Source organism: Paenibacillus mobilis (assembly GCF_058267595.1).
Map to the genome: position 1 here is coordinate 1 of NZ_JBZCMS010000007.1, position 115,085 is coordinate 115,085.

Below are 115,085 nucleotides of genomic sequence, written 5' to 3' on the forward strand. Positions count from 1 at the left end.
GACCAGTACTAATCGGTCGAGGGCTTATCCAAGATCCCCCAAAAAGTGAAGCGGAGGCTTCGGAGAGTACTACCGAGTACTTTTCGGGGACCCCGGGAAACCAAGTAGGGGCTAATTCGGCAATTGATTGTTTCGTATCCAGTTTTCAAGGATCAATCTTGAATGCTGACTTTTGGAGAGATACCCAAGTGGCTATAAGGGGACCCTCTGCTAAGGGGTTAGACTGCGTAAGTGGTGCGAGGGTTCGAATCCCTCTCTCTCCGCCATTGTACAAGCATTCAGTGGTTCATAATATGGCGGTGTAGCTCAGCTGGCTAGAGCGTACGGTTCATACCCGTGAGGTCGGGGGTTCGATCCCCTCCGCCGCTACCAATTTTAATATTCGTATATGGAGGCTTAGCTCAGCTGGGAGAGCATCTGCCTTACAAGCAGAGGGTCGGGGGTTCGATCCCCTCAGCCTCCACCATATACGCCGGTGTAGCTCAACTGGTAGAGCAACTGACTTGTAATCAGTAGGTTGGGGGTTCAAGTCCTCTCGCCGGCACCAGGAATAATATCGCGGAACCGTGGTGTAGAGGCCTAACATGCCTGCCTGTCACGCAGGAGACCGCGGGTTCGAATCCCGTCGGTTCCGCCATTATTATCAACTGTATAGTTCCACAGTGAAGTGGGAAGGATACAAACTCCACCACTTTATTTTTTTGACCAAATCCATGGCTCGGTAGCTCAGTCGGTAGAGCAGAGGACTGAAAATCCTCGTGTCGGCGGTTCGATTCCGTCCCGAGCCACCATTTTAAAACTGAATAAGCCGTTGTAGCTCAACTGGTAGAGCAACTGACTTGTAATCAGTAGGTTGGGGGTTCAAGTCCTCTCGACGGCACCATTTTTTTGTGGAGGCTTAGCGAAGTGGCCAAACGCATCAGACTGTAAATCTGCTCCCTTACGGGTTCGGTGGTTCGAATCCATCAGCCTCCACCAGTTTTAAGAGCCATTAGCTCAGTTGGTAGAGCACCTGACTTTTAATCAGGGTGTCGAAGGTTCGAGTCCTTCATGGCTCATCCGCTGTACAGAAGACCGTTAACTATATGTTGACGGTTTTTTGTCATTTTCTTTAAATCATGGTTCAACCAAGGAGGCAGCTCCAGAATAGGAAGCGGATACGTTCCTATGATACAATTAGTCTCAGATAGTCCGCGTTTTATCGTGTTATAAAAAATTGCAGCTTAGATTAACGATTCAGGCTGGGAGAGATTCCGATATGAACATGATTGATTTAAGACATCGAATTGAACAAATCATTGGCGCCCCCTTATCTGAAAACTCGATTCCCTGGAGCAGATGGCTGGAGCTTGGGGGGAACAAACATCGTCACATCGGTGTCCCGCTTGTTATGGACGGGATCCGATGCTGGCCTTGGTCTTTCAGTGAGGAATACGTGAATGTATGGGAGATTGACCCTTCCAGCCTTCAGGCTTCGGAAAGCCAGCTGATTGAACTCCTGCTACAGACGGCAGCCAACCAGGTTCGTCCTTCTCCGTCCGACAAGGATAACGAGGAGTCGGCTGTACTTGAGCTTGGTGCCTGGCTTCGAGCCCAATTAAATGAAGAAGTGCCTCAGGAAGCGATCCCGGACCGGCTTATGTTGAAAAAGAGGCTGTCCATGTCCTTCGTGCCTTTCCTGCTGAATAGCGAGAACCGTACGAAACCTCATATGCAGTATCAGAAGCTGAACAAACTTTTGAAAAGTTATTTCGGAGGGGACCTGCTGCTTATTCCGGTTGAAGAACAGGAATGGCTGATCCTGGTAGGGGAAAACCAGTTGGAGGACCTTCGCCAGGTCAGCGAGGAAAGCCGTGAAGCGGAAAGAACGATGCTGGGCGATCTTGGACAAGGGGTTTATGAGCTGATCGCGAATGAGTGGGTCGGGAACTTCCATATCTCTGTGGGCCAGCCCGTCATTCCCGAGCAAAGTCTGGTGGAAGTGACGCAGCTGCTTCGGGAAACGCTGATTCTTGGAAATATGTTCCATGTAACGGAACAAATTCATTTGCCTTGGAATTTTTACCTGGAACGGCTGGTTTATAGCATTCCGGATAAACAGCGCAAGCAGTTTATGGCGCGAACGGATATTGCAATGGGGATTTTTAACGATCCGGAGACACTGTCGACGCTCGAAACCTTTTTTCAACTGGACTGCAATGTCAGTGAGACGGCTAAGCGGCTCTACATCCACCGGAACACGCTTTTGTACCGGATGGACAAGATCAAACAGGAGACGGGGCTTGACGTCAGGAGCTTTAAAGACGCGGTATTAGTGAAGCTTACGTTATTATTGTATAAAGTCACGAAAAGAAAATAGGTTTTTTGTGCAGTTTGTGTATGGCAGGCTAGTGCTTAATGGGTTAATATAAATGTGTGAAATGTATACGATTTCAAAATTTATTTTATCATACTTCAAACTAATTTTTAGGGGGAAACGACGATGGCTGGTGTACGTTTAGAGCACATTTACAAGAAATATGCAGGTTCCGACAAAGCAACGGTTAAAGACGTCAATCTTGATATTGCCGATAAGGAATTTTTGGTTTTGGTAGGTCCTTCCGGTTGCGGTAAGTCCACAACCTTGCGTATGATCGCAGGTCTGGAAGAAATCAGTGAAGGTAAACTGTATATCGGGGACCGTGTCGTGAACGACGTGGCTCCTAAAGACCGCGATATCGCGATGGTATTCCAATCCTACGCCTTGTATCCGCATATGAACGTATATCAGAACATGGCATTTGGTCTGAAACTTCGCAAAACGAAGAAAGAAGAAATCGACCAACGCGTACGTGAAGCTGCAAAAATCCTGGATATCGAGCATTTGCTGGACCGCAAACCAAAAGCTCTTTCCGGTGGTCAACGCCAACGTGTGGCCTTGGGCCGCGCTATCGTACGTAACCCTCAAGTGTTCCTGATGGACGAACCTTTGTCCAACTTGGATGCTAAACTGCGCGGTCAAATGCGCGCCGAAATCACTAAATTGGTTAAACGTTTGGAAACTACTTGTATCTACGTAACGCATGACCAGATCGAAGCCATGACAATGGGCGATCGTATCGTCGTTATGAAAGACGGTATCATCCAACAAGCTGCTTCTCCTGAAGAGCTTTACAACCAGCCAACCAACATTTTCGTTGCAGGTTTCATCGGTTCCCCTACAATGAACTTCGTTACAGGCAGTTTGACTGAGCAAGGCGGCAGCCTGATCTTCACAGCTCAAGGCTTGAAACTGGAAGTTCCTCAAGGCAAAGCCGGCATTCTGAAACAAGGCGGATATGTAGGTAAAGAAGTGATCCTGGGCGTTCGTCCTGAGGACATTCATGAAGAGCCAGTGTTCATGGAAGCTTCTCCAAACACTGTATTCTCGGGCCGTGTAGACGTTACGGAAAACCTGGGCCACGAAATGCTGCTTTACCTGAGCGGTGCCGGAAATGACACAATTATTGCACGTGTAGACGGACGTTCCACGACTCGCGAAGGCGAAAACGTGAAACTGGCGATCGACATGAACAAAGTTCATATCTTCGATAAAGAAACTGAATTGAACATTTTCTTCGGCTAATAACTTGTTAGCGGGTTACCGTTGAGTTCAAGTTCAGCGGAACGATAAGAAAAGCCGCCCTTCGGGGCGGTTTTTTTAACATTATTTTTAAACGGGGGAATCCATTAAGGGTGTATAAGAACTCCGAAAAATGGAAGCGTGCAGCATGCAATTGATTTAGGCTCCGTTTTCCATTAGGATGGGAGAAGGAATGTGTTGAAGTAAGCCCGAGTAGTTGGGGGATAAAGGAGATCAGTCATGGCTAAAAAGGTAAAAGTATCGGAGCTAGTGAACCAGTTTGGACTTGAGGTTATTTCCGGAGAACAAGGCCTGAAACGGACCATTACCGTGGATGACTTGTATCGCCCAGGGTTGGAGATGGCGGGTTACTTTGAATATCATCCGCTTGAGCGGGTGCAAATTTTAGGTAAAACGGAGCTTCATTTTATAGGCATGCTGCCGGCGGAAGAACGCAAAGAGCGGATTGAACGTTTATGCCAAAGCGAAGTGACTCCGTGCATTATTGTTACACGCGGCCTTGACGTTCCGGAAGAGCTTGTACAAGCCAGTACGGAAAATCAGCTCCCCGTGCTGCGCAGCACGGTGGCCACAACGATTTTGTCCAGCCGAATTACCGGCTTTCTTGAAAGAAAACTGGCGCCGACCGCAACCATTCACGGCGTTCTGGTGGACGTTTACGGCGTAGGCATGCTGATTACAGGCAGCAGCGGCATCGGGAAAAGCGAAACGGCTCTTGAGCTAGTCAAACGCGGGCACCGGCTGATCGCGGACGATGCGGTTGAGATTCGCCAAACATCGGACAATCAGCTTCACGGTACCGCGCCTGAACTGATCCGCCACCTGCTTGAAATCCGCGGAGTCGGCATCATCAACGTGATGACTTTATTTGGTGCAGGGGCCATCCGCAATAATAAGCGGATTACGCTGGTTGTCCGGCTGGAGGCTTGGCAGCAGGAGAAGCAGTATGACCGCCTTGGACTGGATGAAGAGACTACACGGATTATTGATACCGATGTGCCTCTCGTAACGATTCCGGTTCGTCCGGGCCGGAACTTGGCCGTTATTATCGAAGTGGCTGCGATGAACTACCGCCTCAAACGGATGGGTTACAACGCTGCGCTTCAATTTACGGCTAAACTGACGGAAACCATTGCGGAAGATATCGACGATTTGGATTAGGAGTGTGAAAAAGTGAAGACTTTGCTGCTTAACCCGATCGCCTTTTCGATCGGCGCACTGGAAGTGCACTGGTATGGTTTGATTATTGGAGTCGGAGCCCTTTTGGGGCTCATTATGGCTATTTATGAAGGCAGACGTTTCGGCATTTCGCAGGATTTCTTTATGGACCTGCTGCTGCTCGGCGTTCCGTCGGCGATTATTGCTGCGCGGATCTATTTTGTGGCTTTTATGTGGGACGACTACAAAAATAACCTTTGGGATGTCTTCAAGATTTGGAATGGCGGTATCGCCATTTACGGGGCCTTAATAGGCGCAATTATTTGCGCGATTTTTTACGTCCGTTATAAAGGTTATAACTTCTGGAGAATCGTGGACATCTGCGCCCCGTCCTTGATTATCGGCCAAATTATCGGCCGCTGGGGGAACTTTGTGAATCAGGAGGCCTATGGCGGGCCGACGACGGAAACCTTTTTGCGGGACCATTTGCATCTTCCAGCCTTTATCGTAAATCAAATGAATGTAAGTGGCGTTTACCATCATCCAACCTTCTTATACGAGTCGCTCTGGAATCTGGTGGGGCTGATCATTTTGCTGGTGCTTCGCAGACAGAAGTTTATGCGTGCCGGGGAACTCTTTTTCAGCTATTTCATCTGGTATTCGATCGGCCGTTTCTTTATCGAGGGACTTCGCACGGACAGCCTGGCGTTCCAAGGCTCCGACGCATTGGCTTCCTTCGTTAACGCTTTGTGGAAACCGATGGAATGGATGGGCTTTGAGCATGGAGCGCTTGATCCATTGTACGGAAATGTGAGGATTTCGCAGCTGCTGGCGATTCTGTTCGTTGTCGTAGCCGTCGTGCTTATTATTTGGAGACGGAACATGAAACCGCAGCCTGCACGTTATTTGGATCCGATTGTTTCCACGAAGCAAAGCAGCCCGGATGCTTTCGTGGCCGAGGCTGCCGCTCCACGTTCGGAAACGTCTTCCGCTACGGTAGCGGCGGTGCCGGCTTCGGTGTCCGGCGGGAATGAGGAAGAATCCTCATCATCCGTTGAGGAAACGAAAGAGACGGACCGCAAAGAGGATTAGGATAGGAGTCAGCGATGAAGAAAATAGAGACTATACTGTTTGATTTGGATGGAACCATTGTTAATACAAATGAGCTAATCATCAACTGCTTTCAGCATGTGATGGAAAGGCAGGGCCAGCCGGAGTATGCCCGCGAGAAAATCATTCCTTTTATGGGGCAGACGCTGGAGCAGCAGCTGCAGGCTTTTACGGAAGCGACGGATGTCGAGCTTATGGTCAAGGAATATCGGGCTTATCAGGCGATTCATCATGATGCGCTTATTCAGGAGTTCCCTCATGTGGATGAGGTGTTGGCCAAGCTGCATGAGCAAGGTTATACGCTTGGCGTGGTAACGACCAAGGTCAAAGCATCCACGGACCGCGTGCTGGATATGTTCGGCATGAAAAAGTACATGTCTACCATCGTGACGCTGGAAGACGTAGAGCATCCGAAGCCGGACCCGGAACCCGTATTGACGGCTGTAGAACGCTTGGGCGCGAACCCGGCGACTACGCTGATGGTAGGCGACAGTCCGGCGGATATCCAGTCGGCGCTGGCCGCCGGCGTTCAGGCCGCAGCGGTGGCCTGGTCGCTTAAGGGGAAGGAAAAGCTGATGGAATACGGACCGCATCATATTTTGGATGACATGCGGGATCTTTATCAACTTCTGGGAATGGAGTCCGAGGCCTAGTGAGGAAACTGGAGAGTTATCCGGTAGAAGGCCCTAATGCGTTATGGCAGCTCTACCGGACCGTCAGTCCATGGAAAGGCATTCGAAATTTCATATTCATTCAATTGGCCAGGTATTGTCCGGTTCTTCCCTGGAAGAACTGGATTTACCGGCATGTGCTAGGGATGAAGGTCGGCAAGCAGACGGCGTTTGGGCTGATGGTGATGGTGGATGTGTTTTTTCCGGAAAAAATCACGATCGGCGATAATAGCGTCATCGGCTACAACACGACCATACTGGCGCATGAATACCTGATCAAGGAATACCGGCTCGGCGAGGTAAGGATCGGCAGCGAAGTCATGATCGGCGCCAACTCGACCATCCTGGCCGGGGTGACGATCGGTGACGGGGCTGTCGTAGCCGCGGGGTCGGTCGTGCATGCGGATGTGGCGCCCGGGGTTTTTGTGGGTGGGAATCCGATGCGGGTGATCCGGGAAGGGAAAAGCTGATGCCGTAAGGTTGTGAGGCAGCCCAAAAGATAAAACAGGAGCAACGGCAAGGTTCGGAACCTGCGGTGCTCCTGTTTTTTTATTTTGCCTTATCTTCTTTACCTGTAACGCTGATTGGGCTTTCAATTATTCAGCTCTCTTTTTTAGCTTTCCTTCTCAATCCGGGCAAATCTGGTAATTAAGGAATTAAGGCGGTTTCTATAAATAATGACTGTTTAGGCAGGCAAATCGTTTTAAATCATGTAAAATAGTTACAGTTACATCCATGAATTGATTACCTAGCCATTCCGGAATGGACCCTACGTAAAGCTGCCGCTTGTATTGAACCCTATCCCTAAAGATTGGAGTAGATGCTTGTGAAAGACCCAGCGAAAAAAGAAAGGCTTCCGGAGCTTGATCTCTTTCGAGCTTTTGCGATCCTTGGCGTGATTCATGTGCATGCCACCTCCTATGCCGCGGGCGGACAAGCCGCCAACTCCTCCTATTATTACTGGTTTAATTTGGTGAACATTTTTTTCAAGTTTGGCACGCCGTGTTTTATTTTTCTGAGCAGCTTTGTGTTGTTCTATAATTATTTGGGCAGACCTGCCGGCAAAGAGCTGATTATCCGTTTCTACAAGAAAAGGCTCCTCTACATTATCCTCCCTTATGTGGCCGCTTCCATTTGTTATTATGGCGTCGTGCATCTTTACAGCGGGGCGCAAAGTTTTTTTAATCCGGGCGTGTCTATCGGCTCCCATCTCATCTGGCTGGCTGAGGACCTGGCAACGGGGACTGCTTATACCCATCTATATTTCGTTTTTATCAACCTGCAATTCTATTTGCTGTTTCCTCTGTTTCTGATCCTGTTTCAAAAATATCCCCGGCTCATCGCCTGGTCGCTTCCGGCCGGTTTTCTGATCCAGTGGGGGTTCGCCCTATGGAATAAATATGACCTGCAGCTGATGAACAAAGCGAGTTATGCGCCGACTTATATGTCCTTTTATTTGCTGGGCGCCTTTTTGGCCTATTATTTCGAACCACTGAAAAAGTGGCTGACCCGCCCCTACGGACAACAGAGTCCAGGCGGAAAAGGGATAACCGCAGCGTTATGGTCCTCCTGGCTGTTCGTGGCGCTGATTCATGTTCAGCTTTATCATAATGGCCGTGCCTATGGAAAATGGGTCGATTCCCTATGGTACGAGCTGCTTTGGAATATACATACTTTTTTATCGGCTTTTGTACTGCTTCAAGCCTCCTTTTGGTTATATCGCAAGGCTTCGCCTTTTTTTCTTTCTTTCCTGTCCAGGCTGGGAGCCTTGTCTTTTTCGATTTACCTGCTCCATCCGATCTTCCTTCTGATTTACCGAAGATTCCGCTATACGCTAAGCCCGGAGTCCTTTCCTTATCTGATCTGGATTTGGGCGGGGGTGCCGGTAAGTCTGTTTCTGGCGTGGGGCCTCGCGGCTTTTACCTTTCGTTGGGTGCCCGGAGCGTCTTTCCTGCTCGGAAGCAGGCCTAAAGCAGCGAATCGGGGTCGCGAGCTGGAGCTCAGGGAGCAGGCTGGAAATTCGGCCGTGTTATAGACGAATGAAATCAGGGTTTAGCCGAACCGTACGGGTACAAACGGGATACGTAAGAAGTAATTAAGGAGTAGTAAAGAGGATAAATAGGGCATGTGCGGGCAGAGGTCAGAGATACACAGTTTGTCCATCTGGAGTGAACAAAATCGCCTGGAAGAATTGACGGTTAATACCTTACATGATAGGATATACAGTATCCTTTACTTTGTTAACACTTTACCATAGTAAAGATATGTTGGACGATCAAATAGCTTTAAAAACACCAATAATAACCTAAATGATAACGGGAATGACGGCCCGATTTTTTGAGATAAAGAAGTAAAAGGGATAGGCGAATAAGTAAATGAGGTGACGAGAGCATGAGCAAGCCTAAAAATTTCGAAAAACCGGCAGGCGTACGCGATTATTTGCCTTTAGCCGTTTCCAGGCTGCGCCGAATTGAGCGTCAGGTGCTGGACTGTATGAACCGGTGGGGGTACCGGCAGATTATGACGCCTACGCTGGAATATTACGATACGGTTGGGGTGGCGAGCTCTACATCCGATCAGAAGCTGTATAAACTCTTGAATAGCCGGGGGCAGGCTTTGGTTCTGCGCTCCGAGATGACGGCCCCGGTGGCGCGCGTAGTGTCTTCACTGCTGAAAGAAGAGCCGCTGCCGCTGCGTTTGTCCTACCACGCCAACGTGTTCCGGGCAATTTCGGAAGAGGCTGGCCGCGATGCGGAGTTTTTCCAAACCGGCGTGGAGCTGGTAGGCGAAGGATCGCCGGACGCGGATGCGGAGGTTGTAGCTCTGGCGATTGCCTCCTTGCAGGCGGCAGGGGTGACATCCTTTAAAATCGCGATGGGCCATGTCGGCTTCCTGAACGGGCTGCTTGAGGAAGTGCTGCCGGGCCGGAAGGAAGACCAGGAGGAACTCAAGGGATATCTGCTGGGCAGGGACCATGTGGGTTTCCGGGAGGCGGTAAGGAAACTGCAGCTGACATCCCGGCAAAAAGAGAATATGAGCGGACTGCTCCGCCTCCGCGGCGGGAAAGAAATCTGCCAGCAGGCCATGGAGCTTAGCGGCCATGAGCTGGCTAAAAATTCGCTTTTTCATCTCTGCAAAATCTGGGAGGTGCTGGAGGCCTACGGGGTCTCCGAGCACGTGCTGATCGATCTGACGATGATCGGCGATTTCACGTATTACACCGGAATGACTTTTGAAGGGTATGCGGCGGATCTAGGTTTTCCGGTCTGCAGCGGCGGGCGGTACGACAATTTGCTCAAGGCTTTTGGGCGCTCGGTGCCGGCGACGGGATTTTCGCTTAAAACGAACCGTATCCTGGATATTGCCGGTGGATTGAATCAAGAAAACGGCGAGCTTCCGGTATTGGTCCAATACGACTGCGAACACCGGAAAGAGGGGCTGGATAAAGCGCAGCGCCTGCGCTCCGAAGGGAAAGCGGTCGTGACCCGGCTGATCGACGGGCCGTCCGGCCTTAAGAAGGTCGAAGCTGGAGAGGCAGAAGCAGCAGGTGCAGAAGCAGGAAATTACGGAGAAATTTATACCTTTGGTTCGCTGGTTGGCGAACGGGGATAAAAGATACAGGGCAAAAACCGAATGGAGGAAAAGCCGTGTCAGAATTATTAAGAGTAGCCATGCCGAAAGGCCGGATCTATAACAAAGCGGCGAAGCTGCTGCGGGCCGCCGGACTGCCGGTGCCGCCTGAAGGCGAGGAAGGCCGGAAGCTGGTCATTCCGATTCCGGAGGCCAACATGGAGTTTATTTTGGCGAAGCCGGTGGACGTGCCGACATATGTGGAGTATGGAGCTGTCGACATCGGAATCGTTGGCAAAGACGTCCTGATGGAGGAAGGCCGCGACGTTTATGAACTCCTGGATCTGGGCATCGCGCGCTGCCGCATGTCGGTGATCGGCCTGCCGGGCTGGCAGCCGGGCATCCAGCAGCGGGTGGCGACCAAATACCCGAACGTGGCTTCCCAATATTTCCGCGAACAGGGACAGCAGGTCGAGGTGATCAAGCTGAACGGCTCCATCGAGCTCGCTCCGTTGATCGGCCTCGCCGACCGGATTGTCGATATGGTGGAGACGGGACAGACGCTGCGGGAGAACGGACTGGTGGAGCAAAGCCAAATTTTTGATATTACAAGCCGTTTGGTGGCTAACCGGGTCAGTTACCGGATGAAAAACAAGGAGATCCAGACGCTTTGCGACGCGCTTTATCAGGTCGTAGGAACGCCTGCCGGGATATAAAGATTTCGGGATATAAAGGTTTTAGGAAACGCAGAGGGGGAGAAACCATGAAGATTTTATCCAGCGCCGAGTTCAAGCTCCAGCGGGAGGTCGAATACGGGTCGCCGCAGCAGAATGAAGCGGTGAAGGAAATCGTGCAGCAGGTTAAAAAGGAAGGCGATGCGGCGCTGCTTCGCTTCACGGAACAGCATGACCGGACCCGGCTGGAGGCCGGCCAGCTCCGGGTCACCCAAGACGAGCTCAAGGCCGCTTACGGCCAGGTCGAGCCTTCCTTCGTTAAGTCGATCCAAGCGGCGGCAGCGAACATTCGCGCGTTCCATCAGAGACAGAAACGGAATTCCTGGATGGATCTTCAGCCGGACGGCAGCCTGCTTGGCCAGATTATCCGGCCGCTGAAGCGGGTCGGCGTATATGTCCCGGGCGGCAAAGCCGCTTATCCGTCTTCCGTGTTGATGAACGTCATTCCCGCCCAGGTGGCCGGAGTGCCGGAGATCGTCATGGTCACTCCTCCGGCAACCGGCGGCAAGGAAGGCGTCGACCCTTACATCCTGGTGGCCGCCGCTGAAGCCGGCGTACACGAAATTTACCGGGTCGGCGGCGCCCAGGCGATTGCCGCTTTGGCTTACGGCACGGAAACGATTGCCCCGGTCGATAAAATCTGCGGGCCGGGGAACATCTACGTCGCGCTGGCAAAACGCGAGGTTTACGGCGTGGTCGATATCGACAGCATCGCCGGGCCAAGCGAAATCGCCGTGCTGGCCGACGAGCACGCCAATCCGGCTTACGTGGCGGCCGATTTGCTGTCGCAGGCGGAGCATGACGAGATGGCTTCGGCGATTCTGGTGACGCCTTCGCGCGAATTCGCGGAGCGCTGCGCCGCCGAGGTGCAGCGACAGCTGGCGGAGCTGCCGCGCCGGGACATCGCCGGCGCGGCGATTCGCGACTATGGCGCCATTCTGCTGGTCGATTCTATCGAAGAGGGCATCCGCACCATTAACCGGCTTGCGCCGGAGCATTTTGAGCTGCTGGTCGAGAATCCGATGAACTATCTCGGGCTGATCGAAAACGCCGGGGCGATTTTTCTGGGACCGCACAGCTCGGAACCGGTCGGGGATTATTTTGCCGGACCGAACCATATTATTCCGACAAACGGAACGGCGCGGTTCTCCTCGCCGGTGGACGTGGACGATTTTATCAAGAAATCAAGCTTGATTTATTATAGCAAGGAAGCGCTGCTCAGCGCGGCGGACGACATTATGGAGCTGGCCCGGAAGGAAGGGCTGGAAGGGCATGCCCGGGCGATCGAGATCCGGGTGAAAGCAGAAGGAGAGGGAAACGAGTCATGCTGATGGAGATGTATGGAGCAAACGGAGCTGGCGAAGCAAAGGATAACACAAGAACAGCTGGTGTCAGCCGCAAAACAAATGAAACGGATATTCAGCTGAAGTTTGGCGTGGATGGAACAGGACAGGCGTCGATTGAAACGGATGTGCCGTTCCTGAACCATATGCTGGACCTGTTCACGAAACACGGCCAATTCGACTTGACCGTCAAAGCCACAGGCGACGTGGACATCGACGACCACCACATGGTTGAAGATATCGGCATCTGCCTGGGACAAACCCTGCGCGAAGCCCTGGGCGACAAAAAAGGCATCAAACGTTATGCAAGCGTGTTTGTGCCGATGGACGAAGCGCTGGCCCAGGTCGTGATTGACGTCAGCAACCGTCCGCATTTTGAATACCGCGCCTCTTATCCTTCAGCCCGTGTAGGCACGTTTGATACGGAGCTGGTGCATGAGTTTCTGTGGAAGCTGGCGCTGGAAGCCCGGATCACGCTTCATGTGATCGTGCATTACGGTCAGAACACGCACCATATGATCGAGGCGGTGTTTAAGGCTTTGGGCCGCGCTTTGGATGAAGCGACTTCGATCGATCCGCGCGTAACGGGGGTTCCATCGACGAAAGGGGTGCTGTAAGCATGGCCATTGCAATCGTCGATTACGGCCTCGGCAACCTGCACAGCGTCAGCAAGGCGATCGAGCGCCTGGGCGGCGAAGGCGTGGTAACCGCCGACCCTGAGGTGATTTTGAGCGCCGACGGCGTGCTGCTGCCGGGCGTCGGCGCTTTCGGGGACGCGATGGAGCATTTGCGATCAAGCGGACTGGACGCTGTGACGAGGCGGGCTGCAGAGAGCGGGAAACCGCTGCTCGGCATTTGCCTCGGCATGCAGCTGCTCTTCGACGAAGGAGAAGAGCACGGCACGCACGCCGGCCTCGGGCTGCTGCCCGGCCGGGTGGTGCGGTTTGAAGGCGGCAAGCTAAAGGTGCCGCACATGGGCTGGAACCGGCTGGAGTTCCGGCAGCCGGACAGCCCGCTGCTCCGCGGCCTCGCGGAAGGGCACGTGTACTTCGTGCACTCCTACCACGCGCTGGCGGAGCGGCCCGGTGACCTGATTGCGGTCACCGATTACGGGCGGCCCGTGACCGCGATCGTGGGTCACGGCAATGTGTTCGGGATGCAGTTCCATCCCGAGAAAAGCGGGCAGCTGGGCATGCAGCTGCTGGACAATTTCCTGCGCCTGGCTACGGCAGGAAAAGCATAGACCGTTCAGCGGCGGCGGACGATTAAACGCGAATTAAATGTTAATTGAACGCTAATTGAAGGCTGATTGAATGCAGATTGAATGCAGATTGCAAAGTGGGCGCAGCGCCTTAATCAGGCTTTTATAGAATCAGGCTTTTTCATAGAAAGGACGAGGAAAATGTCTTCATTTACGATCTACCCGGCGATTGATATCCGGGGCGGAAAATGCGTCAGGCTGGTTCAGGGCGATTACGGCCAGGAGACGGTCTATCATGACAGCCCGGTGGAGGCGGCCCGCATGTGGGAGCAGCAGGGCGGCGCTTTTATTCACCTGGTCGATTTGGACGGCGCCAAAGCCGGTCATCCGGTGAATCATGAAATTATCGGCGAAATTGCCCGCGAGGTAAAGGTTCCTGTTCAGGTCGGCGGCGGCCTGCGGACGCTCGCGGACGTGGAACTGCTGTTCGGACTCGGCGTCAGCCGCGTGATTTTGGGAACGGCTGCGATTGAAGACCGGGTGTTCACGGAAGCAGTCTTGTCCAAATACGGCAGTAAGGTCGCTATCGGCCTGGATGCGCGTAACGGTTTGGTCGCCACCCGCGGCTGGCTGGAAACAACGGAAGTCAAGGCGGAGGAGCTGGCCAAGGAGCTGGCGGCCAAAGGCGCGGAGACGTTTATTTTCACCGATATCTCGCGGGATGGCATGATGCAGGGACCGAATACGGAAGCTATCGTGGCGCTGGCCCGAGCGACCGGCAAAACGGTGATCGCGTCCGGCGGCGTGACTTCGCAGCAGGATCTGGAGAGGCTGGCGGCTTACGCCGACCAGGGCGTCGGCGGCGCCATAGTGGGCAAGGCACTTTACACCGGCAGCATTGAGCTGGAGAAGGCGATTGAGGCGGTTAAGGCAGCCCGATAGTCCGGCGAAGGAAAAAGGGAAGTAGATGCGTACCGATATTTAAATGATGAGAAAGATAGATAGAAAGGGGAGAACGGCATGCTGGCAAAACGGATCGTACCTTGCCTGGACGTCAAAGACGGCCGTGTGGTCAAAGGCGTAAATTTCGTCAATCTGCGTGATGCCGGGGACCCGGTGGAGCTTGCGGCTTTGTATGACCGCGAGGGGGCGGATGAACTGGTTTTTCTGGATATCTCCGCGTCGGCGGAAGGCCGGGCCACCATGGTGGATGTAGTCAGACGGACCGCCGGAGAAATCTCCATCCCGTTTACGGTAGGCGGGGGCATTTCGCAGGTGGACGATATGAAGCGGATTTTGCGGGCGGGTGCCGATAAGATCGGCATCAACACGGCGGCGGTGCTGAATCCGCAGCTGATCTCGGACGGAGCCCAAAGGTTTGGTTCCCAGTGCATCGTGGTGGCGGTTGACGCCAAATACAACGAGGAATGGAGCACCTGGGAGGTGTACACGCACGGCGGCCGGAAAGCGGCCGGCATCAAGGCGCTGGACTGGCTGAAGGAAGCACAGGAGCGCGGGGCTGGCGAGATTCTGCTGACCAGTATGGACGCAGACGGCACAAAAGACGGCTTTGACCTGCCGCTGACCCGGGCGGCCTCCGATCTGCTCAGCATCCCGATCATTGCGTCTGGCGGCGCGGGCCGACAGGAGCATTTCTATGACGTGTTTGCCGAAGGGCGTGCGGATGCGGCTCTGGCGGCTACAATTTTCCACTATAAAGAGCTGGGCATCCCGGAATTGAAACTGGACTTGAAAAGCAAAGGGGTAGAAATACGATGAGTACGCTTGAGCAGCTTGAACAAAAGATAAAATGGGACGATCAAGGCCTGGTAGCGGCTATCGTGCAGGATGCTTCCACGCTTGAGGTGCTGACCCTGGCTTACATGAACCGCGAGTCATTGGGCAAAACGCTGGAAACCGGGGAAACCTGGTTCTGGAGCCGTTCCCGTCAGGAGCTTTGGCACAAAGGGGCTACGTCCGGCAACACCCAGCAGGTGGTGCAGCTGAAATACGACTGTGACGGGGATGCGATCCTCGTGCTGGTGAACCGGAAAGGGCCGGCCTGCCATACGGGGGCAGAAAGCTGCTTCTTCGAGGTAGCAGTAGACCGGACGGCTGAAGCTCAGGACGTAAGCAATGGAAGCAAAGGAAGCAAAGGAAGCATTGGCAGTGCCGAGAGCTTGAATTCGGCATCCACAGCGGCAGCGGCGCCATCGGGCGGCGAAAGTTCGGATTCTGCCGTACCGGCAGGTGATGGTGAGTTGGCCCGCTTTGCGGTGCTGAATGAGCTTGAGCGCGTGATCGCCCAGCGGGATATCGAACGTCCGGAAGGCACTTACACGACTTATTTGTTCGAGAAGGGCTTGGATAAAATTCTGAAAAAGGTCGGCGAGGAAACGGCCGAATCCATCATCGCCGCAAAGAACTGGGACAATGACGAGCTTCGCATGGAGGTCAGCGACCTGATCTATCACTTGCTGGTGCTGCTGAGAGAACGCCGGCTTCCGCTGGACGACGTGCTGGGCGAGCTGGCGCTGCGTCACGAAAGACCCCGCAGGGACTAATAGAATTGAAGTTAAACCGGAGGGCGTCTTCATGGACGCCCTTTAACATATTGGAGCAAGGAGAGAGAAGGATGCTGATCGATTACCATACGCACCATGAACGCTGCGGACATGCGGTAGGCCGTCTGGAGGATTACGTAAAAAGAGGCATAGAAATCGGCCTCTCCCATATCGGCCTGTCCGATCATATGCCGCTGCTTCATGTGAAGCCCGAGGAATATTATCCGGAAATGGCCATGGCGATGGCGGAGCTTCCGGCTTATGTCGAGGAGTGCTTCCGGCTGAAGGAGAAATATAAAGGGCAGATTGAGGTCCGGGTCGGGCTTGAAGCCGACTATATCGAAGGCTGGGAGCGGGAGATTCAGGAGATCCTGCAGGCCTATCCCTGGGATTACGTGATCGGTTCCGTGCATTTTCTCGGCACCTGGGACATTTCCGACTTCCGCCAGACTCATAACTGGGAGGGCAAAGATATTTTTGCCGTCTATGAGCAGTATTACGAGGCGGTTATAAAAGCGGCCGGGACCGGTTTCTATGATATTGCCGGACATCTGGATGTGATCAAGAGATTTGCCTATAAACCCGATCCTTCCCGCCAGCGGGAGGTCGAGGAGCTGGAAAACCGCGCGCTGCGTGCCGTCAAACAGGCGGGTATGGTCATGGAGCTTAATGCCTCCGGTTTGTCCAAAGCGTGCGAGGAAATGTTCCCGAGCCGCCGGATGCTGGAGGAGGCTTGCCGTCTGGGCATTCCGCTGACGCTCGGCTCCGATGCGCATGATCCAAAGAAGCTGTCCGAGCATTTGGATGAAGCTCGTATTTTGCTGCACGAGGTCGGTTTCCGGGAGCTGGCTGTTTTTGAGGAAAGAATTAGACGAATGATCCCTTTGGAAATAGAGAGATAACCTTATATAATGAAAATATAGAATGACGGTGTCGAATCTATGATAAAGGAGCTGGAAGGGCGCTATGCAGCAGTCGAAAATGCGCATTTTTTCAGGATCATCCAGTAAAGCGCTTACGGCAACGATAAGCAGACAGCTCGGCATTGAACCCGGAAATATCAAAATCTCCCGTTTCAAGAGCGGCGAAATATATGTCCATTACGAGGAAAGCATCCGGAACTGCGACGTGTTTCTCGTGCAGTCGCTTTCGCATCCGATCAACGAATTGTTTGTAGAGCTGCTGGTCATGATCGACGCGGCCAAACGGGCTTCCGCCCATACCATCACGATCGTGCTGCCTTATTACGGGTATGCCCGGCAGGAACGGAAATCCGCGCCCCGCGAGCCGATCTCTGCAAAAATGGTTGCCGATCTCCTGACAACGGCAGGCGCCAGCCGGATCGTAACGCTTGATCTGCATGCCCCCGCCATTCAGGGGTTCTTTAATATCCCCGTGGACCATTTGACGGCGCTGGATCTGATGACCGAATATCTGCTCTCTAAAAATATCCGGAACCCGGTCATCGTCTCCCCCGACGCGGGACGGGCGTCCATGGCCGAGAAGCTGGCCAGCGGCATGGATTCGCCTTTTGCGATCATGATCAAGAAACGCCCGGCTCATAATCAGTCCGTCATTACTCACGTCATTGGCGACGTGGAGGGCCGGACTCCGATCATTATCGAGGATTTGATCGATACGGGCTCCACGATCCTGCATGTGGTGGAGGGACTGAAGGAACGCGGGGCGGAAGACGCCTTTGTATGCGCCACGCACGGCCTGTTCTCCGACAGGGCGCTGCAGCGGCTGGATCATCCGAACATCCGGGAGGTCGTGATTACGGATTCGATCGAACTTCCGGAGGAGGAGCCTGTTTTACAGCGCCTGCACGTTTTGAGCGTAGCCCCGCTGTTCTCCCGGGCGATCCGCTACATCATGGAGGGCGGCTCCATCGCGACGATGTTCCGGAACCGCGGCATTTAGCGGGGATTCGGCTCTTTTGAACACCTGGTTCAAGGCGTCTTTTCATAATCTTTTAAAGGACAAGGCAGGAAGGGCACGGCTCTTCTTGCCTTTTTGGTTTTATATTTAGGACGGTTTTGAGATTAGGGACAGGTACGGATGGTTATTTTTATGAAAAAGACTCCCTTCTCCCGAACGTGCGCAGTCCCCGGTTTCTAAGGCGCCAAAGGGCTCAGGGCATAGTTCCCGGTAGGAGGTTGCAGGGGCCTTGTGGTATACTGGGAGGAAGAATGGAAGCATTCTGAACAGGCTGCATTTTTTAAGGAGGTGCCTTGATTGACGGAAGAAAGCAGGACCGACAGCACACAACCGAATAAATCCGGTAACATCGTGCCGGTCCGCATGGACGCCAACTTTTTCTTCGAGAGAGCCGTTTCAGCATTGGAACGCTTGCGGTACGACAAGGCATTGAAATATTTTCGCAAAGCTGTGGAATATGAACCGGATAACCCGGTGAATCATTGCAATATGGCAGGCATTTTATCCGAAACCGGAGACTATGAGGGCTCGAACGAGGTGCTCTCTCGAGTTTTAAGCGAAATAGATGAGACCATGACGGAATGCTACTTCTATATGGCGAATAACTATGCCAATATGGATAGGTTCGAAGAAGCGGAAGAAGCGCTTGTCACATACCTGGAGAAGGATCCCGACGGTCAATTTCTGCGGGAAGCGGAAGAAATGATGGAGCTGCTCAAATATGAGCTGAACCGTCCGACGAAGGTCGGGCCGATCCGGTCGCTTCAGGGCACGGCCGAACACGATCAGGCTCGCAGTATGCTGGAGCGGGGCGAGTTTAAGGCCGCCGTCAAGCTGCTGGAGAAGCTGCTGCAAGAGCAGCCTGATTTCCTGGCTGCCCGCAACAATCTGGCGCTGGGCTACTACTATATGGGCCTGTTCGAAGAGGCCATGGCTGCGATCGAAGACGTGCTCAGCCGGGATCCCGGCAACCTGCATGGTTTATGCAACCTGGCCGTGTTCATCCAGCATGACGGCGACCGGGAGACGCTGGAGCAATTGTCGGAGCAGCTTTCCCGTATTATTCCCTTTCATCAGGAGCATGTATTCAAGCTGGCGACAACGATGGGCATTCTGGGCCATCATGAAGCGGCTTACGGGCATTTCAAACGGCTGCTGAAGGATGAGGAGGTCAACTTTGATCCTTGCCTGTTCCATTATGCAGCGGTTGCCGCTTATAATATCGGGCGTTATAAAGAGGCCAAAGGGCTTTGGAAGCAAGCGGCCAAGCTGGACCCCGAGTCGGAGGTGCCCGGCTTTTATTTGGCGCGGCTGGAGGAATACGAGGGGATCGAAGGGAAGGGCGGGAGCGTCCTGTCCGCTGTAAGACCGGCCCTGATCAGCTATCAATACGGACTTCCGTTCGAGGAGCAGCTGCGGAAATGGGAGAAATGGGGCGGGGGAATCCCGGATCAGATGAAGCAGGATCCCCTGATCCGTTCTTCGTTTTTCTGGGGTCTGCGCCACGGCGACGCCCGGACCAAACTTCAGGTGATCGAAGCCTTCAGCCAGATCGCGGACAGTGAGGTTCAAGAGGCGCTTCGTGCGTTTCTGATGGAGCCGGGTGAAGATAAATATCTGAAGGATATGGCGTTGTTTGCTCTGCGGAGCCTTGGCGTCAATGAACCGCTTCCGATTGTGCTGGAAGGCAAAACCGAAACGGTAGACCCCGGCTTTGTGTCCTCCCGGCTTCCGGTATGGAAACCGGAATGGCAGGCGGTGCTGGATGAAGCCAAACGGCGTATGATGAAGCGCTACAGCTTGATGCAGCTTCACGACGTGGAGACGCTTTGGGTCGAGTTTATTACCCTGTCTTATCCGGAGGTGCCTTCCGTTTCCCATCTTGGCGGCTGGGCCGCCGCCTTGGAATACGTGACAGCCAAGCTGCACCGGCGCCATGTGACGTTCGAGGAGGTCGCCAAACGTTATGGCGTATCCGTATCGACGGCCAGCCGCTGCACCAAGCGGATCGATGAAGTGTGCGGAATCAAGGAAAAAATGAATGCAATGTTCCCTTCGGGTTAATAAATAGAAGGTACACGTTTTCTACAAGAAGAAAGCGGCAGCCTTTTAATTGAAATGCCGAGGAGGTAATAAGATGTATAAATCGATTATCATCGGAACAGGACCATCGGGGTTGACCGCGGCCATTTATTTGGCCCGTGCCAACATGAAACCGCTTGTCATTGAAGGCGTGCAGCCCGGCGGGCAGCTAACGACAACTACGGAGGTCGAGAACTTCCCCGGTTTTCCGGAAGGGATTCTCGGCCCCGATCTGATGGACAATATGCGCAAGCAGGCCGAACGTTTTGGAGCGGAATTCACCAGCGGCTGGGTGGAGGAGGTCGACTTCTCCAAACGCCCCTTCACGCTGAAGGTGGACGGCGGTAAAACGTATCAGGCCGAAACGGTTATCATTTCCACCGGCGCATCGGCCCGTTATTTGGGCATTCCAGGTGAGCAGGAGAATGTCGGACGCGGTGTGAGCACCTGCGCTACGTGCGACGGTTTCTTTTTCCGCGGGAAAAAGATTGCCGTGGTCGGCGGCGGCGACTCCGCCATGGAGGAAGCCGGCTTCCTGACCCGCTTTGCCTCCGACGTGACGCTGGTCCACCGCCGCGAAGAGCTGCGGGCGTCCAAAATCATGCAGGACCGCGTGCGGACCAACGAGAAGGTAAAATGGGCGCTGAACCGCCTCCCCCTCTCGGTGGCGACGGATGAAAGCGGTACGGTAAAAGGATTGATGGTCCGCAACAATGCGACCAACCAGGAAGAGCTGGTCGAAGCGGACGGCGTGTTTATTGCGATCGGCCATACGCCAAACACGGCCTTCCTGGGCGGCCAGGTGAAGACGGACGCTAACGGCTACATTGTGGTTAAGCCGGGTACCACACAGACTAACGTGCCGGGCGTTTTTGCCTGCGGCGACGTGCAGGACACTCGGTATCGCCAGGCGATTACCGCGGCAGGATCAGGCTGCATGGCCGCCATGGACTGCGAGAAATACCTCGAAGGCGAAATGATCCATGACTGGAGCGTTACGCTGGACAGCTGAGACGGATTTGAAATAAAAAAGCAATGCCATTAAGGCATTGCCGGGAAAGCGCCAACCTCTAAAGAGGGCGGCGCTTTTATATTTTGAGGGTATGAGCAGGCCCAAGAGCGAGGGTTAAATCTCTTTCCGGTTGAAATAAACCAGACCGCAGGCCAAAAAGACGATAAAGCTGCCGAGCACCGTAATCATCAGGTTTTCGAACGGCAGACCAAAGGCACCAAAGGAATAGCCCTGCATGCCTTTTGGAATCATGGCGAGGAAAGGTTGAGCCCAGGGATAATAAGGGCCATAAGTCGCCGAGTTCACGATCAGGAGGTTTGGCACCGTAAGAATGACGTTGATCACGAGCGGGGCTGCGAAGCTGGACCAGCGCAGGGAGAAAAACATCTGCAGCGCCGCCAGCGGGAAGCAGGCAATCCAGCCGCCCAGCATGCTCTGCAGCAGCATGTTCCAAGGAACGCCGCCGGAAAGGTGCCGGACCTTGCCGACGATCAGAATGCCGGCGAGCAGCAGAAGCTGCGAGATGGCCAGCAGCAGAACCACGATCAGGAATTTGGCCAGGTAAACCGCGCTGCGGGAGACAGGCAGGGCCAGCAGCGCTTTCCAGCCGCCCTGGGTATGCTCGTACCGGCAAATGAACGAAGAAAACAATCCGGTCAGCACGGGCAGGAACAGCATGGAATGGAACAGGGACATGCCGCCGAGCAGGATCGGCCAATCCCCGAACTCTTCGTTGATCAGCAGGCCAATGAGCACGGCCAGTACGGGGCTCGCCAGAACAAGCAGCCACAGCAGGGAACGGGACATTTTGAGCCTTTCGGAGGAAAGGATACTCAGAAACATTTTCATCTCAGTCCACATCCTTCCGCGTAAAGTGAAACAGCCCCACCAGCATGATCAGCAGGCCCAGCGCTATACCCAGGCCCAGAAATAAGGCGTGGTGTCCGCTTTGAAACGCAAGCGAAGGCCAGTTCAGCGGGAAATATTCGCCCAGATTGCCGGTGAATAAGGAGCCGAGCGCCATGGCGATGCCGAGAAAAACCGGGAGCGCTTGATTTTTTAGCGTCAGCGACAGCCACAGCTGGAAAGCCAGGAGGGGCAGCGACCCGATAAAAGGCCAGAAGCTGAGTCTCAGCAGATCTTCGTAAGGGAGATCATGCGGAAAGCCAAGCGTCAGCCCGAAAAGAGCCGCTCCCAGGGTCAGCAGCAGGCAGGACGCCCCCAGCAGCAGCATCGAAAGCGTATATTTGGCGCCGAAGACGGCCGTTCGCGAGATCGGCAGGGCCAGCAGCTGCTTCCAGGAGCTGAGCTGATGCTCAATGCCGGCCAGCAGTGAGCTGACCAGCGTGGCGCCGAGGAACAGGGCCAGAGGAACAAAAGGAAACAGGTTGTCCATAACGAGGCCGTCCCATAGACGTCCTTTATAGCTCTCCATCATGAAGTTGTAGCGGAGACCGTAATTCAGCGCCTGCATGGCAATCAGCCCGAGCGGAGCGATGACGATGAGCAGCCAGATGCCTTTGCCGCGGATTTTGAGGAAGTCGGCGGATAAAGCGCGCAGCATCAGAGCGATCCCCCCGTTCCGACAATCTGCATGAAGATGTCCTCCAGGGACTGCCTTTTCTCTTCCACCCGGTAAATTTCATGCCGGTTCTCGACCAGCCGCCGGATTAACCAGGCGACCTGGGGATCGGACAAGCCGGTGAATCGGACATTTCCGTCTTTAAGCTCCCCGATAAGGCCTTCATCGCGGGCCAGCCAAACGGCCGCTTCCGGCTCCGATACCCGGAGGGAGATCGATCCGGCCGATTGCTGCTGCAGATGGCCGATCGTATCCTGGAACACCATCCGGCCTTGGGCGATGATGCCGACCGAACCGGCCATCTGCTCCACTTCGCTGAGCAGGTGGCTGGAGACGAGCACGGTGATGCCGTGCTCCTGCGGCATCCGCTTGATCAGCTCGCGGATTTCCTGAATTCCCGACGGGTCCAGCCCGTTCGTCGGCTCATCCAGAATGAGCAGCTCGGGGGACCCGAGCAGGGCCGCGGCGATGCCAAGCCGCTGTTTCATCCCGAGCGAATACCCCTTAACGGCACGTTTCGCTTCTTTGGTCAGGGAAACGATATCGAGCACCTCGGCGATCCGGTTTTTAGGCATCTGCAAAATGCGGCGGATCGCCTCCAGATTTTCGGCCGCATTCAAATGGCCGTAATAGGAAGGATATTCGACCAGGGAGCCTACCTTTTTCAGAATGGACAGCCGCTCTTTGCGAAGATCCTTGCCGAAAATCTCGACGCTGCCTCCGGTCGGGCGGATCAGGCCCAGCAGCATACGGATGGTCGTGGTTTTGCCTGCGCCATTCGGGCCCAGAAAGCCGTAAATTTCCCCTTTAGGTATGCTTAAGTCCAGCGAATCAACCGCGGCTCTGCCTTTGTAGGTTTTGGTCAGTCCGCGTGTTCGGATCACAAATTCGTTCATGTTCTTCACCTCGTCTACCAGCTTACCTGCTCAAGGTTAAAGGGAGGGAACGGCCAAGTTTAAATTTTGTTTAAAAAAAAGACCCGCACAGCTACACTCGCTGTCCAGGCACAGGGTAAATCCAGATCGTCGTTCCATCCTTCCCGCTGCCCGTCTCCCGGCACAGGCCCATCTCCTTCAGCAGCAGGTCTACGATGGCCAACCCCAAACCGGCACCCTTATGGGCGGTTTCCGCGGCCATGCCGGGCCCGCGATCCCGGATCGTCAAGGCCGGCTGCCCGTGGCGTTCTCCGGCAAACAGGCCGATGTACCGGCCCGATGCCGCGTGGCGCAGGATGTTCTGGAACAGGTTATCCAGCACCCGCCGGAAGGCCTGGGCGTCAACCTGCCAGTTCAGCGGCTGCGCGCCCAGCTCGATTTCGGGCTCAATTTGCCGCTTCTCCCACAGCGGGTACCAGGCCGCCGCGCTTTCCCGGACGAGCCGCAGCACATCCTGGACCTGCGGCTCCAGCCTGTATTTGCCGCTGATCAGCAAATTATAGGACAAAAGATGGTCGATCAGGCCGCTCAGATCGTCCATTTTCGTTTCCATCAGGGAAACGGAGCGACGGCCTTTTTCCGTAAGCGGTTCGTCCTTTAGCGAATAAAGGTGGCTGCTCATGACGGTCAGAGGCGTCCGCAGGTCATGGGAAAGGTTGCTGATCAGCGATTTGCGGAGTGTCTCCTCCTCCTGCTCCCTGCGGCGGCTTAGCCGAAGCTGGGCGACCATGCCGTTAAACGCCTGTTCCAGCATACCGATTTCATCAGGTCTGCCGATCTCGATCGGCTGCGGAATGCCGCCCGCCGGCGGGTTATCCATCACGGCGGACAGCCGCAAAAGCCGGCGTTTGATGTTGCGGATAAACCAATAGGACATCCCGACAAACAGAAGGATGAGCATCGCCAGCAGAAGGCCATAGAAACGCCAGTCCGCGCCGCGGTCCGGGGAGGAATTCAGCAGCGACCTTGGCAGCTCAAAGGAGATAAAACCTTTCCCCGTGTCTGCGTTATCTCCGATAAACGCAACAATTGTAAACGGCCCGCCGCTCTGCCTTTCCTTCATATAATCGACAAGCTGCTCCATGGACCAGATCTCCGGAAGGCCGCTTTGCTTCGGCAGTTCGAGGGTTGTCCTTCCTTCGTGATCCACCCGGAACATCGAGGCCGCCGGGTATTTCTGCTTCAAAACCTGCAGCCTCTGGTTAATCTGTTCCTCCGTTGCCGACTTCAGCTGCAGCGCCTCTTTATGCCACATTTCGGTTAAGGTTTGGCTGCTGCGGTACAGCTTGGCTTCCCGGCTAATCTCCGGCTCCGGCAAAATCATCCGGCTTACGAACCAGGAGCCCAGGAAGCTGGCGGGCAGAAAGATGGGAACAAACGCCACGGCCACGAGCAGGATCAGCACGTACCGAGACAGCAGCGACTGCCTGAACCGGATGACCCGGGTCTTCTTCAGATGGGTGAGCGTTATGTTTTTGCGCTTCATGCTTTAATCCTGTATCCGACGCCGCGGATCGTTTCGATAACCTCGGGGGCGGCGGGGTCTTTTTCGATTTTTTCACGCAGGTAACGGATATGCACCATCAGCGTTTTGTCGCCTTCTAGATAAGGCTCGTCCCAAACCGCCTCATAAATCTGCTCTTTCGTCATGATCTGTCCCAGATGCCGGATCAGGTAATGGAAGATTTGAAACTGCTTGCCGGTCAGCAAAATCTCTTCCCCGCCGTCTTTGAGAACGACCCGGTTCTCCTGCGGATAAACGAGCAGGTGTTTAACGCTGAGCGGCCGGCTGTCATGCGCGCCGGAGCGGCGCAGCAGCACGTCCACCCGGGCGGCCAGCTCCTCGGGATGAAAGGGTTTGGTCAAATAGTCATCCGCAAACTGCAGCCCCTGGAGCTTGTCGTCAATCGACGAACGGGCGGACAGCATCAGAATCGGGATGCCGGGGTAGTCCCTTTTCAGGCGTTGGCCAATCGTAAAGCCGTCTAAACCCGGGAGCATCACGTCCAAAATGACCAGTTGGCAGGCTTTGGCTTCCTCCAGCGCCCGTTCTCCATTTTTCAGCCAAACGATTTCGTATCCCCGGCCCTCCAGATCCGCGCTGACCCAGCTGCCGATTTCCGGATCGTCTTCGATATAAAGCAGCTTCATTGCCGTATTCAATCTCGGGACCATCCTTTCCGCGTGTATAACTTCTCAGGCCATTATATCACGAGTAAAAGGAAGGAGCGGTCCGCTCAAACGCGACGATCCAGTCGCCCTGGACGGCTGCATAGCCAACATCGCCTTCGGCCACCAGGCCGTAAAGGCCCTTGACGTCGAGGTACTCCACCCGTTCTCCATTTTCATATTCCAGCGTAATATAGTAGTAGGTATGAGAGTCCGTGGAAACATTCGCAAGGTGATCATCCGTGAAAGAAGAAGAATGGTGATGATCGACCTGCAACCGTTTGGCAACCACCTTGACGAAGGAGGACTGCCTCGGGGAGGAGGCGTTTTTGACGTAGCGTGCCCCCCTGAACAGCAGACTGCCGATGATCAGCAGGAACACAATCACGAACAAATAAGGAAACACGGAGAAGATAAAGTTAAAGCCCGAAACGCCGGAATCAAAGTCCGGGCCGCCAACCCCGAGGTCCAAGCCCCAAAATGAATGAATAAACATGGATGGAAATTCCCCCAAATTATGTATTTTACTTAATATACGTTCCGCTTCCGGGAATGTTACGAAAAAATGAAATTTGCCCCTTTCGCAGCCGGCTGCCCTCAGGTCCATGGAACTGGGGAAAGCCTTATTCTTCAAGGTTTCTACCATTTTGAGTCTCTTGACCACAGGGGGAGGTTCGCTTATAGTGGGTAGTTAGGAGCAACTATTTTATTATAGAAAAAAGGTGGCTTAAACATGTCTGAACAAATCTACATTGGTGTCGATCTGGGCGGTACGGCTATTAAGGTCGGAATTTGTAATACGGAAGGCAAACTTCTTCAAACCTATGAAGGACCCACTGAAGTTGCCAAAGGAACCGATACTGTGCTTGCCAATATCGAGAAGTACGTCCGCCAGATTGTAGAGGACTCGCCATACAGCTGGGATCAGCTTGCAGGCGTGGGCGCCGGCGTCGCGGGATTTACGGATCTGAAGGAAGGCGTTGTGATCCTGGCTCCCAATGTAGGTTTTCGGGACGTTCCGGTCCGCGCGATTCTTGAAGAGCGGATCGGCAAGCCTATCAAAATAGATAACGATGCCAACGTGGCGGCTCTCGGCGAAGCCTGGGGCGGCGCGGGCAAAGGCGTAGATGATTGCGTGTGCTACACTCTGGGAACAGGCGTAGGCGGCGGCATTATTATCCGTGGAAAAATTTATCAAGGTTTCTCCGGTCTGGCTGGAGAGCTTGGCCATATGTCCGTAGTGCCTGATCTGGAAGCGATTCAATGCGGCTGCGGCAAAATGGGCTGCCTGGAGACCGTATCCTCCGCTACGGGCATCATCCGGATGGCGAAAGACGCCGTAGAACGCGGCGACCGTACTTCTCTGGCCCAGGTGGAGAACATTATGGCCAAAGACGTGTTTGATGCCGCGAAAAACGGCGACGAAGTGGCAGAGCGGATCGTAAACCGCGCCGCTTTCTACCTCGGCAAATCGATGGCGGCCGTTGCCGCCGTACTGAACCCTCAGCGTTTTATCATCGGGGGCGGCGTTTCCAAAGCCGGCGACTTCCTGTTTGATGAAATCCGCAGCGTGTTTGCCAAGTTTGCGCCGGAACCGCTGCAGCGCGGCGTGGAGATCGTGCCGGCGACGCTCGGCAATGATGCGGGTATTGTGGGGGCGGCAGGATTGTTCCTGCGTTCCTAAGATTTTTTTAAAAGACCTGTTCAGCTTAGCGAAAGTTTTTATGTCGGAGTCCTTTATTATTTATTTCGTATCGAAGCTGCCGTTTAGAGAGAGTCAGACTATAGAGGGAGGGAATTCTGATGCCGGATCAGGAACATACTTCTTTAGCCAATTTGATTATTATTACCGGAATGTCGGGAGCGGGGAAATCGGTTGCCGTCAAAAGCCTGGAGGATCTGGGTTTCTTCTGTGTAGACAATCTGCCGCCCGTGCTGATTCCGAAGTTCGCGGAGCTGATTGAACAGTCCAACGGTAAAATAGCCAAAGTGGCTCTCGTCATTGACCTGCGGGGCCGTGAATTTTTTACGGCGCTTTCGGAGTCGCTTAATTTTATTAAGGATCATTTTACGATTCATTCGGAGATTTTATTCCTGGACGCGACCGATTCGGTGCTCGTTCAGCGTTATAAAGAAAGCCGGCGGCGGCACCCGCTTGCCCCGCAGGGCATGCCGCTCGACGGCATCCGGCTGGAGCGCAAGATGCTGGAGGAGCTGAAGCATTCCGCCACTCAGGTGGTGGATACTTCCAACATGAAGCCGGCACAGCTGCGGGAGAAGATCATCTCCCGGTTCTCCCACATGGAGAGCAGCAACCTGTCGGTGAACGTGACTTCCTTCGGTTTTAAATATGGCATACCGATCGACGCCGATCTGGTGTTCGATGTCCGGTTTTTGCCCAACCCTCATTATATTGAACAGCTGCGTCCACACACGGGACAAGACAGCGATGTATATGAATATGTTATGAAGTGGCCGGAAACGCAGACGTTTCTGACCAAGCTCATGGATATGCTGCATTTTTTGATCCCTCAGTACCACAAAGAGGGAAAAAGCCAGGTCATTATCGGCATCGGCTGTACGGGCGGCAAACACCGCTCGGTGGCCATTGCCGAATATCTGGGACGGATGCTGGGTACAAGTGAAACAGAGACGGTGAGAGTCAGTCACCGTGATTCGGACCGCGACCGTCCCTAAGAGGTGAACAACATTGAGTAAACAGCCTTCCGAGGAAAGAAAGCCACGCATCGTTGTGATGGGCGGCGGAACAGGATTGTCCGTAATGCTGCGGGGGCTGAAGCAGAAGCCGCTGGATATCACGGCCATCGTGACCGTAGCCGATGACGGCGGCAGCTCGGGCATTTTGAGAAATGAACTGCAGATGCCGCCGCCCGGCGACATCCGCAACGTACTGACGGCGCTCGCCGACGTCGAACCGCTGATGTCGGATATGCTCAGCTACCGGTTTTCGGCGGGCTCAGGACTTGCCGGACACAGTCTCGGCAATTTGATCCTGGCGGCAATCACCGATATTTCCGGTGATTTCGTGACGGCCGTGCGCGAGCTGAGCCGTGTCTTTGCCGTTCGCGGGCGCGTGCTGCCCGCCGCGGATCAGGCTGTCGTCCTGCATGCCGAAATGGAGGACGGAAGCATCGTGACCGGCGAGTCCAAGATTCCGGAGGCGCCGGGAAGGATCAAACGTATTTTTCTAGAACCGGAACATGTGGAGCCGTTGCCTGAGGCTGTCCAGGCGATTATCGAAGCGGATGCGATCTTGATCGGTCCGGGAAGCTTATATACGAGCATTTTGCCGAACCTGCTTGTGCCCAAGCTGGCTGAGGCGGTGCTCAACAATAACGAAGCCATCAAAATTTTCGTCTGCAACGTGATGACCCAGCCGGGCGAAACCGACGGCTATACGGTAAGCGACCATTTGCAGGCGGTTTATGATCACGTAGGCCATCATTTAATTGATTATGTCATTGTGAACGACGGCGAAATTCCGCTGCATGTTCAGGATTTTTATGCCGAGAAAGGCGCGAAACCTGTGCAGCTGGACTACGATGTGCTGACCAGCAGAGGTTATAAGGTAATCGCCGACAAGCTGGTGCTTTTCCGGCGTTATTTACGCCATGATGCGGATAAACTAAGTGAGCATATCTGCTCGCTGGTGCAAAACTGGATGTTAAGAAAGAGGTGAGTCCCTTGTCCTTTGCGGCACAAACCAAAAAAGAACTGACTATGATCGAGGCGGATTCCTGCTGCGAGCGGGCTGAGCTTTCGGCACTGATCCGGATGAACGGCGCGGTTTCGGTTTCGAGCAAAAAGGTCATTTTGGATATTTCAACGGAAAATGCCGCGATCGCGAGACGGATTTACTCATTGATCAAAAAGCATTTTGATGTTCATACGGAGCTGCTGGTGCGCAAGAAAATGCGGCTGAAGAAAAATAATGTGTATATCGTCCGTATTCCGGCCCGCGTTCAGGAAATACTTAAAGAGCTAAGGATTGTTTCGGAAGGATTTATGTTCATGGACGAAATTCATCCGGAGCTGATTCAGAACGATTGCTGCAAGGGAGCTTACCTGCGGGGAGCCTTCCTGGCAGGGGGGTCGGTCAACAATCCGGAAGGCTCCTCTTATCATCTGGAGATTGCCTCCATGTATGAGGAGCATTGTCAGGCGCTGGTGAACCTTGCGGCGGATTTCCATCTGAACGCCCGCTGCATCGAGCGGAAGAAAGGCTTTATTTTCTATATTAAGGAAGGCGAAAGGATCATCGAGTTTCTGAGCCTGATCGGGGCGCATCAGGCCCTGTTCAAGTTCGAGGACGTCCGGATCATGAGGGACATGCGGAATTCCGTCAACCGGATCGTAAACTGCGAAACCGCCAACCTGAACAAAACGATTGGAGCGGCCGTGCGCCAGATCGAAAATATCAAGCTGCTGCAGCGGGAAATCGGGCTGGACAATCTGCCCGACAAGCTTCGTGAAGTGGCCGAGGTCCGGCTGGCTTATCCGGATATCAACCTCAAAGAGGTGGGCGAACTTCTGAAGGGCGGAGTCAGCAAGTCCGGCGTAAATCACCGCCTGCGGAAGATCGATGAAATGGCCGATAAAATTCGGCAGGGATAAAGGCTAGTTTGCAGCAAGTTTTGTATGGTATACTATTTTTATTAAAATGTCCATACTATGCGGAATGATTTGAAGAGGGGGTAAGTTTCCATGATCAAACAACCGGTAACTGTTCGACTGAAGACAGGGCTTCATGCCCGGCCGGCTGCGCTTTTCGTACAGGAAGCGAATAAATATTCGTCCGAAATCTTCGTGGAGAAGGACGACAAGAAAGTAAACGCCAAGAGCATCATGGGGATCATGAGCCTTGCGATCAGTACAGGAACTGAAATTTACATTAGTGCTGAAGGCGCGGACGCGGAGCAGGCTGCAAACGCTTTAGTCACGCTGGTAAGCAAAGAAGAGCTGGAGAACCAGTAAACCTGGTTAACTCCCTCATGCTGAACGGAAGAAGACGGCTTCGCCTCGGGCGCAGCCGTTTTTTTGCATAAAAGCAAGGAGTTGAAAAAGAGAGTAGATTCATAGAGAAAATCTTCTAAAAAATGGTTGTATTTCCTTATGTAAGCGCTTTATAATGAAGTTGAATGAAAGGATCCTTCATTCCTCTATCAGCCGCAGCTCTTATTTCCGACGAAAAGGGGTGGTTGCTCTCGGCCCAGGGCCAGAGGTTGTTCGGATGATGCCTGCCGCCTTCCGGCGGAACAGGACGAGAAACGTAAATCGAAAAGGAGGATTTGCCATGCGGAAACAAGGAAAATGGGTAAGCCTGCTTCTCCTGTTGACACTCCTGATCACACTGACTCCGGTCCAAGGCGCAAATGCGGCCGGGAACTGGAACCTCGTGTGGAGCGATGAATTTGACGGCACTTCTCTAAATACGAATAACTGGCGGGCGGAGATCGGCACCGGCAGCGGCGGATGGGGCAATAACGAGCTGGAATATTATACGGACCGGCCTCAGAATTTGCAGGTGACAGGCGGTAATTTGGTCATTACGGCACAGAAGGAATCCTATGGCGGCATGAACTATACTTCGGCCCGGATCAAAACCCAGGGACTGAAGAGTTTTACTTATGGAAAAATCGAAGCCCGGATCAAGCTGCCTTCCGGACAAGGCCTGTGGCCGGCGTTTTGGATGCTGGGTTCCAACATTGACACGGTCGGCTGGCCGAAAAGCGGCGAAATCGACATCATGGAACGGGTCAACAACAATGCTTCCATAAATGGAACCGTGCATTGGGACGCAAACGGCCATGCGGATTACGGCAGGACCTCTGCCAGCCTCGATTTCTCCCAATATCATGTCTACAGCGTAGAATGGGATGCCGATTATATTCGTTGGTTTGTGGACGGCAATCTATTTAATGAATTTTATATCGCTAACGGCACAGGCAACACCGAGGAGTTCCAAAAACCGTTCTTTATTCTGCTGAATCTGGCAGTTGGCGGCAACTGGCCGGGCAGCCCGAACAGCTCCACGCCGTTCCCGTCGCAAATGCTGGTGGATTATGTGCGGGTTTATCAGCAGTCTGCTCCGTCCCAGTCTCCGGTAGTGAGCGGCGGCATTTATACGATCGCATCGAAGGTTAGCGGCAAAGTGCTGGACGTAAAGGATGTATCAACGGCCAGCGGAGCCAAAATTCAGCAGTGGACAAACTATACGGCGAACAATCAGCAGTTCCGGATCGACAGCACGGGAGACGGTTACTACAAGCTGACCGCCATTCACAGCGGCAAAGTGCTGGATGTGCCAGGCGCCTCGACAGCCAGCGGCGTGCAGCTGCAGCAGTGGGATGACAACGGCTCGGACGCCCAGAGATGGCGGATCGTGGATGCCGGTGGCGGGTACTTCAAGCTTGTCTCCAAAGCGAGCGGTCTTGTCATTGACGTAGCCAGCGCTTCAACCGCGGACGGGGCTGCCATTCAGCAGTACACGGATAATGGATCGGATGCGCAGCTGTGGGCCTTTACCAAGGTAAACTAAGCGAAGCTAATTATAGCGGGTAACGTTCAGCGGGTGACGGTTCGTAGTCCCGGCCGTTCTCAAGGCAGAAATGTCTTGCGAGCGGCCTTTTTTATTTTAAATTGGCTAATTTTGGTGCAACCTTTATTTGGCAGGGGTCGTCTTGGATATTAAACAAACCCGTAAGGAACCCGGTTCAAATACACGGGTATTTTTGCGGAATCGAAAGTTAAGCGTTGCCAATTTAAACGATGGAGGGGTTAAGGAATGAACATTTGGGCGAAAAGATTAGGAGCAGTAGCTTTAGCCGGGGGATTGCTTGCCGGGGGATCGGCCGCAGGCACGCTGATTAATCCGGGCACTTCCGCTTATGCGGCGGACAGCGAGTCCCAGCAGAACACGATTACCGTGACGGGAAGCGGCGAAATATCGGTGAAACCGGACGTGGCTTATCTGTCGCTGGGCGTAGAGACAACGGCGGCTACCGCGAAAGATGCCCAGTCTAAAAATGCGGCAAGCCTGCAGAAGCTTACTGCTCTGCTGAAGGATACTTGGAAAATCGACGCGGCTGATATCCAGACGAGCCAATTCTATGTGCAGCCCAATTATACGTACAATGATAAAGACGGGCAAAAAGTAACCGGCTACACGGCTTACCATACGCTTCGGGTGAAATACCGGGATTTGGATAAAATCGGGCAGCTGCTGGACGCAGCCTCCAATGCCGGAGCCAACCGGATCGATAACGTCACGTTTACGGTAGACAATCCGGATCAATACCAGGAGCAGGTCATTACGAAGGCCATGGCGGATGCCGGCGTTAAAGCGGGCATTATCGCAAAAGCGGCCGGACGCGGCCTTGGCGTTGTGGTCAATGTCGTTCAGAACGACGGCGGATATACGCCGATAGTCAAAAAAGGCGAGTCGTTCATCGCGAGTCCTTCCGCCGCCGACAGCGCAGCCAGCACCTCCATTGAAACCGGCGAACTGACCGTAAATACAACCCTGACGGTTCAATATGCAATGAAATAAGGTCACGTTATAAAATACGCAGCGCAAGCAGCCTGTCCCGGGTCGGGGCAGGCTTATTTTTTTCCGCACATGCCGTAGAAAAAAAGCTCCGTCAACTCCGAATTAAACTTCTCGGCATCTCCGGAATTTTTCGAGGCTTCCAGCAGCTGTTTGGAGTTCGAAATGAACATTTGCAGATAGGCGATAAACACGGGGAGACTGACGTTGGAGGATACTTCCCCCCAGCCGGGAGAGGGTGCAGCAGCTGGTCGGCTATCTGCCGGGGGAGATCGCTTTTTTTGAGGGGATGACCGGTAAAGGTTTCCTTGATTTCATGGCGGATATGAAACATCTGAAGGACCACAGCCGCAGGCTGGAGCTGATCGGGCGGTTTCAATTCGATGACTGTACCCCAATCCGCAAAATGTCCAAAGGGATGAAGCAGAAGGTAGGCATCGTTGCGGCTTTTATGCACCGGCCCGAGGTGATCATCCTGGATGAACCTACGTCAGGTCTGGATCCTCTGATGCAGCGTCTCTTTATTGAACTAGTACTGGAAGAGAAGGAGCGGGGCACCACCTTCCTGATGTCTTCCCACAGCTTTCCCGAAATAGAAAAAACGTGCGACCGGGCGGCGATCATCAAAGACGGCAAACTGGTCGGCGTTAAAAATATGCACGAGCTGCGGACGATGCAGCGGAAGCGGATCGATATTACGTTTGCGGATACGGCTTCGGCCGCACGTTTCTCGGCATCCGGCCTGGATATTCAAAGCGCCAAAGACGGCAGGGTTACGGTGGCGGTGCAAGGCGGCGATTACCCGGCTGTCCTTAAGGAGCTGGCGAAGTATCCGGTTTTGAATCTGGAGATGGCGGCGCAGAATCTGGAGGATATTTTTATGGATTATTATGATGCGGGCAAGGAGGCGGCGAAATGAACGGCGTGTTGTATAAAAGAATGATGGGCATCAAGCTCAAAGGACTGCTGCAGTATGCCGTCGGCGCTGCTTTTTATATGCTGCTCATGCTCGGCGTTTATCCCAGCATAGCGGGCAATAATTCCGCGGTTGATGAAGTGATCCGCTCCCTGCCGGAGGGCGTTTCACGCGCGTTTGGCCTCGGCAGCGGCTTTGGCAGCGTGGATGCCTTTATATTCGTGGAGTTCTACGGGCTGATCATGCTGGTGCTGCTTGGCGTTTTTACCGTCCAGCTGGCGGGCACGCTGATGAGCCGCCTTATCGATCAGGGATCAATGGCCTACCTGTTATCGGCGCCTACAACGCGGGGGAAAATCGCGTGGGCGCAGGCTATGGTGCTCGTCACCGGCCTGCTGCTGGTGGTGGTAGGCGTCACGACGTTAGCCGGGTTTGCGGGCTATGCCTGGCTGATCGGCGGCAAATACGCTTTTGACGGGACGGCTTTTGTCTGGATGAACGTGCAGGCCTTCCTGCTGTTTTTTGCGCTGGGCGGCCTGTCCTTTCTGATCTCTAGTTTAAGCAACGAAGAGAAAAGGGCGAAAGGCCTCTCCGGAACGGTTGTCTTTTTGTTCTATACCTTTGATCTGTTAGCCAAGCTGACCGAAAGTCTGGACTGGATGAAATGGCTGACCCCGTTTTCCCTGTACCGTCCGAGCGACATTGTCGCCGGAGAAGGACATTTGCTGCTGTCCGGAGTGGTGCTTCTCGCCTTTGGCGTCCTTTGTTATGCGGCTGCTGTCATGAGCTTTAAAAGGAGGGATCTGCCGCTTTAACCGCTGTGCCGGGTTAGGGCCGTACGTCCTGGCCGTTTGCCTGTGTGGACAGATTCCCCGTTTCCTCTTTTAGCGCTCCTTCATATGTTAGATAGAGAGCATAGCTGAAAGGTGCTGAGAGGAGCATATGAGTTATCAATATACGGCAATCGGAGATTCGCTGACGACCGGGTTCGGGGCGCTGCCCGGAAACGGCTTTGTTCCCGTTTATCGGCGGATGGCGGAAGTCAGGCTGAGGGAGTTTGTCGCTTACACCAATCTGGGGGTAAACGGATTGACCAGTGCGGAGCTGGATCAAAGAGTGACCCGGAACTCGTCATTCAGACAGGCGCTTAAAGAGGCCGATATAATTACGATCTCCATAGGAGGCAACGACCTGATCAAGGCCTCCAAAGCCGCACAGGCACAGCCCTCGAACACGTCGCGGATTTTGCGCGGGGCCCTGCAGGAGTGCAAACAGAATTTTTCGAGTATCGTAAGCGAAGTTTACCGGTTGAAATCCGGGTATGGAAAAGCTCATATCATCCGTGTGGTAGGCCTTTATAATCCTTATCCGAGGATTGGCGAGGCGACGGACTGGGTTCAGCAGTTTAACCGCTATGCGGCCCAGTACACCAATCAGGTGTACGGATTTGCCAACATTTATCCCGATTTCTCCGGACGTGAAAGAGAGTTGTTGTTTCTGGATCACCTCCATCCGAACGGAAGAGGATACCGCACGATTGCGGAGCATTTGAATGCTTTGGGCTACGGAAGATTGGGATAATAAATAGATATAAAAGAAATAGGTATAGCACTTTAACCTGCATTCGGCTGAATGCGGGTATTTTGTTTCTGTCTGGGAAATGGCAGGATTGTCTCTGGATTGTTACCGGAACTTTAATTTCTTAGAGCGAGGGGAAGCTATAATAGAACGGGTAATAACCTATTAGGGAAAGATGGCAGTCGAATCAGCAAGCGATGAAAGGAATGACCGACATGAATAGGAACGACAATAGGAACAATAAAAAATGGAGCGGCGCCCTGCTGGCTGCTGCCCTGCTGGCGGGGACAAGTGCGGTTGCGGTACAGCCCGTGTCAGCCGCCTCGGTCCCGAACTCCGCCATTGCGGCTCCGGCAGCATCCAAAGAGCAGGCCTCCATCCACCTGATGCTAAACGGTAAACCTCTTACGCAAAAAGCGTTGGCGGGACAGGAGGGGACTTTGATTCCGCTTGCGGCTCTCCGCGATAGTCTGGGCTTCAAGGTGTCCTATGACGCCAAAACAAAAACTTATCAGATTACCCGGGGGAATCTTGCCGTCCAGCTTGCTCCGACTGCCTACGGAACGGTGGGCGTCAGCGTAAACGGGGCCACGCAATTTCCGGATTACGAATGGATCAACAAGCAGGGGCTAAATTATGTGTCCGTGCATTTACTGACGGATAATCTGGGCTACCGGGCGGAATGGAACAACGCGACTAAAACCGTAAATCTCGTGCCTCTCCAGTTGAACGACTTGAAAGTGACGGCGAAAAGCTTGACCCAGTCGGATAAAATAACGGATATTCAAATTCAGTATCCGGTAATCAGCGGCCTCGCGAATGACGAGGTTCAGGAGCAGATCAACAAAATTTTTAAGGACCGGGCGGATGCTTATGTGCAGGATTCCTTGAAACGTTCGAAGGAGCTCGGTCTTGGCCCGCAAGGCGCCAAAAACGAATTCGACATGTATTACGCGGTCACTTATAACCGAAACGGATATCTCAGCTTCCGTCTGTTGAACTATGATTACACCGGCGGTGCACACGGGATGAGTGCTCTGGAAGGTCTCACCTTCCGGCTGAGCGACGGCAAACAAGTTGAACTGGCGGATCTCCTTAAAGCAAATCCCGACTTTGTGAAAGCTATCGATGCCAAGGTGGGGGGCAAACTGAAAACCGCCCCCGGCTACTTCGGCGGCTTTAAGACCGTTGGAGACAAACCGGGTTTCTATCTGAAGGATGATGGCCTCGTAATTTTCTTCCAGCTTTATGAGTATTTGCCTTATGCGGCCGGCTTCCCGGAATATTATCTTCCGTTTTCGGCGCTGCTGCCGAAAGGGGTAAACCCGCTTGCCGCCAACTAAGCCGCGGTTTATCTCAAGTTAGGTGAAATCTGAACAGCCGTACCCGGCGGAGGGATTGCCTCTATCCGGGTACGGCTCTTTGTTTTTTTAATACCTGCTAACTTAATTAATTTTGATCCAGATAGGAAGAGGTATCCTCTTTCTCGGCCGATTGGGACTCTTGCTTAATATAGTCTAACTCGCCTTGGTCCGCGTTGCCTTTATAGGAATAAACTTCTCCGGTATGGCTGTCAACGTCCACGATGTCGGTTTGGCCATTGTCCAGATGGATCAGCACATGGAACATATTGCTGGTATAAGCATACGAGGTTGTTTCTTTAATGGCTGTGCCCCGAAGGCTCAAATTTAGCCGGATAAGCTCTGCAATGGCCTCTTCATCCTCTATGATCCATATCTTTTCCATGACCATTATCGTCTCCATTGTCTAAGTTAGGGGCTAATCCTATTCCTTCAATATAGAGGGGACCTATTGCAATAACGTATTCAAGTTGTAAAAAAGGTCGTCCAAATTGTGAAAATGGGCAACGAGAGGGGATTCCCCTTCACCATAAGGTTTTGGCGGAGGGAGGTGAGGGTTCGATCGGGGAGCTGCCGGAAAAAGAAAAAGCGGTAATCCGCTGCCGGTTGCACACCGCAGCGGATTACCGCTTTAAAATGGTTCAGATGATCCCAAGCCGTGAAGGCTTATACGCCTTCCGAATTTACTTTCTCAATCACCTTGTCGATCAGGCCGTATTCCTTGGCTTCCGCCGCAGTCATGAAGTAGTCGCGGTCGGTGTCTTTTTCGATGCGTTCCAAAGGCTGACCTGTGCGATCCGCCAGGATTTTGTTCAGGCTGTCGCGCATTTTCAGGATGCGGCGCGCGCGGATTTCGATATCCGTCGCTTGGCCTTCGGCCCCGCCCAGCGGCTGGTGAATCATTACTTCACTGTTTGGCAGCGCGTAGCGTTTGCCTTTGGCGCCGGCGTTCAGCAGGAACGCGCCCATGGAAGCCGCCATGCCCACGCAGATCGTGGAAACGTCGGATTTGATGAACTGCATCGTATCGTAAATCGCCATGCCTGCCGTAATGGAACCGCCAGGGCTGTTAATGTAAAGGTGAATGTCCTTGCCAGGCTCTTCGGCATCCAGGAACAGCATTTGCGCGATAATGGAGTTGGCCACAACGTCGTTCACTTGGGAGCCAAGGAAAATGATCCGGTCTTTGAGCAATCTGGAATAAATGTCGTAAGCACGCTCTCCGCGGTTACTTTGTTCGACGACCATAGGAATATAACTCACGATAAAAACCCTCCTAGAATTAAAGTTGTAAGTATTAGGCTTAATGCCCGGGATACACAGGCAGCAGCGTTTAACAGTATGGGCCCGTTTGGCCCGGCGATTACAGGATTGACCAAAACAGTCCCCTTTAAACCGCCTTCCATATCCAGCAACACTGTTAATAACCACATCATAAACAATTTCAAACAGAAAGTCAAAGAAAGTCAAACTAACGGATTAAAAAAAGCCCGATTCCTCGGACTTCTGGTTAAACATATATAGGATGTTTCATCAATTAAGGTTTCAGACCCGGCTGTTTAAAAGCCGTTAAAGCTGAAATGGCGCGCCCGCGAGGAATCGAACCTCGATCTCAGGCTCCGGAGGCCTACGTCATATCCATTGGACCACGGGCGCATATTTGTTTAAGAGACCTCAATAAAGTCAACAGAATTTATTATAGTCGCTCCCAAATTAAAAAGCAAGCCCAAACGGCTATATTTATTACAATTGCAGAGGTCTGCGGAGTCTTACGAATAGAGGATGGAAAACTTGCTCATTCTACGGACGATGCACTTGCAACAAGAGGAGAAATTGGTTAGAATATCAGTGGGACTTAAAAAGTTAACCCGGGACATTTTAAGACCAGAGGAATGGAGAGAGATAGTCGAAGCCGCAGGAGTGAAGACATTGCGAGATTTGTTGGAGATCCAAAAGCAGCTTCTGCCTGATCTCATGGACGTTCTCAAGAAGAGATATCTGATCCTGAACCAGATCATGCTCGAGGAAGTCATCGGAAGACGCACGCTTGCGCTCTCCCTGAATATGACGGAACGCGTATTGCGCGCGGAAACAGATCTCCTTAAGGCCCAAGGGCTTATCGAAATCGAGAATGTGGGCATGAGAGTCAGTGCGGCGGGCCTCCAGCTGCTGGAACAGATGAAGCCGTTCGCGAAAGAACTGCTGGGACTGTCCGAAATGGAGAAGAAGATCCGCGACACTTACGGTTTGCGGAAGGTGGTCGTGGTGCCAGGAGACTGCGAAGCGGCCGAAACCGCCAAACGTGAGCTGGGACGTGCAGGAGCTAGAGCTTTACTTGAAGTCATCGGGGACAATGACGTGGTCGCCGTAACCGGCGGATCGACGTTGGCCGTTATGGCCGAGCAGCTTACGCCTCCGGCATCGCCTATTAAAGGAAGCTGGTTTGTACCGGCCCGCGGAGGTCTTGGCGAAAGCCTGGAAATCCAGGCCAACACGATAGCTTCCGGCATGGCAAAACGGGTAGGCGCCGAATACCGGCTGCTGCATGTACCTGATCTGCTTGGCCGTGAAGCCTATGATTCCCTTGTCCATGACCCTAACATTCAAGAGATTGTGGACTTGATCCGCAAGGCGCGGATCGTGGTGCACGGCATCGGAGACGCTATGGAAATGGCGCGCAGGCGCAAGCTGGATCGTGAGATGGTGCAAGAACTCGCAAGAGACGGAGCCATTGCCGAATCCTTTGGCTACTACTTTAACGAGCAGGGTTCCGTAGTTCATAAGATGTTGACTTTGGGTTTAAGGCTCGAGGACATCAAGTCTACGGAGACGATCATCGGTATTGCGGGCGGGCGCAGCAAAGCGCAGGCCATTCACGCCGTGCTGAAATTCGGGCAGGAGGACATCCTGATCACGGACGAAGCGGCGGCCGAAGAGATCATTAAATCTCTGTAGCATGCAGACACGGTATGAACCAACGTTGTTTTACTCAGGTCATCAGGCCTGACTAAATATAAAAAAATATTTTTCTTTGGGAGGATCTATCAATGAGTGTAAAAGTAGGCATTAACGGTTTTGGACGTATTGGTCGCTTGGCATTCCGTCGTATTCAAGAAGTAGAAGGTATCGAAGTGGTAGCAATCAACGACTTGACTGACGCTAAAATGCTGGCACACCTTCTTAAATATGATACAACTCAAGGCAAATTCAACGGTGAAGTTGAAGTTCATGAAGGTTTCTTCAAAGTAAACGGCAAAGAAGTTAAAGTTCTCGCTAACCGCAACCCTGAAGAACTTCCTTGGGGCGACCTAGGCGTTGACATCGTTCTGGAGTGCACAGGCTTCTTCACAACTAAAGAAAAAGCCGAGCTTCACCTGAAAGGCGGAGCTAAGAAAGTTGTAATCTCCGCTCCGGCTACAGGCGACATGAAAACCATCGTTTACAACGTAAACCATGACACGCTGGATGGAACTGAAACCGTTATTTCCGGTGCATCTTGCACAACGAACTGCCTGGCTCCTATGGCTAAAACTTTGAACGATTCCTTCGGTATCGTAGAAGGTTTGATGACTACAATCCATGCTTACACTGGCGACCAAAACACTTTGGACGCTCCGCATGCGAAAGGTGACTTCCGCCGCGCTCGTGCCGCTGCTGAAAACATCATCCCTAACACAACTGGTGCTGCTAAAGCAATCGGCCTGGTTATCCCGGAACTGCAAGGCAAATTGGACGGCGCTGCACAACGCGTTCCAGTTGCTACAGGTTCCCTGACTGAGCTGGTTACTGTACTGAACAAAAAAGTAACTGTGGACGAAGTTAACGCAGCAATGAAAGCCGCTACTGATCCACAAACTTTCGGTTACACAGAAGACGAAATCGTATCCTCCGACATCAAAGGTATGACTTTCGGTTCCCTGTTCGACGCTACTCAAACTAAAGTATTGACTGTTGGCGACCAACAATTGGTGAAAACAGTAGCTTGGTACGACAACGAAATGTCCTACACTGCGCAGCTCGTTCGTACTTTGGAACACTTCGCAAAACTGGCTAAATAAGAGCCTTGCTTGAAACCAAAGAGCGGAAACAGCCAGTGTTTCCGCTCTTTATACATGATGAGTGTTTTTCCTTGAATTGCAGATAATCAAATTTAAGGGTGCGGAGGAACGAACCATGAATAAAAAAAGTGTTCGCGATGTAGAAGTAACAGGCAAACGCGTATTTGTACGCGTCGATTTTAACGTGCCGCTCGAAGACGGCAAAATTACGGATGATACCCGGATCCGCGAAACGCTGCCTACGATCAAATATTTGATCGAAAACGGTGCGAAAGTGATCCTGGCGAGCCACCTGGGCCGTCCTAAAGGTGAAGTTAACGAATCCATGCGTTTGACTGCTCCTGCTGAACGTTTGGCTGAGCTGCTTGGCAAACCGGTTGCCAAAGCGGATGAAGCTGTAGGCGAAGCCGTGAAAGCCAAAATCGCCGAACTGAACAATGGCGACGTGCTTGTGCTTGAGAACGTGCGCTTCTATCCGGGCGAAGAGAAAAACGATCCGGAGCTTGCCAAACAATTCGCCGAGCTTGCCGATCTGTTCGTCAATGATGCTTTTGGCGCCGCTCACCGCGCGCATGCTTCCACGGAAGGTATCGCGCATTATCTGCCGGCTGTATCCGGTCTTCTGATGGAAAAAGAATTGTCCGTTCTGGGCAAAGCCTTGTCCAATCCGGAACGTCCTTTCACTGCGATCATCGGCGGCTCCAAAGTTAAAGATAAAATTGACGTGATCGATAACCTGCTGAACCTTGCAGACAACGTACTTATTGGCGGCGGCTTGTCCTACACCTTCTTCAAGGCTCAAGGCCATGAAATCGGTTTGTCCCTGTGCGACGACTCCAAACTGGACGTAGCTTTGGGCTTCATCGAAAAAGCCAAGAAACTCGGCAAAAACTTTCTGCTTCCTGTCGATTGCGTGATCGCTGACGACTTCAAAGCGGATGCCAACAAAGATATCGTAGACATCGACAGCATTCCTCAAGGCTGGGAAGGTGTGGATATCGGTCCTAAAACACGTGCGATTTATGCGGACGTCATCAAGAACTCCAAACTCGTCGTTTGGAACGGACCTATGGGCGTATTTGAAATTGAACCTTTCTCTAACGGAACACGTGAAGTGGCTGAAGCTTGCGCAACTACAGAAGGCTACACCATCATCGGCGGCGGTGACTCCGCAGCGGCAGCAGAGAAATTCCATCTGGCTGACAAAATGGATCACATTTCCACTGGCGGCGGCGCTTCCCTCGAATTCATGGAAGGCAAGGCTTTGCCAGGCGTAGTGGCTTTGAACGATAAATAAGACGGCTTGAACCGGTGCTTAGTGGCACCACGGATTTAAGAAAGAAACATTGGAGGTTTAACGGCATGAGAACACCAATTATTGCAGGGAACTGGAAAATGTTCAAAACGGTTTCCGAAGCAAAAACGTTCTTCGAAGAAGTTAAAGGCAAAGCGGAAGTAGCTGGCGTAGAAAGCGTCATCTGCGCTCCGTTTACCAACCTCCCGGCATTGGTGGAAGCGGCTAAAGGCACTTCCATCAAGATCGGTGCCCAAAACCTTCACTTCGAAGACGAAGGCGCGTTTACCGGCGAAATCAGCGGCAAAATGCTGCAGGAGCTCGGTGTCGATTATGTCATCATCGGGCACTCCGAACGCCGTGCTTATTTCGGCGAAACCGACGAAATCGTGAATAAAAAAGTGCACGCGGCATTCAAATACGGCATTACGCCAATCCCTTGCGTAGGCGAGAAGCTGGAAGAGCGCGAAGCCGGCCAAACTAAAGAAGTAGTTAAGGTGCAAACCGAAGCTGCGCTTAAAGGTTTGACTGCCGAGCAGGCCGCTCAGGTCGTAATCGCTTATGAGCCTATCTGGGCGATCGGCACAGGCAAATCCTCCACTGCTCAGGATGCAAACGAAGTTATCGCTTATATCCGCAGCCTGGTGGATGGTCTTTACGGCTCCGAAACGGCGAGCAAAGTTCGCATTCAATACGGCGGCAGCGTGAAACCTGAAAATGTTAAGGAATACATGAGCGAAAGCGACATCGACGGTGCGCTCGTAGGCGGCGCAAGCCTGCAGCCTGCTTCCTACATCGCTCTGGTTGAGGGGGCCAAGTAAGATGGCTGGAAACACTGTACCAAGACCTGTAGCCCTGATCATCATGGACGGTTTCGGTCTTCGCAACACGGTGGAAGGCAACGCGGTTGCCCAAGCCAAGAAACCGAACTATGACCGTTATCTGAAAGAATATCCGAATACCACGTTGACCGCTTGCGGTGAAGCGGTAGGTTTGCCGGAAGGCCAAATGGGCAACTCTGAAGTGGGTCACTTGAACATCGGCGCAGGCCGTATCGTTTATCAGGATTTGACCCGGATTTCGAAATCCATTCGCGAAGGCGAGTTTTTTGACAATCAAACCTTGGTTGAAGCGGTTCGAGCGGCCAAGAAAAACGGCAAAAAGCTGCATTTGTACGGCCTTTTGTCCGACGGCGGCGTGCATGCGCACATCGACCATTTGTTTGCGATGCTGGAGCTGGCCAAGAAAGAAGATATGCAGGAAGTGTATATCCATGCTTTCCTTGACGGCCGCGACGTAGCTCCTGACAGCGGTGAAGGTTACCTGAGCCAGCTGATCAAGAAGATCGAAGAGATCGGTATCGGCAAAATTGCGACGCTTTCCGGCCGTTACTACTCGATGGACCGCGACAAACGCTGGGACCGCGTAGAGAAGTCCTACCGTGCGATCGTTTACGGCGAAGGTCCTCACTACGTGGATCCTCTCCAAGCTGTTAAAGATTCTTACAGCAACGGCGTGTTTGACGAATTCATGGTGCCGACTGTAATTGTGGACGGTCAAGGAGAGCCGGTCGGTTCCGTTGAATCCGGCGATTCCGTCGTGTTCCTGAACTTCCGTCCGGACCGTGCGATTCAGCTGTCCCAAGTGTTCACGAACCTCGACTTCCGCGGCTTTGATCGTGGACCAAAATTCCCTGAAGGTTTGCATTTCGTATGCTTGACCTTGTTCAGCGAAACGGTTGGGGGATACGTAGCCTACGAGCCTAAAAACCTGGATAACACACTGGGCGAAGTGCTTGTGCAGCACAACAAGAAACAGCTTCGCATTGCGGAGACTGAAAAATACCCTCACGTAACGTTCTTCTTCAGCGGCGGACGCGATGTGGAGCTTCCGGGCGAAACCCGTATCCTCATCAACTCGCCGAAGGTCGCCACTTACGACCTGCAGCCTGAAATGAGCGCTTACGAAGTAGCGGCCGCAGCCGTGAAAGAGATCGAAGAAGAGAACTTCGATACGATCATCCTGAACTTCGCCAACCCGGACATGGTTGGGCACTCCGGCATGCTGGAGCCAACGATCAAAGCGGTTGAAGTAACGGACGAATGCGTAGGTAAAGTCGTGGATGCCGTTGTTTCCAAAGGCGGCGTAGCGATCATCATCGCCGACCACGGCAACGCGGACATGGTATTCGACGAAAATGGCCGTCCTTTCACGGCTCATACGACAAACCCTGTTCCGTTTATCGTGACTTCCCATGATGTCGTTCTGCGCGAGCATGGCATTTTGGCTGACGTTGCGCCAACGATCCTGGATCTGATGCAGCTGCCTTTGCCTGCCGAAATGACAGGACAATCCATGATCGCCAGCCGCAAATAAGCCTGCTTGCTTGCGAAAGCGAACATAAAGCGTTAGACTTCTGCTCAGAGAAGTTTTACCAGAAAGCCGATTAGGCTTTAGTACAGCTTTAGTACACAACACAAACCAACTTTGAAAAAATGATTTCGAAAAGGAGAATACTCAAAATGACTATTATTTCTGACGTATACGCACGCGAAGTCCTCGACTCCCGCGGCAACCCGACTGTTGAAGTTGAAGTTTACCTGGAATCCGGCGCTATCGGCCGCGCTATCGTACCATCCGGTGCTTCCACAGGCGCTCACGAAGCCGTTGAGCTTCGCGACGACGACAAATCCCGTTACCTGGGCAAAGGCGTTCTGAAAGCCGTAGCTAACGTTAACGACATCATCGCTCCCGAAGTGATCGGCATGGACGCTCTGGACCAACTGGGCATCGACAAAATGATGATCGCTTTGGACGGAACGCCTAACAAAGGCAAACTCGGTGCTAACGCCATCCTGGCGGTTTCCATGGCTGTAGCCCGCGCTGCAGCAGACGCTTTGGACCTGCCTTTGTATGTTTACCTCGGCGGATTCAACGCTAAGCAATTGCCAGTTCCTATGATGAACATCGTTAACGGCGGCGCACATGCCGACAACAACGTTGACGTGCAAGAATTTATGGTACTCCCTGTAGGCGCTCCAAGCTTCAAAGAAGCGCTTCGTATGGGCGCTGAAATCTTCCACAACCTGAAATCCGTATTGAAAGGCAAAGGCCTGAACACGGCAGTTGGTGACGAAGGCGGTTTTGCTCCTAACTTTACTTCCAACGAAGATGCTTTGACTTCGATCATCGAAGCGATCGAGAAAGCCGGCTACACACCAGGCAAAGACGTATTCCTGGGTATGGACGTTGCGTCCACGGAGTTCTTCAAAGACGGTAAATATCACCTGGAAGGCGAAGGCAAATCCTTCACTTCCGCTGAGTTCGTTGACCTGCTCGCTTCTTGGGTAGACAAATATCCAATCATCACCATCGAAGACGGCTGCTCCGAAGACGACTGGGAAGGCTGGAAGCTGCTGACTGAGAAATTGGGTAACAAAATCCAATTGGTTGGTGACGACCTATTCGTAACGAACACAGAACGTCTGGCTAAAGGCATCGAAGACGGCATCGGCAACTCCATCTTGATCAAAGTAAACCAAATCGGTACTTTGACAGAAACCTTCGACGCTATTGAAATGGCTAAACGCGCTGGTTATACAGCTGTTATCTCCCACCGTTCCGGTGAGTCCGAAGACAGCACAATCGCCGACATCGCGGTTGCAACAAACGCTGGCCAAATCAAAACAGGTGCTCCTTCCCGTACGGACCGTATCGCAAAATACAACCAATTGCTTCGCATCGAAGACCAATTGGGCGAACTTGCTCAATACAACGGCTTGAACTCCTTCTACAACCTGAAAAAATAAGGTTTGAAAGAATGAAAGCTTAACGGGTATAAATCTAGCATGGAATCCTCCGGTGTGTTTCGATATGCCGGGGGATTTTTCTATCTGCATACATTCCGGGTCCTGCTGTTTTTACTCAAATATGGCAAATTTGCGTCTGTTCGTATACAATGACTGCAGAGAGACCATACGTCCATACCATGATGATTAAGGAGGCAACGGCATGAGACACTTGTTTCAACTGAACGCCGTTTGGAACGGCGGCCGCAACAGCGAAGGAACCATCGAGACCGGCAACTTGAAAACGGTAATCTCCATTCCGGAGCCGATGGGCGGACCGGGGACGGGAACGAACCCGGACGAAATGCTGCTCGGAGCTGCGGCGACGTGTTATTTGATCACTTTGGCCGCGGCACTGGAACGGTCGGGAATCGAGACGGAGAGCTTAACGCTGAACTCGGAAGGGACGGTGGACGTCACCAACAATATTTTCACCTATGAAAGTATTGTGCATCGTCCGCATATTGTGCTTAAGGCCGGTTCCGGTGAACGGGAAGTAGAACGGGCCAGACTGATCGCCGGTAAATCGGAGGGAGCCTGCATGATTTCCCGCGCTTTAGCAGGGAACGTGGCGCTCGCAACCGAGCCGGACATCGAAGTGGCTGCCGCCAAGGCGGCCCAGTAGGACGGTTTGAAAAATACGTAAAAGGCTGCAGGACTCCTGCAGCCTTTTTTTGCGGGTAAAAAAGAGCGCCGCAAAGGATGCGGCGCTCCAGATCATACACGGCTATGAATCTGCCGTTGGGATATTGCCTTTGAAGTAAGTAGGCGAACCGAATTCGAATTAAGCTTTTTGCAGTCCAAAAGCTTCCGCCACAAGCTGGTAGGAACGCAGACGCGCCTGCAGATCGAAAATCGGGGACACGAGCAGCAGCTCCTCTGTCTGATACTCTTCGGCCAGCTTTTCGAGTTTGGCTTTTACCTGCTCCGGCGTGCCGATCACTCGCTTCTCCCGGGCCGCTTCCAGGCGTGCCAGGTCGTAAGGGGTGTAAGGATAGCTTTTGGCCGTTTCGACCGAAGGCAGATACGAAAGCTCCATGCCGGTCTCAAGCGCGTAGAAGTAGAGGCTGACGCTGGAGGACAGGTCCAGCGCCTCTTCTTCGGTGTCGGCGCAAATGACCATCACGGCGGCGAGGGCCCGGGGTCCTTCTTCCATCAGGGACGGGATAAACCGTTCCCGGTACATGTGGACCGATTCCGAGCCGCCGGCGGTGCCGAAGAACTGCGCGAAGGCATACGACGCGCCGACTTCGGCAGCCAGTCCAGCGGTGCCGCCGCTGGACCCAAGCAGCCACAGCTCCGGCGCCGTTGGCACGGACGGGGCTGCCAGTATGCCCGGGAAGCGATGGTCGGCCGGCACGGCGTCATTCAAATACGCAATCAGGTCGACGACCTGCTGCGGATAAGTATCGCCGTGATGATACCGGCCTTCCTGCAGCGCCCGTGTGGACAAGGGCCGCCCGCCCGGCGCGCGGCCGATCCCAAGATCGATCCGGCCAGGGTACAGCGCCTCCAGCAGGCGGAAATTTTCCGCCACTTTATAGGCGCTGTAATGCGGCAGCATGATGCCGCCGGAGCCCACCCGGATCCGGGAAGTGTGCGATGCCAGATGGGCGATCAGCACCTCCGGGCTGGAATGAGCCAGGCTGCGCGAGCTGTGGTGCTCGGACACCCAATACCGGTGGTAGCCGAGGCGGTCCGCCTCCTGCGCCAGCCGGGTTGTGTCGGACAAGGCCTGAACGGCCGTGCCGCCTTCATTTATATGCGATTGGTCGAGAACACCTAGTCTCGTTAACATGTCATCACCTCAACTCCTACTTTACAAGTTGGAGGGCGAGAGGTCAAAATTTTAAACTTTGAATCTGCGAGGATGGTGAGGAAGGATTTTCGCTGCGTTTACAGTATTGGATAACCGGAGGCAGCAGGGTAAGGATCTGGATGGCAAAGCCGACCGCCAAATAGATCAGGTGAACAACCGCGATGGCCTGTAAAATATAGATCTCCACCATGATCCAGATCAGGGAAGCGAAGCCGGCATAGAGGGAAAAAGCCCAGCACCAATGCTGCGTTTTATAGGGGTTCAGGGCCTGGACAAACCGCCAGTTCCATGTCAGCAGCAGTCCTGAAGCGGTTATGACCGGACAAATCCCCAGCACGATCAACAAAATCAGTCCAGGAATCAAATAATCCGGAAACCAGTTCACCATCATGATATCTTTTGGCAGACCAAGCAGTCCGCCTGTGGGGTCCAGCACCAGCGTTCCTCCGCCAAAACCGGCGCCCAAACCTAATAAAATTAGCAGAACAGCAAGCAGCCAGACGGTAAACGGCTTTTTCGTACCCGATCTTTTAGTTTTTGACATCCTCTTTCTCCTTTCAGGTTCGTCTTGAAATGAATTATAGCTTGTGTTAGGTCAGTCGGCTGTGATAAAATATAGGCAATGTGTAGTTTCGATAATTGTTTTTTAGGATTATAGATGTATCTACCTAGGGGGTGGAATGAATGGATATTCTGTTGAAAATTTTGTTGGTTATCTTTTCCATCGGTTTGATTACAGTCGTTCTTTTGCAAAAAGGTAAAAGCGCGGGTCTGGCCGGTGCCATCTCCGGAGGTGCGGAGCATCTTTTCGGTAAAACGAAAGCACGCGGCATGGAATTGGTGCTGGAACGCACCACAATCGTAATGGCAGCCGGATTTTTTATCGTGGCTATTCTGGTTGCGGTATTCCAATAAGCGCGGTTATCCATATCGGTAAAATGAAAAGCCTTCGACCTTGGGTCGAAGGCTTTTTTTGAAATTTTTTGAAACTAAAGTGGAATTAAAGAAGCCAGAGCTATTAAATCCAAAAGACTTCAGAACCGCTTAATGTGACTTATGTAAAAAGAGCTACTAGGGAACAGCCTTCCTGCCGGCTGAAGCAGCCCCCTCCAGCGGATGAGCCTTGGAATCCGGGCAGCCGGTGGACTGGATTAGGTCGGACAACTTGCTGTATTGGTGGGAAAGACCCGCTTTAATATCCTCGATGGCTTGTTTGTTGACCTCCATATTTTCGGACAAATGAAGCATTTTTGCCGTAATTCTGAGAAACCGCTCCCGCATATCCAGAATGCCGGAAGGTTTTGGCGAAAACGAATGAGAATGGTCCGGCTTGATGGCGGAGTCGGGATTACAAAAAAAATTCAAGTCTGCTTCAGAGTGGCCTCCCCGCAGCGGCAGCTGCGTCTCCCGGTCGGAGGCCGTTTCGACCGTTAAATCCAGGACCGCGTTCGCGGAATCGAGAGAAGAAGTAATATCATGGCAGATCCGATAGGCGTGCTGAAGCTCCTGTTCAAGCTCCAGGCTCCAGTTGTATAAAAGATCAACCGTGGACTGCAATTCCTCTGCAGCCGCGTGGGTCCGCGTCTGTACCTGGTCGTAGGCCTGCTGTTTTACTGCTAGCGCTTCGGCCATTTTTTCAGTCTTGAAAGCGTTAAAGGCGAGCGTTGCGGTAATGAGAACGACGGCCACCAGCAGCGGGAGCAGGTTTTTTTGCAGAAAAAAGCTGTCAGGATGAGCAAACGTATAGATCCCAAAGGTAACCATAGTAACCAAAACCCCGTTGTACAAAATCAACCGATAGTTGGCATAAAGCGATAAAAAAATCAGGTTCAAATAAAGGAGAATCAAATTGAACAAATTAAACTGCTGGGATAATGCGTACAGCGTGATTAAGGGCAGAAGCGTGGCTGAAATATACTTGATGTAGGGGGTTTTCAGGTTTCTGTAATGCATAACGGCGGGAATGCTGCAGATAACACCTCCTGCCACTACCACGGCAAGCAGCCGGGGATTTTCGCTGTGGAGCATAGGATCTTTCAGCACGATAATGATAAGTGCAATCCAGACAAGGAACACAAAAAAGCTGTCACGGGACCGGCAAAATGCGAATCGATCCATTCCTCCACCCACTTTTCAACAATTTGAATTTAAAAAAGCTCTATATATTCATTATCGGGGGCTTTCGGCGGTTTATTTATAAAGCCCGGGGCATAACGGAAAGGTTTTCACGGTTTGCGGATGTAAGGGGTTAAATTCGTGTATACTAGGTTATATACAAGGAAAAGAAAATATTGGGATTCTTATTATAACGGCTTCTGCAATGGACGGGGCTTCCTGAGGTGAAACGATGATAACGGAAAATACGCTGCTTGATTTTATGCGGGAAACTGCATACAAGCCGATGACTTACCAGGAGCTTGAGGAACATTTTCAAATTTCGGAGGCGTCCGAATTCAAGGAGTTCCTGAAGCTGCTGAACCAACTGGAACAGAGCGGAAAAATCGTGCTGACCCGCACGCAGCGCTACGGCATTCCGGAGCGGATGGATTTGCTGCGCGGACGGCTGCAGGTGCACGCCAAAGGGTTTGCGTTTCTGATTCCGGAGGACCGGGAGCACCCGGACGTATATATTCACGCCAATGATTTAAAAAGCGCCATGAACGGCGACACCGTGCTGGTTCGCGTGAACAGCAAAGGGCCGGCCGAAGGCCGCCTTGAGGGCGAGGTCGTCCGCATCGTGACCCGGGCGGTCACGCAGGTGGTCGGCGTCTTCCAGCATCACGAGACGTTTGGGTTTGTGGTTCCCGATGATAAACGGATTAACCGGGATATTTTTATTGCCCAGGAGAAAATGGGCGGTGCGGCAAACGGTGATAAAGTCGTAGCGCGTATCGTTTCTTATCCAGAAGGCCGCGCTGCGGCTACGGGCGAGGTTGTGGAGATTTTGGGCCACAAGGATGACCCGGGCGTGGACATTTTGTCCATTATCCGTAAACACCAGCTGCCGGAGGAGTTTCCGGAAGACGTTATGGAGGAAGCGGGCGCCGTGCCGGATACGATCGAACAGGAAGAAATCGTGCGCCAAGGACGCAGGGACCTGCGGGACCGGGTAATCGTCACGATCGACGGCGAAGACGCCAAGGACTTGGACGATGCCGTAAACGTGGAACGCCTGGAAAACGGCAACTACCGGCTGGGCGTACACATCGCAGACGTCGGTTACTATGTGAAAGAGAACTCCAGGCTCGATCAGGAAGCTTATAACCGCGGCTGCAGCGTTTATTTGGTGGACCGGGTGATTCCGATGCTGCCGCACCGTTTATCCAACGGGATTTGCAGCTTGAATCCGAAGGTGGACCGTTTTACGTTGTCCTGCGATATGGAGTTCGACGATCAGATGCAAGTCGTGAAGCATGACATTTATACGAGCGTAATCCGGACGAAAGAACGGATGACCTACACCAACGTGCGTAAGATTTTGCAGGAGGAAGATCCGGAGGTAACGGAGCGTTACAGCGATCTGGTGGATACCTTTAAACATATGCGCGAGCTCGCTCTGCGCCTGCGCGGCAAACGAATGAAACGCGGCGCGGTGGACTTCGATTTCGAGGAATCGAAGGTGATCGTCGATGAATCCGGCAAGCCGGTCGATATCGTCAAACGCGAGCGTTCGATCGCCGAGCAGATCATCGAAGAGTTTATGCTTGCCGCAAACGAAACGGTGGCCGAGCATTTTCACTGGCTGAAGGTGCCGTTCATTTACCGGATTCACGAAGACCCGGATCCGGAGAAGCTGATGAATTTCATGGCGTTTATCGCCAACTTCGGATATGCCGTGCGGGGCAAAGGCAACAAGGTCCATCCGCGAGCCCTTCAGTCACTGCTGGAGGACATCGACGGCACGAAGGAGCAGACGGTGATCAGCACGATGCTGCTCCGGTCGATGAAGCAGGCCAAATACGATGCGGAAAGCACCGGGCACTTCGGCCTTGCAGCCGATTTCTACACGCACTTCACGTCGCCGATCCGCCGTTATCCCGATTTGGTCATTCACCGGGTGATTCGTGAGGTGATTGAAAGCGGCGGGGGTTTGTCGGACGACCGTCAGGAGTATTTGGCGAGCCGTATGGCGGACATTGCTCAGCAGTCCTCGGAGCGGGAACGCGTTGCCGTTGATGCCGAGCGCGATACGGAACAGCTGAAAAAAGCCGAATTCATGCTGGACAAGGTCGGCGAGGAATTTACCGGCATGATCAGCAGCGTGACCAGCTTTGGCATGTTCATTGAGCTTGATAATACGGTTGAAGGCCTCATCCGCCTCAGCGCGATGACGGACGATTATTATCATTTCCATGAGCAGCATATGGCGCTGATCGGAGAACGCACATCGCGGATTTTCCGGATCGGCGACGAGGTCAAGATCCGCGTGGCCCGCGTGAACATGGACGATCACACCATCGACTTCGAGCTGGTAGATATGAAGCCGCGGCGCCGTGAACGCGGCGGGGATTTGGCGCCGGGCGGCGGCGCTGGCGGCCGTGGCGGTAAAGGCGGCCGCGGGAAAAAAGGCGCGGCCGGCGGGTTTGCGGCTGCCGGCAAAGGCAAAGGCAGCAGCGGTGCTGGCGGCGGCCGGGGCAAGGCCGGCGTTGGTGGTTCCGGCGGCGGCAAAGGCAAAGCCGCTGGCAAGGGCAAGCCGCGCGGCGATGCGCGCGGCGTGTTCAGCAGCCCGGACACGTGGAGTCCGGGCGCAGGCGAGCCGCAGGAGCAGGGCGGCGGCTCGCTGGGCCGTCACCGCGGCGAAAGCGCGAAGCCGGAAGCTAGCGCCGGTGGCGTTAGTTTCGGCTTCGGCTCGGGCAAAGGCGGCTATGCCAGCGGCTCGCCGAACGGCTTTACCCGCGGCGGAGACAGCCGCGGGTATGGCAACGGCGGCGGCGGCAACGGCAAACGCCGCAAGAAGACGACCGCCAGCGGCATCTTTAACGCTGGCGCCGCGGGTGATGCCGCCGTCATCGGGAACCCGGGTTCCGGCGAATCCGGCGGCAAGAAACGCAAGAAGAAGAAGTCCGGCAAAGCCGGTAATGGCGGTGGCGGATCCAGCCGGAACGGGAAAAGCGAAGGCGGCTCGGGCAAAGGGGCCGCCAAAAACGCCACGGCCGCTTTTGTGAGAAAAAAGAAATAAAACGGCTGGCGAACGCTACGTTCGTCGGGCCTCGTCCAAACCGGATAACGGAATTCACGTGAACCTGCTTCGCGGAATCCGCATCCAAAAAGGCACAGCGACAATATGCGCTGTGCCTTTTGTTTTCCAAACCCCGAAATCAGAGAGTGGTGCCGGCTGCTTCCAGTTTGACGATTTTTTTCATCAGCTTCTTGAGCATGACCGACGCTTTAACCTTAATCGGCAGCTGCTCGGAGACCCGTACGCTGAAATCTCCGCTGACAATGGCGGCTTTCAGTTCCGCTGCCGACTCGCAGTCCCGGTTCAACACATTATAAACGCTGCCGTACTGCAGGCATTGATGGGTGTCGCTGCCAGCCGTCACCGGCTTGCCAAGCCTCTCTGCAAAGGCACGTACCTTGGTTTCGTTGGTTTGGCAGCCGTATTCGTACATATCTTTGGCATTGAGGTCAAAAGCGTCAAGCCGCATCAGCTGGCTTGTGCTTAAATGATGAAGCGGCGTCGATTCCCGGAACGGGTGTGCCCCAATTTTCAGCAGAGGCAGCGCTTCGGCCAGGTCCATGAGATCATCGTAAGAAATAAAGGAGCCTTTTTCGGTATAAGCTTCAAGCCGGTCCCGGGTTTGTAAAATATGCTCTTTGCGCCCGATCAGCAGGATATGTCCGGTTTCGGCGATATCGACCTCCATGCCCGGAAAGATTTTAAGCCCGCCGGCCTTGTAGTACTCCCCGTTGTAAGGGAACAGCGCATCCAGCGTCTCGTAGACTTCAGCAAAGTTTCGTGTATTAAAATGCTCGGTTAAAGCGAGCGCATCCAGTCCGTTTTCCACAGCTTCCTGAATCATCTCTTCATAATAAGCGGGGGAGAAATCCGTCGCTTTGGATAATTTAGCATGAGTATGCAGATCCATTTTCATTGGTGTGCACTCCTTTTATTTCCTAAGGTCCATAAATCCAATATATTCAGCAATTAGCACAGCTCTAAAAACCCGAGCGATGCCCTTTCTCTAATCCTGCCACTAGCCGATCCAGAAAAGGAGTCCCGTATAAACCGCTGTTCCGCTCAAAAAAACGATATCGCGCGCAGTCACCTTAAGATGCGCCAGTTTCAGCTTTTTGGAGACCGGATTTTTCATTCCGTAGGAGAACCCCCTCGTTTCCAGCGCTTCGACCGTGGTGCGGGAACGTTTGGCAGTCGCCAGCATCAGCGGGAAAAAAGATAACACCAGCAGCTTTAAATAATAAACGGCCAGCCTCCAATAGAGGAATCCTTTTTGTTCGGGCGCTCGGCCCCGCAGCCGGTAGGAGAGCAGGACGTTATGAAATTCTTCGAACAGCACGGGCAAGATCCGGTATCCGTAAGACAAGCTGAAGGAAAAGGCGGCAGGCATGCCAAGCGCAAGCAATCCGTCGCTGATCTTTTCGGGATCCATACCGGAGAATACGGTAATGCTGGCCAGCGATACTACAGACAGCTTCAGTGTGAGCTTGAGCAGGGGCAGCGCGGAGCTGATGTCTCCGCCGAAAAACAGGGACAAGATAAACAGCCAGCCGACCTGTCCGATCAGTCCCAGGCATAACACGACAATAATAAAAGGGGTAACCCGCGATAAAATCGTTGTCACGACCATCATCAGGAACAAGCCGCTCAATATAGTCAGGCTGGAGAGAAACCAAGGGACGATCGCAAAAAACAAATACCAGATCAGCATGCAGCGCGGATCCAGTCTGGAGAGGGACGTGTGTCCGCTCCCGTAAGCGGTATTCATCAGCTCCAGCTGAATCCGTTCGATTGAAATTTTGCTAAACCAGCTGCGGACCAACTGCATGCAGACGTCCCTCCTTTCCATGTATGCGATCATAAATTCTCTTCGCAAAAGCGGCCGGGGTGCTGCTTGCCGGCGCAAGCCCCAGCACAAACGAAAGCTCCATCATTTGGGTGAGGGCAAGTCCCGCCCTTCCAATCAAACCGACATCCGAAAAGATGTCCTCGACTGTTCCGTCACCGGCTACAGTTCCTTCGTTCAGCACGATAACCCGGGTAGCCCATTGATGGACGAGCTGCATATCGTGGGTCGCGATAATTACCGTACGGACATGAGCCTCAAGCTCCTTCAACGTTTCGAGCAGCTCTTCCCGGGTGGCCAGATCCAGATTGGCCGTCGGCTCGTCCAGCAGGATGACCTTCGGCTGAAGGGCGGCTCCAATCGCCAGCGAAACCCTTCGCTGCTGACCGCCGCTCAGCAGCCGCGCATCGCGGTCTTTCAGCCCTTCCAGCCTGAATTGGCGCAGCATCTTGGCGGATATGGCTTCCGCCTCCGGGTGTCTCCGGCTCTTGAGGCCATAGAGCACTTCTTTAGAAACATTATCATCGATAAACATCTCTTCCGGGTTTTGAATAACAAGTCCGACATGCGCCGATATCTGCTCCATCGAAAGTTCTTTGGTGTTTTGCCCCAACAGGTGGATGCTGCCTCCGGACGGCCTACGGATACCCGCAATCAGCTTGAGCAAGGAGGACTTCCCTGCCCCGTTGTTGCCGACCAGAGCAATGCGCTCCCCTTCATGGAAGCTTAAGCTGAGCCGGTTGAATATTTCATGCCGGGCTTTACGAATCGTCCGGTAGCTTAGGGAAACGTCCGTCAATTCCACGACAGAAGGAGGTGTTTTTGCGCTCGGAGCATAGGGGGGGCTCACGGAGTTGGCTTCGATTGGGCTTTTGCCCAAGGTTGTCCCGCGACTTTCCCCGGTGCTTCTATCCAAAAATTTATGAAAGTAACGTGCCGCTTCCCCGGAAGTAACCGGAAATAATCGATTCCGATGCAGGCCTAAGTCCGCCCCGGCACCTTCGTTCAGCTCTGTCCAATAAACGGCCGCTTTGGTCACCTCGGGCGGTTGAATGCCAAGTCTCTTCAGATCGTCAAGGCTGTTCAAGGCTTCGGCTGTCGGTTTGTTCCACAGCACTTTCCCATCCTCCATAAGACAAGCTTCCGTGCAATAATCGGCGATAAATTCCGTATGGTGTTCTATCACGATGATCGTTTTGCCGTATTCACGATTCAATTGGTGCAGGACCGCGTAAACCTGGCGGGCATGCTGAGGATCCAACTGGGAGACCGGCTCGTCGATGACCAGAATCTCGGGTTCGAGCGAGAGCGCGCCAGCCAGGGCAAGCAAATGTTTTTGCCCGCCGCTCAGCTCCCAAATATACCTGTCTTTCAGGTGGGTCAAACCGCATTGCTCCAACGCCCGCCAGCCCATGGCTTTGTAATCCTCCAGGCCGTAATTGAGCGGGGCAAAAAAGACCTCGTCCTGCACGGTCGGCCGGACAAGCTGGTTATCAAAATCCTGATAAACGTAACCCACCATTCTCGAAAGCTCCGACACGCTGCGGTTGGCGGACGAAAGGCCGCAGACCTCGACCTGACCCTCGAAATCCCCTGAATAATAGTGGGGGATCAGGCCGTTAAACAGCTTGCATAACGTGGACTTTCCGCATCCGTTGCCTCCCATGATAGCCGTAAAACTGCCTTTCCGGACGGAGAGGCTGGCCTCTTTAAGCACAGCTTGCTCCGATCCCGGATAAGTAAACGAGACATCTGAAATACGCACAGCCCACAGTTCGTTTTGCTCTGAGCCGTTTACGCCCGCCCTAAATCCATTAAGCATAAGGCAAACTTCCCGAGTTGTTGTCGTCTTTGACGCCCCGATTTCTGCGGTTCCGCATCACTACCAGCACGATGGCTGCTATAACGGCAGCCGCGGCGATGCTGATCCAGATGGCACCAACACCAAGCTGGCCTTCCAGCCCGCTGTCCCATTCGCCGATGTTCCAGTCGGTTTCGGACAGCGACTCGGCTCCAAAGGCCAGGATGGCCAGCAGAACGCCGATCCCGATCAGCTTAGGCGCAAAAACGCCGGCGGCTTCGTATTTAGTAAACTTCTCGCGGGGTTTGATGCCGAGGAGCGGTTCGATTTTTCCGTATAGTCTTGGAACCAGATATAACGTCGGCAGCAGGGCAAACAAAATGCCTGAAAACAATACATCGTTCAGAAAGCTGGCGCCTTCGACGATAACTACGCTTTGCGCAAGACCGGGTACCGCTTCAAACTCCTCAACGCCGATCCACACTTTGCCGATATCGACCATGCTGCTGCAGAACTGATGAATGATCACGCCGGAAATGGCGGCGATGCCTACCTGGGTGCGGTTCAGCGGGTTTTTGACCATACGTCCGGCCACATACATGGCAAACGAGAAGGTCAGGAATTTTTCAAGCTCGCCCAAACCGCCGAATTGTCCGAGCATAAGTTCTCCAAAAATCACTTCGCCAAGCGCGGCGCCAACTGCCGCATAAAAAGGATGAAACAGCATGCAAAGCGTCAGCGGAATGAAAGCAAAATATTCCACGGATAACTCGACAGGTCCAATCCGGAATTCGGGGATCAGCTCGGTAAACATGTTGGACAGACCGTACAGCGACATGGAGAGCACGAAGATCATCATTTTTTGCGAGGAACTCAGGGTATACACCCGGGTACTGCTAGCCATTTCAGGGAAAGCCTCCTTTTAGGTTCTATTTGACTTCAGTATAGGAAGCGTTTATTAAATAAAGCGGGGAAGTATGTCAACTTACTGTAATATTTTTTACATTAAGATATAAATGAAATATAATTTACATTATCAAGAGGATGTAGGAAATGATGCTTTAGGTTTTGAAGGAGGGACGAGGAGAAGTTTAGAAATCAATCCTCAGCTAATAAAACCATAGTAAAATGAAGCGGTAGAGTTACGAAAATGGGGAGAGTCGGCGCTTAAAGCAACGTTTCGTATTTCTTTTTCCATGAAGCTGCCCTGAAGGAGTGCATTTAAACCATGATGAGTTTATTTGAAGATAAATCCGGGTTTTCGCCGAGCCAGCTAAAAATTGCAGATTTCATTGAGCGCCATCCGGAAGAAGTGCTGTTTATGACCGAGCAGGAAATCGCCGACCGTCTGGGAACAAGTATTGCTACCGTTTCGCGTTTCTGGCGGACGGTCGGGTATGAAAATGCCAAGGCTTTTAAGCTGAAGCTGCGTGAAACTCCCGACACAACGCCAGCGCTAAAGCTGGAGAAAACTATCTCGCAAATGGATTCATCCAGTTTGCCGGCTAAAATGCTGGATCAAACCATTCACCATTTGCACGATACGATGGAAAAAACTGATCCGGCCGAACTGGAGGAAGCAGCCAAGCTGATGGCGTCCGCAAGGCGCCTCTACATTTATGCTCCAGGTCCTTCCTTGGGACTGGGGGACTTGCTTTCCTACCGGCTGTCCCGGTTTGGCATGTCAGTCCGGATTACGGCGGGCAGCGGACACGAGTTGTTGGAGTCGCTGGCTCATTTGCAGCCGGAGGACACCGTGCTGCTGTTCAGCTTTACAAGGATGCTTCCGGAAACGGAGGTCATTCTGGACTGCGTACGCCGGGTGGGTTGCGCGGCTGTTATGATTACGGACCGCGAGGATTTGCGGTACGGGACGCCGGCACAGGTGGCTTTTTACGTCAGCCGGGGAGATATGGGGGAGTTTCATTCCATGGCGACTCCGCTTTTTTTGATTGAACAGCTGATCTTGGGCATCGGGATTTTGAATAAAGACAAGGTTTTGTCCAAATTAGAGCATCTTGGCGAGCTGCGCAGACGTTATGCGGATAAACTGCCTCGGGGAAAGGCTTAGGCGCCCGTTTGGCTTGATTTTGCCTGCTTCACTTGCTACAATTGGGTTCTGGGATTATGCAGACTAATCTGTATGATCCATTTGGAATCTGCACAGATTAGGGTTTGAAGGAGTGAGCACATGGGTAAGAAGACGACGGAAGGCAAAGTGCTGGCCCAGAACAAGAAAGCTTCCCATGACTACTTCATCGAAGATACGTATGAGGCGGGCATGGTGCTGACGGGAACGGAAATTAAATCGCTTCGGGCGGCGCGAGCGAACATCAGTGACGCTTTTGCGACGATCCGGAACGGTGAGATTCACGTCCACAACATGCACATCAGTCCCTTTGAACAAGGCAACCGCAGCAATCCTGAGGATCCAACGCGGGCGCGCAAGCTGCTGATGCACAAATCGCAGATCAACAAGCTGCTCGGGCAGTCGAAGCAGGAAGGGTATACGATCGTGCCGCTTAAGGTTTATGTGCGGAATGGTTACGCCAAACTGCTGCTTGGCCTTGGTAAAGGTAAGAAACAGTTCGACAAACGCGAAACGGCTGCCAAGAAAGACGCTCAGCGCGATATTCAGCGGGCCTTGAAGGAACGTCAGAAGGTCGCACGGTAAGCTCGAACGGACCGGGTTTGGATTGGCATGACTTGCATAACTGGAACATGGCAGGCTAATGTTCTTTTTGAAAGAAGAATTGAGGTCTGTTGGCAGTATCTCAGCAAATTAGCAGGATTTATCGGCAGTTCCAGCAACTTGGCGAGCAGTTCTTCGCCGGTTGTGTTATAATATTTGATGTACCTTCGATATAGCATTTCTGCTATACGACAGCGCTTGACCTTCTTTTATGGAGGGAAGGATCAAGTAAGTAATGTGCTTCCTGGAGCTTCGGCATCCGATTTAATCCGGAAGACACCCTTTTTGCAGATAGGCCCGGCGCTGTAAGGTGCTGGTGAGCCGATTCTCTTTTACGGGGGCGTTTTTGGATTCGACGGGGGTTGTTCGAGCATGGGTAGCGGGTAGTGGGGACGCGTCCACTTCATCAACGCTAAAGCCTATTAAACGGCAAACAACAATCTAACTACGCTCTCGCAGCTTAATAACCTGCAGACGTGCTCTCGCTCTGCATCGCCCATGTGCCGGGATGAGGGCTCAACCTTTAGTGGGATACGCTGTCTAGTCTCCGCCTGCGGCTAGCTGAAGAAGATAACCAGGCTGACCCAAAGGGAATCCGGTGACGGGGAGTTCCTAGGGTGACATCAAAACTGTCACTACACCCGTAGAAACCTATGTGGCGTTGCCTTCGGACAGGGGTTCGACTCCCCTCGCCTCCATACTGAAAATCCACAACCGAATTCGGTTGTGGATTTTTGCTTTATATACTTCAAGAAGTTTGATAAAATGTACTTATGTTATAAGGGTTATTACTGTTATAAGGTATAACTTATTGGGTAATGATCATACTATGGAAGGAGAATGCCCTATGAATGGTGTGGTCAAATTGACGAATGATAAAAGGAATGGGACACGGTACTCTCGCAAAATAGGGAGAATGGGAAACAGCTTGGGGGTAAGTTTACCTAAAGGACTTGCTGCGAAGCTGGATATTTCGCAAGGGGATGAGATTGAATTCATTGAAAATGATCGTGGTGAAGTGGTATTGAGAAAGGTTAGACAAAATAAACTGCCCGATAATGTCCGTCCTGAAGTTCTAGAGGTTTTTTTTGATATATTTGAAGAGGATAAGGGAATTCTTGAGGATTTAAGGGACAGATGATATGACTAATTTTCTGACTAAAGAAGAAGTTATCGCAGCACACTATTTTATGATGAAAAGAATGAATGACGCAGAGCAAGCAGGCGTGAAAGATCATGGTTTGCTGGAATCTGCGATACATAGACCCGGTCAAAGTGTATTTGGAGAAGATGCTTACCGCACTTTATTTGACAAGGCAGCAGCCTTTCTGGAATCTCTAGTGAAAAATCATTGCTTTCATAATGGTAATAAACGGACAGCCTACTTGGTTACAAAGTCGTTTTTAATGTTGAATGGTTACCATCTGCGAATGGAACGTTTATATGCGGTAGAATTTGTAGTCGATATTGCAAAAGGATTACATACATTGGAGACTATTGCTCATATTCTTGAAAATCATACTGAAGAAATCTAATTTAATTCGGCTGCTCAGATGACATCAAAACTGTCACTACACCCACAGCGAAGCTCAACCTATGTGGCGTTCCTTCGGACAGGGGTTCGACTCCCCTCGCCCCCATAGAAACAAGACGAAAAGCCTTCAGCCCTTGTTGTAGTTGTTGGCTTTTTTATTGTGTATAATAAAGTACAACAATTAACGGTAAGCATGAAGGAGGTTCTTGTTATGGCAGTCGATCGAGAACAGTTGCAACATATACTTAAGAAGGCCAATCAACGTGCTCGTCAACAAGCCAAGCAATCAGGAGCATCTATTTACTATATAAAGAACAACAGACGTATTCGCGAGGATGCGAAAGGCAATAAATTTGAGATCATTTTCGATTCCCAGGGAAAGCGGATGGAGCGGGAATTTATTGAATAATTATAAACCTGTCATGACCGTGTTTGCGGGTACCAACGGTGCTGGCAAGAGTACAATCAGCCTGCAAATGAGGGGGTTTATCGGGGAAGTTGTTGATCCTGATCAGATTGCTATACGACTCAATCCAGAGAATCCGCGAAGTGCGGATTTATCAGCAGGCAAGGAAGCAATCAAAAGAATCCGGTCTCTGATTAACTCCAATAATCATTTCGCTGTTGAGACAACGTTATCCGGTACATTTTTCTTAAGGCATATGCAGTTAGCCAAGGCAAAAGGTTATAAAATTATTATGTATTATATTGGTCTTCAAGATGTGCAAATGCATATTGACCGTGTGGCTTCCCGCGTAGAGCAAGGAGGGCACTGGATAGCAGAAGCGGATATCCGCTGGCGGTATGGCCAATCGCTTCAGAATTTAAAACCTGCAGTGAGTATCGCAGACCAGCTCATTATTATAGATAATACGTTTGAGCCTGCAATTATTGCCCCTCGCCTCCATATTTATTTTAGCTTATATAGTATCATGGTCAGCAATAAGGGAAAAACGAAATGGAATTTGTACTAAATTTGCAAACCCACTCCAGTTGTGGTATAGTTACTTTATTGGAATTTCGACCTGAACTCACATATTGTAGAGGGTTATGATTTTCATTTATAGCCTTGTACAATATGTGATTTTTTTTTTTAAGAATTTGAAGATCATGTACAAATTAAAATATGGAGGTAATGAATCATGGAAAAAGGAACAGTAAAATGGTTTAACGCAGACAAAGGTTTTGGTTTTATCGAGGTTGAAGGCGGAGACGACGTATTCGTTCACTTCAGCGCTATTGTTGGCGACGGCTTCAAATCGCTGGACGAAGGTCAACGCGTTGAATTTAATGTCGTACAAGGCAACCGCGGCCCACAAGCCGAGAACGTTGTTAAACTGTAAGACGGTGTTAGAAAGTCCCAACTGGTGTTGGGGCTTTTTTTTCGCTCATTATTCCGGAAGAGAAAGAGGGATGCTGCTTGTACTATTCACGGAAAAGACAGATGATCGACCTTCCTGAGGAAATGACAGCGATATGGTCATGCACCAACGAAAAGTGCAACGGATGGATGAGGGATAATTTCGTTTTTTTGATTCAACCGATTTGCGGCCAATGCAATTCTTTCATGGAAAAGAGTGAGAAAATGCTGCCTATTATAGCTAATACAAGTCCTAATCAGACGAAACGCTAAATAAAGCGAAGGTCAGTGACACCACGAAGGCTACAAAATTACACTTGTAAAAGTTTATGTAGCGTCCTCGGACAAGGGCTCGACGCCCCTCTCCTCCTTTTTTGTATGAAGAGAAGCTTTCAACCCGTTGCGTGGTTGAAGGCTTTTTTTGTTGTGCTCTAGTGGTTCGATAATGTTGTGTTTTTAATTTAACTCCAATTACTGACTCCCTCATCAAACTTGGTATCTGCTGGATTTTGTGGGATAATTAGATGCTATTGATTTTAATAAAGAAATTTCCGATAGTTTATATATTAGCTAATTTTTAATCAAAATATTGGAGGATTTACAACCATGACGATTCCCTCCTTAGAACAACTTATTGCGATGGTCCCTGTATTGAAACAAGCGATTCCCGTTGAGTTATCCATTGCGGTTTGCGACAAGGAAAAATTTATAGCTTATTGGCCGGGGCAGGATATCCGGCTTCCTATTGAGGTTGGCCAATTCCTGCAGGAGGAAGAACCGCTGACCCAGGCTATTAGAAGGGATGTCCCGATTAAAGCCGATGTTCCCGCTGATTTCTACGGATTTGAGTTCGTTGGAACGGCCGCCCCGCTCCACGATCCGGAGGGAAAGGTCATTGGCGGCATTGCGGTCCAGGTCCGGAAGCAAAGAGAATTAATGGATATTTCCGACCAAATCGCGAGTGCCCTTTCGCAAGCGAGCAGCGAACTTAATGTTGTGGCTAATGGGTCCAATACGCTGGCCGACCATACGGAACAACTGCTTGATTTAGCCAAAGAAACAGTTGTTCAGGTTAACAAAACGAATGAAATCATTACGCTCGTAAAAAGTGTAGCCGACCAAACCAATCTGCTTGGCATTAACGCAGCCATCGAAGCCGCTCACGCGGGGGACAAGGGGAGAGGGTTCGGCATCGTAGCCGGAGAAATCCGCAAGTTGTCCCATACCACCGTTGATTCCACCAAAGAGGTTCAAGAGGTGCTCAAGAACTTCAGGGACGCCACCAACCGTATGGAACAATCGATCGAGCAAATCACAAAAGTGGTGAACGAACAGGCGGCGTCTTCCCAGCAAGTCTCATCGTTCATAGAAGAAATCCATCAAATGTCGGAAAAATTAAACCTGTACTCCAAAAAGCTGTAGCGCTTCAGGTCAACCATTTTTAAGCCATGAAAGCTCCCGGCGGGCGCGCATCCGCTGCGTGTTTTCCCATTAAAAAACCAGCCCGTCGAGGCTGGCTTTTCTTTTTTAAATAAGGCGATTTAAGGATAGAGGGGAAGAAAAAAGCGAGAGGAAATCTGCCTAGAAGCAGAAGTTTGGCTAAAGTAGAACATTAGAAAAAAGGGGAATGCAGGCAGTTAAGCCAAGCGCATATCGTAATCATAAACCTTAAGATGCCAGAGCTTCTTTCGTGATCTGCTCAATATCGACAGGAGACCGGGAGCCTTCGCTGACCATATCGGGCAAAATATGCTCCAGAAAATAATCCACGCAGTGAAGTTTGATGCCTTTGATTTTGATCAGGGCGCTCCGGTACATCAAAACGAACTCTTTTTCCGTATTCCCTCTTTGGAGCTCGGAAAAAGCCTCGTAGATCTGATCCAGCTTATCAGCCACTTCCAAAATTCTGCCTTCGACGGATTCGTCTTTGCCTTCCCGCAGCTGTCTGCGGAAGATCGGCTTGAATTCCTCCGGAATGTGCTCTTCAATAAAATGAGCGACCATACCTTCCTCCACCTGCTGCAGCATGGACCGAAGCTCGAGGGAATAGTGTTTGACGGGCGTTTTGATGTCCCCGATAAAAATTTCGCCGTAATCGTGGCTGCTGGTGATTTCGTATAACTTTTTCCAGTCGATGGTGGCGCCGTGGCTTTCCTCAATATCCGCCAGGGTTTTGGCGTATTGCACGACTTTCCAGGAATGCTCGGACACGCTGTGCTCCTGAAACTTGAATCGGCCGGGGCATCGGATAATCCGCTCCAAATCGGTCAACGATTGAAAATAAGTATGAATCCCCATGTGCTGAGTTCCTTTCTTTGAATGAAGTAATGAGGCGGTATTAAATAGTATAAGCTCCAATTGTTATAGGATCGTTAAGCTCGGACAGGAAGTTCTTGCATATTGGACATTCATTTCTTTACTTTTCAAAAGGAGATCATCGTATGCAGCCTATGCCTCTATTTTCAAAATATAAACCGGTTATCCTACAGCTTCCGCAGCAGGCGCTCACCCGGCAGGATTTGCTGGTTCGGGATTTTTGCCTGGCCGAATCGGGAAACCTGACGATGTATTATGCTCCGCACAATGAGCGGGTGAACGGGAAGGCGCGGATCCTGATCGCGGGACTGACTCCCGGCTTCAGCCAGATGAAGGTGGCTTTTGAAACGGCACGAGATGCTCTACGGCAGGGGAAAGAGGATGAAGAAGTTCTTCGGAAAGCCAAGGAAGCGGCGCGTTTTGCAGGCCCAATGCGGAACAATATCATCCAGATGCTGGACGCTTTAGGTTTACCGGCGTTTCTTGGCTTCTCTTCAGCGGAGCTGCTGTTCGGCGAAAAACAGGAGCTTTTGCACACCACCGCCGTCCTTCGTTACCCGGTGTTCGTAAACGGACAAAATTACACGGGCAGCCGGCCGGCTTTATTAGCCGATGTTTTTTTGAGGGAATTCGCTATACATTCTATCCAAGGGGAACTCGACGCTCTGGAGCAGGTTCTCATCATTCCGCTCGGGAAAGCGGTGGAAGGGATTTTTCAGATGCTGGAGCAGGAGGGGAAGATTCGGAGCGGCCAATGTTTATGGGGATTTCCCCACCCGTCCGGAGCAAACGGTCATCGGGTCCGGCAGTTTAACGAATATTTCGATTCCATGAAGGAAGGATTGGAGAGTCATTTTCGATAAAAAACAAGCCGCCAACCTGCATAGGGCTGACGGCTTATTTGGGGACCGTTCGCACGGCTCAGTATCTAATGCTCTTCTTGCTGCCCGCCTGTATTACCCCTTCCACACATCGCGGGCAATTTCCACGACATGGCGGAGTTTGGCCCACTGCTGCTCTTCGGTCAGCAGGTTGCCTTCCTCCGTGGAGGCAAATCCGCATTGCGGGCTCAGGCAAAGCTGATCCAGACTTACGAAACGGGAAGCTTCTTCAATCCGGCGTTTGATATCGTCGGCTTTCTCCAGTTCGCCAAACTTGGAGGTGATGAGGCCGAGTACGATCAACAGGTCGGGACGGTTTACATAACGCAGGGGCTCGAACCCGCCGGCCCGGTCGCTGTCATATTCCAGGAAAAAGCCGTCGATATTCAGTCCGCCAAACAGCGTTTCCGCAACCGGCTCATAGCCGCCGGAGGAAATCCAGGTGGAGCGGAAGTTGCCGCGGCAGATGTGCATGGTGATTTTGAGGTCGTCCGGACGTCCGCTAACGGCGTCATTAATGGTTTTGGCATACCAGTCGGACAGCTTGTCCGGGTTCAGGCCGCGGGCACGCAGCTGCTCTTTTTGCTCGTCGGAGCACAGGTAAGCCCAAGCCGTGTCGTCCAGCTGCAGGTAGCGGCACCCCGCATCATAAAAGGCTTTAATGGCTTGTTTGTAAGCGGCGGCCAAATCGTGAAAAAACTCCTCTTCATCCCCGTAAACCCCGGAATCGATGGTTCCGCGGAAATGCAGCATGCTTGGGCTCGGGATGGTCATTTTGGCGGTGTGGGATCCTGCTATACTATGTAAAAACTTATAATCTTCAAGCATAGGATGGGTGGAAAAACCCAGCTTTCCGTTCACCAGAATGGAATGGGCCTTGGTTTGAGTCTGTTTGAACTGAATGCCGCTTTCCGCTTCGTAGCCGGTAACGCCGTCCAGATTCTCCAGGAAGTCAAAATGCCAATAAGCGCGGCGGAACTCGCCGTCCGTTACGGCTTGCAGACCGACTTCTTTTTGTTTCTCCACGATACACGCGATTTCTTCGTTTTCAATCAGGCGAAGCTGCTCGGCAGACAGGCGGCCTTCCGCTTTTTGCTGACGGGCCTCTTTGATCCGGTCGGTTCTCAGCAGGCTTCCTACCTGATCTGCACGAAAGGGGGGCGCCAAACGTGGTCCGGCTTGCTGGTTCTGTTGCGTTTCACTCATGAGGATGCACTCCATTCCTTTGGGATTTTTTAATGTTTAGCTTAACAAATGATAGGGTTCAAGTAAACTTGTATGTAAATTTGCATCGGTTCGAGGGTGTTAGGGAAAAATGAAGTTTGGCAGAAGAAGGGAGTCATCGTTTTGTCGGCGGCAAGCGGAGCGCGTAATCTTCATTTTATGTTCACTTTTTCACACTAAAAAGCCGTATCCTTTAATAAAAAGGTTGTTATGATACTTACAATAAAGTGAAAATATTCACAAATAAAACTTAGATATAAAAATTAAGGAGTGGATCTCATGTTAGTTACCGATACCCGAGTTGATTATTCGTCCCCAGAATACCTTGGCCGACTGGACGCTTACTGGCGGGCAGCGAACTACCTTTCTGTAGGCCAGCTCTATCTGAAAAATAACCCCCTGCTGCGGGAACCACTCCAGGCTGCCGACCTCAAGATCAAACCGATCGGGCACTGGGGCACCATTCCGGGCCAAAACTTCATTTATGCCCATTTGAACCGCGTCATCAACAAATATGATCTCAATATGTTTTATATAGAAGGGCCCGGACACGGCGGACAGGTCATGGTCTCGAACGCTTATCTGGACGGCAGCTACACCGAAATTTATCCGGACATTACGCAGGATATCCCGGGCATGACCAGGCTGTTCAAACAGTTTTCCTTTCCGGGCGGGGTTGCCTCCCACGCGGCGCCGGAAACGCCGGGGTCCATCCACGAAGGCGGGGAGCTTGGTTATTCGCTGTCCCATGGCACGGGAGCCATTCTGGATAACCCGGACCTGATCGCTGCGGTAGTGATAGGCGACGGGGAAGCCGAGACAGGTCCGCTGGCCGCTTCCTGGTTCTCGAACCGTTTCATCAACCCGATTGCCGACGGCGCTGTGCTGCCGATCCTGCACCTGAACGGGTTTAAGATCAGCAACCCGACGCTGCTGTCGCGCATGAGCAAGGAGGAATTAACCTCTTACTTCAAAGGACTCGGCTGGGAGCCTTATTTTGTAGAAGGCAGCGATCCGAAGCACATGCACCCTGTCATGGCGGAAACGATGGATGCTATTGTGGAGCGTATTGGAGCGATTCAAAGCTATGCGCGTGAAAATAACGACTCGTCCCGTCCGGTCTGGCCGATGCTGGTCTTCCGTTCTCCGAAAGGCTGGACCGGTCCCAAGGAATGGGATAAAGTGCCGAATGAAAACTCCTTCCGGGCCCACCAGGTGCCGATCCCGGTTGACCGGGAGCATATGGAGAATGCCCCGGCTTTGCTGCAATGGATGAACAGCTACAGACCGGAAGAGCTGTTTGATGAGACTGGCCGTCCGAAAGCGGAGATCGCAGGCATGGCTCCGAAAGGCAGCAGAAGGCTGGCGATGAACCCGGTAACCAACGCGGGCAGGCTGATCAAAGACCTGAAGCTGCCGGATTTCCGCAACTACGCGCTGGACAACAGCGAGCCGGGCAAACAGACCGCGCAGGACATGTCCGTGCTGGGCAAGTATTTAAAGGAAGTTTTAGAGCTGAATGAAGAGAGCAGAAACTTCCGGATTTTTGGACCGGATGAAACGATGTCCAACCGCTTAGCGCCCGTCTTTGAAGCGACCAAACGTCAGTGGATGGAGAAAATCATGGAGCCGAATGATGAATTCATGGCTTCATACGGCCGCGTGATCGACTCCCAGCTGTCGGAGCATCAAATGGAAGGCTTGCTGGAAGGTTACGTGTTAACCGGGCGCCACGGATTTTTCGCCAGCTATGAAGCGTTTCTGCGCGTCGTGGACTCCATGATCACGCAGCATTTCAAATGGCTGCGCAAGGCATCAGAGCAAAGCTGGCGTGCTGACCTTCCATCCCTGAACCTTGTGGCCACCTCGACGGTTTTCCAGCAGGACCATAACGGATATACCCACCAGGATCCGGGGATCCTCGGCCATCTGGCCGACAAGAAACCGGCGTTCATCCGCGAGTATTTGCCTGCCGATGCCAACACTTTGCTGGCCGTGTTCGACAAAGTGCTGAACGACCGTCAGAAAATCAATCTGATCGTCTCGTCCAAACATCCGCGACCGCAGTTTTTTTCGGCAGAGGAGGCGCAGGAGCTGGTGGAGAAGGGCCTCAAAATCATTGACTGGGCCAGCACGGACCCAGGGAGCGAACCCGATTTGGTGATCGCTTCCTCCGGGACGGAGCCAACGCTTGAAAGCCTGGCGGCGGTCTCCATTTTGCATGAAAAACTTCCGCAGCTCCGAATCCGTTTCATCAACGTGGTTGATCTGCTCAAGCTGAGAAACCAAAAGCTCGATCCGCGCGGGTTATCCGACGAGGAATTCGACCGCTATTTTACAACCGATAAACCGGTGATTTTCGCTTTCCATGGTTATGAAGGGCTGATCCGGGACCTGTTGTTCGACCGCCACAATCATCGGGTGTACGTGCACGGCTACCGGGAAAACGGCGATATCACCACCCCGTTCGACATGCGCGTGCTGAACCGGATGGACCGCTTCGACCTGGTGAAGGAAGCCGTAATGAGCCTGCCTGATGCCCGCCAACACGCCGCGATTGTGGAGCAAATGGAGCGGATGCTGCAGAAGCATCGCCAATATATTCGCGAAGAAGGCGTCGATCTGCCGGAAGTGGAGAATTGGGTCTGGCAAGGTTTAAGCCAATAAGCTCTTCGGAATCCACTGGATTCGGTTTACGGCAACGCGTTGTTTTGCCTGCATCCGAAATCGGTGATAAGGTAGGGGGAGACCAGTAAACCAAGGAGGCATATGGCATGAACCCTATTCCTGAAGTGGTATTAAACGACGGCTTAAAAATCCCCCGCATCGGCCTGGGCACCTATACGCTGAAAGGCCGCGACGGGGCCAAATCAATGGCGGGCGCCATTGATGCAGGTTATCGCCTGCTGGACAGCGCGTTTAACTATGAGAACGAAGGCGCGCTTGGCGAGGCGGTCCGCCTGAGCTCCGTTCCGCGCGAGGAGCTGCTTATCTGCTCGAAGCTGCCGGGCCGGCGCCAGGCTTATGATCAGGCGCTTGTAACGATTGAGGAATCCTTGTACCGGGCCGGATTGGATTATTACGACCTGTACCTGATCCATTGGCCGAACCCGAAGACGGACCGCTACGTGGAGGCCTGGCAGGCCATGATCGAAGCGAAGAAACGCGGCTACATCCGCTCCATCGGCGTCTGCAATTTCCTGCCGGAGCATAACGAGCGGATCATCAGAGAGACAGGGGTAGCGCCAAGCCTCAATCAGGTTGAACTGCATCCGTTTTTTGACCAGGCCTACCAGCGGGAGAAAGACGCTGAGCACGGCATCGTTACCGAATCGTGGAGTCCGTTGGGACGCGGCCACAGCATTTTGCAGGACGAAAAAATCGGCAAAATCGCCGCCGCCCACGGCAAAACGAATACGCAGGTCATTTTGCGCTGGCATGTTCAGCTGGGCGCGGTACCGATCCCTAAAGCGGGTTCGCTGGAACACCAGGTCGAAAACCTGAGCCTCTTCGACTTCGAGCTGTCGGAGGAAGAGATGCAGGTTATTTCCGGATTCAACCGGGAGGACGGACGTCTGTGGGGACAAGATCCGGCGGTTTATGAGGAGTTTTAATTCGATTGGGTAAAAGAATCTGAAAGCCATCATTCTGATAATGGATGATGGCTTTTTGGCCAAAATGAAACCTCGCGTTCCTTTTTCCTGTATTATAAAGATAATGCAAACGTTCGGGGGGAGGCGCTATATGGGAATCCTATCGAGATTTCGGCAAGTGATGAAGATGAATGTGAACGCTTTATTGGACAAATCCGCAGACCCGGAGCGGGACGTCGACGCCTACATGCGCAGCTTAAACAGCGATTTGGGACAATTAAAGGCCGAGACGGCATCGGTGCTGGCGGATGAGCGCAGGGCGCGGCTCGCGTTGGATGAAAGCGAAGCGGAAATCCGCAAGCTGCAGCGTTACGCCGAGAAATCGGCGGAGGCGGGGAAAGAAGAGGACGCCCGGCAATTTCTGCGGCGCAAGGCCGAGCTGTCCGATAAAATCGGCGGGCTCCGTACGGCTTGCGAGCAGGCCGCCGACAGGGCGGAAGGCATGAAGCGGATGCAGGCTAAGCTGGTATCGGACCTGAGCCGGCTGGAGACGCGCCGCGCGGAGCTGAAGGGCAAGCTGGCGGAGGCCCAGTTCCGGCAGCGGCTGAATGAATCAGGCGGAGCCAATTCGGCTTTTGAAGCCCTGGAAGAGAAAGCGGACCTGGCGCTGAATGAGGCCCTCGCTCTGGCAGAGCTGAGGGGCGGGGCCAAAGAAGACGACCTGGATGAGCTGATTGCCCGGCTGGAGAAAGCGGAGGGCACTCAAGGGGGGAACTGAAATGCCGGTTATCGAATACAAATGCCCGAACTGCGGGAGCGGAATGGTTTTTGACAGCACGACCGGAAAGCTGACCTGTCCCAGCTGCGGCAGGCAGGACAATATCGAGCAGCTTCAGGATCCCCTGACGCAAAACGTTTTTACGGAAGAGGATAACGCCCAGGAATATCACTGCACGAGCTGCGGCGCGGTCATCATCACGGGTGCGGAGACCAGCGCCACGACCTGCAGCTTCTGCGGTTCGGCCGTCGTGCTTGGCGACCGTCTGACCGGGGATTTGGCCCCGGCGCTGGTCATTCCTTTTTCGATCAGCAAAGAGGAAGCGATGCAGGCGTTCAAGAAATGGTGCAAAAACGGCCTGTTGACGCCAAACGGTTTCATGACGGCCGACCGGATCAAAGGCATTACGGGGATTTACGTGCCGTTTTGGCTGTATGAGCTCCATAACAACGTGGAAGTGCAGGGACATGCCACGCGGGTTCAAACCTACACCCGGGGGGATTACCAGATCACGGAGACGCAGCATTTTGAAATCTATCGCCGGCTTAAGCTGAATTACAAGCGGGTGCCGGTGGATGCGTCCCGGAAAATGAACGACGAGCTTATGGATAAGCTGGAGCCTTTTCCGTACGGGGAGCTAAAGTCGTTCAAGACGCCTTACCTGGCCGGATTTATCGCCGAAAAATACAGCTTCGACGACGGGGAACTCCTTCCCCGCGCCAAGGAAAAAATCCGGGATTACATCGAGTCGGCCATCTCCTCCTCGGTTGCCGGCTATACGACCGTCAATTATGCCAGCAAGCAGATCGACACCACTCGCAGCCAGTCGGACTATGTGCTGCTGCCGGTCTGGATGGTCTATTACGATTATGATAAACAGGAGCATACCTTTGCCATGAACGGCCAAACGGGCAAGGTAGTCGGCAAACCGCCGATCAGTAAGGCTAAGGTTGCGGGCTGGTTCGCAGGCATTTCCTGCGTTTCGCTGCTGGCGCTGAAGCTGGTTTCCCTGATGATGGGAGGGGGATTCCTGTGAACAAGCGTTTTGCCTGGCATCGACTGCCGGTGTTCATGCTTGTCCTTGCGGCGCTGGTATCGGTTGTAGCCGTCGGTGCTGCCGTGTTTCCCGCTTCTGCGAGAGCGGCGACGGAGCAGCAGGGCAAGCAATTGATTTATGACGAAGCGAATTTGCTCACCCGTGAGCAGGCCGATGAGCTGAATGCGCTTGCGGTCAAATACGGGGCCAAGAGGGAAACGGACTTTATTATCTATACTACCGATAACCCGGAGAACCTGGACGTTGTGGACCTGACCGAAAATTTCTATGACGAGAAAGGTCCGGGATACGACAAATCGCACGGCAACGCTGCGATCCTGACGCTGGATATGCGGAACCGGGACGTATACCTGGCGGGTTTCTACAAGGCGGAGGATTACCTGGACGACGGCAGGATGGATAAGATCCGCAGCAGGATCACGCCGGATTTGAGCGACGGCGATTATACGCAGGCTTTTGAAACCTATATCAAAACCGCCTATAAATATATGGGTTTTAAACCGGGCGTCAATCCGGACAACATTTTGTTCAATGGCTGGTTCCAGCTCGCCGTTTCGGCGGCGGTTGGCGCTATCGCGGTCGGCGTGATGGCCTACCGTTCCGGCGGCCGTATCACGGTGAACCGGATGACCTATGAAGACGCGGCGACGTCGGGCGTTGTGGCGCATGAGGACCGCTATATCCGGACGACGACCACAAGGCGAAAAATCGAACGCAATACCGGCGGAGGCGGCGGACGTTCCGGCGGGGGCGGGGGAACAACCGGCGGCGGGCATTCGCACAGCGGCAGCCGGGGTTCTTTTTAAATGACTTATTAACACAGGGAAAGGATGAGGTAGCATGGGCTTCTTCAAAAATCAGTTCTCGAACGTGGTGGAATGGGAAGAATTTCGCGACGACATGATTTTCTGGAAATGGGGCAACCGGGAGATCAAGAAAGGCAGCAAGCTGATCATCCGCTCCGGCCAGGACGCGGTGTTTATCAACAACGGCAAAATTGAGGGCATTTTTGAAAATGAAGGCGTCTATAACGTGGAATCCGACATTGTGCCTTTCCTCTCCACGCTAAAAGGCTTCAAATTCGGCTTTAACAGCGGCATGCGGGTGGAGGTGCTGTTCGTCAACACGAAGGAATTCACCGTCCGCTGGGGCACGCAAAGCCCGATTCTGATTCCGACGCCGCAGCTTCCGGGGGGCATGCCGATCCGGGCTAACGGAACGTTTAACTTTAAGGTGAACGATTACGTGACGCTGATCGATAAAATTGCCGGCATCAAAGAGACCTATCTGGTCGAGGACGTGAAAATGCGGATCACTTCCGTGCTGAGCCAGCTGCTGATGAAGTGGATCAGCAAGGAAGGCAAGGACATGTTTAACCTGCAGGCTAATGCGGAGGCCATCTCTGCGGGCATTCAGGAAGACCTGGATATGCAGATTATGGGCGACGGCCTGACGGTTACGGGTTTTCAGGTGATGAGCTTCAACTATCCGCCTGAAATTCAGGACATGATCACGAAAAATGCCTCTTACGGCATGATTGGCGATCTGCAGAAGTACCAGCAGGTCAGCATGACCGACGGCATTGCTTCCGGCAAGGTCAAAGGCGGCGGTGCCGCTTCGGACATGGCCGGCATGATGATGGGCATGAATATGGCGAACGAAATGCTGAAAAACATGAACGCCGGGCAGCCGGCTTCCCAGCCGTCACCCACGGCCCCGCCGGCGGCTCCCGCATCGGCTCCTACAACATCCCCGTCCCCTGCTGCCGCTTCGGACAGCGCCAAACGGCCGAATTTCTGTCCGAACTGCGGCGCCAAAAACGAGGGCTCCAACTTCTGCCCGAACTGTGGGCAAAAGCTGGCGTAAGAAAGGCGTTTCGAGGCTTGTCTTTGGAGGAACGCCCGGCTTATAGCGCTGGCTAAAGTCGGCTTAAACCAGCTGATGCCGGCTCGCTGGAGGTTGTTTTGCGGATGGCCTTATTTTCCGGAACGGGTTATGCTGAATATCATAAACCGTTCCGGCCTGTTTTCGTGTATAATAAAATCGATTTCATTTCAATAAAATCGATTTCAAGCCTTTGGGCAGCGGTTTTTAGGTAAGACTATTCATAGATTACATATTTATCATTTGGAGGGGAACATATTGAACAAACCGTTAATCGGAGTACCATTGGAAGGTTTCGCGGAATTTAGCCGAAAGGTAGCGGCAGAAGGCGCCGTTTTGTTAAAAAATGAAGGACAGGTCCTTCCGCTTCGCGATGGCGAAAGCGTATCCATTTTTGGCAGAACCCAAGTCAATTATTACCGCAGCGGCACAGGGTCCGGCGGCAGCGTTAACGTGGCTTACACTACGAACCTGCTGGACGGCCTGCGCGCCAAGAAAAACCTCAGCGTCAACGAGGAGCTGGCAGCGGTTTACGAGAAGTGGATCGAGCAAAACCCGTTTGATAACGGCGGCGGAGGCTGGGCAGCCGAGCCTTGGCACCAGAAGGAAATGCCGCTGACCGACGAATTGGTGCAGCAGGCGAGAAGCCGCTCGGAGAAAGCGGTGATCGTGATCGGCCGCACCGCCGGCGAAGATCAGGACAACGCGGGCGAGCCGGGCAGCTACCTGCTGACGGACGAAGAGCTTTCGATGCTGAAGCTGGTAACGGCCCGTTTCGAGAAAACCGTCGTTGTCCTTAACGTTTCCAACATCGTCGATTTGAGCTGGATGAATGACAGCAGCCATGCCAATCCGATTCCTTGCGTGATCTACTCCTGGCACGGGGGCATGGAGGGCGGCAACGCCATCGCCGACGTTTTGGCCGGAGACGTGACGCCAAGCGGGAAATTGACCGATACGATCGCTTATTCGCTGGAGGATTATCCTTCCACCCAGAACTATGGCAACGAGTTCAAAAACCTGTACCAAGAGGATATTTACGTAGGTTACCGTTATTTTGAAACCTTCAGCCCGGATAAGGTTCAATACGAATTCGGCTTTGGTTTGTCGTACACCACTTTCAGTGTAGAACCTGAGGAAGCCAAGGTGGTTACACGCAAGGGAGAGCCGTACATCGAAGCGGCTGTTACCGTCACCAACACCGGCAGCACCTATGCGGGCAAAGAAGTCGTGCAGCTGTATTATGCCGCGCCGCAAGGCAAACTGGGCCAGCCGGCCAAAGCGCTTGCCGCCTTCGGCAAAACGAAACTTCTCCAGCCGGGCGAGTCGCAGAAGCTGACGATCAGCTTCCCTGTCCGCCAAATGGCTTCCTATGACGACGCTGGCGCAACGGGCCATGCCTATGCGTATGTGCTCGAAGAAGGAACTTACCGCATTTTTGCCGGTACCAGCGTGAAAAAGCTGACCCAGCTGGCCGTAGAAGGCCAGGACGGTTATGTGATCGAATCTCTTCAAGTCGTGGAGCAGCTCCAGCAGGCGCTGGCGCCAACGGAAGATTTTACAAGAATGAAGCCTGGTGCGCTTAAAGAAGACGGCACTTATGAGCTTGAATATGCAGAAGTTCCGAAGCTGCAGTTCTCCCTGGCCGAGCGGATCGAACAAAATCTCCCGGCTCCATTAGAGTATACCGGGGACAAAGGCCACAAGCTGAAAGACGTGAAGGACGGCAAAGTGGGCATAGAAACCTTCATTGCCCAGCTTAACGATGAAGACTTGGCAGCTATCGTTCGCGGCGAAGGCATGAGCAGCCCGCTGGTAACGCCGGGTACGGCTTCGGCTTTCGGCGGCGTCAGCGACGCCCTGCTCGGCTTCGGCATCCCGGTCGGATGTACGGCGGACGGCCCTTCCGGCATCCGCATGGACAGCGGGGACAAATCGACGCAGGTGTCGATCGGCACGCTGCTGGCGGCGACCTGGGATACAGCGCTGGTCGAGGAGCTTTATGTGCTTGAAGGCCAGGAGCTGTTGCGCAATCAAATCGATACGCTGCTTGGACCTGGCCTCAATATCCGCCGCAGTCCGCTTAACGGCCGGAACTTTGAGTATTTTTCCGAAGATCCGCTCATTTCCGGCGCTTTTGCCACGGCTTGCGTAAAAGGGATCAAAAAAGGCGGCTCCAACGCCACCTTGAAGCATTTTGCCTGCAACAATCAGGAGAAATACCGCACCAAAGTTGACGCGATCGTTTCGGAACGCGCGCTGCGTGAAATTTACCTGAAAGGCTTCGAAATTGCGGTAAAAGAAAGCGGAGCCAACTCGATCATGACCTCCTACAATCCGGTGAACGGCCATTGGGCGGCTTCCAACTATGACCTGAACACCACGATCCTTCGCGGCGAGTGGGGGTATACCGGCATCGTCATGACCGACTGGTGGGCCGTGATGAACGATAACGTAAACGGAGGACCGGCTGACCGCAAGTTCACCAACTTTATGGTCCGCGCCCAAAACGACCTGTACATGGTTGTGGCCAACTACGGCGCTGCTACCAACGTTTGGGACGATAACACCCTTCCGTCGCTGGAAAACGGGACATTGACCCGTGGGGAGCTGCAGCGCTCGGCCATCAACATTTGCCGCTTCCTGATGGACGCCCCTGTATTTGCAAGAATGGGGCTTTCGGTCGAAGAGGATGCGAAGGTCTTTAGAGCGGATGCCTCTCTTGCCCCTGGGCAGGCCGAAACTTTGGCCGGAGAGCTTCAGGTGCACACCACCGAAGAAGGCACAACCTACATTCAGGTTGAAGCAGCCGGCGAATACCGTCTTACGGCAGGCCTCATGTCCGCGGAATCGGATCAGGCGCAAAGCGCATGCAACCTGCTGCTGAACGGCCAGACGGTGACCACGATTCAAACGAACGGCACGAATGCAAACTGGATCAGACAACGGCTGGTGAAGGTCCGGCTCGAAGCGGGACTTTATGAAATGAAGCTCGAGGTCACCAAACCGGGCATCAAGATCGGCTGGATTCAGTTTAACCGGGTTTAAGGGTTAGGGAGCATTAAGATCGGAACGAATTTTTATTTGGAAAAAAAGAAAGAACAGACGCGGTCGGCGCGTCTGTTCTTTTTGATTTTAAGTGAATTTTCTGAAGGGGCCCTACGTTTTATTTCCTCACTCCGCCTGTGAAAATCGCAGCGCAAACGTCATCCGCTCCCAAACCTGATCGTCGCTGCAGACGGGAAAGACAATTTCGGCCTTACCTCCGGTATGGACCAGGAGCGGGGCGGGAGCGTCCGCTTCTACGTCTACGCGAAGGCCGGGAAGACTCCACTCCTGCCCGGAAACGGCTACCCTGCTCAAATCGTCGCCGCCGATTTCAAAGACAAGTTCAACCGGGGTATCGCTGTGAAATTGGGCGTCAATATCCAGCCGCCGGGCCGAAGCTTCAGCTTGAAAGGTCATGCCGCGCAGGTGGGAATTCCACGTTTCACCGGCTGCCCGGCGGACCATACGCAGCGTATAACGTTTCCCGTCCCGGTCCAGCCAATGGGCCGTGGCATTATGCATCTGCCCGTTCGTATTACGGCTGCCCGACATCCCGCCAAGCATCAGCGTTTCGGTGATCCAGGCGGTAGCCGTGCAAATCTGCCGGTTCTTACCTGGCAGATCGCGTTCACAGAGCTCAAGGAACTGCCGGCGAACGAGCCTTTCCCCTTGCGAATCGCCAAGTCGGCTTCGGATCTCTTCCGGCATGTCCTTGCCGGTTAAGGCTACCAATGCGATCATCGGATCATGGCTTGTTTCGCAGTTCACCCCGGCTAAATGGCGATAATCCTCGCCCAGCGCCAAATAAATAAACACGCCGATGGAGCTGTGCTCGGTGATTTCATTTTCATAGCTGCGGGCATAAGGGCCGCATAAGTTTTCAAGCCCAGGCTCATAAAATTCGGCGATGTTGGTCCAAAGCCCAAGCTCCAGCTCCCGCCCGGTCTGGCGGAAAGTCAAAGTCCGGCCGTATTTTCGCCACATGCCAAGCACCGTCAAATCCACGCCGTAATACGTGCTGGAATTAAATTCGGCGAATGAATTGAAAGTCTTATACTCATGGTAAAGATCCGCAGCGGCTGTCTCGGAGTGGGTCATCCATGCCAGCTCTCCGTAGCGGTGACCGTAATAATGGGCGATAAACAGGTGCATCAGCTCGATATTGGTATTGGTCGGGATCGATTGCGTACGGTAACGCTCCAGGGAGGCCGCAACCGTTCGTTTCATCGCCCTGTCCATTCGCTCTACCTGCTCCGAAGGCAGTTTCGCCTCGAAATGCTCCAGAATCAAAGCAAAGGTACAGGCGATAAATTCGCGCCAATTCGGATCAAAGCTCTCCCATACCCGGGGATATACTTCGTCTGCGGCTTTGCGGAACATCTCGAAAAGGGGATCCCCATGACCGTGACCATCGCCGTGAACGTCGCTATGACCATCACTGTTTTCCGCAGGTAAGCCGGCTTCCAGACCGGCATAACGGACAAAACGCCGGAAAACTTCATCCATCGCCTCCGGATTGGAGTAAGCAAAACCCGGCGGAAAACTCCCCCAAGCCGTATAGCCGGCGGGCGGCAGCGGTTTTTCAAGCGTCTGGCGGAACGTTCCGTCATAAATCTCGCCGTCCAGGCAGAGCTGCATATCAAGTACGCGGTCAATAACCCGGACGGCTGTCCCGGCGTCCTGCGGACCGTCCCTGAGCAGCAGCCCAAGCGCATAATGGGCGCTCTCCCGGGTGTCGTGCAAACGGGAATGTGCGGCAATCATGCCGGCTTCGGGATCGAAACGCTCATCCAGCTCGGTCATGGCCTGTGTGATCAAATGGAGCTGCTGAGCGGACATTTCGCCCAGGCGGGCGGCAGGAGGAGAAGTTTTGGGAATGCTCGACATATTGGCACCTTGCCTTTCTTTTGCTTTTCAGCATCAGGAGCAGATTTTACCCAAAATATACTTGATTCGAGGAGATTCGACAACAGGAAGATGACAGGCATCCATCCGTGAAGGCTATCCGTCAAGGCTATTTGGGAGGCCTGCCTGGATGGCTGTCCGTGGTGGCTGCTAAAGGTTAAGGCCGGACTCCACAACCGAAGGAGCCACAAAACGGCAAGGGATGAAATTTTCTTGTTCAGCTTAAAAATCAGGGAGAATCGGATATATTTATCCCTGCCCATAAATTGTAAATTATGTTATATTATCCTCGAAAAATGCAAGCTTCATAGTCTTTATCTATATACGAAACTAAAACTCTTCGTTTTGCAGGTATTATCGCTTGACGCTCCCAGCATTCTATTATTCAGTTTCATTCCCAATATACTCCACTTGTTTACCGCTATATTCTCTGCCTAATCGCCGCCTTTTTTGCCGTCTGGTCGGCCGCCTGCTTCATCCCCTTTTTTTGTCGGGTTCCTTTTACATCATGGGCTGAGCCCGAAACCGAACAGCTTTTGTCTCTTCTTATGCCGCACACCTTAATTCCGTTAAGGAGGTGAGCTTTGGTTTATTCCGCTGCCTGAAGCAAAACCTGATAAGGAGGAGAATCTATGAAAAAGCTTTCGCTCAAAAGGTCATCTTTCAAAGGAATTTTTCTTCCGCTTTTGCTGGTTTTCACTATGGTTTTTGGCGTATTTGGGGCAGATGTGGCCTCCGCTGCGGATCGAGGAGCCTGGGCGCCTAACGTATCTTATGCGGTTAACGACACGGTTACCTATAACGGCAGTACCTATAAAGCCATCCAGGCCCATACCTCGCTTGTGGGCTGGGAGCCGCCGAATGTTCCGGCTTTGTGGCAGCTGACCCAAAGCGGTGGCGGCGGGGGAAACGATACGCAGGCCCCGTCCGCTCCGGCGAATCTGACGGTGACCGGTACGACCTCTACCAGCGTTTCGCTGAGCTGGAGCGCTTCGTCCGACAATGTGGGCGTCGCGGGTTATGACGTTTACCGCAACGGGGCGGTTGTCCAGACCGTAACGGGCACGTCGGTTACGATCGCCGGACTCGCCGCGGCCACTGCTTATACCTTTAAGGTCACGGCCAAAGATGCCGCAGGCAATGTCTCCGCAGCAAGCGCCACGGTTAGTGCGACGACGGCTTCCGGCAACGGCGGAGGGGGAGGCGGCGGATCGCTGCCGAAACATTTCCTTACCGGCTACTGGCAGAACTTCGTCAACGGCGCAACGCCGCTTAGACTGAGCGCTGTACCTAACGACTATGACCTGATCGTGCTGGCTTTTGCCGAAATGGATACGGCCAAACCGGGCGCCGTAAAATTCGGAGTCGATTCTTCTTTGTCCTCTGCGCTCGGCGGGTATACGGATGCCAATCTCATCAGCGACATTCAGGCCAAACATGCGGCGGGCAAGAAGGTGATCCTGTCGATCGGCGGGGAGCAGGGCAACATCAGCCTGGATAATGCTTCCCCTAACGTGGCCAATTTCGTGGACAGCATGTACGGCATTATCACCCGTTTTGGACTGGATGGGATAGATATTGACCTGGAGCACGGCATGAACGTGCCAAACCTGACCTCGGCGATCCGGCAGCTGCAGCAGCGGGTGGGTTCGGGATTCATTCTGACGATGGCTCCCCAGACCATCGACATGCAAAGCCCAAATTCAGCTTATATGCAGCTGTACAGCAACCTCAGAGACCTCACGACCGTGATCAACGTGCAGTACTATAACTCCGGCTGTATGCTCGGCCGGGACGGGAAATGTTATGCCCAAGGCACCGTTGAATTTTTGACGGCCTTGTCCGACCTGTCCCTACAGTGGGTATCTCCTTCCCAGCTCGGGCTCGGCGTACCGGCCACTTCGTCCGCAGCCGGCGGCGGATATGTAGCTCCATCCGTAGTCAACGATGCGCTCCGCAGCCTGGCGAACGGCACGCAAAGCGGCAGCTACAGACCGGTTCAAGCATACCCGAATATCCGCGGGGCGATGACCTGGTCCATTAACTGGGATGCTTCGAGCAATTATAACTGGTCAAGAACCGTGAAGCCGGCGGTCAATGCTTTGCCGTAAGGCGGAATGATTGATTTGATCAACAACGGTGCGGGAGCTGTCCGAAATGAGTTTGACAAATGCAGATTCGTTGATTATCATAACTGCATATCCAACTGAATGGAAAAGGCTGGAATCAAGGACAAGAATGCATGCAGGATACCGATCAGAGAGAGGGGTCACCGGCTGAAAGCCCCTTCGGAAGGTCGCGTGGATTTACCGCCTTGTAGCCGCGTTTTTGAAATAACGGTCGTCATGTGCTTTAGAACCCGTTTAGAGTAAGGAACGCCGGGAGTTCCCGTTACAGAATGCTGAGGATTTGCCGGATGACCGGCAGATTAAATTTTGGGTGGAACCACGAGCATGCTCGTCCCTTGCGGACAGCATGCTCTTTTTTATTTGGATACCAACAGCTGGAATCAAGGACAAGAATGCATGCAGGATACCGATCAGAGAGAGGGGTCACCGGCTGAAAGCCCCTTCGGAAGTCGTATGGATTTACCGCCTTGTAGCTGCGTTTTTGAAATGACGGCCATGCTATAACTGGCGTTAGAGTAAGGAATGCCGGGAGTTCCCGTTACAGAATGCTGAGGATTTGCCGGGCAGCCGGCAGATCGAATTTGGGTGGAACCACGAGCACGCTCGTCCCTTGCGGACAGCGTGTTTTTTTGTTCATCAATAATCAAAAATGAAGGAGAGTGTCTTACCATGATTCATTTAGTTCAGGATGCCAGTCGAATTTATGCCGCCTTGCTGTTGGCCAGAGTTGTACAACGAAAGTTCCCGGAGGCGAAGTTGGGGCTTTTCGCTTTAACGGATCAGGGATTTTATTACGATTTTGATTTGCCGAGCCCTTTGCCGGAGGAAGATTTGAAGATGATCGAACGGGAGATGGAGAGTCTGTCGGCCGAGAAGGAACCTTATTCGTGCAGAAGGGTCCCGAAAGAGGAAGCCGTGCCGCTTTTTGTAGCCAGGGGGGAAAGCTGGAAGGCGGATTGGTTAACGGCACTTCCCGATTCTGAGGAGGTGCTTGTTAACGAACAAGCAGGGTTTGTAGACGTCATTGACATTCGTCATGCGGGAGACCTTGTCGATCCCGGTAACCTCACCCATTTAGCCGCTCCCAAACGGCCGGCCTTCAAGCTGCTGAACGTGGCTGGGGCTTACTGGAAAGGGGACAGCCGCAATCCGGTGCTGCAAAGGGTATACGGGGTTGCTTTTGAAAGCGGGAAAGAGCTGAGACGTTATCTGGCGGCTCAAGAGGAAGCGCAGAAACGCGACCACCGCAGGCTGGGGAAACAGCTGGAATTGTTTATGTTCGCAGAGGAAGCGCCCGGCATGCCCTTTTACCTGCCGAAAGGGACGGTGATGCGCCAGGAACTGGAGAACCTATCCCGAAGATTTTTGCAAAAATACGGGTATGAGGTATGAGGAGGTCCGCACGCCATTCATCATGAACCGGCAGATGTGGGAGCAGTCCGGGCACTGGGAGCATTACCGGGACAACATGTATTTCTCGGAGATCGACCAGCATCAGTATGCGGTGAAACCGATGAACTGCCCCGGGCACATGCTGCTTTATAAAAATAAACGCCGTTCCTACAAGGAGCTTCCGGTCCGTTACGCCGAGTTCGGGCAGGTTCACCGCTACGAGTACAGCGGGGCGCTGAACGGCTTGTTCCGGGTAAGGAGCTTCTGCCAGGACGATGCGCACCTGTTCGTAACGCCGGACCAGATGGAACGGGAGATCAAACGGACGCTGCAGCTGGTTCAGGAGATTTACGGGATTTTTGGCTTCGAGTACAGCCTGGAATTGTCCACAAGGCCAGCCGACTCGATGGGCAGCGATGAGCAGTGGGAGCTGGCAGAGCAAGCTTTGGCCCGTGTCCTCGAAGAATCAGGGCTGAGCTATAGCCTGAATCCGGGCGACGGGGCCTTCTACGGCCCCAAGATTGATTTCCACATCAAGGATGCTTTGAACAGAAGCCATCAGTGCGGAACGATCCAGCTTGATTTCCAGATGCCGGAGAAATTTGGTTTGAATTATTACGATGAACGTAATGAGAAACAAACCCCTATTGTAATTCACCGCGCGGTTTACGGTTCGATTGACCGTTTCCTGGGCATTCTGATCGAGCATTACGGGGGGGTGTTCCCGGCATGGCTGGCTCCCGTTCAGGTCGTCATTATTCCGGTAGCGGAGAGCCACGCCATTTACGGCGAAGAGATCCGCCTGCAGCTTCTGGCGGCCGGAATACGAGCGGATACGGACAGCCGGAGCGAGAAACTGGGCTACCGGATTCGGGAATCGCAGCTAAAGAAAATCCCATTTGCCCTTATAGTCGGCGATGCCGAGCAGGAGGCAGGCCGGATCCAGGTCAGGGCTTTTGGAGAGATGAAGCAGCAATCGCTCGAAACGGAAGATTTCATCGCTTCTTTCCGGAAGCAGATTGAAGAACGGAACTAAAGGCGGAAGGAGTCGGGGAACTCATCCTAATCCCAGTCCCTGGCCACCGCCCAAACTCTAGCCCCGATCTCGCCCGAAAAACTCCACCGCAAACTCCCTGAAGTGCTGCGCCGCCTGCGATAAATAATGCTTCCGGTTCCAGGCAATGCCGAAGGTGCGCCGGCAGCGGGGTTCGGTGATTTGCAGCTGTACGGTGCCGGGATTCAAAGCGCGCTTGCCGAGGGAAAGAGGCAGCGTAAACGTGATTCCCAGACCCATTTCCACAAGCGTCTGCACGGCGCTGACCTCTTCCAGTTCAAAAGCGATGTGCGGCTCGAACCCGGCCTGTCGGCAGAAGGCATCCGTGATCTCCCTGAAGTTGGAGCGTGCCGATAAGGAGATAAAAGGTTCGTCAGCCGTTTCCCGCAGGGCGATCGATTTTCTGGAAGCAAAACGGTGGCCTTTGGGCACGGTCAAGCATAAATCTTCTTCGGCGAGGGTCAGCCATTCGATGTCCGGGCCCGCTACCGGCGTAGAGGAGATGCAAAAATCGATCTCGGCATTATCCAATTCACTGCGGATTTCGGCCGCCGATCCGAGCTGGCGCTGGATGATCCGCACGTGAGGGTGCAGGGTCAGAAATTGTTTGAGCAGCGTGGGCAGCACGTAAGGGAGCGAGACGGCAATGCTGACAACGCCATGCTCCAGTCCGGCCATGTCGCTCAGCTCGCGTTCTCCTTCCTCCAGCTCCAGAAAAGCCTGCTCTACCCGGCGCAGATAAGTTTTGCCGAAGGCGTTCAGCTTGATCTGCCGCCCCTGCCGCTCGAACAGCGGCATGCCGAGCCGATTTTCAAGGCGCTGAATGGAGTTGCTGAGCGAGGGCTGCGAGACGTTTAACTCTTTGGCGGCCTGGGTGATATGTTCAAGTCTTGCTACGGTCTGAAAATATTTCAGCTGCAGAAATTCCATGCGGAGAACCCTCTCTTATCCATAACTTTGGAGTGATGATTTGATTATAAAATAAGTATTATTTTTTATTAATATTCAATTTTATAATTATACAGCATACGAATCCTCTCCTACCGGATGGGAACGGCAGGGGATGGACCTATAAAGAGATCAGTTAGAGGGGAAATGGAGAGAGTCAGCTTGATTAAAGAAAAGATTTGGACGAGAAGTTTTCTGGTCGTTTGTTTGAGCAGCTTTTTTATGTTTCTGACTTTTTATATTTTGGCGACGGCTTTTCCGCTGTTTGTAAAAGACAGCCTCCACGGCAATGAACAGGAGATGGGGCTGGCCATTACGATTTATGTCCTTGGCGGGGTGCTGCTGCGGCCTTTTTCGGGGCAGTGGGTAGACCGTTTCGGGAAAAAGAGGATGGCCGTTATCGGCATGATCGTTTTTCTCGCGGCTTGTTTGGCTTACTTCGGAGCCAAAGGCATCCTGCTGTTTCTGGTCGTGCGTTTCGTGCACGGGATGAGCTACGCCGTCGCATCGACGGCCACCAGCACGGCGGCTTCGGCCATGATCCCCGATTCGCGCCAAGGCGAAGGCATGGGGTATTTCAGCATGTTCATGAGCATTGCGATGGTCATCGGACCGGCGATGGGGCTTTTTTTATGGAAGGATAAAAATATCAACGTCCTGCTGCTGGCCGTTTCGGCCATTGCGGCGTTGTCGCTGCTGTTCGCGCTGCTGATGAAGCTGCCGGGCCTGAAGAAACCGGCCGTGAACGGCGAGGCTGCGGCGAGCGTGCATGAATCTGCTTCCGCAACCGCACCGGATGCAACGATTTCCGCAAATGGTTCGGACGCCGCCGATATTCCTTCCGCCAGCCGCAAAAAACGGCTGAGCCTCAGCGACTTTGTTGAACCTAAAGCGGTGCCGATTTCGTTGGTCGGCTTTATTTTGGCTTTTTCGTACAGCTCGCTATCGGGATTTATGTCCTCCTTTGCGTCGGAGATCCATCAAACGAAGGTGACCAGTTATTTCTTTGTTGTGTTTGCGGTCATGATTGTGGCGTTCCGCCCGGTGATCGGCAAAATTTTTGATCAATATAAAGAGCATTATTTGTATTATCCGGGCATTCTCCTGTTCGCGGCCGGCATGCTGCTGCTGAGCCAATCCCATTCGGCGGCGATGGTGCTGATTTCGGGGATCGTGATGGGAATCGGCTACGGCGCGTTGATCCCGTGTTTTCAGGCGCTGGCGATGAAGCTGGCCCCGGCGCACCGGAGAGGCAGCGCGACCGGAACCTTTTTCCTGCTGTTTGATCTGGGGTATGGTTTAGGCTCCTACTTCATGGGTATGATTGCTTCTTACAGCGATTACCGTATGATGTACCTGGTGGCCGGGTTGATTCCGGTGTTGTCCGTCGCGGTCTATTACGTGCTGCACCATCGTCAGGCATCCAAAGGCGTGGTCCGCGGCAAGGGGCCGAAGACAGCTTAAAGACGCGGATAGGTAGAAGCCGGTAGTTTTAAAAACAAACAGCGGCGGTCCCGATTCATTCGAATCGAGGCCGCCGCTGTTGCGTCGTTTTACAAAAAAAGCACCGCCAGCAAAGCCAGCACCGCCGGCAAACCCTGCATGAGCAGGATGGACCTTTTCGCGGTAGCGCCGCCGTAGCCGGCAGCGACAATCACGCAAATGAGGAAAAAGATTTCAATTTGCCTGCCAAAAGAGCCGTCCGGGTGCAGCAACCCCCAAATCAGGCCGGCTGCCAGGAAGCCGTTGTATAATCCCTGGTTAGCAGCCAGCGACTTGGACGCCTCCGCTACCTCTCGGGTCGTGCCGAAAGCTTTCATCCCTCTGGGTTTGGTCCAAAAAAACATTTCCAGGACAAGTATGTAGATATGCTCTGCCGCTACTAAAGCTGTCAAGATGAGACCGATCAAAAAATCACCTCTTCCTTCGATTTCTCTTATTCTAACGTAATTAAGGCCGGGAAAGTTCGAAAAAATGGAAATTTAGTTCAGTCTGGAGCCTGGAAAATGCAGAAGGCACCTCTCCAAGGAGAAGTGCCTTCATGGCATGTAGGAATGACTGCTGACAAAGCTGAGAACTTGCTAGTTATGATATTCTAGGTGATTCTTATGAAGGTCTTGCTACAATCAAGCTGCACTTGCTGTCTTTCTACTTGAAGCTGCGGCGTTCAACCCTAATTGTTGAACAATCTATCGAAGAATGCGTAAGTTAACGGTGTACGATCTTTCAGCTGCTTTCAAGTGTTGTCGTTGTACACTTACAGACTGGCGGCTTCCAAATACTTTTCCGGATAAGTGAAAAGTAACCGTCGCCTTTGTAGTTTACGCTAGCTTCCTTGGAAAACTATCTTTGAACCTATGGGTGCTGCCAACCGTATTTACCCAAACCGGTTAACAGCAGGCCTTATTTCATGGAGCTTCAGGTTAAATCCCAAATGGCCTTTGATCTCCGCCGTTCAAAAATAAGAAAACCCTTCTTACCGAAATAAGAAGGGTAGGATCAACGAATAAACGTTGCGTCTTATGTCGGTAACTGGCTGGCATAGCGGATCGCGTTAGCCCCTGTAGTTTTGCGTCACCACTTTTCAATGGTTTTGCCTTTATCATTTTGTAGGTTGTTGATTATTGACAATACTAATGAACTCACATCTATCCCTATATTAGAACTGAATGTTAGCTTAGTCAATAGAAAATAGGAAAAAAGAAGGAGACCTTGGAGAGAACCTCCGGGGTCTAAAGCAGGGGGAGGGGGTGCATCCCGGACTCCGTCTCCTCCTCTTCGCTCCTGTCTATCGGTTTTTCGGCCCTATCTTCCTAGTGCTTATCCTGATAACTCAGCTGATCTTCAATCCGGCCGTGCTCATTATGAAGGATAACCATTGTACAAACCTCCTCAAGTTCTGTTGAGGCAGATGCCGAACACGGCAGCGCCTTTATATCATTACCCGGTTTAACCAAGGGCAATCTCTCCGGTTTGAGAGGCTTAAATTAAGCAGTTTGATCCACGAAAATAGGTCTATCAGACGTTTCCTGTTTCAAATTCGGGACGTTTTTAACAAATCTCCTATTCTATTAACAATAGGCCTTCAACTTTAATATTTCCAAAATAATCCTGAAATAATCCGCTTACAAATGGCTCGTAGAATAGCAAATGTTGGACATACAATTTCTTTAATCTAACAGGCCTGACCGGGGTCGAGGGGGAAAAATCGGCCGGACATTTTTATTAAAAGATAGTTAAAAAAAGAGGATAAAAACAAAAATAAATTCTAATAGAAATGAAGGGTGACTGGCCAATGGTGATGAAAAAAGCGGTAGCAGTTTCCGTATTAGCGGCAGTAGTAAGTGCAACGGCAGTAAGCGCAGTATCCGCAGCATCCGTCGTAAAACCGGCAGCGGTTGTGCAGGTGAAACAAACCTCTTATACGATTAACGGAGCTGCAACTTCTGTACGTTCTATTGTGCAAAATGGCGAAACGCTGGTCGCTGTCGGCGACATCGTGAAAGCCTTGGGCGCACAGGCCATGACGGCAAGCGGCCGTACTACGGTTAAGCTGGACGGACATAGCGTAGAGATGCAAATCGGATCCAAAAATATCGTAGCCGACGGCAAGGCTTCCACGCTGAACCAGCCCTTGGTGAATATCAGCGGTTACAACTATATCGCCGTACGTCCTCTGGTTACAAGCCTTGGCGGTACTTTGGTCTGGTCAGCAGGCGGTATCGAAATCAACACGGTTAAGCTGCTTGAAGGCGCTGAAAACCCACGTTTTGCGGGGGCCGGCAAACTGCTCGTTTCCAAAACGACTGAAACCGGCCGCACCGATTATCTGGTAGACACGGCTACGGGCAAATACGATCAGCTGCTTACTACCGAAGACGGATCGGACCTTGCGGTAGCTCCAAATGGATTTAAAGCGGCTTACACCACAACGGATGGTGCGGTTTACGTCATTGACCTGGCTACTAAGAGCACAACGAAAGTCAGCAGCGACGACAGCATCAAACCTGAGCTGGTTTGGTCCGCGGACAGCAGCACGATCTTTTTCCTGCAAGGGGACAAAGGAACCGTGATTGCCAGCCTGAACCCTGCGGACGGCAAAATTACGGCACTCGTGAACGATAAAGTCGATTACAAGGAAAACCTGAACGTTTCCGCTGACGGCAAAAAATTCGTTTATACGGTAACGACGCTGGGTGCGGTAACCTCCGACGCCACTAACGTGGATGAAGACAATGTCGATATCGACTACTCCGTGAACCAGCAGCAAATTTTCTCTTACGACACTTCCGCCGAGAAGCCGGCAGCGGTACAGCTCACTAAGGCCTCCGACGACAAAGTTTTTGTTCTGTCCGCGGATGGAACCAAAGCTTACTATGTTAGCGCCGGCGACGAAAGCCAGCCTTCCAGCCTGGTTTCCGCCGATGCTTCTCAGCAAGTTACCCCAGTATTTACACAAGGCGATGTACAGCAGGTGGTTCTGGCGGACGGCAAGCTTTACGTGCTTACGTCAGAAGGTAATGACAACGCCATTTATTCCATTGATACAGCTACCGGCGAGCAAAAGAAACTGTATACCGTTTCTGCGGACGTAAGTTCTCTGGTTGTTTCCGGATCTGAAATCGCCATCGTAAAAGGCGAGCAGATCCTGGTTAACAACGGCGGCAGCTGGAAACCCGTAACAAAATAATGGGTCCGAAGTTTGATATTTCCAAACGAAGTTCTATTTTCCCAAATCGAGAGGAGTTCATCCCTATGAAAAAATGGTTTAAACCTATGGCGGCGCTTCTTGTGGCCGTATCCCTGGTAGGCGGCGGAGTATCCTCCGTTGCGACGGCTGCAAGCAGCGTCTCCGGCAAAATCGTCATTAACGGTTCTTCGGCTCTGCTGCCCCTTACTCTGCAAGCAGCAAGCGAGTTCAAGAAAAAGAATCCTAAAGTCAAAATCTCCGCTTCCGCAGCAGGTTCCATCACTGGACCGCAATCGGTTCGCAAAGGCATCGCCGACATCGGCGCTGTAGACTGGGATGCCACAAAAGACGTGCCTGGTTTCAAAAAATTCGACGGTCAAGTAGCCAACCCGGTGGCGGTCACCGTTTTTACTGCAGTAGCCAACCCTAACGTGGGTGTGGACAGCCTGTCTACCAAACAGCTGCAGGACATTTTCTCCGGTAAAGTGAAGAACTGGAAAGACGTTGGCGGCAAAGATGCCGACATCGTTGTCGTAAACCGCAAATTCGGTTCCGGCACACGCGTTAACTTCCAGCAGAAAGCCCTGCAAGGCGTTGAATTCATGAGCAAAGGCGACCACTACAAAGAAGTGGGCTCCAGCGGCGATATGAAAACAGCTATCGAAACTACGCCAAACGCTATCGGTTATATCGATCTTCCTTATGTAACAAGCAAAATGAAAGCCCTGAAAATCAACAACGTAGCGCCGACGGAGAAAAACGTCATTAACGGCACCTACAAAGTATGGGGCATCGGTTATTTCATGACCAAAGGCCAACCAACGGGCGCAACTAAAGCATTTATCCAGTACATTCAAAGCAGCTCGTTCCAAAACGGCTCCCTGAAAAAATTGAAATTCATTCCGTTGTCCGCTGTAAAAAACATTAAATAATCATTTATCTTTCCAGAAGCCAATCACGAAAGTAATGAAAAAAGAGGCCAGCTGCCGCTGACGGGCGCAAAGCTGGCCTCTCTTTATGAAAGGAGAACTTGTATGCTGGATTTGAATGCAGCCCCTCCCGCGGGAACCGCGGCTTCGGCCGAGCTGGGCAAAAGGATCGGCACGGGATCCGGGCCGAAGCTGGGCCGCAGAGCCCGCCTGAAAATGTCGAACGCGCTGTTTAAAGCTTTGTGTATAGCCAGTGCCGTTTTTGTATGTCTGGTGTTGGTAGGCATCCTCATTCTGATGCTGCGCACCGGCATTTTAACGTTTTGGCATGTCCCTTTGAAGGAGTTTTTTCTGTCTGCCAACTGGGACCCGGAAAATGAACACTACGGTGCTTTGTCCTTTATTTTCGGCACTGTGGCCTTAACCGCATTAGCCCTGCTGATTTCCGTTCCTTTTTCGGTAATTATCGCGATTTTTCTGGCCGAAATGACGCCGAAATGGCTGCGGAATCTGCTCCGCCCGGTGCTCGACCTGCTGGTGGGCATTCCGTCCGTGGTTTATGGATTCCTGGGATTAACCGTATTGATCCCCTGGCTGCGCAGCATCAGCGGACACGACCTGGCGGACGGACTGTTGGCGGCGGCGATCGTGCTGTCGATCATGATTCTGCCGACGATCAGCCGGATCAGCGATGACGCTGTTTCCGCCGTTCCCCAGAAATACCGGGACGCCTCCTATGCGCTTGGCTCCAACCGCTTTCAGACTACGCTTCGCGTCGTACTGCCTGCGGCCAAAAGCGGCGTCATTTATGGCGTCATTTTAGGCATGGCCCGTGCGATCGGCGAAACCATGGCGGTGGTGATGGTTATCGGGAATACGGCGCAGCTGCCGCTTGACTTGTTTACGCCAACGGCCGTGCTTACCAGTAATATCGTGATGCAAATTTCCAGCGTTGAATTTGATTCCACCTGGAATTATGCCTTGTATATGATGGGTTTTATCCTGCTGATCATTTCGCTGCTGATGATTATCGCCGTCAGACTGTTCCAGAAGAAAGGAGCTAATTAATGAACAAGATTACGGGCTCCAACTCCGCTTATTCCTTTGGAAAAAGAAGAAACTCGTCGGCGATCCTGGACCGCCTGTTTACCGGGATCGTTTGGGGAGTTGGCATTGTTGTCATCCTGTTTATCCTGGGGCTGCTGTTTATGCTGCTCAAAAACGGGCTGCCGAAGCTGAGCTGGAGTTTTCTGTACGGGCTGCCGAGTGAAATTGAAGAAGGGGGCGGGATTGGCCCCGCTTTGTTCAACTCTTTTTACGTGCTGATTATTTCTCTGATTATATCCATCCCGATCGGGATGGCAGCGGGTATTTATCTGGCCGAATTTGCTCCCGACAATAAGCTGATCGGGCTGGTCCGTATCTGCGTAGAGGGCTTGTCTTCGGTTCCTTCCATTATTTTCGGCTTGTTCGGCATCGCGCTGTTTGTGGAATATTTTCAAATCGGGCTTACGATTATCGGCGGAGCGGTCAGCTTGGCTTTCCTGAATCTGCCGGTGCTTACGCGGGTGACGGAGGAGTCGGTAAGAGCCGTTCCCGTGGAATTAAAAAATGCTTCCTTCGCCATGGGAGCCACCCATCTGCAAACGATCCGTAGGGTGCTGCTGCCGGTAGCGCTAAGCGGCATCATGACCGGCATCTGCCTGACGGCGGGCCGCGCCTTTGGCGAAAGCGCCGTGATCATTCTGACCGCCGGCGTCTCCACCTCCGGAGAGATGTGGGATTTTAACCTGCTGTCGCCCGGGGAAACGCTGGCCGTTCATCTTTGGTATGTCCAGTCCGAGGCTATTGTGCCGGATGCCCAGGAGATTGCGGAAAAATCCACGGCCGTCCTCATTTTCGTCGTTTTGCTGATCAATGTGTTGTTCCGCGTGCCTTTGTGGCTGAATTCCCGGCGAACAAAGTAGGCTGCGGCTCTGATGGAAGAAGGATACCCGGCAGCTGAACCGTTTGATGATTATATCCGATACGGAGGACATTCCATGCAAACCTTAATTGAAACGAATAAACTGAATTTGTTTTACGGGGATTTCCATGCGCTTAAGGACATTTCGATTGATATCCCGGAGCGGGCGATTACGGCTTTTATCGGGCCGTCCGGCTGCGGCAAATCCACGCTGCTGCGCACGCTCAACCGGATGAATGACCGGATCGCGGGGACGCGGATCGAAGGGCGGGTAGCGATCGGCGGGACGGATATTTATTCCGGGGATGTCCATGTGGAGACGCTGCGGACCCGGGTCGGGATGGTGTTCCAGCAGCCGAATCCTTTTCCGAAATCCATTTATGAAAATGTGGCCTTCGGCCCCCGTTTGCACGGTCACCACAGCAAAAAGGAGCTTGACGAAATCGTCGAGCAAAGCCTTCGTTCGGCCGTTCTTTGGGATGAAGTAAAGGATAAGCTGAAGCGTTCCGCGCTCAGCCTTTCCGGCGGCCAGCAGCAGCGTCTTTGCATCGCCCGCGCCTTAGCGGTCGAGCCGGACATTTTGCTGATGGATGAAGCTACGTCTGCGTTGGATCCGATTTCCACGCTCAAGATCGAAGAGCTGGTCCATGAGCTGAGAGATCGATACACGATCGTCATGGTCACACATAACATGCAGCAGGCGGCGCGCGTCTCCAACCAAACCGTATTTTTCCTGAACGGAGAGGTCGTGGAATACTCGGAAACGGAAAAGCTGTTTGCGAATCCGGCCGAACGCCGTACCCAGGATTACATCAGCGGCAGATTCGGTTGAATGGACGTGAAAGCGAAGTAGAAGGAGCAGAACCCCGTTTGGTTTGGAAATTGAAAAGCAGCCCGCCGGGGGATTCCGGACGGACTGCTTTTTTTGCTGTTAGAACCAGCTTATCGGCTGGCGCATGTTATTAATCGATGAGATTCATAAGCCCGAATCGGGTACTACTCCTTCGCTTCGTGGTTTTTGGCCTGTTTATCCTGCAGGAAACCCTGGATGGCCATCAAAGCCGGTACAAACATCGGCAGAAGAATAAAGGTAAGAACCACAAGTCCGACGATGACTGCCGCGGCGAGCTCAATCAGCAGCACGAGGCCGGACGGAATCAGCGTAGCGAAGGTACCGCCCAAAATAATCATCGCGGAGATGATGACGCCGCCGACGCCGCGGGCCGAGCGGACAATCGCCTCGCGGTGGTCAAGCACGCCGTATTCCTTATAACGCATCATAAGGAAGATGCTGTAGTCTACGCCAACCGCCACGATGATGATAAAGGAGAAGAACGGCACAAAGGAGGAAACGCCGTCCGCTCCGATGATATATTCCGTAACGAGCTTGGAAGCCCCCATGGCTACATAATAAGAGGCGACCAGGGATAAGACGATGTAAACCGCAGGCCAGAAGGAACGGATGACCAGCAGCAGCACCAAAAATACGCTGATGATGACGATAACGGCTGTGCTATTAAAGGAAGAAACCTGCGCCTTGTTCATGTCGTACGTGGTTGAACTTGGGCCCGTGGCTCCATGCACGGCACCGTCCAGGACTGTTCCGGCAAGCCCGGTGTCTACGGCGGCGTTGATTTTTTCAATAATGTCCAAGGCCGCCGGTGAATAAGGATCTTCATTCAGGATGACAAGCATCTTCGTGATCGTCCGGTCACCGGACATAAAGGCGTCTTCGGCTTTCTGGAACGATTCATCCTGAAGCGCTTCGCTTGGGATAAAGAACGTTTTGGTCGTGCCCATCTGATTCAGGAAACCGGCCGTTTTGCCCAGCCCGTCGGAGATGTCGCCGAGGCCCTGGCTGCTCTTCTGCAGGCCCGTCTTCAGTTGGCCGAGTCCGCTGGACAATTTGCCAAGCCCGGTGTTTAGCTGCTGCTGACCGCTTTGGATGTCGCCGAGCGCTTTATTCAGCTTGGTCATGTTGGCGGCGATTTCCTTGCTGCCGGAGCTGCCCTGCTTCAGGCCGCCGGCCAGCTTGCCGGCACCTTGCTCGAGCTCGCCGAGGCCGCTCGAAATGCGGTCCAGCGCAGCGTCAAGCTGGCTTAAACCGCCGGTCGCACTGGCGAAGGAAGCGTTGAGCTGCTTGTAGTTTTGCTGCAGCGTCGTCATACCGCTGCTGATCGAAGCGAGCGCGGTGGACAGCTGCTGCCCGGTTGATTTTAGCGTTGTATAATCCGTATCCTCTTGCAGTTCGGAATGACTGTTACCCAGCTTGTCGATCAAGCCGTTCATGGAGGTGAGGCCGCTTTGTACGTCAGGCAGGCCCGTTGCCAGCTTGTCGAGTCCGCCCTGGGCGGAGGCATACCCCTGCTGGAGCTGCTTCAGCCCGCTGGAAAGCTGGCCGGTTTGCCCCGTAATCTGGTTCATGCCGTCATGCAGCTTGGCGATGCCGGCCTGCAATTGTTCGGCACCGGTCGCACCATCGCCAACGCCTGATGATACTTGGTTTAACGCGGCAGTAATTTGCTCATAGCCGTCTTTGACCTGCGCAGTGCCGCTGACCAGCTGATCCACCTGGGAGAAATCCTCGGTGCCGGTCAGGCCGTTTTGCATTTGGTCAAGTCCGTTCTTGACCTGGTTGACGCCGTTTTTAGAGGCGTCTATGCCTTTCGTAACTTCAGCCGTTTGGCTGCTGATGTAGAAGTCGTCGATCGGTTCTCCTTGCGGCTGGGTCACGCTGGAGACCGATTTGACGCCGGGAATCTTTTTAATGCTGTTCGTCAGCCCGTCGATAACGCCAAAGGCGTCGTTATTATCCAGTTTGTTTTTGCCTTCAATGACCACGGTGGTAGGCAGCGCCTGACCGCGCGTGAAATGCTCGGCAACAAGTCCGAAACCTTTGGTCGACGGATAATCGTCGCCCAGCTCCGCAATCTGGTCAAAGGAGAGCTTTTGCCCGCTGGTCAGGAAAACCGGCACCAGCAGCACGATGATGGCGATTACGGTAATGAAAGGCCGTTTCACGGAGAAAGCGGCAAGCCCGCCCATCAGGCGGTTTTCTTTGTGGCCGTTAACGTTTTTGGATGGCCAGAACAGCTTGGGTCCAAGAACCTTTAAAATAAACGGCGTCAGCGTAAAAATTTCAAGCACCAGAATGACGGCGCCGATCGCAACCACGTTGGCCGATTTGTAAATCCCGAAGTCCGCGAAGCTCAGACAAGCAAAAGCAAAGAAAATCGTAAGGATGCTGTAAAAAATCGTTTTGCCTGCTGTTTTATAGGAGATCAGGATAGCTTCATCGGTGGATTTGCCATGAGCCAGTTCCTCGCGGAACCGGTTAAAGAGCAGGATATTATAATCCGTGCCGATCCCGAATAAAATCAGTACCAGCAGCATTTGCGTGACGCTGGTTATCGGGAAATTCAGCTTATCGATTACCTGGGCTGCAATCCCCATGGAAACCAGATAACAAACGCCTACGGCTGCTAGGGAGACAAACGGCACTACAACGGAACGGAACATGAGAATCAGAACGACCAGAATGAAAATGACCGTTAATGCGGCGCTCTTCTCAACGCCGGAAGTGGAAGCTTTCAGATAGTCGTTTTGAATAAAATCCTCGCCGCTCAGGTAATAAGTCACTTTGACGTCTTTCAGAGCCGAATCGAGCTGATCCTGGATTTCATCCACACTGCGCCCGTTAATGTTCAGCGTAAACGAAACCATTAAAGTCGTGTTGTCTTCGGAGAGCAGGGAGGATTTGGCCTCAGGCGAGGAAAAAGGATCAATCAGATCGGTGATGCCGAGCTGTTCCTTCTGATCGCTGAGGGCCTGAACCCCGCTTTCAATATTGCTCATTTCCTCATTGGAGAGCTTATCTTCATCATAGAAGATCACAAGGTCGCTCCGGCCCTCCGTTTTGTTCATTTTCTGAAGCAGCTCGCCCGCTACTTTAGAGGGGCTGTCGGCTGACAGCGGGTCCTGCCCGCGTTCATGCAAAATAGCGTTAACGTCAGGTGAAATCACGGTCAGCACAACCGCCAGCGCCAGCCATAACACAAGAAGCGGCCAGCGCCATTGAATCATTTTACGCATGATGGTTTTCTCCTTCTCTCTCTTTGTACTCCTCCAGCAGTTGGTCAATTCCGCTGCAATAAACGGCTATGAGCCGATCCACCAGAAGTCCGAGCGTCTTGGGCTCGGGATTGTCGCGAATAATCAGCACGACACCTTCAATCAAGGTCGCGGTGATCATTTTCACCTCGCGCTCTTCATAATCGCTAAGGGTTCCGGTAGGTTTTGCCGCCGCAAACAGCTTTAGCAGCAGGGTTTCCGCAAATAACGTGATTTCCTGTTTGATGCTTTCGTATTTCGATCCTTCGCTGCGGCAGAGCAGCAGCATCAGCCCGGTGCCTGAGGCCTTGAGCAGTCCGACAAGTGCGTCTTCTACACGGCGCCAGAAGTCGTCGGTGGTTTTTCCTTCGCTGCTGACATGGAGATCCACCGTCTGCAAATACTCGCTGGCATAGGTGCTGTACTGGATGTAGATCGGGCCTACGATAGCATCAAAAAGTTCTTCCTTTCCGCTGAAGTAGCGGTAAATATTGCCGGTCGTCATGCCTGCAAGTTTGGCTATTCGGCGCATGGAAGCCTCCGAATAACCATGTTGGCTAAACTCGAGGGTCGCGGCTTCCAGGATGGCGTCCCGGACTTCTTCTTTTTGGATTTGCATTAGTGAACACCTGTTTACTTTTAGAATGGTTTTATTATAAATCCGGATTTGCCTGGTTTGCAAGCCGGTATAGGAAAGTGCCGCTAAACCGTCCGATAATTTTTTTAGAATAGGAAAAAGTTACTAATCAATTAGATATTTTTGCTAATAAGAAATCACTCGCATAGGCATTGCGGGTCTAAAGGGCTATCATTTGGAGTGTCACAGATAGGAGGAGAAAGATGGGCGGACTCCGGACCGAAGCAGCGATCCTGAATATTTATTACAAGGACAACAACAAGATGGCAACCGCTCAGCAGATAGCCGAGGAGATCGAAATTCACCTTTCGGCCGTCTCCGCTGCGCTGGAAAAACTGCGCCAATTCCATATTTTGCGGTGCGACATCGGTTTGAACGGTCTTGCTTATTATTCTTATGATGTTCCGGAACACTTAAAACTTAGCGGCGACGAAACCCGCACGGAGGAAAACGGAGGCTGGCCGGAATGAGGACAGAGGGAAGCTTTTTGAATCCCGTAACTTGTGGAAAAAAATAAAAGCAGCAAAACCGCCGTTTCCCTTCCGGGCGGTTTTTGCTGCATGAAAGGCTGCCGCTGCTGCAACTAATGCCAGCCAGGGAACCCGAGGTTGACTGGAAAGCCGAAAGAAGGGGAAGCCGTAGCCTGATAGCTTAAGCTTCGCCCCAGGTGCGGTCGCCGGACAGGTATTTTTCGGTCAAAATAGCGAGCAGCTGAATGCCCACCTCGTTATGCCCGCCCTCCGGAATGATCAAGTCCGCATATTTCTTCGAAGGTTCGATAAACGCTTCATGCATCGGTTTAACGGTCGTCAAATATTGATTGTGGATCGACTGGATCGTCCGTCCGCGCTCTTCAATATCCCGGAGGACCCGGCGAAGGATGCGCACATCCGGATCGGTGTCCACAAATACCTTGATATCGAGCAACTCGCGGAGCTTTTCGTCGGACAGGACATGCAGTCCTTCGATGATCACGATGTTGTTCGGTTTGAGGCCAATGGACTTGTCCGCAGATCTTCCGTGCACGGTAAAATCATAAATAGGCGCCTGGGCGGCTTGTCCCGATTTCAGCTGTTTCAAATGCTCGATCAGCAGCTCGTTGTCAAACGCAAACGGATGGTCGTAGTTAATCAATTCACGTTCGGACAAACTCAGATGCGAATGGTCTTTGTAATAATTATCTTGCGATATAAAAGTCACTTTACCCGATCCCAAACGGTCGATTACGGAACGGGCTACCGTAGTTTTACCTGAGCCGGTGCCGCCGGCAATACCAATAATAAGCATAACGCTCAAATACCCTCCCTAAGATATTGCAATTCCAGTATTGTAGCACAGCGGACGAGATTTTTCATCTTGTTGGGACGAAAGAAGAAAGGCCAAAATGTTACAATAGCAGCTCATTATCAATATGAGGACGCAGTTAAGGGCCTTCTTCCGGCTCCTTATATTGTCCTTCGTTTGGCGGCGGCATTCCGTCCGGATCTTTTTCTGCCACATAACTTTACCAATTCAGGAATGAAGTACTATACTAAAAATAGGACTTTTCTATAGGAAAATGAAGTCGATGTCACTATAATTAATCCTCGTTGTATGCTTTTCCCCGTTACCGGAGTAACTAGATAGATAAACAGAGTGAAACGGTCAGATTTTCCCCGAATAGTTCAAATTTAAGCTAAAATAGGATTGGAAAGCGACAATTTCATACTTTTTACCATAATCCTTTCGGACGCAGGGAGTGACATAATTTGAGAACACAGGTGCAGACAGGGATCCCGGGATTGGACGAAATTTTATGCGGAGGTATGCCCAGAGGGACTTCAATCATTCTTGAAGGGGAACCCGGAACCGGTAAAACAACGATCGGGATGCAGTTTCTGGTCGAAGGCATCCGTAATTACGGCGAATCGGGCATTTATGTGACTTTTGAGGAGCTTCCCGAACAAATTTACAGCGACATGTCCGGTTTTGGCTGGGACCTTCAACGTCTGGAGCAAGACGGCAAGCTCAGGGTGATCTGCATGGATCCTGGAATTTTCCTCGAAGAAATGCAGCGGCCGGGCGGACTGTTTGAACAGGTGGCGCAGCAAATCGGCTGCCGACGTTTGGTCGTGGACAGCATCAGCTTATATCGGCTTTTTAACAAAGAAGGCGATGTACGGCGCGAAATCCATAAAATTCGAAACATTGTTCGAAAAATGTCCTTGACGGCTCTGCTCATCCGGGAATACGGGGAAGGGGAAAAAGAGGGCATTTCTTTTGAAAATTACTTATGCGACGGCATTATTCGTTTATCGCTCAAGCCGCACATGGACAAATACCGCAAACGGACGATCGAGGTCATGAAGATGCGGGGGACACCTATCCGGGAAGGGGAGCATATCTACAAATTCCTGGAGAACGGCATTCATATCGTGCCGGCTCTGTCCATGGCTGAAGATATCCTGATCGTCAATGAATACAAGGATTGCTTGTCTACCGGAATTCCTTCGCTGGACAAGCTGCTTCAGGGCGGTCTGCCTAAGGGCTCCGTCTTTATGATCGATACGAACAGCAAAGCCAACTATAAATACCTGGTAGCCTCTCTGTTATCAGAAAGAATCAGGCAAAATGACGGCTTAATCCTGATGATGTCCGCTTTATCTACCATAGATTCCTTAACGGAAACCTTATCGATTTTCGGCGTTTCGCTTACGGATAGCGTCGATAAGAACCAGACTTATTTTCTGGAGCATTTTGGCCGTTTTCTGGATTCGGAACAAAAGCATGCCGTATTGTCCCTGTCCGACCTGGATAACGAGAACTTCGGCAAGGGGCTCCATGCCCGAATTCGCGCGGCGATCGGCGAAGAGAAGCTGAGAACAAAACGATGGATGATTTATTGCGATCTGAACACGCTGATTTCCCAGCGCGGGATAGATTTTGTGAAGGCCCATTTTGCACAGGAAATGTCCGTTTGCCGGGCTGCGGGAATTACCGTGGTTGCCCATTGCAACTTTACGGAGATCGGCGCGGATAACGCCTCGTATCTAGAGCGCTCCTGCAACGGCGTCATCCGGACATGGGTGGATGGCAGCTATCAGTATATGCAGGTCACCAAATCCCCGAGCGGGCGGATGACCATACCGCACATCATAGAGAATACGGGAGATAAACCCTTTATTCGTCTTATATAGGAGGCTGTCCTTTCATGAGTTCCGAAAGAGAAAAGCTGACGCTTCAGCTGGAATGCACTTTATTTTTTGAAAATAATCCTTATGCCTACCAAACCATTGACGGCTTGTCCATCAGGCTTGGCCGGAAGGCGGATCAGTTGGACGACGTGCTGAATCGGCTTGTGGAAATGTCTATTTTGAACCGGGTTGGGGAAGGAGAAGGCGCGATTTATTATTTCAAAGCCCCGTATCATGTTACGGAAGCGGAATGGAGCTAAGCTATGGAGGATCTGTTCATTACCCCTCACCAAGAGGTCATACAGGAACTGCAGAACACTTATGCGGCTGCTCTTGAAATTTCTTTATGCATGACGGACCGGTTCGGCAAAATGATTACGGCGGTTTCCTCTCTGGGCGGTTTTGAGGAAGGGATCGAATTGTACAGGGAATCTTTGGAAGCGCTTTTCCTAGTCCAAATCCAAAGATTGTCCAATCTGACTATTCCGGCTTTAAGCGATTCCTGGGTGCCTGGGCTTCAGACGATCATTGCGCCTGTAAGAGTCAATGGAGCGGTTTCGTATTATGTATGGTCGGGCATTCTGATTATGGAAGGAATGAAAGACCGGATTTTACGGGAGAGTCTGGAATCAGACCAGGATGAGGAATTGGCCCGATTTCTAAGGAAGGTGCTGGAAGAGACCCAGGAGACGAGGCTTGAAGAAGCGGAGCGAATTAGAATAAAGGTCGGCAAGCTCGCGGATCTGCTTTCGGTCATTCTGGAGAAAAGTGTGGTCAGCAGCCACCTGGACGAACGTTTCCGCCAAATCAGTCATGCGCTGCAGGTTGCCGGCCATAACGAGCTGTTCCCTGGTGAAAAGCTAAAGCGGATGATTGAAATCAGCGAGCTAGGCGAAATCTTCGGCATTGCTTTGGAGACTACGGATGGGGAATACCGGATTCACACTGCGGCAGGTCCGGAATCGAAGGGGCTGATCGGGGCGGCTTTCCGGGAGGGGGAAGGTTTTCTCGGCCAGGCCGTACTGAACGAAGGACCAAGCGAGTGGGCGAACGTGCAGCGTGATCCGCGGTCCGTTTTTTTTCAAAGCAGAGGAATCAAGCAGATGGAGAGTATGTATTGTTTTCCCGTCCGCTGCAATTACAGTATAGCGGGGTTGATTTTTTGCATCCGTACGGTTCCCCGTAAGCTGAACAGCAATGTGCTTCATTTTGAAAAAATGTTCATTTCGTTGGTCAGCTCTTATACCGGAAACGAAGTGGCGTACAGGCAGTTGGACAAACAGCTGGCCAGGCTCAGGCCGCTTCTCGACGTAGGCCGATTCATGGTATCCATTTCGGATATTAAACGGATGTTGTTCACGCTTGTAGACGTTAGTTTAACCTTGGCAGTCTCCCCGGTTGGCGCGATGGTTGTGCACAGGGAGGAGAACCAGCTTCATACCGTGGCAAGGGGACTCGAAGGCCCTGCAGTTGAAGCCTATGGCCGCGAAATGGTCAAATTCCATTTGGCCGAAAATTCTCCTTCGGCAAATCTGTCCCCTACGCTCCGGCAGAGAGCGGCGGGAAAAGCCGCCGTCGAGCTACCGATCGGTTATGAAGACAAGATCCATGCCGTATTGGTTGTGGAGCTGGGGAATATGCGGGATGCAGAGGAAAGCCAAGAGATTCTGAACGCGTTATCGACCATGAGCGGACTTGTTCTGAAGTCGCTGCATGAGCGGCGGAATTTGAACAAGATGTCCGATCAGGTGGCCATGCTGCTCCATGAAACGATCCGCGGCATCAGCCAGGAGAAATACCGCGCCATCAAACGGATTCGCTCGGTTGTTGGGGACTTTGGTCAGTGGAGCGGACTTCGCGAGGAAGACAGGTCGGTCATGGAAAGGGTGGCCCTGCTTCTCGAGCAGGACCCGGAGTTTTTGGCCGCAGCCGCTCCTTTCTTCCAAAGGGAAGCCCAAATCTTGAAGGAATCTCTTGAAATCCTTGACGGAAGTTTGGAAGGGACGAATAAGGTTTTTTCCAGAGAGGCGCAAATGATAGGTTTGTCAGCGGTTTATATTAACCGGGAAGAAAATTTGGCAGCGATTGAACAGCTAACGAGCGTTGAACCAGCCAATCGCAGCGCCTTCCGGCATTTTATACTCAGCAGCAAAACCGATCAAAGCCAGTTCAGGGTCCATGCCCTGAATGCCGAATCGAAGCCCAAGCCGGAAACGGCGGAAATGGCTCTGGAAGCAGTGGTGGCAAAGGCCTCCTTGTCTCCGAGGGAAAAAGAAGTGCTGCAATTGATTCTCAAGGCCTCCAGCAATAAAGAAATCGCGGCAGCGCTTTATATCAGCGAACACACGGTCAAAAATCATCTGTCCAACATTTTTCAGAAAATGGGCGTCAGCGACCGGGCACAGGCCATCGCGGCCGTGTTTAACCGGCTTTAGAGTCTTTCCTACTAAGGAAAGGCTTTTTTTTATCGTTAATTCTAGGCAGATAGACTGAGAAGTAGTTCCTAATCTTAAGGACAACCAAGGAAATAGGAAGCTAACGCTATATGTAATGGCCGCTTTTTCAGCGAAAATAAACTTGTCTATACCGATCCATATCGCCAACTTTCCGAAATTTAGAGGAAACACAAATAGTTATTTAGAAGGGAAGGATCAAAGTGGCCGAAACTCATTATTTTGTAGCGTTTGACGGCTGGACCCTGTTTTTTTCAGCCTTAAGCGCCGTGTTGGCTTCCTATTCAAGTTTACATATGGCTGAGAAGATAACGAAATCAAAGGGCAAACTCAAGTTATTTTGGCTGGCTTCGGGTGCTTTTGTAATGGGGAGCGGCATCTGGACCCTGCACATCATCAGTTTGTTGGAGCTTTATCTTCAGACGGGGATCCCCTTCCAAGCAGAGGTGACCTTATTCTCTTTGCTGGGTTGCGTTGCTTTTTCAGGAATCGCGTTTGTCATTTTATTTCAGGGCCAGCCCAGGGCCTGGAAAATGGTTCTGGCCGGTTTGATCTTGACCTTGGGTATTGTCGGCATCCATTATACCGGAATGGTTAAGGTACCCGGAGGCATCCATATGACTTATGAGCCGTCCCTGCTGATGTTTTCTGTCTTGATTACCCTGGTTATCTCCTATGCCGCCTTGCTGCTGTTCAACCGGTTCCAATCTTCTCCCTTCTTTAACTATTGGAGATTGTCGGGAGCTTTGCTGATGGGACTGGCCATTTGCGGCCTGCATTTTACGGGGATCATTGCAGCTCACATTTTGGATAAAAGACATTCGATGAGCTTCGGCACCCGTCAGGGGGGCGAGCTTCTCATGGGAGGGATGAACCGGATTCAGTTCTCCATCCTGATTCCGATCATCGTGGTGACGGCCTGCATTCTCTCGGTCTCCTGGGCGGTTGTGTTTGTGGATCGCAAGGGGCTTAAACGTCTGGCGTTCAGCGACTCCTTAACGGGGCTTCCGAACCGGCACGGCCTTCCCCCTTTTTTCACCCAGTACTTTAAGGATAGCAGCGACGGGGCCGTTTTATTTCTGGACCTGGACCGCTTCAAAACGGTGAACGATACGCTCGGGCACGATATCGGGGATCTGCTGCTGCAGGAAGCGGCTGCCCGAATCGAGGCGGCGCTGGACCGGAATCAAACGGTGTTCCGCCTGGGCGGTGATGAGTTCCTTATTGCGTGCACCCATGCTTCGGAAGAAGAGGCGTGCCGCCTTGCCGAAAGGCTGCTTCAGACTCTGCAGGCGCCTTTTTATCTGCATGGCAGCACCATTCGCGTAACCGTAAGCATCGGCATCAGCCTGTCGTGCCGGGAAGGGCATGAGCGTGAAAAGCTGATGCAGGCTGCCGATTCGGCCATGTACTTTTCGAAAAGCGCCGGCAAAAACCGGTACACCGTCTTTGCGGATGAACTGAACCGAAAGCAGCAGAGACGGCTGGAGCTGGAAACCGATCTGGAAGCTGCCGTTCTCCAGCGTCAGTTCTATGTCGTCTATCAGCCGAAATGGGATTCGGAAGCCGGGCGGCTCAAGGGGATGGAAGCGCTGATCCGCTGGAAGCACCCCCGCTTCGGGACGGTCTCCCCTTTTGAGTTTATTCCGATAGCGGAGGAAATCGGCGTCATTAAACCTATGACCGAATGGTTGATGGCAGAGGTGGTCCGGCAGATCCGGGAATGGGCCGTCATGGGCATCCAGCCTTTCCCGGTTTCCGTGAATATGTCGGCCGTGCTGTTTGCGAACGGACAGGTAGCCGAAATGGTGGAGCAGTGCCTGGAGGCCAGCGGTATGGATCCATCCCTTCTGGAGCTGGAAATTACGGAGACCGTGGCCATGAGCGATATGGAATCTGCGGTAGCCCAGTTGAACCGGGTTAAAACTTTGGGAGTTGCCGTTTCCCTGGACGACTTCGGAACCGGGTATTCTTCGCTGGGGATGCTGGACGAAATGCCGATCGATACGCTCAAAATTGACCGGGTTTTTATCCAGAAATATATGCTTTCCTCCAAGCAGGCCATGATCAGCAGCATCTTGGCGATCGCTAAACATCTTGGTCTGCAAGTCGTGGCTGAGGGGGTGGAGACGGACGAGCAGGTCCAGTTTCTGAAATCGCAAGGCTGCAGCGTTATGCAGGGCTATTATTTCGGCAAGCCGATGGAAGCGGCGGACTGTCTGGCGTGGTTAAAGGAACTTCCCGAACGGCAAGGCTGCGCTTATGAATCGATTAACCCGGCTCCCCTTTCTGAACGACTTCCCGGCTAGGAGCAACGTTATTCCGGCGCTATGTTATACTTCTGGGAAAAGCTATTTTTCTGAAGGAGGAATTTGCAAGATGACACAGCAGCCCCGAACCCTGGCGGACGCCTTGGCTAACGCCTCCTATATTTTAGGCGGACACGGCCCGCGCAATGTTCAGGTACTAAAGGAAGCGTTAGAACAAATCGACGGCAGCCAGGCAAGTGACATGTACGGCAAAGGGGAAGTGATCGAACGTTTTGAACGGAAAATGGCTGATCTGCTCGGGAAGGAAGCAGCGGTATTTTTTCCAAGCGGCACGATGGCCCAGCAGATTGCCCTGCGCATCTGGTGCGACCGTAAAGGGCTGCCTAAGATAGCTTATCATCCGCTAAGCCATTTGGAGATTCATGAACAGGACGGACTAAAAAAACTCCATCATATCACGCCGCTCCTGCTCGCGGACAAAAACCGCCTAATTACGCTAGAGGATGTCCGGAACCTGAAAGAAGACATCTCCTGCCTGCTGCTGGAGCTGCCGCAGCGCGAAATCGGCGGACAGCTTCCCCCGTTTGAGGAACTTGAAGCGATCAGCGCGTACTGCCGGGAACGCGGTATCAAGCTGCAATTGGACGGAGCGCGGCTATTGGAGATTTTGCCTTATTACGGGAAGTCGGCCGCTGAGGTCAGCGCTTTGTTCGACAGTGTTTATGTCTCTTTTTATAAAGGAATCGGCGGCATCGCGGGAGCGATTTTGGCGGGGGCCGGCGATTTTGCAAAGGAAGCGGCAGTTTGGAAAAGACGCCACGGCGGCGATTTGATCAGCCTTTATCCTTATATTCTCAGCGCGGATTACTATTACGAAAAATACGGCGGCCAAATGGCCCGTTACTACGAATACGCCAAAGAGCTGGCGGCTTTATATAACGGGTGTGAGGCCGTAACAACACTGCCAGAGGTGCCGGTGTCAAATATGTTTCATGTTCATATCGCTCAGCCTAAGGAACTCGTGGAACCTTTGCTCATCGAGCTGACCGAAGAAACCGGCGTGGCTGTTGCCCATTATGTCAACGCTTATAACGGCAATACAAGCTCCTATGAGGTCAGCCTCGGCGAACGGTTCGGGAACGTGCCGAAGGAGAAGCTGCAAGAAACGTTCCGGCGGCTGGATGAAAAGCTGAAGGCGCTGTAACGGGACCCCCTGTCTGGTCGGCAGGGAGGAGATTAAACATGGAATACATCAAATTTCCGGGAACGTAGGTGCAAGCCTCCCGGGTTGGCCTCGGCACCTGGCCGATCGGCGGGATGATGTGGGGCGAAACGGACGAAAGGCAGGCCATCCCGTACGATTCATAAGGTACTCGACTCGGGCCTTACGCTGATCGATAGCAATTTTACGCTGGATCAGATCAAGGCTTTCAGCAGCGTAGCGCCGCTGCATGCGGTGGAAATGCCTTATAATCTGTTCGAATGCCAGGCGACGGAAGAGGATCTGCGGGATATTGACCTTATTCTGAAAGAAGCGGTCGCCGAACCGATCGGTCCGGACTTTATGGCACCGCCAACCCGGGAAGAAGTGAAGGTATAAAAGTTGGAGACAACAGCATGCGGCCGCCTGCCGATCCGGTTTTGTTTTTCGAATCAGATCCGGTAAAATGCTAGTCATAACAAGCCGAATGGCAAGGAGGAATCAGAATGGCAGGAGGAAGCCGGGACGTTAAGACGGAAGAGGGACGGCCAGCGCCGGAAGCGTATGGGGATACGGCCGGGGATATGGCCGTGTTTGGCATGGGCTGTTTCTGGAGCCCGGAAGCCTTGTTCGGCCATCTGCCCGGCGTCATGCGCACGCGAACCGGTTATGCCGGGGGCACGGCTGAATTGCCGACCTATCATCAGATGGGCGATCATACCGAGACCGTGCGGATTGATTTTGATCCGGCCATTCTGACGTACGATGAGCTGCTGAACGTGTTCTGGGATCATCATAATCCGGTAAACATCAATGATTACAAAGGGCGCCAGTATTTGTCGCTGCTGCTGCCCCGGAGCGAAGAGCAGCGGGAGGCAATCCGGCGGGTCGCCGCGGATAGGAAGAGCCGGGGAGACGAGCGGCCGGGGCATACCGAGGTGGCGGACTACAAGGCTTTCTACTCGGCCGAAGAGCGTCACCAGAAATACTACTTAAAAAGATTCCCGGATGCGCTGGACAAACTCCGCAGCATGTATCCTTTTCAGGAAGCGCTGCTGGATTCGGCGCTGGCTTCCCGTCTGAACGGACTGGCCAAAGGTTACACCAGCATGGAGCGTATTATTAGCGAGATTCGGGAATGGGAGCTTCCCGCTGGAGAAAAAGACCAGCTGATCCGGCTGCTGCGCAGCATTCGCTGGTAATGGAAGCGGAAGATGGGCAGCCTGGCCGGTAGAAGGAGGACCAGAGATCATCAGAGCTGTGAAAGCCGGAGACGATCAGAGCTACAGCGTGCTGGTGGGATATAAGGACAAGCTGTACAGCTATTTATACAGCATTGGTAGGCAGCAGGCAGGATGCCCAGGATCTGACGCAGGAGGTGCTGATCCCGGGAGCGCCGATGCATGAACATCCTACGTTGTCCAATGATCTTGTTGAGAAAAAGCTTCCGGAAAGCTGGACGACGGAGATTACCGTAAAATGAAGAAAAGCAAGACACCCGCCGGGGATTACCTGGCGGGTGTTTCGCTTTTTATAGGTTCAATCTTTCTTGCACCTCAGCCGAGCGTCAGCCATCAGCTTGCCCTGTGGGAACCGACGAGGCTAATGCCGAGCCGTTCAGCCTTTGGACGGCAGGCTTCCGGCCGTGCCCTCCGCTATTTTTGCCGAACCTGTATGGCCGACGTTTTCCATTTTGTTTCCATTGTCGCCGCTTTGTCCGTTTTCCTCCTCTTTGGACAATACGCCTTTTCCCAGGAACCAGCTGATGACAAACGCGGCGGCGATAAATACAAACGCGATCACAAAGAGGTTGTGGAAGCCGCTGACGATCACGTTTTTGACCTGCAGAAGCAGATCGGCGGGCAGGCCTTTCGGGATGCCGCCGCGGGCGATGTTTTCGGCTGCTCCGTCGGGCAGTTTTCCGGCCAGCGCCATCACGCCGTCTTTAATATGTTTCGCCAGGAGACTGCCGAACACGCTGAGGCCGATGGTAGCCCCGAGCGACTGCATCAGCCCGACGGTACTGATCGCAATGCCGCTGTCTTCCTTGCCTACGGATTCCTGCACGATCAGGTTGTCTCCGCCGAACAAGGCGCCCAGGCCCAAACCGAGCAGGAAGAAGGAAATGACGATGTAGAGAATTGTCGTATGAACCCCGATCAGCGTCAGCAGGTAAATCCCGACGATCGGCAGGGTAAAGCCGACGATGAACAGATTCCGGTAAGGCAGCCGGGTAATCAGGAAACCGTTGATGATGCTGGACGGAATCGCCCCGGCCATAAAGGCCAGCGACAGATAACCCGAAGCGGTTGGCGTAAGTCCCATTACATTTTGCGCAAAAAAAGGAAAGGTCGAGATGCCGCCCATCAACCCCAGCATCAGGACGAAAACAAGGATAGACAGCACAACCACGTTCCTGTTGTGGAACAAATGCAGCGGAATCAGCGGTTCCTTGACTTTGGTTTCCACCCAGACGAAGACGGCGATCAGCAGAACGGCCAGCGCCAGCATGCCGATAATGACCGGGGAAGACCAGCTGTAGCCTTGATTGTCTATCAATACCGGAGCCATCAGCAGGGACAGCAGCCCGCCGGCAAGGAGGAACGCGCCGAGCCAGTCGATCGATTTGCTGGCGTCACCGCGGGATTCGCGCATGCCGATGGACAAGATCAAAGCGGCCAACAGGCCTACCGGAATATTGATCAGGAACACCCAATGCCAGTTCACATGGCCGACCAGATAACCGCCGATCGTAGGGCCGAGCAGCTGCGGGATAATCATCAGCGGCCCGAACAGGCTCTGCAGCTTCGCCCGCTGCTCCAGCGGATACGAGTCGCCGATGATGACCATGGCCAGCGGCATCAAGCCGCCAGCGCCGACGCCCTGCAGTCCCCGCCCGACCAGCATCACCGTCATGGACGGCGCCAGGCCGCACGTAATGGAGCCGGCGATAAACAGCCCCATACAGCTTAAATAAATAATTTTCCGGCCGTATAAATCGGCCAGCTTGCCGAGGATCGGCATAAAAATCGTGGCGCAGAGCATATATAGACCGGCGACCCAGCCGTACAGGGACAAGCCGTGCAGATCCCTGATGATGGTCGGCATCGCGGTGGACACGACCGTTTCATCCAGCTCCGAGAAGATCAGGCCGATAAGCAGCCCGATCAGGATTAAAGTTTTGTTATTTGACTTCAAAACGAACTCCCTCATTTCTAATCAGCTTCAGTTATCGTAGTTAGCAACTGAAAGTTAAGTTACACGACCTTTGTGAACTGAATATGAACACGGGAGTTTGTTTTGTAGTTTTTCAGAGTATTTTCAGAAAGTAAAAAGGGTTAAACCCGATCCTGCTCCTGCTCCGTTTCCGTGTAAACGGCGATCAGGATCTGCGCGGATTCCGTGCCGATATTCCGCACGAAATGCGGCGTGCAGGCATTCCAGGAAAAAGAGTCCCCTTCGCCGAACTCGGCCTGGTCCTCCCCTTGCTCCGCATAAATGCGGCCTTTTATGACCAGGTGGACCTCCTCGCCTTCATGGGCATAAGGTTCGCCGGTGGAAGCGCCGGGCGGCAATTCCACGATGTGCACCCGGATGTTTTTGGTGGAGCTGAGATGCTCGACCTTCAGTTGATCGGCGCGGCTCGTTGTAACCATTCGCTCTTCCTTGCGGACAACCTGCATCCGTTCTTCCTTTCTAAGCAGCAGGTAAGCCAGAGGCACCTTCAAAGCGTTAGCGATGTTTTCCAAGGTTGAAATGGACGGAGAGGTTTTATTGTTTTCGACCTGGCTCATGAAGCCTTGGGACAAGCCGGTTTCCTCACAGATTTGGACAATGGTAATCTTTTTGCGTTTGCGGATCGATCGAATCATGGCGCCGATATTCATAAGTCTGTTCACTCCTTGAAGATGAAGGATTCGAATATTAGTGATACTGAATTTAAATTAATAATAGCAATTTTTTTGTTGACAGGCCACTTTTATCGGTATAAATTAGTCACATAAACAAATTTTTAATATTACTAATATTTTAGAAACCGGAGGGAAATCAAATGAACTTGCAAGCTGTTGTTACTCTGATTATGCGCGTTGGACTCGGATTCTTGTTCCTCGTACATGGCATCAATAAATTTCAGACGGGTCTGAATAATGTGGCGATCGGATTCGAAAATGCCGGCGTGCCCGGTTTCCTGGCTTACATAGCGGGACCGCTCGAAACGGTTGGAGGAATCCTGCTGATCCTTGGTCTGTTGACCCGCTTCATCTCTGCTTATTATGTCATTCAGATGCTGGTTGCTATCATCACGATGAAAGTGTCGGCCGGTTTGCTCGGGAACGGGCAAATGCCGGGCAGCGAGCTGGATATCGCTTATTTGCTGGTGGCGCTTCATCTGGTCGCGGCAAAGACGGTGCCCCTATCGGTGGACGCTTTGTTCCGCCGCAGAAACGGCGAAGCTTCGGCAGCATTGGCCGATGCTAAGTAAGGAGGCCGAAAATAATGGGCACGATAACGAACCCTCTTATCCACCCCTATACTTACGAAGTCCATCTGCCAGCCGGTTATGAGCCGGGCCGCAAGTATCCCGCCGTATTCACGCTTCACGGCAAAGGATCAAATGAGCAGAACCTGTTTGGCCTGGTTGAACCGTTGGCGGGGAAATTCATCATTATCGGAATCCGCGGCGATTTAACGCTGGGTGCGGGTTATCAATACTATGAACTGAAAAGCTTGGGCAATCCGGTGCGCGAACAGTTTGATCGTGCGGTCCGTCAGCTTGAGGCGGCTATAGAGGACATTACGTCCCTGGAGCCGGTAGACCCGGAGCGCCGTTATCTGCTCGGCTTCAGCCAGGGGGCTATCTTGTCGATGACCCTCGCGCTGGTGATGGGGAGCAGGCTGAAAGGCATCGTATCGCTTAACGGCTATGTTCCGGCTTTCGTAAAATCCGAATACAAGCTGCAAAGCCTGGAGCAGGTGTCGGTTTTCATCTCGCACGGGGAATATGACCCGCTTTTCCCGGCTGAGATTGGACACGAAACGGCCGATTATTTTCAAGCGTTGAACCCGGCAGTCACGTTTCATATGTATCCGAACGGCCACGAAGTTTCCCCGCAGAACCAGAGAGATGTCCTGGACTGGCTTCAGGCTGACGCAAACTTAAAGACAGGGAGTGAACGATCATGATGCCGTCTTATTTTATCGCCCACGGTGCGCCTTCGCTGGTGCTGGACCACAATGCATACACGGATTTTCTGAAAAGGCTTGCCGAACACGCGCCGCGGCCCAAAGCCGTCGTCCTGCTCTCGGCCCACTGGGAGAGCGTAACCCAGAAGATAAGCGCCGTGCCGCATTACAGCACGATTTATGATATAAGCTTGGAGCGGCGTTAGCCGGCCTGCGGGAGCAGGATGTATTAGTGATCGGAAGCGGCGGCACGGTACATAATCTGCGCCGGGTGAACTGGCGGGCCGATCAGCCCGGAAGAATGGGCGGTGGCTTTTGACGACTGGCTGAAGGAAAGCCCGACCCATCGGGCCCCGTCGGATCGGGCCGGAAATACGAAAAAAAGCCGTCCGCGGCAGGAGGTTCAGATTATTCCTGAAGCTCCCGCCTGCAGCCGGCTTTTTGCATGCTTTTTTTGTTACAATTCGATCTCCTGCAGCGGTTTGATGGCCACCAGGCCGTTCCAGTCCCGCTCATGATCTTCGATGATTCGACTGGCGGAAGGCATGGAATTTACGACTGTGCTGTGCCCGTCTTTCAACAGAATATTGTCCTTGTACCCGAGAGCATAGGCCCGGCGGACCGTGGCGTTTATGCAGAAATCCGTCTGCGCGCCGGCGAATATCAGCTGGTCGATCCCCTGCTCCTGCAGATAACCGGACAACTCCGTTTCATGAAAGGAATCCGGGGTCGTTTTTCGGATGACCGGGTCGCTTTCCAGCCGGTTTATTCCGCGGTGGATCTGCCAATCCGGCGTATCGACGAAAAACTCGTCTGCGGTGTTTTCGTATTCTGTATGCTGAATAAACACGACCGGCACGGCTTTGTTGCGGGCTTGCTCGATCAAGGCGTTAATGTTGCCGACCAGCTGTTCTTTCTCATGAAGCAGACAAGACGGGTTTTCGAAAAAAGCTTCCTGCACGTCGATCACGATTACGGCTTTGCTCACAAGGACAACCTCCTCCAAAAAATCATGCGCCTGTGTACATATGTTCCCATTCTACACGAATTTTCAGGAAAAATTAACCCTCATATTTGCGGATGATAATCACCGCATTATGGCCGCCGAAGCCGAACGAATTGGACATGCCGATCGTCAAATCGGCTTTGCGGGCCGTGTTCGGCACATAATCCAGGTCGCATTCCGGATCGGCCTGCTCGAGGTTAACGGTCGGCGGAATGACGCCGTCCTGCAGCGTTTTGACCAGGGCGATGGCTTCCGCGCCGCCGGCGGCGCCGAACATGTGCCCGGTCATGGATTTGTTAGCCGTGACGGGAACGCGGTACGCGTGTTCCCCGAACACGGTTTTGATCGCGGCCGTCTCGGAACGGTCGCCGATCGGGGTGCTCGTCGCGTGCGCGCTGATCACGTCGATCTGCTCCGGCAGCAGATCCGCGTCCTGCAGCGCAAGCTTCATGGCGCGGGCCGCCCCGTTGCCGTCGGCAGGCGTCGCGACCATATGATAGGCGTCAGAGGTAGCGCCGTAGCCGACGATTTCTCCGTAGATCCGCGCGCCGCGTTTCAGCGCATGGGACAGCGATTCGAGCACGAGGATGCCCGAGCCTTCGCCCATGACAAACCCGTCGCGTTTGCCGTCAAACGGGCGGCTTGCGCCCTGCGGATTGTCGTTGCTTTTGGACAAGGCGGTTGAGTTGTTGAAGCTCGAAAGGGAGACAGGGTTAATCGCCGCTTCGGCTCCCCCCGCAAGGATGATGTCCGAACGGCCGCCTTTGATGTTGAAATAGGCTTCGCCGATCGACGTATTGCCGATGGAGCAGGCGGTTACAGGGGCCAGGGTCGGGCCTTGTGCCTTGAAATGAATGCTGATCAAAGCGGCCGCCATATTGGCGATCATCATCGGCACCAGCGTCGGGCTGATCCGGTCAGGACCGCGAGACAGCAGCACTTTATGCTGGTCGAGCAGCGATTCAATCCCGCCGATGCCGGAACCGACATACACGCCCATCCGCTCGTGGTCGATGGATTCGAGATCAAGGCCCGAATCTTCTACCGCCTGTATGGCGGCCGCCAAAGCAAATTGGCAGAAACGGTCCATGCGGCGGGCTTCCTTGACGCCAAACAGCGCCTTGGGATCGAAATCATGCACGACGCCTGCTATTTTCACCTTGTAATCGGTAGTATCAAAAGAATCTATATAGGATATGCCGGATTTCCCCTGCTGCATATTGGACCAGAATTCCTCCACACTGTTGCCGAGCGGGGAGATGATGCCCAAACCCGTTACAACTACTCTTTCCATTGAGAACTCACTCTCCTCCTAAAAATATATGACCAGGTACTAAATCTATCTTGTCACTAAAATAATCCTATTACAAGTTGTGGTTTATCCTAGTATAATAAGCACCATAATAAACGTAATAAGCCTAATTTTTGGATTCGGAAGGTGAAAAACCATGTCTACCCAAGTACGCTTGCAGGCTTTGTCGGCTTTTCTTAAGGCCCAGCGGGCCCAAATATCGCCGGAGGAGATTGGGCTGCCGGCAGGCGCCCGGCGCCGAACTCCGGGACTGCGCCGGGAAGAAGTCGCCCACCTGGCGGGAGTCAGCACCACCTGGTATACCTGGCTGGAGCAGGGGCGCGACATCCAGGTATCGGCTTCCGTGCTCGACAATGTCGCAGGTGCGCTAAGATTGACGGCTGATGAACGCAAATATTTGTTTTCGCTTGCGTTTGAAGCCGGAAAAGGGGGAAGCAGCAGCCTTCCGGTCCGGGAGACGGCGCAAATCAGTCCCTCGCTGCAAAAAATCATCCGGGACCTGCGCAGCTGCCCCGTGATCATCTCCGATCCCCGCTGCCATATTGTCGGATGGAATGAGGCGGCTTCGCATATCTTTCTGAACTTCGACGAAATTCCGCCGGAGGAGCGGAATTTGATCCGCCTCCTGTTCACCCGCCGCGAATTTCAGCGGCTGGCCGTGAACTGGGAACGGTTCGCCTCCGACTACTTGTCCATGTTCCGATCCTATTACGGGCAGCATGTGGATGACGGCTGGTATGATTTGTTTCTCGAGGAAATGAAGCAGCAGCATCCCGACTTCAACCGGCTGTGGGAGCAGGGCAAGGTCAGCTCGGCCCCCGATGTGCTGCTGGAATTCCGGCATGCCAAAGCCGGTAAAATGATGTTCCAGCTTACCTCGCTCCAGGTGCAGGGCGACGATGATCTGCGCTGCAGCGTCTACACGCCTGCACAGCATACCAATACGGAAGCCAAGCTGATGAAGCTTATGAGCAGGGGGCTGTAAAAAAACATAAAATGGTCAATATTTTGTTGACCGCAAGCTTTAAGTTGACTAAAATAACGTTAGACTTCTGCTAACACAATAGGCGATGGAGTTCGCCATAACCGCCTTCGGGCTGATGACTCCTACCAGTTTATTTGTGCTGGTAGGAGTCTATTTTTTTTGGAGAAAATAGAGATAAGGAAAGGGTTGGGTGAGGAACGACATGATTTATCTGTGGGTAGGCCTGAGCGGTATTTTGGGTGCGCTGCTCCGTTATGAAATGGGAGAGTGGATCGTCTGGCAGGGGGGGACCTTGTTTCCGGTCAGTACGCTGATCGTCAATCTGTCGGGGTGTCTGGTGTTGGCGTTTTTCTATACGGCGGCGACCACGCGTTTTAAAGTGCATCCTTATTTCAGGGTGGCCTTCGGGACCG

The 115,085-nt window shown here is 52.7% G+C and carries 106 protein-coding genes, 10 tRNA genes, 1 other RNA gene and 2 riboswitches (1 of these 119 running past the window's edge); of the genes, 89 read left to right on the plus strand and 28 right to left on the minus strand.

Features of this window, described 5'->3' with window-relative positions:
• Positions 1-174: 174 nt before the first annotated feature.
• The 28 genes from AC3ZPD_RS13910 to trxB all read left to right on the plus strand — a co-directional run bounded on the left by AC3ZPD_RS13910 (position 175) and on the right by trxB (position 21,008).
• Positions 175-266 (plus strand) — tRNA-Ser (locus AC3ZPD_RS13910).
• 29 nt (positions 267-295) lie between these two features.
• A tRNA-Met gene (locus AC3ZPD_RS13915) sits at positions 296-372 on the plus strand.
• A gap of 18 nt (positions 373-390) precedes the next feature.
• Positions 391-466, plus strand: a tRNA-Val gene (locus AC3ZPD_RS13920).
• A 5-nt stretch (positions 467-471) separates the two neighbouring features.
• Positions 472-547: transfer RNA gene (locus AC3ZPD_RS13925), tRNA-Thr, on the plus strand.
• A 13-nt stretch (positions 548-560) separates the two neighbouring features.
• Positions 561-637: transfer RNA gene (locus tag AC3ZPD_RS13930), tRNA-Asp, on the plus strand.
• Between the two features lie 78 nt (positions 638-715).
• Positions 716-791: transfer RNA gene (locus tag AC3ZPD_RS13935), tRNA-Phe, on the plus strand.
• Between the two features lie 16 nt (positions 792-807).
• Positions 808-883: transfer RNA gene (locus AC3ZPD_RS13940), tRNA-Thr, on the plus strand.
• A 9-nt stretch (positions 884-892) separates the two neighbouring features.
• Positions 893-978 (plus strand) — tRNA-Tyr (locus tag AC3ZPD_RS13945).
• A 7-nt stretch (positions 979-985) separates the two neighbouring features.
• Positions 986-1,058: transfer RNA gene (locus AC3ZPD_RS13950), tRNA-Lys, on the plus strand.
• A 200-nt stretch (positions 1,059-1,258) separates the two neighbouring features.
• Positions 1,259-2,359 (plus strand): PucR family transcriptional regulator, encoded by a 1,101-nt coding sequence (locus AC3ZPD_RS13955; protein ID WP_490984895.1) that lies wholly within the window; start codon positions 1,259-1,261, stop codon positions 2,357-2,359.
• Between the two features lie 123 nt (positions 2,360-2,482).
• On the plus strand, positions 2,483-3,604 hold the full coding sequence (locus AC3ZPD_RS13960; protein WP_490984896.1) for an ABC transporter ATP-binding protein: 1,122 nt from the start codon (positions 2,483-2,485) through the stop codon (positions 3,602-3,604).
• A gap of 237 nt (positions 3,605-3,841) precedes the next feature.
• A complete protein-coding gene (gene hprK / locus AC3ZPD_RS13965) occupies positions 3,842-4,783 on the plus strand; it encodes an HPr(Ser) kinase/phosphatase (RefSeq protein WP_490984897.1) in 942 nt (313 codons plus the stop codon).
• A 12-nt stretch (positions 4,784-4,795) separates the two neighbouring features.
• Positions 4,796-5,872, plus strand: a complete 1,077-nt coding sequence (gene lgt, locus AC3ZPD_RS13970) for a prolipoprotein diacylglyceryl transferase (protein ID WP_490984898.1) — start codon at positions 4,796-4,798, stop codon at positions 5,870-5,872.
• A gap of 14 nt (positions 5,873-5,886) precedes the next feature.
• Positions 5,887-6,543 carry a pyrophosphatase PpaX gene (gene ppaX / locus AC3ZPD_RS13975; RefSeq protein WP_490984899.1) on the plus strand — a complete coding sequence of 219 codons (657 nt, stop codon included), beginning with the start codon at positions 5,887-5,889 and terminating at the stop codon, positions 6,541-6,543.
• Positions 6,543-7,031, plus strand: coding sequence for an acyltransferase (locus AC3ZPD_RS13980; RefSeq protein WP_490984900.1), 489 nt, complete (start codon positions 6,543-6,545; stop codon positions 7,029-7,031). Before ppaX ends, AC3ZPD_RS13980 begins: the two co-directional genes overlap by 1 nt.
• Positions 7,032-7,387: 356 nt before the next feature.
• Complete coding sequence (locus tag AC3ZPD_RS13985; protein WP_490984901.1) at positions 7,388-8,596, plus strand: acyltransferase; 1,209 nt, start codon at positions 7,388-7,390, stop codon at positions 8,594-8,596.
• Between the two features lie 356 nt (positions 8,597-8,952).
• Positions 8,953-10,173, plus strand: a complete 1,221-nt coding sequence (locus AC3ZPD_RS13990) for an ATP phosphoribosyltransferase regulatory subunit (RefSeq protein WP_490984902.1) — start codon at positions 8,953-8,955, stop codon at positions 10,171-10,173.
• A gap of 35 nt (positions 10,174-10,208) precedes the next feature.
• The gene (gene hisG, locus AC3ZPD_RS13995) at positions 10,209-10,847 is read left to right on the plus strand and encodes an ATP phosphoribosyltransferase (RefSeq protein ID WP_490984903.1); all 639 of its coding nucleotides are present in this window, start codon (positions 10,209-10,211) and stop codon (positions 10,845-10,847) included.
• A gap of 47 nt (positions 10,848-10,894) precedes the next feature.
• Positions 10,895-12,196 (plus strand): histidinol dehydrogenase, encoded by a 1,302-nt coding sequence (gene hisD / locus AC3ZPD_RS14000; protein ID WP_490984904.1) that lies wholly within the window; start codon positions 10,895-10,897, stop codon positions 12,194-12,196.
• Positions 12,196-12,825: an imidazoleglycerol-phosphate dehydratase HisB gene (gene hisB, locus AC3ZPD_RS14005; protein WP_490985159.1), complete on the plus strand. Its 630-nt coding sequence runs from the start codon at positions 12,196-12,198 to the stop codon at positions 12,823-12,825. The genes hisD and hisB overlap by 1 nt, the downstream gene beginning before the upstream one ends.
• A 2-nt stretch (positions 12,826-12,827) precedes the next feature.
• Positions 12,828-13,451 carry an imidazole glycerol phosphate synthase subunit HisH gene (gene hisH / locus AC3ZPD_RS14010; protein WP_490984905.1) on the plus strand — a complete coding sequence of 208 codons (624 nt, stop codon included), beginning with the start codon at positions 12,828-12,830 and terminating at the stop codon, positions 13,449-13,451.
• 159 nt (positions 13,452-13,610) lie between these two features.
• Positions 13,611-14,351, plus strand: coding sequence for a 1-(5-phosphoribosyl)-5-[(5-phosphoribosylamino)methylideneamino]imidazole-4-carboxamide isomerase (gene hisA / locus AC3ZPD_RS14015; protein ID WP_490984906.1), 741 nt, complete (start codon positions 13,611-13,613; stop codon positions 14,349-14,351).
• 78 nt (positions 14,352-14,429) lie between these two features.
• Positions 14,430-15,188: an imidazole glycerol phosphate synthase subunit HisF gene (hisF, locus tag AC3ZPD_RS14020; RefSeq protein WP_490984907.1), complete on the plus strand. Its 759-nt coding sequence runs from the start codon at positions 14,430-14,432 to the stop codon at positions 15,186-15,188.
• Positions 15,185-15,973: a phosphoribosyl-AMP cyclohydrolase gene (gene hisI, locus AC3ZPD_RS14025; RefSeq protein ID WP_490984908.1), complete on the plus strand. Its 789-nt coding sequence runs from the start codon at positions 15,185-15,187 to the stop codon at positions 15,971-15,973. Before hisF ends, hisI begins: the two co-directional genes overlap by 4 nt.
• A gap of 71 nt (positions 15,974-16,044) precedes the next feature.
• Positions 16,045-16,875: a histidinol-phosphatase HisJ gene (gene hisJ, locus AC3ZPD_RS14030; RefSeq protein WP_490984909.1), complete on the plus strand. Its 831-nt coding sequence runs from the start codon at positions 16,045-16,047 to the stop codon at positions 16,873-16,875.
• Between the two features lie 64 nt (positions 16,876-16,939).
• Entirely contained in the window at positions 16,940-17,896 is a 957-nt protein-coding gene (locus tag AC3ZPD_RS14035) for a ribose-phosphate diphosphokinase (protein WP_490984910.1), read from the plus strand.
• A 381-nt stretch (positions 17,897-18,277) separates the two neighbouring features.
• Complete coding sequence (locus AC3ZPD_RS14040; protein ID WP_490985160.1) at positions 18,278-19,978, plus strand: tetratricopeptide repeat protein; 1,701 nt, start codon at positions 18,278-18,280, stop codon at positions 19,976-19,978.
• Positions 19,979-20,051: 73 nt separating this feature from the next.
• Positions 20,052-21,008 (plus strand): thioredoxin-disulfide reductase, encoded by a 957-nt coding sequence (gene trxB / locus AC3ZPD_RS14045; protein WP_490984911.1) that lies wholly within the window; start codon positions 20,052-20,054, stop codon positions 21,006-21,008.
• A gap of 114 nt (positions 21,009-21,122) precedes the next feature.
• Here trxB and AC3ZPD_RS14050 read toward each other — a convergent pair whose 3' ends face one another.
• From AC3ZPD_RS14050 to AC3ZPD_RS14075, 6 genes are all read right to left on the minus strand, one after another.
• Positions 21,123-21,857 carry an ABC transporter permease gene (locus AC3ZPD_RS14050; protein WP_490984912.1) on the minus strand — a complete coding sequence of 245 codons (735 nt, stop codon included), beginning with the start codon at positions 21,855-21,857 and terminating at the stop codon, positions 21,123-21,125.
• A 1-nt stretch (position 21,858) separates the two neighbouring features.
• Entirely contained in the window at positions 21,859-22,575 is a 717-nt protein-coding gene (locus AC3ZPD_RS14055; protein ID WP_490985161.1) for an ABC transporter permease, read from the minus strand.
• Positions 22,572-23,486, minus strand: a complete 915-nt coding sequence (locus AC3ZPD_RS14060; protein ID WP_490984913.1) for an ABC transporter ATP-binding protein — start codon at positions 23,484-23,486, stop codon at positions 22,572-22,574. The genes AC3ZPD_RS14055 and AC3ZPD_RS14060 overlap by 4 nt, the downstream gene beginning before the upstream one ends.
• Before the next feature lie 91 nt (positions 23,487-23,577).
• Complete coding sequence (locus AC3ZPD_RS14065; protein WP_490984914.1) at positions 23,578-25,011, minus strand: sensor histidine kinase; 1,434 nt, start codon at positions 25,009-25,011, stop codon at positions 23,578-23,580.
• Complete coding sequence (locus AC3ZPD_RS14070; protein ID WP_490985162.1) at positions 25,008-25,676, minus strand: response regulator transcription factor; 669 nt, start codon at positions 25,674-25,676, stop codon at positions 25,008-25,010. The genes AC3ZPD_RS14065 and AC3ZPD_RS14070 overlap by 4 nt, the downstream gene beginning before the upstream one ends.
• 58 nt (positions 25,677-25,734) lie before the next feature.
• Positions 25,735-26,190 (minus strand): DUF2500 domain-containing protein, encoded by a 456-nt coding sequence (locus tag AC3ZPD_RS14075; protein ID WP_490984915.1) that lies wholly within the window; start codon positions 26,188-26,190, stop codon positions 25,735-25,737.
• 237 nt (positions 26,191-26,427) lie between these two features.
• Here AC3ZPD_RS14075 and AC3ZPD_RS14080 point away from each other — a divergent pair, with 237 nt between their 5' ends.
• From AC3ZPD_RS14080 to AC3ZPD_RS14130, 11 genes are all read left to right on the plus strand, one after another.
• Entirely contained in the window at positions 26,428-27,378 is a 951-nt protein-coding gene (locus AC3ZPD_RS14080) for an ROK family glucokinase (protein WP_490984916.1), read from the plus strand.
• Positions 27,379-27,497: 119 nt separating this feature from the next.
• Positions 27,498-28,391: an RNase adapter RapZ gene (gene rapZ / locus AC3ZPD_RS14085; RefSeq protein WP_490984917.1), complete on the plus strand. Its 894-nt coding sequence runs from the start codon at positions 27,498-27,500 to the stop codon at positions 28,389-28,391.
• 58 nt (positions 28,392-28,449) lie between these two features.
• On the plus strand, positions 28,450-29,394 hold the full coding sequence (locus AC3ZPD_RS14090; RefSeq protein WP_490985163.1) for a gluconeogenesis factor YvcK family protein: 945 nt from the start codon (positions 28,450-28,452) through the stop codon (positions 29,392-29,394).
• Between the two features lie 5 nt (positions 29,395-29,399).
• Complete coding sequence (whiA, locus tag AC3ZPD_RS14095; RefSeq protein WP_490984918.1) at positions 29,400-30,329, plus strand: DNA-binding protein WhiA; 930 nt, start codon at positions 29,400-29,402, stop codon at positions 30,327-30,329.
• A gap of 90 nt (positions 30,330-30,419) precedes the next feature.
• The gene (locus AC3ZPD_RS14100; protein ID WP_068698756.1) at positions 30,420-30,689 is read left to right on the plus strand and encodes an HPr family phosphocarrier protein; all 270 of its coding nucleotides are present in this window, start codon (positions 30,420-30,422) and stop codon (positions 30,687-30,689) included.
• A 319-nt stretch (positions 30,690-31,008) separates the two neighbouring features.
• The gene (locus tag AC3ZPD_RS14105; protein WP_490984919.1) at positions 31,009-32,253 is read left to right on the plus strand and encodes an RICIN domain-containing protein; all 1,245 of its coding nucleotides are present in this window, start codon (positions 31,009-31,011) and stop codon (positions 32,251-32,253) included.
• A 246-nt stretch (positions 32,254-32,499) separates the two neighbouring features.
• Positions 32,500-33,264, plus strand: a complete 765-nt coding sequence (locus tag AC3ZPD_RS14110) for an SIMPL domain-containing protein (RefSeq protein WP_490984920.1) — start codon at positions 32,500-32,502, stop codon at positions 33,262-33,264.
• A gap of 235 nt (positions 33,265-33,499) precedes the next feature.
• Entirely contained in the window at positions 33,500-34,180 is a 681-nt protein-coding gene (locus AC3ZPD_RS14115; protein ID WP_490984921.1) for an AAA family ATPase, read from the plus strand.
• Positions 34,177-34,992, plus strand: coding sequence for an ABC transporter permease subunit (locus tag AC3ZPD_RS14120; RefSeq protein WP_490984922.1), 816 nt, complete (start codon positions 34,177-34,179; stop codon positions 34,990-34,992). The genes AC3ZPD_RS14115 and AC3ZPD_RS14120 overlap by 4 nt, the downstream gene beginning before the upstream one ends.
• 127 nt (positions 34,993-35,119) lie before the next feature.
• On the plus strand, positions 35,120-35,758 hold the full coding sequence (locus AC3ZPD_RS14125) for a GDSL-type esterase/lipase family protein (protein WP_490984923.1): 639 nt from the start codon (positions 35,120-35,122) through the stop codon (positions 35,756-35,758).
• 212 nt (positions 35,759-35,970) lie between these two features.
• The gene (locus tag AC3ZPD_RS14130; RefSeq protein ID WP_490984924.1) at positions 35,971-37,098 is read left to right on the plus strand and encodes a PdaC/SigV domain-containing protein; all 1,128 of its coding nucleotides are present in this window, start codon (positions 35,971-35,973) and stop codon (positions 37,096-37,098) included.
• A 106-nt stretch (positions 37,099-37,204) separates the two neighbouring features.
• On the opposite strand, the gene AC3ZPD_RS14135 is transcribed toward AC3ZPD_RS14130, so the two are convergent.
• The 3 genes from AC3ZPD_RS14135 to AC3ZPD_RS14145 form a co-directional block, all read right to left on the minus strand.
• The gene (locus AC3ZPD_RS14135) at positions 37,205-37,501 is read right to left on the minus strand and encodes a hypothetical protein (protein WP_490984925.1); all 297 of its coding nucleotides are present in this window, start codon (positions 37,499-37,501) and stop codon (positions 37,205-37,207) included.
• 281 nt (positions 37,502-37,782) lie between these two features.
• Positions 37,783-38,379 (minus strand): ATP-dependent Clp endopeptidase proteolytic subunit ClpP, encoded by a 597-nt coding sequence (gene clpP / locus AC3ZPD_RS14140; protein ID WP_490984926.1) that lies wholly within the window; start codon positions 38,377-38,379, stop codon positions 37,783-37,785.
• Positions 38,380-38,697: 318 nt separating this feature from the next.
• Positions 38,698-38,772: transfer RNA gene (locus tag AC3ZPD_RS14145), tRNA-Arg, on the minus strand.
• Between the two features lie 273 nt (positions 38,773-39,045).
• Here AC3ZPD_RS14145 and AC3ZPD_RS14150 point away from each other — a divergent pair.
• The 7 genes from AC3ZPD_RS14150 (at position 39,046) to AC3ZPD_RS14180 (ending at position 46,941) form a co-directional block, all read left to right on the plus strand.
• On the plus strand, positions 39,046-40,071 hold the full coding sequence (locus tag AC3ZPD_RS14150; RefSeq protein WP_490984927.1) for a sugar-binding transcriptional regulator: 1,026 nt from the start codon (positions 39,046-39,048) through the stop codon (positions 40,069-40,071).
• A gap of 92 nt (positions 40,072-40,163) precedes the next feature.
• A complete protein-coding gene (gap, locus tag AC3ZPD_RS14155) occupies positions 40,164-41,174 on the plus strand; it encodes a type I glyceraldehyde-3-phosphate dehydrogenase (RefSeq protein ID WP_490984928.1) in 1,011 nt (336 codons plus the stop codon).
• A gap of 115 nt (positions 41,175-41,289) precedes the next feature.
• The gene (locus tag AC3ZPD_RS14160) at positions 41,290-42,471 is read left to right on the plus strand and encodes a phosphoglycerate kinase (protein WP_490984929.1); all 1,182 of its coding nucleotides are present in this window, start codon (positions 41,290-41,292) and stop codon (positions 42,469-42,471) included.
• 65 nt (positions 42,472-42,536) lie between these two features.
• Entirely contained in the window at positions 42,537-43,289 is a 753-nt protein-coding gene (gene tpiA, locus AC3ZPD_RS14165) for a triose-phosphate isomerase (RefSeq protein WP_490984930.1), read from the plus strand.
• A 1-nt stretch (position 43,290) separates the two neighbouring features.
• On the plus strand, positions 43,291-44,844 hold the full coding sequence (gene gpmI, locus AC3ZPD_RS14170; protein WP_490984931.1) for a 2,3-bisphosphoglycerate-independent phosphoglycerate mutase: 1,554 nt from the start codon (positions 43,291-43,293) through the stop codon (positions 44,842-44,844).
• Between the two features lie 146 nt (positions 44,845-44,990).
• Positions 44,991-46,277 carry a phosphopyruvate hydratase gene (gene eno / locus AC3ZPD_RS14175; protein ID WP_490984932.1) on the plus strand — a complete coding sequence of 429 codons (1,287 nt, stop codon included), beginning with the start codon at positions 44,991-44,993 and terminating at the stop codon, positions 46,275-46,277.
• A gap of 202 nt (positions 46,278-46,479) precedes the next feature.
• A complete protein-coding gene (locus tag AC3ZPD_RS14180; RefSeq protein ID WP_490984933.1) occupies positions 46,480-46,941 on the plus strand; it encodes an OsmC family protein in 462 nt (153 codons plus the stop codon).
• A gap of 159 nt (positions 46,942-47,100) precedes the next feature.
• On the opposite strand, the gene AC3ZPD_RS14185 is transcribed toward AC3ZPD_RS14180, so the two are convergent.
• Both AC3ZPD_RS14185 and AC3ZPD_RS14190 read right to left on the minus strand, forming a co-directional pair.
• Positions 47,101-48,114, minus strand: coding sequence for an LLM class flavin-dependent oxidoreductase (locus AC3ZPD_RS14185; RefSeq protein WP_490984934.1), 1,014 nt, complete (start codon positions 48,112-48,114; stop codon positions 47,101-47,103).
• A 43-nt stretch (positions 48,115-48,157) separates the two neighbouring features.
• Complete coding sequence (locus tag AC3ZPD_RS14190; protein WP_490984935.1) at positions 48,158-48,679, minus strand: hypothetical protein; 522 nt, start codon at positions 48,677-48,679, stop codon at positions 48,158-48,160.
• Positions 48,680-48,819: 140 nt separating this feature from the next.
• On the opposite strand from AC3ZPD_RS14190, the gene secG reads away from it, so the two are divergent.
• Complete coding sequence (gene secG, locus AC3ZPD_RS14195; protein WP_490984936.1) at positions 48,820-49,050, plus strand: preprotein translocase subunit SecG; 231 nt, start codon at positions 48,820-48,822, stop codon at positions 49,048-49,050.
• 156 nt (positions 49,051-49,206) lie between these two features.
• On the opposite strand, the gene AC3ZPD_RS14200 is transcribed toward secG, so the two are convergent.
• The gene (locus tag AC3ZPD_RS14200) at positions 49,207-50,253 is read right to left on the minus strand and encodes a hypothetical protein (protein ID WP_490984937.1); all 1,047 of its coding nucleotides are present in this window, start codon (positions 50,251-50,253) and stop codon (positions 49,207-49,209) included.
• A gap of 229 nt (positions 50,254-50,482) precedes the next feature.
• On the opposite strand from AC3ZPD_RS14200, the gene rnr reads away from it, so the two are divergent.
• A complete protein-coding gene (gene rnr, locus AC3ZPD_RS14205) occupies positions 50,483-53,314 on the plus strand; it encodes a ribonuclease R (RefSeq protein ID WP_490984938.1) in 2,832 nt (943 codons plus the stop codon).
• A gap of 139 nt (positions 53,315-53,453) precedes the next feature.
• On the opposite strand, the gene AC3ZPD_RS14210 is transcribed toward rnr, so the two are convergent.
• The 4 genes from AC3ZPD_RS14210 to AC3ZPD_RS14225 form a co-directional block, all read right to left on the minus strand.
• Positions 53,454-54,230, minus strand: coding sequence for a PHP domain-containing protein (locus AC3ZPD_RS14210; RefSeq protein ID WP_490984939.1), 777 nt, complete (start codon positions 54,228-54,230; stop codon positions 53,454-53,456).
• Between the two features lie 102 nt (positions 54,231-54,332).
• Positions 54,333-55,142, minus strand: coding sequence for an energy-coupling factor transporter transmembrane component T family protein (locus AC3ZPD_RS14215; protein WP_490984940.1), 810 nt, complete (start codon positions 55,140-55,142; stop codon positions 54,333-54,335).
• A complete protein-coding gene (locus tag AC3ZPD_RS14220; protein ID WP_490984941.1) occupies positions 55,117-56,982 on the minus strand; it encodes an ABC transporter ATP-binding protein in 1,866 nt (621 codons plus the stop codon). Before AC3ZPD_RS14220 ends, AC3ZPD_RS14215 begins: the two co-directional genes overlap by 26 nt.
• The gene (locus tag AC3ZPD_RS14225) at positions 56,975-57,865 is read right to left on the minus strand and encodes a DUF8171 family membrane protein (RefSeq protein WP_490984942.1); all 891 of its coding nucleotides are present in this window, start codon (positions 57,863-57,865) and stop codon (positions 56,975-56,977) included. Before AC3ZPD_RS14225 ends, AC3ZPD_RS14220 begins: the two co-directional genes overlap by 8 nt.
• Positions 57,866-58,189: 324 nt before the next feature.
• Here AC3ZPD_RS14225 and AC3ZPD_RS14230 point away from each other — a divergent pair, with 324 nt between their 5' ends.
• From AC3ZPD_RS14230 to AC3ZPD_RS14275, 10 genes are all read left to right on the plus strand, one after another.
• A complete protein-coding gene (locus tag AC3ZPD_RS14230) occupies positions 58,190-59,032 on the plus strand; it encodes a MurR/RpiR family transcriptional regulator (protein ID WP_490984943.1) in 843 nt (280 codons plus the stop codon).
• A gap of 120 nt (positions 59,033-59,152) precedes the next feature.
• Positions 59,153-59,635: an SsrA-binding protein SmpB gene (gene smpB / locus AC3ZPD_RS14235; RefSeq protein WP_094094589.1), complete on the plus strand. Its 483-nt coding sequence runs from the start codon at positions 59,153-59,155 to the stop codon at positions 59,633-59,635.
• A gap of 354 nt (positions 59,636-59,989) precedes the next feature.
• Positions 59,990-60,354: a transfer-messenger RNA gene (gene ssrA / locus AC3ZPD_RS14240) on the plus strand.
• Positions 60,355-60,500: 146 nt separating this feature from the next.
• Positions 60,501-60,794, plus strand: a complete 294-nt coding sequence (locus tag AC3ZPD_RS14245) for an AbrB/MazE/SpoVT family DNA-binding domain-containing protein (protein ID WP_490984944.1) — start codon at positions 60,501-60,503, stop codon at positions 60,792-60,794.
• Position 60,795: 1 nt separating this feature from the next.
• Positions 60,796-61,188 (plus strand): type II toxin-antitoxin system death-on-curing family toxin, encoded by a 393-nt coding sequence (locus AC3ZPD_RS14250; protein ID WP_490984945.1) that lies wholly within the window; start codon positions 60,796-60,798, stop codon positions 61,186-61,188.
• Between the two features lie 210 nt (positions 61,189-61,398).
• On the plus strand, positions 61,399-61,596 hold the full coding sequence (locus tag AC3ZPD_RS14255; RefSeq protein ID WP_490984946.1) for a hypothetical protein: 198 nt from the start codon (positions 61,399-61,401) through the stop codon (positions 61,594-61,596).
• Positions 61,589-62,161 carry an ATPase gene (locus AC3ZPD_RS14260; protein WP_490984947.1) on the plus strand — a complete coding sequence of 191 codons (573 nt, stop codon included), beginning with the start codon at positions 61,589-61,591 and terminating at the stop codon, positions 62,159-62,161. The genes AC3ZPD_RS14255 and AC3ZPD_RS14260 overlap by 8 nt, the downstream gene beginning before the upstream one ends.
• A 168-nt stretch (positions 62,162-62,329) precedes the next feature.
• Positions 62,330-62,530, plus strand: a complete 201-nt coding sequence (locus tag AC3ZPD_RS14265; protein ID WP_068698711.1) for a cold-shock protein — start codon at positions 62,330-62,332, stop codon at positions 62,528-62,530.
• A gap of 77 nt (positions 62,531-62,607) precedes the next feature.
• Entirely contained in the window at positions 62,608-62,820 is a 213-nt protein-coding gene (locus tag AC3ZPD_RS14270) for a cold-shock protein (RefSeq protein ID WP_490984948.1), read from the plus strand.
• Positions 62,821-63,153: 333 nt separating this feature from the next.
• The gene (locus tag AC3ZPD_RS14275) at positions 63,154-63,969 is read left to right on the plus strand and encodes a methyl-accepting chemotaxis protein (RefSeq protein WP_490984949.1); all 816 of its coding nucleotides are present in this window, start codon (positions 63,154-63,156) and stop codon (positions 63,967-63,969) included.
• Between the two features lie 246 nt (positions 63,970-64,215).
• Here AC3ZPD_RS14275 and AC3ZPD_RS14280 read toward each other — a convergent pair whose 3' ends face one another.
• Positions 64,216-64,845, minus strand: a complete 630-nt coding sequence (locus AC3ZPD_RS14280) for an HD domain-containing protein (protein WP_490984950.1) — start codon at positions 64,843-64,845, stop codon at positions 64,216-64,218.
• 143 nt (positions 64,846-64,988) lie between these two features.
• Between AC3ZPD_RS14280 and AC3ZPD_RS14285 the strand changes: the two genes are divergently transcribed.
• Positions 64,989-65,726 (plus strand): hypothetical protein, encoded by a 738-nt coding sequence (locus AC3ZPD_RS14285; RefSeq protein ID WP_490984951.1) that lies wholly within the window; start codon positions 64,989-64,991, stop codon positions 65,724-65,726.
• A 93-nt stretch (positions 65,727-65,819) separates the two neighbouring features.
• Here AC3ZPD_RS14285 and AC3ZPD_RS14290 read toward each other — a convergent pair whose 3' ends face one another.
• Entirely contained in the window at positions 65,820-66,950 is a 1,131-nt protein-coding gene (locus AC3ZPD_RS14290) for a 5-methyltetrahydropteroyltriglutamate--homocysteine S-methyltransferase (protein ID WP_490984952.1), read from the minus strand.
• A 297-nt stretch (positions 66,951-67,247) separates the two neighbouring features.
• On the opposite strand from AC3ZPD_RS14290, the gene AC3ZPD_RS14295 reads away from it, so the two are divergent.
• The 7 genes from AC3ZPD_RS14295 to AC3ZPD_RS14325 all read left to right on the plus strand — a co-directional run bounded on the left by AC3ZPD_RS14295 (position 67,248) and on the right by AC3ZPD_RS14325 (position 77,328).
• A complete protein-coding gene (locus AC3ZPD_RS14295) occupies positions 67,248-69,635 on the plus strand; it encodes a phosphoketolase family protein (RefSeq protein ID WP_490984953.1) in 2,388 nt (795 codons plus the stop codon).
• 107 nt (positions 69,636-69,742) lie between these two features.
• Positions 69,743-70,582: an aldo/keto reductase gene (locus AC3ZPD_RS14300; RefSeq protein ID WP_490984954.1), complete on the plus strand. Its 840-nt coding sequence runs from the start codon at positions 69,743-69,745 to the stop codon at positions 70,580-70,582.
• Positions 70,583-70,712: 130 nt separating this feature from the next.
• A complete protein-coding gene (locus tag AC3ZPD_RS14305) occupies positions 70,713-71,339 on the plus strand; it encodes a PspA/IM30 family protein (RefSeq protein WP_490984955.1) in 627 nt (208 codons plus the stop codon).
• A 1-nt stretch (position 71,340) separates the two neighbouring features.
• Positions 71,341-72,375, plus strand: coding sequence for a TFIIB-type zinc ribbon-containing protein (locus tag AC3ZPD_RS14310; RefSeq protein ID WP_490984956.1), 1,035 nt, complete (start codon positions 71,341-71,343; stop codon positions 72,373-72,375).
• A gap of 35 nt (positions 72,376-72,410) precedes the next feature.
• A complete protein-coding gene (locus AC3ZPD_RS14315; protein ID WP_490985164.1) occupies positions 72,411-73,202 on the plus strand; it encodes a TPM domain-containing protein in 792 nt (263 codons plus the stop codon).
• 34 nt (positions 73,203-73,236) lie between these two features.
• The gene (locus tag AC3ZPD_RS14320; RefSeq protein ID WP_490984957.1) at positions 73,237-74,262 is read left to right on the plus strand and encodes an SPFH domain-containing protein; all 1,026 of its coding nucleotides are present in this window, start codon (positions 73,237-73,239) and stop codon (positions 74,260-74,262) included.
• A 276-nt stretch (positions 74,263-74,538) separates the two neighbouring features.
• Entirely contained in the window at positions 74,539-77,328 is a 2,790-nt protein-coding gene (locus AC3ZPD_RS14325; protein ID WP_490984958.1) for a glycoside hydrolase family 3 C-terminal domain-containing protein, read from the plus strand.
• A 126-nt stretch (positions 77,329-77,454) separates the two neighbouring features.
• Here AC3ZPD_RS14325 and AC3ZPD_RS14330 read toward each other — a convergent pair whose 3' ends face one another.
• Positions 77,455-79,215 (minus strand): DUF8769 domain-containing protein, encoded by a 1,761-nt coding sequence (locus AC3ZPD_RS14330; protein ID WP_490984959.1) that lies wholly within the window; start codon positions 79,213-79,215, stop codon positions 77,455-77,457.
• Positions 79,216-79,865: 650 nt separating this feature from the next.
• Here AC3ZPD_RS14330 and AC3ZPD_RS14335 point away from each other — a divergent pair.
• From AC3ZPD_RS14335 to thrS, 3 genes are all read left to right on the plus strand, one after another.
• Positions 79,866-81,344, plus strand: coding sequence for a chitinase (locus tag AC3ZPD_RS14335; protein ID WP_490984960.1), 1,479 nt, complete (start codon positions 79,866-79,868; stop codon positions 81,342-81,344).
• A 687-nt stretch (positions 81,345-82,031) separates the two neighbouring features.
• Entirely contained in the window at positions 82,032-82,754 is a 723-nt protein-coding gene (locus AC3ZPD_RS14340; protein WP_490984961.1) for a hypothetical protein, read from the plus strand.
• The gene (gene thrS / locus AC3ZPD_RS14345) at positions 82,744-83,790 is read left to right on the plus strand and encodes a threonine--tRNA ligase (protein WP_490984962.1); all 1,047 of its coding nucleotides are present in this window, start codon (positions 82,744-82,746) and stop codon (positions 83,788-83,790) included. Before AC3ZPD_RS14340 ends, thrS begins: the two co-directional genes overlap by 11 nt.
• Positions 83,791-83,847: 57 nt before the next feature.
• Here the strand turns inward: thrS and AC3ZPD_RS14350 are convergent, their stop codons facing one another.
• Complete coding sequence (locus AC3ZPD_RS14350) at positions 83,848-84,738, minus strand: LysR family transcriptional regulator (RefSeq protein WP_490984963.1); 891 nt, start codon at positions 84,736-84,738, stop codon at positions 83,848-83,850.
• Between the two features lie 180 nt (positions 84,739-84,918).
• Between AC3ZPD_RS14350 and AC3ZPD_RS14355 the strand changes: the two genes are divergently transcribed.
• Positions 84,919-86,220, plus strand: a complete 1,302-nt coding sequence (locus tag AC3ZPD_RS14355) for an MFS transporter (protein WP_490984964.1) — start codon at positions 84,919-84,921, stop codon at positions 86,218-86,220.
• An 89-nt stretch (positions 86,221-86,309) separates the two neighbouring features.
• Here the strand turns inward: AC3ZPD_RS14355 and AC3ZPD_RS14360 are convergent, their stop codons facing one another.
• Complete coding sequence (locus tag AC3ZPD_RS14360) at positions 86,310-86,666, minus strand: DUF1304 domain-containing protein (RefSeq protein ID WP_490984965.1); 357 nt, start codon at positions 86,664-86,666, stop codon at positions 86,310-86,312.
• Between the two features lie 614 nt (positions 86,667-87,280).
• Positions 87,281-87,364: riboswitch (cyclic di-GMP riboswitch) on the minus strand.
• Positions 87,365-88,051: 687 nt separating this feature from the next.
• Here AC3ZPD_RS14360 and AC3ZPD_RS14365 point away from each other — a divergent pair.
• From AC3ZPD_RS14365 to pstB, 5 genes are all read left to right on the plus strand, one after another.
• Entirely contained in the window at positions 88,052-89,446 is a 1,395-nt protein-coding gene (locus AC3ZPD_RS14365; RefSeq protein ID WP_490984966.1) for a stalk domain-containing protein, read from the plus strand.
• Positions 89,447-89,511: 65 nt separating this feature from the next.
• Positions 89,512-90,378, plus strand: coding sequence for a phosphate ABC transporter substrate-binding protein (locus AC3ZPD_RS14370; RefSeq protein WP_490984967.1), 867 nt, complete (start codon positions 89,512-89,514; stop codon positions 90,376-90,378).
• Between the two features lie 102 nt (positions 90,379-90,480).
• Positions 90,481-91,443, plus strand: coding sequence for a phosphate ABC transporter permease subunit PstC (pstC, locus tag AC3ZPD_RS14375; protein WP_490984968.1), 963 nt, complete (start codon positions 90,481-90,483; stop codon positions 91,441-91,443).
• The gene (gene pstA, locus AC3ZPD_RS14380) at positions 91,443-92,342 is read left to right on the plus strand and encodes a phosphate ABC transporter permease PstA (RefSeq protein ID WP_490984969.1); all 900 of its coding nucleotides are present in this window, start codon (positions 91,443-91,445) and stop codon (positions 92,340-92,342) included. The genes pstC and pstA overlap by 1 nt, the downstream gene beginning before the upstream one ends.
• A 75-nt stretch (positions 92,343-92,417) precedes the next feature.
• Positions 92,418-93,173 (plus strand): phosphate ABC transporter ATP-binding protein PstB, encoded by a 756-nt coding sequence (gene pstB, locus AC3ZPD_RS14385; RefSeq protein ID WP_490984970.1) that lies wholly within the window; start codon positions 92,418-92,420, stop codon positions 93,171-93,173.
• A 164-nt stretch (positions 93,174-93,337) separates the two neighbouring features.
• On the opposite strand, the gene AC3ZPD_RS14390 is transcribed toward pstB, so the two are convergent.
• Positions 93,338-96,433 (minus strand): MMPL family transporter, encoded by a 3,096-nt coding sequence (locus tag AC3ZPD_RS14390; protein ID WP_490984971.1) that lies wholly within the window; start codon positions 96,431-96,433, stop codon positions 93,338-93,340.
• The gene (locus AC3ZPD_RS14395; RefSeq protein WP_490984972.1) at positions 96,426-97,070 is read right to left on the minus strand and encodes a TetR/AcrR family transcriptional regulator; all 645 of its coding nucleotides are present in this window, start codon (positions 97,068-97,070) and stop codon (positions 96,426-96,428) included. Before AC3ZPD_RS14395 ends, AC3ZPD_RS14390 begins: the two co-directional genes overlap by 8 nt.
• A gap of 221 nt (positions 97,071-97,291) precedes the next feature.
• Here AC3ZPD_RS14395 and AC3ZPD_RS14400 point away from each other — a divergent pair, with 221 nt between their 5' ends.
• Positions 97,292-97,558 (plus strand): hypothetical protein, encoded by a 267-nt coding sequence (locus AC3ZPD_RS14400; protein WP_490984973.1) that lies wholly within the window; start codon positions 97,292-97,294, stop codon positions 97,556-97,558.
• A gap of 181 nt (positions 97,559-97,739) precedes the next feature.
• Here AC3ZPD_RS14400 and udk read toward each other — a convergent pair whose 3' ends face one another.
• A complete protein-coding gene (udk, locus tag AC3ZPD_RS14405) occupies positions 97,740-98,375 on the minus strand; it encodes a uridine kinase (protein ID WP_490984974.1) in 636 nt (211 codons plus the stop codon).
• A 461-nt stretch (positions 98,376-98,836) separates the two neighbouring features.
• Here udk and AC3ZPD_RS14410 point away from each other — a divergent pair, with 461 nt between their 5' ends.
• The 8 genes from AC3ZPD_RS14410 to AC3ZPD_RS14445 all read left to right on the plus strand — a co-directional run bounded on the left by AC3ZPD_RS14410 (position 98,837) and on the right by AC3ZPD_RS14445 (position 107,668).
• Positions 98,837-100,264 (plus strand): ATPase domain-containing protein, encoded by a 1,428-nt coding sequence (locus tag AC3ZPD_RS14410; protein WP_490984975.1) that lies wholly within the window; start codon positions 98,837-98,839, stop codon positions 100,262-100,264.
• Positions 100,265-100,278: 14 nt separating this feature from the next.
• Positions 100,279-100,521, plus strand: a complete 243-nt coding sequence (locus AC3ZPD_RS14415; RefSeq protein ID WP_490984976.1) for a hypothetical protein — start codon at positions 100,279-100,281, stop codon at positions 100,519-100,521.
• Positions 100,522-100,524: 3 nt separating this feature from the next.
• A complete protein-coding gene (locus AC3ZPD_RS14420) occupies positions 100,525-102,696 on the plus strand; it encodes a helix-turn-helix transcriptional regulator (RefSeq protein ID WP_490984977.1) in 2,172 nt (723 codons plus the stop codon).
• A gap of 221 nt (positions 102,697-102,917) precedes the next feature.
• Positions 102,918-105,023, plus strand: coding sequence for a putative bifunctional diguanylate cyclase/phosphodiesterase (locus tag AC3ZPD_RS14425; RefSeq protein WP_490984978.1), 2,106 nt, complete (start codon positions 102,918-102,920; stop codon positions 105,021-105,023).
• A gap of 70 nt (positions 105,024-105,093) precedes the next feature.
• Positions 105,094-106,188, plus strand: coding sequence for a threonine aldolase family protein (locus AC3ZPD_RS14430; protein WP_490984979.1), 1,095 nt, complete (start codon positions 105,094-105,096; stop codon positions 106,186-106,188).
• Positions 106,189-106,446: 258 nt separating this feature from the next.
• Positions 106,447-106,584, plus strand: a complete 138-nt coding sequence (locus tag AC3ZPD_RS14435) for a hypothetical protein (protein WP_490984980.1) — start codon at positions 106,447-106,449, stop codon at positions 106,582-106,584.
• A gap of 107 nt (positions 106,585-106,691) precedes the next feature.
• Positions 106,692-107,387 (plus strand): peptide-methionine (S)-S-oxide reductase MsrA, encoded by a 696-nt coding sequence (locus AC3ZPD_RS14440; protein WP_490984981.1) that lies wholly within the window; start codon positions 106,692-106,694, stop codon positions 107,385-107,387.
• 134 nt (positions 107,388-107,521) lie between these two features.
• Positions 107,522-107,668, plus strand: a complete 147-nt coding sequence (locus AC3ZPD_RS14445; protein WP_490984982.1) for a hypothetical protein — start codon at positions 107,522-107,524, stop codon at positions 107,666-107,668.
• A gap of 134 nt (positions 107,669-107,802) precedes the next feature.
• Here the strand turns inward: AC3ZPD_RS14445 and AC3ZPD_RS14450 are convergent, their stop codons facing one another.
• Entirely contained in the window at positions 107,803-109,383 is a 1,581-nt protein-coding gene (locus AC3ZPD_RS14450; RefSeq protein ID WP_490984983.1) for an MDR family MFS transporter, read from the minus strand.
• 140 nt (positions 109,384-109,523) lie between these two features.
• On the minus strand, positions 109,524-110,072 hold the full coding sequence (locus tag AC3ZPD_RS14455; protein WP_490984984.1) for a helix-turn-helix domain-containing protein: 549 nt from the start codon (positions 110,070-110,072) through the stop codon (positions 109,524-109,526).
• A 164-nt stretch (positions 110,073-110,236) separates the two neighbouring features.
• Between AC3ZPD_RS14455 and AC3ZPD_RS14460 the strand changes: the two genes are divergently transcribed.
• The 3 genes from AC3ZPD_RS14460 to AC3ZPD_RS14470 are packed head-to-tail and all read left to right on the plus strand — an operon-like array spanning position 110,237 to position 111,575.
• Positions 110,237-110,668: a DoxX family protein gene (locus AC3ZPD_RS14460; RefSeq protein ID WP_490984985.1), complete on the plus strand. Its 432-nt coding sequence runs from the start codon at positions 110,237-110,239 to the stop codon at positions 110,666-110,668.
• 14 nt (positions 110,669-110,682) lie between these two features.
• The gene (locus AC3ZPD_RS14465; RefSeq protein WP_490984986.1) at positions 110,683-111,369 is read left to right on the plus strand and encodes an alpha/beta hydrolase; all 687 of its coding nucleotides are present in this window, start codon (positions 110,683-110,685) and stop codon (positions 111,367-111,369) included.
• Positions 111,366-111,575, plus strand: a complete 210-nt coding sequence (locus AC3ZPD_RS14470; protein ID WP_490984987.1) for a hypothetical protein — start codon at positions 111,366-111,368, stop codon at positions 111,573-111,575. The genes AC3ZPD_RS14465 and AC3ZPD_RS14470 overlap by 4 nt, the downstream gene beginning before the upstream one ends.
• Positions 111,576-111,826: 251 nt before the next feature.
• Here AC3ZPD_RS14470 and AC3ZPD_RS14475 read toward each other — a convergent pair whose 3' ends face one another.
• Together AC3ZPD_RS14475 and fabF are read right to left on the minus strand one after the other, a co-directional pair.
• Complete coding sequence (locus tag AC3ZPD_RS14475; RefSeq protein WP_490984988.1) at positions 111,827-112,357, minus strand: cysteine hydrolase family protein; 531 nt, start codon at positions 112,355-112,357, stop codon at positions 111,827-111,829.
• A gap of 73 nt (positions 112,358-112,430) precedes the next feature.
• Positions 112,431-113,669 (minus strand): beta-ketoacyl-ACP synthase II, encoded by a 1,239-nt coding sequence (gene fabF / locus AC3ZPD_RS14480; RefSeq protein ID WP_490984989.1) that lies wholly within the window; start codon positions 113,667-113,669, stop codon positions 112,431-112,433.
• 154 nt (positions 113,670-113,823) lie between these two features.
• Here fabF and AC3ZPD_RS14485 point away from each other — a divergent pair, with 154 nt between their 5' ends.
• Both AC3ZPD_RS14485 and crcB read left to right on the plus strand, forming a co-directional pair.
• A complete protein-coding gene (locus AC3ZPD_RS14485) occupies positions 113,824-114,672 on the plus strand; it encodes a helix-turn-helix transcriptional regulator (protein WP_490984990.1) in 849 nt (282 codons plus the stop codon).
• A 72-nt stretch (positions 114,673-114,744) separates the two neighbouring features.
• Positions 114,745-114,804, plus strand: a riboswitch (Fluoride riboswitch).
• Positions 114,805-114,874: 70 nt separating this feature from the next.
• A protein-coding gene (gene crcB / locus AC3ZPD_RS14490; protein WP_490984991.1) for a fluoride efflux transporter CrcB crosses the window boundary here: on the plus strand, positions 114,875-115,085 show its 5' portion. Its footprint extends 188 nt past the window's final position; the window shows 211 of its 399 coding nt (coding positions 1-211); the start codon lies at positions 114,875-114,877; its stop codon lies off the right edge, out of view.

Bases quoted from the DNA above. Each gene is read 5' to 3' on its own strand.
- AC3ZPD_RS13955 (WP_490984895.1), top strand. From the start codon at position 1,259: ATGAACATGATTGATTTAAGACATCGAATTGAACAAATCATTGGCGCC.
- AC3ZPD_RS13960 (WP_490984896.1), top strand. From the start codon at position 2,483: ATGGCTGGTGTACGTTTAGAGCACATTTACAAGAAATATGCAGGTTCC.
- hprK (WP_490984897.1), top strand. From the start codon at position 3,842: ATGGCTAAAAAGGTAAAAGTATCGGAGCTAGTGAACCAGTTTGGACTT.
- ppaX (WP_490984899.1), top strand. From the start codon at position 5,887: ATGAAGAAAATAGAGACTATACTGTTTGATTTGGATGGAACCATTGTT.
- AC3ZPD_RS13990 (WP_490984902.1), top strand. From the start codon at position 8,953: ATGAGCAAGCCTAAAAATTTCGAAAAACCGGCAGGCGTACGCGATTAT.
- hisD (WP_490984904.1), top strand. From the start codon at position 10,895: ATGAAGATTTTATCCAGCGCCGAGTTCAAGCTCCAGCGGGAGGTCGAA.
- hisB (WP_490985159.1), top strand. From the start codon at position 12,196: ATGGAGATGTATGGAGCAAACGGAGCTGGCGAAGCAAAGGATAACACA.
- hisH (WP_490984905.1), top strand. From the start codon at position 12,828: ATGGCCATTGCAATCGTCGATTACGGCCTCGGCAACCTGCACAGCGTC.
- hisA (WP_490984906.1), top strand. From the start codon at position 13,611: ATGTCTTCATTTACGATCTACCCGGCGATTGATATCCGGGGCGGAAAA.
- hisF (WP_490984907.1), top strand. From the start codon at position 14,430: ATGCTGGCAAAACGGATCGTACCTTGCCTGGACGTCAAAGACGGCCGT.
- hisI (WP_490984908.1), top strand. From the start codon at position 15,185: ATGAGTACGCTTGAGCAGCTTGAACAAAAGATAAAATGGGACGATCAA.
- hisJ (WP_490984909.1), top strand. From the start codon at position 16,045: ATGCTGATCGATTACCATACGCACCATGAACGCTGCGGACATGCGGTA.
- AC3ZPD_RS14035 (WP_490984910.1), top strand. From the start codon at position 16,940: ATGCAGCAGTCGAAAATGCGCATTTTTTCAGGATCATCCAGTAAAGCG.
- AC3ZPD_RS14040 (WP_490985160.1), top strand. From the start codon at position 18,278: ATGGACGCCAACTTTTTCTTCGAGAGAGCCGTTTCAGCATTGGAACGC.
- trxB (WP_490984911.1), top strand. From the start codon at position 20,052: ATGTATAAATCGATTATCATCGGAACAGGACCATCGGGGTTGACCGCG.
- AC3ZPD_RS14050 (WP_490984912.1), bottom strand. From the start codon at position 21,857: ATGAAAATGTTTCTGAGTATCCTTTCCTCCGAAAGGCTCAAAATGTCC.
- AC3ZPD_RS14060 (WP_490984913.1), bottom strand. From the start codon at position 23,486: ATGAACGAATTTGTGATCCGAACACGCGGACTGACCAAAACCTACAAA.
- AC3ZPD_RS14065 (WP_490984914.1), bottom strand. From the start codon at position 25,011: ATGAAGCGCAAAAACATAACGCTCACCCATCTGAAGAAGACCCGGGTC.
- AC3ZPD_RS14070 (WP_490985162.1), bottom strand. From the start codon at position 25,676: ATGAAGCTGCTTTATATCGAAGACGATCCGGAAATCGGCAGCTGGGTC.
- AC3ZPD_RS14075 (WP_490984915.1), bottom strand. From the start codon at position 26,190: ATGTTTATTCATTCATTTTGGGGCTTGGACCTCGGGGTTGGCGGCCCG.
- AC3ZPD_RS14080 (WP_490984916.1), top strand. From the start codon at position 26,428: ATGTCTGAACAAATCTACATTGGTGTCGATCTGGGCGGTACGGCTATT.
- rapZ (WP_490984917.1), top strand. From the start codon at position 27,498: ATGCCGGATCAGGAACATACTTCTTTAGCCAATTTGATTATTATTACC.
- AC3ZPD_RS14090 (WP_490985163.1), top strand. From the start codon at position 28,450: ATGGGCGGCGGAACAGGATTGTCCGTAATGCTGCGGGGGCTGAAGCAG.
- AC3ZPD_RS14100 (WP_068698756.1), top strand. From the start codon at position 30,420: ATGATCAAACAACCGGTAACTGTTCGACTGAAGACAGGGCTTCATGCC.
- AC3ZPD_RS14105 (WP_490984919.1), top strand. From the start codon at position 31,009: ATGCGGAAACAAGGAAAATGGGTAAGCCTGCTTCTCCTGTTGACACTC.
- AC3ZPD_RS14110 (WP_490984920.1), top strand. From the start codon at position 32,500: ATGAACATTTGGGCGAAAAGATTAGGAGCAGTAGCTTTAGCCGGGGGA.
- AC3ZPD_RS14120 (WP_490984922.1), top strand. From the start codon at position 34,177: ATGAACGGCGTGTTGTATAAAAGAATGATGGGCATCAAGCTCAAAGGA.
- AC3ZPD_RS14125 (WP_490984923.1), top strand. From the start codon at position 35,120: ATGAGTTATCAATATACGGCAATCGGAGATTCGCTGACGACCGGGTTC.
- AC3ZPD_RS14130 (WP_490984924.1), top strand. From the start codon at position 35,971: ATGAATAGGAACGACAATAGGAACAATAAAAAATGGAGCGGCGCCCTG.
- AC3ZPD_RS14135 (WP_490984925.1), bottom strand. From the start codon at position 37,501: ATGGAAAAGATATGGATCATAGAGGATGAAGAGGCCATTGCAGAGCTT.
- gap (WP_490984928.1), top strand. From the start codon at position 40,164: ATGAGTGTAAAAGTAGGCATTAACGGTTTTGGACGTATTGGTCGCTTG.
- AC3ZPD_RS14160 (WP_490984929.1), top strand. From the start codon at position 41,290: ATGAATAAAAAAAGTGTTCGCGATGTAGAAGTAACAGGCAAACGCGTA.
- tpiA (WP_490984930.1), top strand. From the start codon at position 42,537: ATGAGAACACCAATTATTGCAGGGAACTGGAAAATGTTCAAAACGGTT.
- gpmI (WP_490984931.1), top strand. From the start codon at position 43,291: ATGGCTGGAAACACTGTACCAAGACCTGTAGCCCTGATCATCATGGAC.
- eno (WP_490984932.1), top strand. From the start codon at position 44,991: ATGACTATTATTTCTGACGTATACGCACGCGAAGTCCTCGACTCCCGC.
- AC3ZPD_RS14180 (WP_490984933.1), top strand. From the start codon at position 46,480: ATGAGACACTTGTTTCAACTGAACGCCGTTTGGAACGGCGGCCGCAAC.
- AC3ZPD_RS14185 (WP_490984934.1), bottom strand. From the start codon at position 48,114: ATGTTAACGAGACTAGGTGTTCTCGACCAATCGCATATAAATGAAGGC.
- AC3ZPD_RS14190 (WP_490984935.1), bottom strand. From the start codon at position 48,679: ATGTCAAAAACTAAAAGATCGGGTACGAAAAAGCCGTTTACCGTCTGG.
- secG (WP_490984936.1), top strand. From the start codon at position 48,820: ATGGATATTCTGTTGAAAATTTTGTTGGTTATCTTTTCCATCGGTTTG.
- AC3ZPD_RS14200 (WP_490984937.1), bottom strand. From the start codon at position 50,253: ATGGATCGATTCGCATTTTGCCGGTCCCGTGACAGCTTTTTTGTGTTC.
- rnr (WP_490984938.1), top strand. From the start codon at position 50,483: ATGATAACGGAAAATACGCTGCTTGATTTTATGCGGGAAACTGCATAC.
- AC3ZPD_RS14210 (WP_490984939.1), bottom strand. From the start codon at position 54,230: ATGAAAATGGATCTGCATACTCATGCTAAATTATCCAAAGCGACGGAT.
- AC3ZPD_RS14215 (WP_490984940.1), bottom strand. From the start codon at position 55,142: ATGCAGTTGGTCCGCAGCTGGTTTAGCAAAATTTCAATCGAACGGATT.
- AC3ZPD_RS14220 (WP_490984941.1), bottom strand. From the start codon at position 56,982: ATGCTTAATGGATTTAGGGCGGGCGTAAACGGCTCAGAGCAAAACGAA.
- AC3ZPD_RS14225 (WP_490984942.1), bottom strand. From the start codon at position 57,865: ATGGCTAGCAGTACCCGGGTGTATACCCTGAGTTCCTCGCAAAAAATG.
- AC3ZPD_RS14230 (WP_490984943.1), top strand. From the start codon at position 58,190: ATGATGAGTTTATTTGAAGATAAATCCGGGTTTTCGCCGAGCCAGCTA.
- smpB (WP_094094589.1), top strand. From the start codon at position 59,153: ATGGGTAAGAAGACGACGGAAGGCAAAGTGCTGGCCCAGAACAAGAAA.
- AC3ZPD_RS14245 (WP_490984944.1), top strand. From the start codon at position 60,501: ATGAATGGTGTGGTCAAATTGACGAATGATAAAAGGAATGGGACACGG.
- AC3ZPD_RS14250 (WP_490984945.1), top strand. From the start codon at position 60,796: ATGACTAATTTTCTGACTAAAGAAGAAGTTATCGCAGCACACTATTTT.
- AC3ZPD_RS14255 (WP_490984946.1), top strand. From the start codon at position 61,399: ATGGCAGTCGATCGAGAACAGTTGCAACATATACTTAAGAAGGCCAAT.
- AC3ZPD_RS14265 (WP_068698711.1), top strand. From the start codon at position 62,330: ATGGAAAAAGGAACAGTAAAATGGTTTAACGCAGACAAAGGTTTTGGT.
- AC3ZPD_RS14275 (WP_490984949.1), top strand. From the start codon at position 63,154: ATGACGATTCCCTCCTTAGAACAACTTATTGCGATGGTCCCTGTATTG.
- AC3ZPD_RS14280 (WP_490984950.1), bottom strand. From the start codon at position 64,845: ATGGGGATTCATACTTATTTTCAATCGTTGACCGATTTGGAGCGGATT.
- AC3ZPD_RS14285 (WP_490984951.1), top strand. From the start codon at position 64,989: ATGCAGCCTATGCCTCTATTTTCAAAATATAAACCGGTTATCCTACAG.
- AC3ZPD_RS14290 (WP_490984952.1), bottom strand. From the start codon at position 66,950: ATGAGTGAAACGCAACAGAACCAGCAAGCCGGACCACGTTTGGCGCCC.
- AC3ZPD_RS14295 (WP_490984953.1), top strand. From the start codon at position 67,248: ATGTTAGTTACCGATACCCGAGTTGATTATTCGTCCCCAGAATACCTT.
- AC3ZPD_RS14300 (WP_490984954.1), top strand. From the start codon at position 69,743: ATGAACCCTATTCCTGAAGTGGTATTAAACGACGGCTTAAAAATCCCC.
- AC3ZPD_RS14305 (WP_490984955.1), top strand. From the start codon at position 70,713: ATGGGAATCCTATCGAGATTTCGGCAAGTGATGAAGATGAATGTGAAC.
- AC3ZPD_RS14310 (WP_490984956.1), top strand. From the start codon at position 71,341: ATGCCGGTTATCGAATACAAATGCCCGAACTGCGGGAGCGGAATGGTT.
- AC3ZPD_RS14315 (WP_490985164.1), top strand. From the start codon at position 72,411: ATGCTTGTCCTTGCGGCGCTGGTATCGGTTGTAGCCGTCGGTGCTGCC.
- AC3ZPD_RS14320 (WP_490984957.1), top strand. From the start codon at position 73,237: ATGGGCTTCTTCAAAAATCAGTTCTCGAACGTGGTGGAATGGGAAGAA.
- AC3ZPD_RS14330 (WP_490984959.1), bottom strand. From the start codon at position 79,215: ATGTCGAGCATTCCCAAAACTTCTCCTCCTGCCGCCCGCCTGGGCGAA.
- AC3ZPD_RS14335 (WP_490984960.1), top strand. From the start codon at position 79,866: ATGAAAAAGCTTTCGCTCAAAAGGTCATCTTTCAAAGGAATTTTTCTT.
- AC3ZPD_RS14340 (WP_490984961.1), top strand. From the start codon at position 82,032: ATGATTCATTTAGTTCAGGATGCCAGTCGAATTTATGCCGCCTTGCTG.
- thrS (WP_490984962.1), top strand. From the start codon at position 82,744: ATGAGGTATGAGGAGGTCCGCACGCCATTCATCATGAACCGGCAGATG.
- AC3ZPD_RS14350 (WP_490984963.1), bottom strand. From the start codon at position 84,738: ATGGAATTTCTGCAGCTGAAATATTTTCAGACCGTAGCAAGACTTGAA.
- AC3ZPD_RS14365 (WP_490984966.1), top strand. From the start codon at position 88,052: ATGGTGATGAAAAAAGCGGTAGCAGTTTCCGTATTAGCGGCAGTAGTA.
- AC3ZPD_RS14370 (WP_490984967.1), top strand. From the start codon at position 89,512: ATGAAAAAATGGTTTAAACCTATGGCGGCGCTTCTTGTGGCCGTATCC.
- pstC (WP_490984968.1), top strand. From the start codon at position 90,481: ATGCTGGATTTGAATGCAGCCCCTCCCGCGGGAACCGCGGCTTCGGCC.
- pstA (WP_490984969.1), top strand. From the start codon at position 91,443: ATGAACAAGATTACGGGCTCCAACTCCGCTTATTCCTTTGGAAAAAGA.
- pstB (WP_490984970.1), top strand. From the start codon at position 92,418: ATGCAAACCTTAATTGAAACGAATAAACTGAATTTGTTTTACGGGGAT.
- AC3ZPD_RS14390 (WP_490984971.1), bottom strand. From the start codon at position 96,433: ATGCGTAAAATGATTCAATGGCGCTGGCCGCTTCTTGTGTTATGGCTG.
- AC3ZPD_RS14395 (WP_490984972.1), bottom strand. From the start codon at position 97,070: ATGCAAATCCAAAAAGAAGAAGTCCGGGACGCCATCCTGGAAGCCGCG.
- AC3ZPD_RS14400 (WP_490984973.1), top strand. From the start codon at position 97,292: ATGGGCGGACTCCGGACCGAAGCAGCGATCCTGAATATTTATTACAAG.
- udk (WP_490984974.1), bottom strand. From the start codon at position 98,375: ATGCTTATTATTGGTATTGCCGGCGGCACCGGCTCAGGTAAAACTACG.
- AC3ZPD_RS14415 (WP_490984976.1), top strand. From the start codon at position 100,279: ATGAGTTCCGAAAGAGAAAAGCTGACGCTTCAGCTGGAATGCACTTTA.
- AC3ZPD_RS14420 (WP_490984977.1), top strand. From the start codon at position 100,525: ATGGAGGATCTGTTCATTACCCCTCACCAAGAGGTCATACAGGAACTG.
- AC3ZPD_RS14430 (WP_490984979.1), top strand. From the start codon at position 105,094: ATGACACAGCAGCCCCGAACCCTGGCGGACGCCTTGGCTAACGCCTCC.
- AC3ZPD_RS14435 (WP_490984980.1), top strand. From the start codon at position 106,447: ATGCCTTATAATCTGTTCGAATGCCAGGCGACGGAAGAGGATCTGCGG.
- AC3ZPD_RS14440 (WP_490984981.1), top strand. From the start codon at position 106,692: ATGGCAGGAGGAAGCCGGGACGTTAAGACGGAAGAGGGACGGCCAGCG.
- AC3ZPD_RS14455 (WP_490984984.1), bottom strand. From the start codon at position 110,072: ATGAATATCGGCGCCATGATTCGATCGATCCGCAAACGCAAAAAGATT.
- AC3ZPD_RS14460 (WP_490984985.1), top strand. From the start codon at position 110,237: ATGAACTTGCAAGCTGTTGTTACTCTGATTATGCGCGTTGGACTCGGA.
- AC3ZPD_RS14465 (WP_490984986.1), top strand. From the start codon at position 110,683: ATGGGCACGATAACGAACCCTCTTATCCACCCCTATACTTACGAAGTC.
- AC3ZPD_RS14470 (WP_490984987.1), top strand. From the start codon at position 111,366: ATGATGCCGTCTTATTTTATCGCCCACGGTGCGCCTTCGCTGGTGCTG.
- fabF (WP_490984989.1), bottom strand. From the start codon at position 113,669: ATGGAAAGAGTAGTTGTAACGGGTTTGGGCATCATCTCCCCGCTCGGC.
- AC3ZPD_RS14485 (WP_490984990.1), top strand. From the start codon at position 113,824: ATGTCTACCCAAGTACGCTTGCAGGCTTTGTCGGCTTTTCTTAAGGCC.